Source organism: Halopseudomonas nanhaiensis, assembly GCF_020025155.1.
Lineage (GTDB): Bacteria > Pseudomonadota > Gammaproteobacteria > Pseudomonadales > Pseudomonadaceae > Halopseudomonas > Halopseudomonas nanhaiensis.
The window spans coordinates 2,983,217-3,096,579 of record NZ_CP073751.1 but is presented as its reverse complement, the minus strand read 5'-3'; the positions used below and the strand labels follow the sequence as shown (position 1 = coordinate 3,096,579).

110 protein-coding genes (2 of these 110 running past the window's edge) are annotated in these 113,363 nt (G+C 62.0%); 60 read left to right on the top strand and 50 right to left on the bottom strand.

Going from position 1 to position 113,363, the window contains the following annotated elements; translation table 11 throughout:
• Nucleotides 1-718, bottom strand: partial view of an NAD(P)/FAD-dependent oxidoreductase gene (locus KEM63_RS14140; RefSeq protein WP_223652744.1) — the 5' portion only. 260 nt of this gene lie to the left of the window's left edge; the window shows 718 of its 978 coding nt (coding positions 1-718); the start codon lies at nt 716-718; its stop codon lies off the left edge, out of view.
• Nucleotides 719-878: 160 nt separating this feature from the next.
• Here KEM63_RS14140 and KEM63_RS14135 point away from each other — a divergent pair, with 160 nt between their 5' ends.
• Together KEM63_RS14135 and hemH are read left to right on the top strand one after the other, a co-directional pair.
• Nucleotides 879-1,781, top strand: coding sequence for a TIGR01777 family oxidoreductase (locus KEM63_RS14135; protein ID WP_223652742.1), 903 nt, complete (start codon nt 879-881; stop codon nt 1,779-1,781).
• Between the two features lie 20 nt (nt 1,782-1,801).
• On the top strand, nt 1,802-2,824 hold the full coding sequence (gene hemH, locus KEM63_RS14130; protein ID WP_223652741.1) for a ferrochelatase: 1,023 nt from the start codon (nt 1,802-1,804) through the stop codon (nt 2,822-2,824).
• A gap of 6 nt (nt 2,825-2,830) precedes the next feature.
• On the opposite strand, the gene KEM63_RS14125 is transcribed toward hemH, so the two are convergent.
• Entirely contained in the window at nt 2,831-3,475 is a 645-nt protein-coding gene (locus tag KEM63_RS14125) for a LysE family transporter (protein WP_223652738.1), read from the bottom strand.
• 64 nt (nt 3,476-3,539) lie between these two features.
• On the opposite strand from KEM63_RS14125, the gene KEM63_RS14120 reads away from it, so the two are divergent.
• From KEM63_RS14120 to KEM63_RS14095, 6 genes are all read left to right on the top strand, one after another.
• On the top strand, nt 3,540-4,502 hold the full coding sequence (locus KEM63_RS14120) for a 2-hydroxyacid dehydrogenase (protein ID WP_223652736.1): 963 nt from the start codon (nt 3,540-3,542) through the stop codon (nt 4,500-4,502).
• 139 nt (nt 4,503-4,641) lie between these two features.
• On the top strand, nt 4,642-5,103 hold the full coding sequence (gene pilV, locus KEM63_RS14115; protein WP_223652727.1) for a type IV pilus modification protein PilV: 462 nt from the start codon (nt 4,642-4,644) through the stop codon (nt 5,101-5,103).
• Nucleotides 5,100-5,882, top strand: a complete 783-nt coding sequence (locus tag KEM63_RS14110; protein ID WP_223652725.1) for a PilW family protein — start codon at nt 5,100-5,102, stop codon at nt 5,880-5,882. Before pilV ends, KEM63_RS14110 begins: the two co-directional genes overlap by 4 nt.
• A gap of 19 nt (nt 5,883-5,901) precedes the next feature.
• Nucleotides 5,902-6,399: a pilus assembly PilX family protein gene (locus tag KEM63_RS14105; RefSeq protein WP_223652724.1), complete on the top strand. Its 498-nt coding sequence runs from the start codon at nt 5,902-5,904 to the stop codon at nt 6,397-6,399.
• Between the two features lie 37 nt (nt 6,400-6,436).
• The gene (locus KEM63_RS14100) at nt 6,437-9,346 is read left to right on the top strand and encodes a PilC/PilY family type IV pilus protein (protein WP_223652722.1); all 2,910 of its coding nucleotides are present in this window, start codon (nt 6,437-6,439) and stop codon (nt 9,344-9,346) included.
• Between the two features lie 10 nt (nt 9,347-9,356).
• Nucleotides 9,357-9,767 carry a type IV pilin protein gene (locus tag KEM63_RS14095; protein ID WP_223652720.1) on the top strand — a complete coding sequence of 137 codons (411 nt, stop codon included), beginning with the start codon at nt 9,357-9,359 and terminating at the stop codon, nt 9,765-9,767.
• Nucleotides 9,768-9,783: 16 nt separating this feature from the next.
• Here KEM63_RS14095 and KEM63_RS14090 read toward each other — a convergent pair whose 3' ends face one another.
• Nucleotides 9,784-11,028, bottom strand: a complete 1,245-nt coding sequence (locus tag KEM63_RS14090) for a uracil-xanthine permease family protein (protein WP_223652718.1) — start codon at nt 11,026-11,028, stop codon at nt 9,784-9,786.
• Nucleotides 11,028-11,669 carry a uracil phosphoribosyltransferase gene (gene upp, locus KEM63_RS14085; RefSeq protein WP_223652716.1) on the bottom strand — a complete coding sequence of 214 codons (642 nt, stop codon included), beginning with the start codon at nt 11,667-11,669 and terminating at the stop codon, nt 11,028-11,030. Before upp ends, KEM63_RS14090 begins: the two co-directional genes overlap by 1 nt.
• Before the next feature lie 184 nt (nt 11,670-11,853).
• On the opposite strand from upp, the gene KEM63_RS14080 reads away from it, so the two are divergent.
• The 4 genes from KEM63_RS14080 to KEM63_RS14065 all read left to right on the top strand — a co-directional run bounded on the left by KEM63_RS14080 (nt 11,854) and on the right by KEM63_RS14065 (nt 14,258).
• Nucleotides 11,854-12,411: a hypoxanthine-guanine phosphoribosyltransferase gene (locus tag KEM63_RS14080; RefSeq protein ID WP_223652714.1), complete on the top strand. Its 558-nt coding sequence runs from the start codon at nt 11,854-11,856 to the stop codon at nt 12,409-12,411.
• Between the two features lie 31 nt (nt 12,412-12,442).
• Nucleotides 12,443-12,940 carry a hypothetical protein gene (locus KEM63_RS14075; RefSeq protein WP_223652712.1) on the top strand — a complete coding sequence of 166 codons (498 nt, stop codon included), beginning with the start codon at nt 12,443-12,445 and terminating at the stop codon, nt 12,938-12,940.
• Between the two features lie 65 nt (nt 12,941-13,005).
• Entirely contained in the window at nt 13,006-13,296 is a 291-nt protein-coding gene (locus tag KEM63_RS14070; RefSeq protein WP_223652711.1) for a PA4642 family protein, read from the top strand.
• Between the two features lie 377 nt (nt 13,297-13,673).
• Nucleotides 13,674-14,258 (top strand): YajG family lipoprotein, encoded by a 585-nt coding sequence (locus KEM63_RS14065; protein ID WP_223652710.1) that lies wholly within the window; start codon nt 13,674-13,676, stop codon nt 14,256-14,258.
• A gap of 50 nt (nt 14,259-14,308) precedes the next feature.
• On the opposite strand, the gene KEM63_RS14060 is transcribed toward KEM63_RS14065, so the two are convergent.
• The 5 genes from KEM63_RS14060 to gatC form a co-directional block, all read right to left on the bottom strand.
• On the bottom strand, nt 14,309-16,396 hold the full coding sequence (locus KEM63_RS14060) for a BCCT family transporter (RefSeq protein WP_223652709.1): 2,088 nt from the start codon (nt 16,394-16,396) through the stop codon (nt 14,309-14,311).
• Between the two features lie 132 nt (nt 16,397-16,528).
• Entirely contained in the window at nt 16,529-16,927 is a 399-nt protein-coding gene (locus KEM63_RS14055) for a septal ring lytic transglycosylase RlpA family protein (protein ID WP_223652708.1), read from the bottom strand.
• A 57-nt stretch (nt 16,928-16,984) separates the two neighbouring features.
• Nucleotides 16,985-18,433: an Asp-tRNA(Asn)/Glu-tRNA(Gln) amidotransferase subunit GatB gene (gene gatB / locus KEM63_RS14050; protein ID WP_223652707.1), complete on the bottom strand. Its 1,449-nt coding sequence runs from the start codon at nt 18,431-18,433 to the stop codon at nt 16,985-16,987.
• A gap of 18 nt (nt 18,434-18,451) precedes the next feature.
• On the bottom strand, nt 18,452-19,903 hold the full coding sequence (gene gatA / locus KEM63_RS14045) for an Asp-tRNA(Asn)/Glu-tRNA(Gln) amidotransferase subunit GatA (protein ID WP_223652706.1): 1,452 nt from the start codon (nt 19,901-19,903) through the stop codon (nt 18,452-18,454).
• Between the two features lie 37 nt (nt 19,904-19,940).
• Nucleotides 19,941-20,228 (bottom strand): Asp-tRNA(Asn)/Glu-tRNA(Gln) amidotransferase subunit GatC, encoded by a 288-nt coding sequence (gene gatC, locus KEM63_RS14040; protein WP_223652704.1) that lies wholly within the window; start codon nt 20,226-20,228, stop codon nt 19,941-19,943.
• Nucleotides 20,229-20,533: 305 nt separating this feature from the next.
• Between gatC and mreB the strand changes: the two genes are divergently transcribed.
• From mreB to tldD, 8 genes are all read left to right on the top strand, one after another.
• A complete protein-coding gene (gene mreB / locus KEM63_RS14035) occupies nt 20,534-21,571 on the top strand; it encodes a rod shape-determining protein MreB (protein ID WP_223652702.1) in 1,038 nt (345 codons plus the stop codon).
• Between the two features lie 141 nt (nt 21,572-21,712).
• A complete protein-coding gene (gene mreC / locus KEM63_RS14030; protein ID WP_223655889.1) occupies nt 21,713-22,672 on the top strand; it encodes a rod shape-determining protein MreC in 960 nt (319 codons plus the stop codon).
• Complete coding sequence (mreD, locus tag KEM63_RS14025; RefSeq protein ID WP_223652700.1) at nt 22,662-23,135, top strand: rod shape-determining protein MreD; 474 nt, start codon at nt 22,662-22,664, stop codon at nt 23,133-23,135. Before mreC ends, mreD begins: the two co-directional genes overlap by 11 nt.
• A 3-nt stretch (nt 23,136-23,138) precedes the next feature.
• A complete protein-coding gene (locus KEM63_RS14020; protein WP_223652698.1) occupies nt 23,139-23,732 on the top strand; it encodes a Maf family protein in 594 nt (197 codons plus the stop codon).
• A 21-nt stretch (nt 23,733-23,753) separates the two neighbouring features.
• The gene (gene rng, locus KEM63_RS14015; RefSeq protein ID WP_223652696.1) at nt 23,754-25,211 is read left to right on the top strand and encodes a ribonuclease G; all 1,458 of its coding nucleotides are present in this window, start codon (nt 23,754-23,756) and stop codon (nt 25,209-25,211) included.
• A 15-nt stretch (nt 25,212-25,226) separates the two neighbouring features.
• Nucleotides 25,227-29,123 (top strand): YhdP family protein, encoded by a 3,897-nt coding sequence (locus tag KEM63_RS14010; protein WP_223652694.1) that lies wholly within the window; start codon nt 25,227-25,229, stop codon nt 29,121-29,123.
• On the top strand, nt 29,120-29,965 hold the full coding sequence (locus KEM63_RS14005) for a carbon-nitrogen hydrolase family protein (protein WP_223652688.1): 846 nt from the start codon (nt 29,120-29,122) through the stop codon (nt 29,963-29,965). The genes KEM63_RS14010 and KEM63_RS14005 overlap by 4 nt, the downstream gene beginning before the upstream one ends.
• Nucleotides 29,966-29,972: 7 nt before the next feature.
• Nucleotides 29,973-31,415: a metalloprotease TldD gene (tldD, locus tag KEM63_RS14000; protein WP_223652687.1), complete on the top strand. Its 1,443-nt coding sequence runs from the start codon at nt 29,973-29,975 to the stop codon at nt 31,413-31,415.
• A 228-nt stretch (nt 31,416-31,643) separates the two neighbouring features.
• Here tldD and KEM63_RS13995 read toward each other — a convergent pair whose 3' ends face one another.
• Nucleotides 31,644-32,126 (bottom strand): asparaginase domain-containing protein, encoded by a 483-nt coding sequence (locus tag KEM63_RS13995; RefSeq protein ID WP_223652686.1) that lies wholly within the window; start codon nt 32,124-32,126, stop codon nt 31,644-31,646.
• Nucleotides 32,127-32,159: 33 nt separating this feature from the next.
• On the opposite strand from KEM63_RS13995, the gene KEM63_RS13990 reads away from it, so the two are divergent.
• The 7 genes from KEM63_RS13990 (at nt 32,160) to KEM63_RS13960 (ending at nt 38,211) form a co-directional block, all read left to right on the top strand.
• On the top strand, nt 32,160-32,537 hold the full coding sequence (locus KEM63_RS13990) for a GIY-YIG nuclease family protein (protein ID WP_223652685.1): 378 nt from the start codon (nt 32,160-32,162) through the stop codon (nt 32,535-32,537).
• Nucleotides 32,530-33,465: a glutathione S-transferase family protein gene (locus KEM63_RS13985; RefSeq protein WP_223652684.1), complete on the top strand. Its 936-nt coding sequence runs from the start codon at nt 32,530-32,532 to the stop codon at nt 33,463-33,465. The genes KEM63_RS13990 and KEM63_RS13985 overlap by 8 nt, the downstream gene beginning before the upstream one ends.
• Nucleotides 33,466-33,583: 118 nt before the next feature.
• On the top strand, nt 33,584-34,333 hold the full coding sequence (locus KEM63_RS13980; RefSeq protein ID WP_223652682.1) for a TerC family protein: 750 nt from the start codon (nt 33,584-33,586) through the stop codon (nt 34,331-34,333).
• Nucleotides 34,334-34,387: 54 nt separating this feature from the next.
• Nucleotides 34,388-35,341, top strand: coding sequence for an ABC transporter ATP-binding protein (locus tag KEM63_RS13975; protein ID WP_223652680.1), 954 nt, complete (start codon nt 34,388-34,390; stop codon nt 35,339-35,341).
• Nucleotides 35,338-36,099, top strand: coding sequence for an ABC transporter permease (locus tag KEM63_RS13970; RefSeq protein WP_223652678.1), 762 nt, complete (start codon nt 35,338-35,340; stop codon nt 36,097-36,099). The genes KEM63_RS13975 and KEM63_RS13970 overlap by 4 nt, the downstream gene beginning before the upstream one ends.
• Before the next feature lie 94 nt (nt 36,100-36,193).
• Nucleotides 36,194-36,844: a phosphoribosyltransferase gene (locus tag KEM63_RS13965; protein WP_223652676.1), complete on the top strand. Its 651-nt coding sequence runs from the start codon at nt 36,194-36,196 to the stop codon at nt 36,842-36,844.
• On the top strand, nt 36,841-38,211 hold the full coding sequence (locus tag KEM63_RS13960) for an erythromycin esterase family protein (protein ID WP_223652674.1): 1,371 nt from the start codon (nt 36,841-36,843) through the stop codon (nt 38,209-38,211). The genes KEM63_RS13965 and KEM63_RS13960 overlap by 4 nt, the downstream gene beginning before the upstream one ends.
• 21 nt (nt 38,212-38,232) lie before the next feature.
• On the opposite strand, the gene KEM63_RS13955 is transcribed toward KEM63_RS13960, so the two are convergent.
• From KEM63_RS13955 to KEM63_RS13925, 7 genes are all read right to left on the bottom strand, one after another.
• Nucleotides 38,233-40,032: a glycoside hydrolase family 15 protein gene (locus tag KEM63_RS13955; protein WP_223652672.1), complete on the bottom strand. Its 1,800-nt coding sequence runs from the start codon at nt 40,030-40,032 to the stop codon at nt 38,233-38,235.
• A gap of 25 nt (nt 40,033-40,057) precedes the next feature.
• Entirely contained in the window at nt 40,058-41,047 is a 990-nt protein-coding gene (locus tag KEM63_RS13950; RefSeq protein WP_223652670.1) for an SDR family oxidoreductase, read from the bottom strand.
• Between the two features lie 120 nt (nt 41,048-41,167).
• Nucleotides 41,168-42,175, bottom strand: a complete 1,008-nt coding sequence (gene yejK / locus KEM63_RS13945) for a nucleoid-associated protein YejK (protein ID WP_223652668.1) — start codon at nt 42,173-42,175, stop codon at nt 41,168-41,170.
• A gap of 74 nt (nt 42,176-42,249) precedes the next feature.
• Complete coding sequence (locus KEM63_RS13940; RefSeq protein WP_223652666.1) at nt 42,250-45,099, bottom strand: valine--tRNA ligase; 2,850 nt, start codon at nt 45,097-45,099, stop codon at nt 42,250-42,252.
• 122 nt (nt 45,100-45,221) lie between these two features.
• Nucleotides 45,222-45,704, bottom strand: a complete 483-nt coding sequence (locus KEM63_RS13935; RefSeq protein WP_223652658.1) for a hypothetical protein — start codon at nt 45,702-45,704, stop codon at nt 45,222-45,224.
• Nucleotides 45,705-45,707: 3 nt separating this feature from the next.
• On the bottom strand, nt 45,708-46,139 hold the full coding sequence (locus KEM63_RS13930; RefSeq protein ID WP_223652656.1) for a DNA polymerase III subunit chi: 432 nt from the start codon (nt 46,137-46,139) through the stop codon (nt 45,708-45,710).
• 132 nt (nt 46,140-46,271) lie between these two features.
• Nucleotides 46,272-47,762 carry a leucyl aminopeptidase gene (locus KEM63_RS13925; protein ID WP_223652654.1) on the bottom strand — a complete coding sequence of 497 codons (1,491 nt, stop codon included), beginning with the start codon at nt 47,760-47,762 and terminating at the stop codon, nt 46,272-46,274.
• Nucleotides 47,763-47,918: 156 nt separating this feature from the next.
• Here KEM63_RS13925 and lptF point away from each other — a divergent pair, with 156 nt between their 5' ends.
• Together lptF and lptG are read left to right on the top strand one after the other, a co-directional pair.
• Complete coding sequence (lptF, locus tag KEM63_RS13920) at nt 47,919-49,025, top strand: LPS export ABC transporter permease LptF (protein ID WP_223652652.1); 1,107 nt, start codon at nt 47,919-47,921, stop codon at nt 49,023-49,025.
• Nucleotides 49,012-50,073 (top strand): LPS export ABC transporter permease LptG, encoded by a 1,062-nt coding sequence (lptG, locus tag KEM63_RS13915; RefSeq protein WP_223652649.1) that lies wholly within the window; start codon nt 49,012-49,014, stop codon nt 50,071-50,073. Before lptF ends, lptG begins: the two co-directional genes overlap by 14 nt.
• Here the strand turns inward: lptG and KEM63_RS13910 are convergent.
• The 6 genes from KEM63_RS13910 to folM form a co-directional block, all read right to left on the bottom strand.
• A complete protein-coding gene (locus tag KEM63_RS13910) occupies nt 50,070-50,567 on the bottom strand; it encodes an RDD family protein (RefSeq protein WP_223652647.1) in 498 nt (165 codons plus the stop codon). The genes lptG and KEM63_RS13910 overlap by 4 nt on opposite strands.
• A 27-nt stretch (nt 50,568-50,594) precedes the next feature.
• Complete coding sequence (locus KEM63_RS13905) at nt 50,595-50,930, bottom strand: HopJ type III effector protein (RefSeq protein ID WP_223652645.1); 336 nt, start codon at nt 50,928-50,930, stop codon at nt 50,595-50,597.
• Complete coding sequence (locus KEM63_RS13900) at nt 50,927-51,229, bottom strand: DUF1244 domain-containing protein (protein WP_223652643.1); 303 nt, start codon at nt 51,227-51,229, stop codon at nt 50,927-50,929. Before KEM63_RS13900 ends, KEM63_RS13905 begins: the two co-directional genes overlap by 4 nt.
• 101 nt (nt 51,230-51,330) lie before the next feature.
• Nucleotides 51,331-51,705: a dihydroneopterin triphosphate 2'-epimerase gene (gene folX / locus KEM63_RS13895; protein WP_223652641.1), complete on the bottom strand. Its 375-nt coding sequence runs from the start codon at nt 51,703-51,705 to the stop codon at nt 51,331-51,333.
• Nucleotides 51,702-52,259 carry a GTP cyclohydrolase I FolE gene (folE, locus tag KEM63_RS13890; RefSeq protein WP_223652639.1) on the bottom strand — a complete coding sequence of 186 codons (558 nt, stop codon included), beginning with the start codon at nt 52,257-52,259 and terminating at the stop codon, nt 51,702-51,704. The genes folX and folE overlap by 4 nt, the downstream gene beginning before the upstream one ends.
• 16 nt (nt 52,260-52,275) lie before the next feature.
• Nucleotides 52,276-52,977, bottom strand: a complete 702-nt coding sequence (gene folM, locus KEM63_RS13885) for a dihydromonapterin reductase (RefSeq protein WP_223652637.1) — start codon at nt 52,975-52,977, stop codon at nt 52,276-52,278.
• 378 nt (nt 52,978-53,355) lie between these two features.
• Between folM and KEM63_RS13880 the strand changes: the two genes are divergently transcribed.
• Both KEM63_RS13880 and KEM63_RS13875 read left to right on the top strand, forming a co-directional pair.
• Nucleotides 53,356-54,324, top strand: coding sequence for a MerR family transcriptional regulator (locus KEM63_RS13880; RefSeq protein ID WP_223652635.1), 969 nt, complete (start codon nt 53,356-53,358; stop codon nt 54,322-54,324).
• A gap of 327 nt (nt 54,325-54,651) precedes the next feature.
• Nucleotides 54,652-55,923, top strand: coding sequence for an HD-GYP domain-containing protein (locus tag KEM63_RS13875; protein WP_223652633.1), 1,272 nt, complete (start codon nt 54,652-54,654; stop codon nt 55,921-55,923).
• On the opposite strand, the gene KEM63_RS13870 is transcribed toward KEM63_RS13875, so the two are convergent.
• Complete coding sequence (locus tag KEM63_RS13870) at nt 55,920-56,369, bottom strand: PAS domain S-box protein (protein WP_223652630.1); 450 nt, start codon at nt 56,367-56,369, stop codon at nt 55,920-55,922. The two genes, KEM63_RS13875 and KEM63_RS13870, sit on opposite strands and share 4 nt — an antisense overlap.
• Nucleotides 56,370-56,485: 116 nt before the next feature.
• On the opposite strand from KEM63_RS13870, the gene KEM63_RS13865 reads away from it, so the two are divergent.
• On the top strand, nt 56,486-56,938 hold the full coding sequence (locus tag KEM63_RS13865) for a flavodoxin domain-containing protein (protein ID WP_223652628.1): 453 nt from the start codon (nt 56,486-56,488) through the stop codon (nt 56,936-56,938).
• Between the two features lies 1 nt (nt 56,939).
• Here KEM63_RS13865 and KEM63_RS13860 read toward each other — a convergent pair whose 3' ends face one another.
• Entirely contained in the window at nt 56,940-57,701 is a 762-nt protein-coding gene (locus KEM63_RS13860; RefSeq protein WP_223652625.1) for a Crp/Fnr family transcriptional regulator, read from the bottom strand.
• 95 nt (nt 57,702-57,796) lie between these two features.
• On the opposite strand from KEM63_RS13860, the gene KEM63_RS13855 reads away from it, so the two are divergent.
• Nucleotides 57,797-58,570, top strand: a complete 774-nt coding sequence (locus tag KEM63_RS13855; protein ID WP_223652624.1) for a class II aldolase/adducin family protein — start codon at nt 57,797-57,799, stop codon at nt 58,568-58,570.
• A gap of 61 nt (nt 58,571-58,631) precedes the next feature.
• Here the strand turns inward: KEM63_RS13855 and yaaA are convergent, their stop codons facing one another.
• The 10 genes from yaaA to KEM63_RS13805 all read right to left on the bottom strand — a co-directional run bounded on the left by yaaA (nt 58,632) and on the right by KEM63_RS13805 (nt 71,789).
• Entirely contained in the window at nt 58,632-59,408 is a 777-nt protein-coding gene (gene yaaA, locus KEM63_RS13850; protein WP_223652622.1) for a peroxide stress protein YaaA, read from the bottom strand.
• A 170-nt stretch (nt 59,409-59,578) separates the two neighbouring features.
• The gene (locus KEM63_RS13845) at nt 59,579-60,961 is read right to left on the bottom strand and encodes a PhoH family protein (protein WP_223652620.1); all 1,383 of its coding nucleotides are present in this window, start codon (nt 60,959-60,961) and stop codon (nt 59,579-59,581) included.
• A 283-nt stretch (nt 60,962-61,244) separates the two neighbouring features.
• Nucleotides 61,245-61,595 carry an efflux RND transporter periplasmic adaptor subunit gene (locus KEM63_RS13840; protein WP_223652618.1) on the bottom strand — a complete coding sequence of 117 codons (351 nt, stop codon included), beginning with the start codon at nt 61,593-61,595 and terminating at the stop codon, nt 61,245-61,247.
• A 132-nt stretch (nt 61,596-61,727) separates the two neighbouring features.
• Entirely contained in the window at nt 61,728-63,263 is a 1,536-nt protein-coding gene (rhlB, locus tag KEM63_RS13835) for an ATP-dependent RNA helicase RhlB (protein WP_223652616.1), read from the bottom strand.
• A gap of 83 nt (nt 63,264-63,346) precedes the next feature.
• The gene (locus tag KEM63_RS13830; protein ID WP_223652615.1) at nt 63,347-64,012 is read right to left on the bottom strand and encodes an alpha/beta hydrolase; all 666 of its coding nucleotides are present in this window, start codon (nt 64,010-64,012) and stop codon (nt 63,347-63,349) included.
• Between the two features lie 15 nt (nt 64,013-64,027).
• Entirely contained in the window at nt 64,028-64,594 is a 567-nt protein-coding gene (gene efpL / locus KEM63_RS13825; protein WP_223652612.1) for an elongation factor P-like protein EfpL, read from the bottom strand.
• Nucleotides 64,595-64,682: 88 nt separating this feature from the next.
• A complete protein-coding gene (gene mscK / locus KEM63_RS13820) occupies nt 64,683-68,015 on the bottom strand; it encodes a mechanosensitive channel MscK (RefSeq protein WP_223652609.1) in 3,333 nt (1,110 codons plus the stop codon).
• Nucleotides 68,016-68,157: 142 nt separating this feature from the next.
• Nucleotides 68,158-69,960 (bottom strand): acyl-CoA dehydrogenase, encoded by a 1,803-nt coding sequence (locus tag KEM63_RS13815; RefSeq protein WP_223652607.1) that lies wholly within the window; start codon nt 69,958-69,960, stop codon nt 68,158-68,160.
• A gap of 87 nt (nt 69,961-70,047) precedes the next feature.
• Nucleotides 70,048-71,028: a serine/threonine protein kinase gene (locus KEM63_RS13810; RefSeq protein ID WP_223652605.1), complete on the bottom strand. Its 981-nt coding sequence runs from the start codon at nt 71,026-71,028 to the stop codon at nt 70,048-70,050.
• Nucleotides 71,029-71,132: 104 nt separating this feature from the next.
• Nucleotides 71,133-71,789, bottom strand: coding sequence for a ComF family protein (locus tag KEM63_RS13805; RefSeq protein WP_223652603.1), 657 nt, complete (start codon nt 71,787-71,789; stop codon nt 71,133-71,135).
• A 141-nt stretch (nt 71,790-71,930) separates the two neighbouring features.
• Here KEM63_RS13805 and bioB point away from each other — a divergent pair, with 141 nt between their 5' ends.
• From bioB to KEM63_RS13770, 7 genes are all read left to right on the top strand, one after another.
• The gene (gene bioB, locus KEM63_RS13800) at nt 71,931-72,977 is read left to right on the top strand and encodes a biotin synthase BioB (protein ID WP_223652601.1); all 1,047 of its coding nucleotides are present in this window, start codon (nt 71,931-71,933) and stop codon (nt 72,975-72,977) included.
• Nucleotides 72,978-73,071: 94 nt separating this feature from the next.
• Nucleotides 73,072-74,244, top strand: a complete 1,173-nt coding sequence (gene bioF / locus KEM63_RS13795; protein WP_223652599.1) for an 8-amino-7-oxononanoate synthase — start codon at nt 73,072-73,074, stop codon at nt 74,242-74,244.
• On the top strand, nt 74,237-74,950 hold the full coding sequence (locus tag KEM63_RS13790) for an alpha/beta fold hydrolase (protein ID WP_223652597.1): 714 nt from the start codon (nt 74,237-74,239) through the stop codon (nt 74,948-74,950). Before bioF ends, KEM63_RS13790 begins: the two co-directional genes overlap by 8 nt.
• Nucleotides 74,947-75,738 carry a malonyl-ACP O-methyltransferase BioC gene (gene bioC / locus KEM63_RS13785; RefSeq protein WP_223652594.1) on the top strand — a complete coding sequence of 264 codons (792 nt, stop codon included), beginning with the start codon at nt 74,947-74,949 and terminating at the stop codon, nt 75,736-75,738. Before KEM63_RS13790 ends, bioC begins: the two co-directional genes overlap by 4 nt.
• A gap of 16 nt (nt 75,739-75,754) precedes the next feature.
• Nucleotides 75,755-76,435 carry a dethiobiotin synthase gene (bioD, locus tag KEM63_RS13780; RefSeq protein WP_223652593.1) on the top strand — a complete coding sequence of 227 codons (681 nt, stop codon included), beginning with the start codon at nt 75,755-75,757 and terminating at the stop codon, nt 76,433-76,435.
• Between the two features lie 64 nt (nt 76,436-76,499).
• Complete coding sequence (locus KEM63_RS13775) at nt 76,500-76,808, top strand: hypothetical protein (protein WP_223652592.1); 309 nt, start codon at nt 76,500-76,502, stop codon at nt 76,806-76,808.
• Between the two features lie 307 nt (nt 76,809-77,115).
• The gene (locus KEM63_RS13770) at nt 77,116-78,921 is read left to right on the top strand and encodes a phenylacyl-CoA dehydrogenase (protein WP_223652591.1); all 1,806 of its coding nucleotides are present in this window, start codon (nt 77,116-77,118) and stop codon (nt 78,919-78,921) included.
• Between the two features lie 63 nt (nt 78,922-78,984).
• Here the strand turns inward: KEM63_RS13770 and egtB are convergent, their stop codons facing one another.
• From egtB to yjgA, 3 genes are all read right to left on the bottom strand, one after another.
• Nucleotides 78,985-80,196 (bottom strand): ergothioneine biosynthesis protein EgtB, encoded by a 1,212-nt coding sequence (gene egtB, locus KEM63_RS13765; RefSeq protein ID WP_223652590.1) that lies wholly within the window; start codon nt 80,194-80,196, stop codon nt 78,985-78,987.
• Nucleotides 80,193-81,176: an L-histidine N(alpha)-methyltransferase gene (gene egtD, locus KEM63_RS13760; protein ID WP_223652589.1), complete on the bottom strand. Its 984-nt coding sequence runs from the start codon at nt 81,174-81,176 to the stop codon at nt 80,193-80,195. Before egtD ends, egtB begins: the two co-directional genes overlap by 4 nt.
• Nucleotides 81,177-81,294: 118 nt before the next feature.
• On the bottom strand, nt 81,295-81,813 hold the full coding sequence (gene yjgA / locus KEM63_RS13755; protein ID WP_223652588.1) for a ribosome biogenesis factor YjgA: 519 nt from the start codon (nt 81,811-81,813) through the stop codon (nt 81,295-81,297).
• A gap of 97 nt (nt 81,814-81,910) precedes the next feature.
• Between yjgA and pmbA the strand changes: the two genes are divergently transcribed.
• Complete coding sequence (pmbA, locus tag KEM63_RS13750; RefSeq protein WP_223652587.1) at nt 81,911-83,263, top strand: metalloprotease PmbA; 1,353 nt, start codon at nt 81,911-81,913, stop codon at nt 83,261-83,263.
• Nucleotides 83,264-83,476: 213 nt separating this feature from the next.
• On the opposite strand, the gene KEM63_RS13745 is transcribed toward pmbA, so the two are convergent.
• The 10 genes from KEM63_RS13745 to KEM63_RS13700 all read right to left on the bottom strand — a co-directional run bounded on the left by KEM63_RS13745 (nt 83,477) and on the right by KEM63_RS13700 (nt 90,375).
• Nucleotides 83,477-83,749 (bottom strand): HPr family phosphocarrier protein, encoded by a 273-nt coding sequence (locus KEM63_RS13745; protein WP_223652585.1) that lies wholly within the window; start codon nt 83,747-83,749, stop codon nt 83,477-83,479.
• Nucleotides 83,750-83,751: 2 nt separating this feature from the next.
• A complete protein-coding gene (gene rapZ / locus KEM63_RS13740) occupies nt 83,752-84,606 on the bottom strand; it encodes an RNase adapter RapZ (RefSeq protein WP_223652583.1) in 855 nt (284 codons plus the stop codon).
• A 2-nt stretch (nt 84,607-84,608) separates the two neighbouring features.
• Nucleotides 84,609-85,064, bottom strand: a complete 456-nt coding sequence (gene ptsN / locus KEM63_RS13735) for a PTS IIA-like nitrogen regulatory protein PtsN (protein WP_223652582.1) — start codon at nt 85,062-85,064, stop codon at nt 84,609-84,611.
• A gap of 21 nt (nt 85,065-85,085) precedes the next feature.
• Nucleotides 85,086-85,394, bottom strand: coding sequence for a ribosome hibernation promoting factor (hpf, locus tag KEM63_RS13730; protein ID WP_223652580.1), 309 nt, complete (start codon nt 85,392-85,394; stop codon nt 85,086-85,088).
• Between the two features lie 79 nt (nt 85,395-85,473).
• Nucleotides 85,474-86,973, bottom strand: a complete 1,500-nt coding sequence (locus KEM63_RS13725; RefSeq protein WP_223652579.1) for an RNA polymerase factor sigma-54 — start codon at nt 86,971-86,973, stop codon at nt 85,474-85,476.
• Nucleotides 86,974-87,060: 87 nt separating this feature from the next.
• Nucleotides 87,061-87,786, bottom strand: coding sequence for an LPS export ABC transporter ATP-binding protein (gene lptB, locus KEM63_RS13720; protein WP_223652578.1), 726 nt, complete (start codon nt 87,784-87,786; stop codon nt 87,061-87,063).
• The gene (gene lptA / locus KEM63_RS13715; protein WP_223652577.1) at nt 87,779-88,309 is read right to left on the bottom strand and encodes a lipopolysaccharide transport periplasmic protein LptA; all 531 of its coding nucleotides are present in this window, start codon (nt 88,307-88,309) and stop codon (nt 87,779-87,781) included. Before lptA ends, lptB begins: the two co-directional genes overlap by 8 nt.
• Nucleotides 88,296-88,877 (bottom strand): LPS export ABC transporter periplasmic protein LptC, encoded by a 582-nt coding sequence (lptC, locus tag KEM63_RS13710; protein WP_223652576.1) that lies wholly within the window; start codon nt 88,875-88,877, stop codon nt 88,296-88,298. The genes lptA and lptC overlap by 14 nt, the downstream gene beginning before the upstream one ends.
• Nucleotides 88,874-89,395: a KdsC family phosphatase gene (locus KEM63_RS13705; RefSeq protein WP_423747866.1), complete on the bottom strand. Its 522-nt coding sequence runs from the start codon at nt 89,393-89,395 to the stop codon at nt 88,874-88,876. The genes lptC and KEM63_RS13705 overlap by 4 nt, the downstream gene beginning before the upstream one ends.
• An 8-nt stretch (nt 89,396-89,403) precedes the next feature.
• Complete coding sequence (locus KEM63_RS13700) at nt 89,404-90,375, bottom strand: KpsF/GutQ family sugar-phosphate isomerase (RefSeq protein ID WP_423747810.1); 972 nt, start codon at nt 90,373-90,375, stop codon at nt 89,404-89,406.
• Nucleotides 90,376-90,575: 200 nt separating this feature from the next.
• Here KEM63_RS13700 and KEM63_RS13695 point away from each other — a divergent pair, with 200 nt between their 5' ends.
• The 10 genes from KEM63_RS13695 (at nt 90,576) to hisC (ending at nt 98,343) form a co-directional block, all read left to right on the top strand.
• Nucleotides 90,576-91,394 (top strand): ATP-binding cassette domain-containing protein, encoded by an 819-nt coding sequence (locus KEM63_RS13695; protein ID WP_223652572.1) that lies wholly within the window; start codon nt 90,576-90,578, stop codon nt 91,392-91,394.
• Complete coding sequence (gene mlaE / locus KEM63_RS13690) at nt 91,391-92,170, top strand: lipid asymmetry maintenance ABC transporter permease subunit MlaE (RefSeq protein WP_223652570.1); 780 nt, start codon at nt 91,391-91,393, stop codon at nt 92,168-92,170. Before KEM63_RS13695 ends, mlaE begins: the two co-directional genes overlap by 4 nt.
• 19 nt (nt 92,171-92,189) lie before the next feature.
• On the top strand, nt 92,190-92,654 hold the full coding sequence (gene mlaD / locus KEM63_RS13685) for an outer membrane lipid asymmetry maintenance protein MlaD (RefSeq protein WP_223652561.1): 465 nt from the start codon (nt 92,190-92,192) through the stop codon (nt 92,652-92,654).
• A gap of 15 nt (nt 92,655-92,669) precedes the next feature.
• Complete coding sequence (locus tag KEM63_RS13680) at nt 92,670-93,314, top strand: MlaC/ttg2D family ABC transporter substrate-binding protein (RefSeq protein WP_223652559.1); 645 nt, start codon at nt 92,670-92,672, stop codon at nt 93,312-93,314.
• The gene (locus KEM63_RS13675; protein ID WP_223652557.1) at nt 93,311-93,631 is read left to right on the top strand and encodes an STAS domain-containing protein; all 321 of its coding nucleotides are present in this window, start codon (nt 93,311-93,313) and stop codon (nt 93,629-93,631) included. Before KEM63_RS13680 ends, KEM63_RS13675 begins: the two co-directional genes overlap by 4 nt.
• Nucleotides 93,632-93,664: 33 nt before the next feature.
• Nucleotides 93,665-93,904: a BolA family protein gene (locus tag KEM63_RS13670; RefSeq protein ID WP_223652555.1), complete on the top strand. Its 240-nt coding sequence runs from the start codon at nt 93,665-93,667 to the stop codon at nt 93,902-93,904.
• A 24-nt stretch (nt 93,905-93,928) separates the two neighbouring features.
• Nucleotides 93,929-95,194: a UDP-N-acetylglucosamine 1-carboxyvinyltransferase gene (gene murA, locus KEM63_RS13665; protein ID WP_223652553.1), complete on the top strand. Its 1,266-nt coding sequence runs from the start codon at nt 93,929-93,931 to the stop codon at nt 95,192-95,194.
• Nucleotides 95,195-95,201: 7 nt separating this feature from the next.
• Nucleotides 95,202-95,843, top strand: a complete 642-nt coding sequence (gene hisG / locus KEM63_RS13660) for an ATP phosphoribosyltransferase (protein WP_223652551.1) — start codon at nt 95,202-95,204, stop codon at nt 95,841-95,843.
• 27 nt (nt 95,844-95,870) lie between these two features.
• The gene (hisD, locus tag KEM63_RS13655) at nt 95,871-97,181 is read left to right on the top strand and encodes a histidinol dehydrogenase (protein ID WP_223652549.1); all 1,311 of its coding nucleotides are present in this window, start codon (nt 95,871-95,873) and stop codon (nt 97,179-97,181) included.
• A 106-nt stretch (nt 97,182-97,287) separates the two neighbouring features.
• The gene (gene hisC / locus KEM63_RS13650) at nt 97,288-98,343 is read left to right on the top strand and encodes a histidinol-phosphate transaminase (protein ID WP_223652548.1); all 1,056 of its coding nucleotides are present in this window, start codon (nt 97,288-97,290) and stop codon (nt 98,341-98,343) included.
• 15 nt (nt 98,344-98,358) lie between these two features.
• On the opposite strand, the gene KEM63_RS13645 is transcribed toward hisC, so the two are convergent.
• Nucleotides 98,359-99,501 (bottom strand): S1C family serine protease, encoded by a 1,143-nt coding sequence (locus KEM63_RS13645; protein WP_223652546.1) that lies wholly within the window; start codon nt 99,499-99,501, stop codon nt 98,359-98,361.
• A gap of 141 nt (nt 99,502-99,642) precedes the next feature.
• Between KEM63_RS13645 and KEM63_RS13640 the strand changes: the two genes are divergently transcribed.
• The 5 genes from KEM63_RS13640 to tadA all read left to right on the top strand — a co-directional run bounded on the left by KEM63_RS13640 (nt 99,643) and on the right by tadA (nt 104,409).
• A complete protein-coding gene (locus KEM63_RS13640; protein WP_223652545.1) occupies nt 99,643-100,401 on the top strand; it encodes a Nif3-like dinuclear metal center hexameric protein in 759 nt (252 codons plus the stop codon).
• 267 nt (nt 100,402-100,668) lie between these two features.
• Nucleotides 100,669-101,574, top strand: coding sequence for a sulfate adenylyltransferase subunit CysD (gene cysD / locus KEM63_RS13635; RefSeq protein WP_223652541.1), 906 nt, complete (start codon nt 100,669-100,671; stop codon nt 101,572-101,574).
• 36 nt (nt 101,575-101,610) lie between these two features.
• Nucleotides 101,611-101,958 carry a four helix bundle protein gene (locus tag KEM63_RS13630; protein WP_223652539.1) on the top strand — a complete coding sequence of 116 codons (348 nt, stop codon included), beginning with the start codon at nt 101,611-101,613 and terminating at the stop codon, nt 101,956-101,958.
• A gap of 66 nt (nt 101,959-102,024) precedes the next feature.
• Nucleotides 102,025-103,932: a sulfate adenylyltransferase subunit CysN gene (gene cysN / locus KEM63_RS13625; RefSeq protein ID WP_223652537.1), complete on the top strand. Its 1,908-nt coding sequence runs from the start codon at nt 102,025-102,027 to the stop codon at nt 103,930-103,932.
• Between the two features lie 12 nt (nt 103,933-103,944).
• Nucleotides 103,945-104,409 carry a tRNA adenosine(34) deaminase TadA gene (gene tadA, locus KEM63_RS13620; protein ID WP_223652536.1) on the top strand — a complete coding sequence of 155 codons (465 nt, stop codon included), beginning with the start codon at nt 103,945-103,947 and terminating at the stop codon, nt 104,407-104,409.
• Between the two features lie 183 nt (nt 104,410-104,592).
• Here the strand turns inward: tadA and mltF are convergent, their stop codons facing one another.
• On the bottom strand, nt 104,593-106,038 hold the full coding sequence (mltF, locus tag KEM63_RS13615) for a membrane-bound lytic murein transglycosylase MltF (RefSeq protein ID WP_223652534.1): 1,446 nt from the start codon (nt 106,036-106,038) through the stop codon (nt 104,593-104,595).
• Between the two features lie 183 nt (nt 106,039-106,221).
• Here mltF and purL point away from each other — a divergent pair, with 183 nt between their 5' ends.
• The 4 genes from purL to KEM63_RS13600 all read left to right on the top strand — a co-directional run.
• Nucleotides 106,222-110,118, top strand: a complete 3,897-nt coding sequence (purL, locus tag KEM63_RS13610; protein ID WP_223652532.1) for a phosphoribosylformylglycinamidine synthase — start codon at nt 106,222-106,224, stop codon at nt 110,116-110,118.
• 790 nt (nt 110,119-110,908) lie between these two features.
• The gene (locus tag KEM63_RS17040; protein WP_423747809.1) at nt 110,909-111,277 is read left to right on the top strand and encodes a SecDF P1 head subdomain-containing protein; all 369 of its coding nucleotides are present in this window, start codon (nt 110,909-110,911) and stop codon (nt 111,275-111,277) included.
• 1,243 nt (nt 111,278-112,520) lie between these two features.
• Nucleotides 112,521-112,814, top strand: coding sequence for a hypothetical protein (locus KEM63_RS13605; protein ID WP_223652530.1), 294 nt, complete (start codon nt 112,521-112,523; stop codon nt 112,812-112,814).
• A 152-nt stretch (nt 112,815-112,966) separates the two neighbouring features.
• On the top strand, nt 112,967-113,363 hold the 5' portion of the coding sequence (locus tag KEM63_RS13600; RefSeq protein WP_223652528.1) for a GNAT family N-acetyltransferase. 44 nt of this gene lie beyond the right edge of the window; the window shows 397 of its 441 coding nt (coding positions 1-397); its start codon is at nt 112,967-112,969; the stop codon falls past the right edge of the window.

Genomic DNA, 113,363 nt, shown 5'->3' with positions numbered 1-113,363 from the left:
CGGCCCACGCTGCGTTCGACTGGATGATCCAGCTGTCTGCGCCGAAGCGCTGGGGTTTGCTGAGATGGCGAGAAATCCAGTCGAGGGGGCCCGTGCGGACGAAGCAGGCGTCCATGTCGATTGCCAATGGTTCGGCAAACGACAGGGCCAGCGTCCAGCAGGGGGCTACCCGCACCTGAGCGGCGGCCTGGGCTAGTGACGGCGCATCGTGCAGTAACGTGACGGCTTGTGGAGCGGGGACGGCGAGCAGTATGCGGTCGAACGGTCCATATCTGCGGTCATGTTCGTCCTGCAGGTGCCAGAGTGCTTCGTCGTCGCGTTGCAGGTCAGTGATCCGCACCCCACTGTTGAAGGTCAGCCCCTCGAGCAGCTGACGCGACAACCCGGTCATCCGCGGCACGCCGACGTAGCGCCGTTGCTCGTCTGGCGACGCGGTTAATCCTTGTTCGTCGTATCTATACAGGCTGGGTGTCCACTCGGCAGCCCATCCGGCGTCGAGCCAGCGCTGCAGTTCGCGGCGAAAGCGCGGGTCGCGCGCGGTGAAGTACTGCGCGCCCATGTCCAGTTCACCCGCTTCGGTGCGCTTGCTGCTCATGCGTCCGCCGCTGCCGCGACTCTTGTCGAACAGCGTCACGGTATGGGCTCTGGACGCGAGTGCCCGTGCTGCGCTGATCCCGGCGAGACCAGCACCAATGATGCCGATGCGTAGCGATTTCATAGGAATTCCGATCAATCGATTGGATTTATACGCGAGTTGTACATATAAATAATTGTGTATAGCATTGCCGATCTGCGACATGACTTCAAGTTTCGCAGCGGCCGGGCTGTTAGGTTATCGGCGAGAGCGCGTTCGTTCCGTCGCAAGCAAGGAGTCCAGCATGCACGTTTTGTTGACCGGAGGTACCGGCCTGATCGGCCGTTCGCTGTGTGGCAGTCTGCTCGCCGATGACTGCCGTGTCAGTGTTCTGTCCCGACGCCCTGATCGAGTCGCTGCGCTGTGCGGCGCAGAGGTCCGCGGAGTCGGGGCCCTGTCGGAGCTGGATGGCGATACACCGGACGCGGTGGTCAATCTTGCCGGTGCGCCCATAGCTGACGGGCGATGGACAGCCGAGCGCAAGGCGGCGTTATGGGCCAGTCGGGTGACCCTCACCGAACAGCTCGTGGCGTGGTTGGGAGAGCTGCCGCGCAAGCCCTCTGTGCTGATAAGCGGCTCAGCGGTGGGTTGGTATGGCGACACCGGCGACGCGACAGTCGATGAAACCCATCCGGCCCGATCGAGCTACACGCATACACTGTGCGACGCCTGGGAAACCGCGGCGCAGCGTGCCGCCGCCCATGGCATCCGCGTATGCCAGGTGCGCACCGGGCTGGTCTTGGCGCCAGGCGGTGGCTTTCTGCAAAAGATGCTGCCGCCTTTTCGCCTTGGCCTCGGCGGTCCGATAGGTCCGGGCCGGCAGTACATGCCATGGATTCACCTGCGGGACGAAGTCGGGGTGATTCGCCACCTGTTGGCAAACCAGCAGTGTCGCGGGCCCTTCAATGCCACGGCACCGCAGCCGGTCACCAATCGAGAGTTTGCGAAGACGCTGGGCGCGGCGCTGAATCGCCCGGCACTGCTGCCGTTGCCGTCACTGGCGCTCAAGCTCGGCCTCGGGGAGATGGCCCAGCTGCTGCTTGGCGGACAGAACGCGATACCCCGCAAGGCATTGGAAAGCGGATACACTTTCCGATTCACCGAGCTCGAAACGGCGCTGCGCGACGTACTCGACTCGACACATTGATTGCATGAGAGAGGTTGTACATGTCCGCACGTGGGGTTCTACTGGTCAACCTTGGCTCCCCTGCCAGCACCAGCGTGGCAGATGTACGCCGATATCTGAACCAGTTCCTGATGGACCCGTACGTGATCGACTTGCCGTGGCCGGCTCGTCGGCTACTGGTAAGCCTGATCCTCGCGACGCGGCCAAAGCAATCAGCAGAAGCCTACGCCTCGATCTGGTGGGACGAAGGCTCGCCACTGGTAGTGCTGAGTCGGCGGGTGCAGCAGGCGCTGCAGGCGAAACTCGATATGCCGGTAGAGCTTGCCATGCGCTATGGCCAGCCATCGATCGAGCGCGGGATCCTCGCGCTGGCGGCGACGCCAGGAGTGGAGGAGATCCTGTTCATTCCACAGTATCCGCAGCACGCCGACAGCACCATTACGACCTCGATACGCGAGGCCGAGCGCGTCATCGCGCAGCATCGTCTCAAGGTCACGCTGACCGTCATCCCGGCATTCTACGACCGCGAAAGCTACATGGACGCGCTCGTCACCAGCGCCAGGCCCCACTTCGAGCAGCCCTTCGACCACCTGTTGATGAGCTATCACGGCCTGCCTGAGCGGCACTTGCGCAAGGCCGACCCGACCGGCAGTCACTGTTTGAATTATCCCGACTGCTGTGAGAGGCCATCGGTTGCCCATGCCACCTGCTATCGCGCTCAATGCACGGCAGTATCCAGAGCCTTTGCGTCGCGCATGGGGCTGGAGGCGGGACGCTGGTCGCAGGCGTTCCAATCCCGGCTGGGACGGGCGAAGTGGATAGAGCCCTACACCGAGGCGAGGATCGACGAGCTGGCAGCGCAGGGGGTCAAGCGCCTGCTGGTGATGTGCCCGGCGTTCGTGACCGACTGCATCGAGACGCTGGAGGAAATCGGGGACCGGGCTCGTGAACAGTTCATCGAGGCCGGCGGCGAAGAGTTGGTGCTGATCCCCTGTCTGAACGACCATCCGCAGTGGATCCAGACGCTGGCGCAATGGTGCCGGAGCGAGCCGGTCGCCCTCTAGGTATTGTCAGATAGCCGGATCGCTGCGCCCTGTCCACTGCGACAGGGCCAGATGCAGACCCAACCCTATCAGCACTGTCCCCATGGCTCGGTCGAACCAGTGCCCCATCCGCCCGAAGGCATCCCGGACCCGCTGATGACTGAAAAGCATCGCGACCAGACAGAACCAGATACCGGTGGCCACGGCCAGATAGAGACCATAGCCGGCCTGCACCGACAGCGGTGTGTCATGGGAAATCACCACGGTGAACAGTGACAGGAAAAACAGCGTCGCTTTCGGGTTCAGCCCATTGGTGATGAAACCCTGCACGAAAGCCCGGCCGGAGCTCAGTTGCGGCGCGCCTTGGCTATGGGCTTCCGGTTCCTGCGGTCGCGAACGGAGTGCCCGTACACCGATATACAGCAGGTAGGCTGCAGCCAGCCATTTCATCAGATTGAACAGCCATATCGACTGCGAAACGATGAGACCGATGCCCAGCAGCGAATAACCGACATGGATCAGGATCCCGCAGCCAACGCCCACCGCCGTCATCAGGCCGGTGTGCCGCCCCAGACTCACGCTGTTGCGGATCACCACGGCAAAGTCCGGCCCGGGGCTCATCACGGCCAGAAGATGAACCAGCGCAACCAGAAGAAATTCCTGCAGATACATGGACGGCTCCGGGCAAAGCAACCATTCTAATCGGCCTGACATTGGCGAGACAGGTACAGTCACCATGACAAACAGGCTTTCAGCGGTATTCCTTGATCTATCAACGCTTGATCGCGACGATCTCGATCTGTCCCCGCTCGGCGCCGCGTCGTCGCGCTTCGAACGGTTCGCCACGACCGCTGCGGAGCAGCTCCTGGAACATCTGGGCGAGCATCAGGTGGCGATCACCAACAAGGTGGTGATCGATGACGCTGCGATGCAGGCCTGCCCGCAGCTCAAGCTGATCCTGATCGCCGCGACCGGCACCAACAATGTGGATCTGGATGCCGCTCGACGGCGCGGCATCACAGTGTGCAATTGCCAGGCGTACGGCACCTCGGCGGTGGCGCAGCATACGCTGATGCTCATGCTGGTATTGGTCACCCGCTTCGAATCGTATCGTCAGGCGGTACGCGACGGTGCCTGGCAACGCAGCAGCCAGTTCTGTCTGCTCGACTATCCGATCGGCGAGCTGGCCGGCCGGACCCTGGGCATTCTGGGCTATGGAGAGCTAGGTCAGGCGGTTGCGCGGCGGGCCGAAGCCTTCGACATGCGAGTGATTGTTGGCGCGCTGCCGGGCCGTGAACGAGCCGGACGGCCATCGCTTGACGCGTTGCTGCCGCAGATCGATTTCCTCAGTCTGCATTGCCCGCTCACCGAGACAACGCGGGGCCTGATCGGAGCCCGGCAGATGGCGCTGATGAAGCCGGGCAGCTTTCTGATCAATGCCGCACGCGGTGGTCTCGTGGATGAAGCGGCGCTGTTGGAAAGTTTGCGTCGCGGCCATCTGGCCGGGGCTGCCAGCGACGTGCTGAGCGAGGAGCCGCCGCGCAACGGCAACCCACTGCTCGACGCTGATGTTCCCAACCTCATCGTAACCCCTCACAGTGCCTGGGGCAGTCGCGAAGCGCGACAGGCCATCGTCGCTCAGCTCGCGGAGAATCTGGAGGGCTTCGCTCGGGCGGCGCCCTGCCGCGTGGTCAGTTGAGGGCCTGGTTCACAGTTCGGCGCACATCACCCGTTCGGGTGATGTGCTCACCGGAGTCGGTCCTTATGCTTCGACCCCCAAGGAAAACGTAGCTGTTGCGTAGTCGGCTGCTTCAATCGCTGACTCACGGAAGAGCCACATGCTTCGAGTCACATCGTCGCCTGCCGCCCATGACCAGCTTGGCGTCAGCCTGCTGGAAGTCCTCATCGCGGTTCTGGTACTCGCTATCGGCGTCCTCGGCGCAGCGCAGCTGCAGCTCTCGGCGTTGCGTTACAACGCCAGCGCCGCACACACCACCCAGGCAAGCTTCATCGCCTACGACATGCTGGATCGGATGCGTGCAAACGCCGATGATCTCGCCGCCTATGCCGGGTTTAGCGTGGTGGGCTGCAGTGCTGCGCAGCCCGGTGCCGATATTCTTGCTCAGGATCGTCATGACTTCGCCACGGCAGTCGGCTGCCAGTTGCCTGGCGGACGTGGGAGCATTGCTGTCGACGGTAACCGCGCCACCGTCACGGTAAGTTGGTCGGAGTCGCGCATCCAGGCAGGGCAGTCCGATACCGCGTTCGTTGTGTCCTCGCAGGTGAGGGCCGAACCGTGAGCACCGCACTGCGAGCCAGCCAGCGTGGATTCGGGCTGGTCGAGCTGATAATCGCCCTGGCGCTCGGGCTCATCCTCATCCTGGGCGTGACGCAGATCTTCGTCGGCGCCAAGCAGGGCTTCGTGGTGCAGCAGAGCGCTGCGGCTATGCAGGAAAACGCGCGATTTCTGCTTGGTCGCATGGCTCGCGAGCTGCGCATGGTCAATCTGTTCGGCTGCCTTGACCTGAACCGGCTGCCCGCTCCAGTTGCAGCCACGGTGCCAGACGCCTTTTCACGACCCATCGCCTACGAAGACGCCACGCTCACGCTGCTCACCGCCGTGCCGCATGCCCAGACGATCTCCAGCCCGACGACGCGCAACGCCAGCGACTTCGGGGCGCGCTGGCTGATCGTGACCGACTGCCGCACCGCAGACAACCTTCGGATAGGTACAGCCGATGTGCCGGTTGGCCCGGGGGACATCCTCATTCCGATAAGGCAACTGGAGTATTCGCTGCACAACCATGCCATCCGTGCCCGGATCAACGGCGCGGGGAACCGCGAAACGCTGATCGACGGGGTGGTCGGCCTGGACGTGTCCTTCGCGATGGCCGGTTCAAGCGAGGAGCCGCACGTCAGTGGTGGCTACGTTTCGTCGGTGGATCCGGCGAACTTCGACCGCATCCGCAGCGTGCGACTTGCCCTGCAGCTCAGTGACAACCCCTCGGATCCCGATGCAGGCAGCGTGCAGGCCGCGACCTACTCGCTGGTCACCACACTGCGTAACCGTACCCCCTAAGCCAGGCAAGGAACGCTCGATGAAACGACATGCTCCACCCGCCCACCAGCACGGCGCAGCACTGATCATCAGCCTGATGCTGCTCCTGTTGCTGACCCTCAGTAGCGTCGCCGGCATCAAGGCCTCGTCCAGCCAGGAGCGCATGGCCGGTAATGCGAAGTTTCGGAACGACAGTTTTCAGGCTGCCGAGGCCGGACTGCGGATTGCCGAACAGGCCTTGATCGGCGCACCTCAGAACGTGGGGCCGCCGTGCCGGGCAGAGCAGTGTGCTATCGAGGCCGGCGCGTTGGACATCGATCATCTGGCCTCGCCGGGCAGCGGATGGATTGCGGTGGCGCCTGGCCGGGACACCAACCAGATGAACGTCTGGTATCGGATTACCGCGCTCGGTCAGGCTCTGGCTCCGGCGAACACACGCAGCCAGGCTCCCGGTCAGTTGTATCGCATCGTCGCGGTCAGCTTTCGTGGCACCAACCGCACTGTTCTGGAGGCTGTGCATGTTCTTACCATCATCTGAACGGCGCAGGGCCCGGCTTCGGAGCTGGACGGGCCGGTTGGCAGGAGCTGCCCTGACACTTGCCTGCAGCAGTGCGACGCAGGCGTTCGCTCCGCTGAGCGGTCCGGTCCTGTCGAGCCCGGCGGTGGCCCCGAACGTTGTCATGCTGTTCGACAACTCATCCAGCATGGTGCTCAATCGGGTGCAGGGCTCGGATCGAACCCGGCTGGACGTCGCCAGGCAGGCTGCACAGGATGCGATTTCCAGCAACCGCAACGTGCGCTTCGGATTATTCCTGTTTCGCGACACGCTGGGCTCGGGCAGCCGTCGCGATGCGCCGGGGGGAGAGCTGGCGGTAGAGGTCGGCTCGATCGCACCGGGAGAGGCCGGCAGCGAGGAGCGTTTCGCTCGCATCCAGGCGGCGCTTGACGCGGTTGCGCCGAGCGACTCCGGCAACTTCACCTACACCCCGCTTGCCGAGTCGTACTACGAGATCACCCGATACATGCGCGGGCTGCGCGCCTTCTATCCGCAGTCGATAGCCGAGGCGAACCGCGAGCAGTATCGCAGCCCCATAGACTATCGTTGCCAACGAAACTTCGGCTTGGTCCTGACGGACGGGCTGCCCACCTATGACAGCCAGTTTCCCGGCGCAATCGCCCTCGATCCGGATGGCGACAACCCCGCAGTCGCCGGCGCGTTCAACCTGCCGGACTGGGATGGCAACCTCGAGGGCGACGCCAACGGCGATGATGTTTCGGAGGAGGGCAGTACCTTCTATCTGGACGATATGGCCGCCTTCGCCCTCGGCACCGACCTGCGCAGCGCGGCTGGCCATGCGGACACAGTAGACCGTGCAGGCGTCAGCTTCGATGACCCGCGGTTTCCGATTCAGAACATGCGCACCTTTACCGTCGGTTTCGCGCTGGATGATCCAAGGTTGCGCAGCGTAGCTCAGGCCGGCAACGGCAGTTACTACACCGCGAGCAATCGCCAGGAGCTGAACGCAGCGCTGTCGGGGGCTCTGGAGGAGATCAATGCATCTGCCGGCTCCGGTGGTGGGGGCGTGAGCAGCGCGGCAGAACTCAGCGACGGTGCCGTCTTCTATCGCACTCTTTACGATCCCGAGGGATGGAGCGGAGCCGTTGAGGCTTACCATCTGAACGAAAGCGGGCAAGTCAGTCAGCGACTCTGGAGTACCGATCAGACGATAACGGAGCGACACCGCGCCGGCCTGTACCAAACCTGGCGCCGTGCCGACGGTCCACGTCGCGCAGGGGCCGTGTCGTTGAATGCCGACACCTACGGCCAGCTGCCGGAGCAGCAGCAAGCCGTGCTCGATCAGGAAGCCACACTTGCCGGCCTGCAAGGAGCGGACGCCGCGCAGCGGCTGCTCGACTGGACGCGCGGCGTCGCTGTATCGGATTTGCGCCCTCGGGATGTACTACTTGGTGACATCATTGCCGCGCCGCTGGTGCTGGCTGGGACTGAAGACGCCTTGGCCAGCCGGAATGCACCCGGCTACGCCGCGTACCTGTCGGTGAAGCGTCGTGAAATGACTGCGTCGCTGGTCACCGGAGCGAACGACGGCATGGTCCACGTCATCGGTGCGGCAGACGGCAGGCATCGCTACGCCTTTCTCCCCGCAGCAATGCATCGGCATCTGGGTGAGCGGGCGCGCCCGGATTTTGGTGCGTCACACGAATCGGGTATGGACGGCCCTATTCGCCTGGCCGATGTACCGGTCGGCGAGGGCTGGGCGAGTCTGGCGGTTGGCGGCATGGGTGCAGGCGGCAAGGGGCTGTTCGGTCTTCGCCTGTTCGATCAGATCCGCGGCGATCAGGCGATCGGAGCGCTATGGGAGGTCAACGCTGCCGACGAAGGATGGGAAGACCTGGGGTTCACCTACGCCCAACCTGTCGTTGCACTGGTTGACGGCCGTGCCGTCGTGATCACCGGCAACGGGTACGGCAGTGCCCGCGGACAAGCGGTGCTCCATGTACTCGATGCGCTTACCGGCGCGCAGCTCAGGCGCATTGAAGTCGGCGAAGCCGGAGACAATGGCTTGTCGACACCGCACGTGATCACCGATGCCGGCGGCAACCTGCTTGCCGCCTACGCAGGGGACCTCAAGGGCCAGCTCTGGCGCTTCGAGCTGTCCGGCAGTCTCGATGACTGGCACGTTGGCCTGGCCGGGGAGCCACTATTCTCTGCCGCGCCGGGCCAGCCTATCACCGTCCAACCTCAGACAGTCGCGCACCCGCAGGGCGGCCAGCTGGTCCTGTTCGGCACCGGCAAGTTCATGGAAGGTACGGATCTCTCGGATCGATCGGTACAGGCGTTTTACGCCGTATGGGATCGGCCTGCCGGTGCCGGAGGCCTGTCTCCCGAGGATCTGCTGGAGCAGCGCATCGCCAGCGAGGAGCGCCACGCTGGGCAAAGCTTTCGTTCGGTCAGTCAAGGGCGCGTCGACTGGGCTACCCAGAGCGGCTGGATGCTACCGTTGATCCATGCGGCAAACGCCACCGGCGAGCGGGTAACCCAGGACGTCATCACCCAGGGCAGTCGAGTGATATTCACTACCGGTCTTATCCGCGATACCGGTGGGGATCCGTGCCTGACCAGCGGCGACGGCTGGTTGATGGTGCTGGACATCTATTCCGGCGGCATGCTGCCGAGCGCAACCCTCGATACGAACAACGATCGGCTAGTCGATGGCAACGATGAGCCCACTGCTGGCATGGACCTTGATATTGGTCTGCCCGGCAGGCTCAACCTGGTGCGACGGCCGCCCGATCCGCCGGAATGCACCGAAGGTGAGCCGTGCGATTGTGAGGGCGATGATTGCCCGTTGCCGCCACCTTGTGGTGACGAGTATTACCTGCTGCCCGGCTCGGATGGGATAACGTCGGTTGTCGGCAGCACCCGGTGCGAGTTCAGCCGCATCATGTGGCGCCAGTTGATGTGAGGGACGGGCGATGAACAGATTCAGCCGGTCGGCCGGGGGGTTCACTCTGATCGAGGTCATGGTCATGGTGGCGATTGTCGGAATCCTCGCTGCAATCGCCTACCCCGGTTATCTGGAACATGTCCGGCAGACGCGGCGCGCGGAGGTCACCGCGTTGATGCTGGAGAATGCGCAACTGCTCGAGCGGCACTACACCCGCCACGGCGCTTATGATTCAGGTACGCTCGGCGGGCTGGCAACGCAGGCTCCGGCCAGCGGCACGGCTGTGTATACACTGGCTCTGGTGGCGGGGGCAGACAGCTACACCATTACCGCAACGGCACAGCCGGGAGGCATCATGGCAGGAGATGTCTGTGCAAACTATTCGCTGAATCAGGTAGGTCGCCGTGGGCCCAGCGACGCCAGGTGCTGGCGCCGCTGAGCCGGACGGGCAGATGTCAGACGGGCTGGCCCGGCTCGCGCTCGGCTGGGAGAATCAGATTCAGCACGATCGCCACGACGCCGCACAGACTGATGCCCTGCAGACTGATCGATTCGTTGCCAATGACCAGTCCGCCGATGCCGAACACCAGTGTCACCGACACGATGCACAGATTGCGCGCCTGGGACAGGTCGACCTGGTTGCGGATCAACGTGTTCATGCCGACCACGGCAATGGAACCGAACAGCAGGCAGAGAATGCCGCCCATAACCGGTACCGGCATGCTCAGCAGCACCGCACCGAACTTGCTGACGAAGGCCAGGCCGACCGCGAATACCGCCGCCCAGATCATCACGTTGGGGTTGAAGTTGCGCGTCAGCATCACCGCACCAGTCACTTCCGAATAGGTGGTGTTGGGCGGGCCGCCGAACATCGCTGCGGCCGAGGTGGCGATGCCATCGCCCAACAGCGTGCGCTGCAGGCCGGGCTTGCGCATGTAATCCTTGCCGGTCACTGAACCGATGGCGAGCACGTCACCGATATGTTCGATCGCCGGGGCGATGGCGACGGGCAGCATGAACAGAATCGCCGCAAGATGAAATTCCGGCGTGACGAAGCCGGGAACAGAGACCCAGTCGGCGTCGGCTACGCCACTGAAATCGACGATACCGAATATCCATGACAGCGAATACCCCACAAGGATGCCCGCAAGGATCGGCACCAGCCGGAAAATCCCGCGTGCATAGACGGCGACGATGATGGTGGTCACCAGCGATGACAGCGCGATGATTATCGCCGTGTTATAGGGCACCAGTTCGGCGCTGCCGTCGCCGGCCTTGCCCATGGCCATGTTCACTGCAACCGACGCCAGGCCCAGCCCGATGACCATGATCACAGGTCCGACCACCACCGGTGGCAACAGCTTCTGAATGAAGCCGGGACCCCGCCACCAGACCAGCAGGCTCAGCAGGATGTAGACCAGGCCTGCCGCCAGCAGGCCACCGAGGGTAGCCGGCAGCCCCCAGGTCTGATTGCTGTAGAGAATCGGAGCGATGAAAGCGAAGCTCGACGCGAGGAACACCGGAACCTGGCGTTGGGTCACGAAATGGAACATCAAGGTCCCGATGCCGGCGGTAAACAGCGCAACGCTGGGGTTCATTCCGGTAATCAGCGGCATCAGTACCAGCGCGCCGAAGGCAACAAACAGCATCTGCGAACCAGCCAGCGCCGTGCGCCAGCCGTTGGTTTCGATTCCCTGCATCAATGCACGTCCTTCTGTTTGGTTCCGAAGATCTTGTCGCCGGCATCGCCGAGACCGGGAATGATGTAGCCGTGTTCGTTAAGGCGTTCGTCGATCGACGCGGTGTAGATCTGCACGTCGGGGTGTGCGGTGTTGACCCGGGCGATGCCCTCGGGGGCGGCGACCAGGACCAGCGCGCGTATCTCGCGTGCGCCAGCGCGTTTGAGCATGTCGATCGTGGCGACCATGGAGCCGCCGGTGGCGAGCATCGGGTCAATGATCAACGCCATGCGCTGATTCATGTTTCCGACCAGCTTTTCCAGGTAGGTGTCGGCCTCGAGGGTCTGTTCATTACGCACCAGGCCGATCACGCTGACCTTGGCACTCGGGATCAGGCTGAGCACGCCGTCGAGCATGCCGAGCCCTGCGCGCAGGATCGGCACCACGGTAACCTTCTTGCCGGACAGCTTCTCGACCGTGACGTCGCCACACCAGCCCTGGATGCTAAGCTCCTCGACGGGCATGTCCTGGGTTGCTTCGTAGGTCAGCAGCGAAGCGACTTCCTGGGCCAGTTCGCGGAAGTTTTTCGTGCTGATGTCGGCCCGGCGCATCAGGCCCAGCTTGTGACGAATTAGTGGATGGCGTATTTCTTTGACGTTCATCAGAGGGCGGTCTCGTGCGGGGGCATAGAATCGGCGTATAGCTTAGGGTTTCGCCGCGCATTTTGCCATGAACGGCGGAACGCGTTGCGCGCCAGACACCGACGATCGGTTCCGCGCGCCCTTGCGTTTGCCCCCCAACGCCAGTATTTTTCGCCCCTTTTTCGCGGTACCACTGGAGAATCTCATGTCGGTTGATCTGGAACACATCAAACAGGTGATGGACGAAGCCGATTGCCTGTTCACGGCGCAGCAGGTAGAGGCCGCCATGGATTCGATGGCCGAGTCCATCAACGGGCAGCTGGCCGACAGCAATCCGATCGTCTACAGCGTGATGAACGGTGGTCTGATTATCGCCGGCCAGCTGGTGACCCGGCTGAATTTCCCGATGGAAGTCGGTTACCTGCATGCCACGCGCTACCGCAACAAGCTGACCGGAGGCGAGCTGTTCTGGAAGGCGCGTGCCGAGCATTCGCTGGTCGATCGCACGGTACTGATCATTGACGACATACTCGACGAAGGCCATACCCTGGCGGCTATCGTGGAATACTGCCGCGATGCTGGCGCGAAAGAAGTGCTCACCGCAGTGCTGCTGGACAAGATGCATGACCGCAAGGCCTACGCAGGCATGCGCGCAGATTTCACCGGCCTTGACGTCGAGGATCGCTATATCTTCGGTTTCGGGCTGGACTACAAGGGCTACTGGCGTAACGCCAACGGTATCTTCGCCCTCAAGGGGCACTGATCCGTCGTGCAACGGTGGATGGGGGGGCGGCATGGGAATTAGAGCGGGCGCACTACTCGGGGCGTTGCTGGTTGCGCTGGCCAGCCCGGCGATGGCCGAGCAGGTGCGTCTGCCGCATGACGAATTTCTTCCCCCGGATGTCTACGGCAGTCGGCAGGATCGCCCGGACCATGTCCTCTTCCAGGTCACCGCCTATCGTCTGACGCTGGGCAGCGAAACCATTCCTCAGGCCATTCCCGGTGTCCAGGGCAGTTCCGCCTGGCTGTTTCTCGACGGTCACTCGCTGGTGGATGGCAACCCGATCGACCGCGCCCAGGTCAATCTGATCGAGGCGGGTGGTCGGATGTTGCCGGCACGGCTCGACCGCTCGAGCAATACCCTCATGCTGTTCATGCCGGCTGCCCAACTCGATACGTTGCTGACACTGTTCGCCAGTCCGGGGCCGCATTACGTGCAGGCCCGATTCTATGCGAACGGCACCGTGTGGTCAGACATTCATAGCGGACCGGTAAAGTTGGGCATTGAGTAACACTGGTGGGGTAGTGGCCGGCTGGTTACAATCCCCGCTTTTCGACTGCATCGAACGAGGTGGACGTGCGTAAAGACAAACAGAAGGTGATCGGCGAGCCGATGAGCGATGAGCAGGTTGCTGCGTTTCTCGCTGCGCGCCCCTATGCCGACGAGTCCGTTGAGCAGCACATTCTCACCCGGGCCTATCGGGGGCTGAGAATTGAAGATTTCGAACGGTTTCTGACGATGTTCAAGGCCGAGGGGTATGACATCAACGCTACCGACGCCGAAGGCAGAACGTTTCTGGATACCGTACGCCAGCACGCCCGTGCTGAGGAATACGTTGCCGCGCTGGAGGCGGCAGGCGCTCGGTAGACCGTTTGTTCAGCGTCACATTGGGCCAGACGCCGGCGAGCCGGCTTGCTGCTGGAGCAGGTAACGGCCTATCCATCGCGGGTGGGCGTCGCTCACCTCGATCCAGGTACCTGTTGCGGGCGGTTGCCGGAGCATCCAGAACGCCTGACAGCGTCCGCTCGCGTCGAGTTGGGCGAAACACCGCGTCTGACTGCGCTTCCAAAGCATGGCCCTGTTCTCCGATGTGACCGTTTCCGGATTCGATTATCGTTACCTTGCATGGCAGTGCGATGACACGCTCACCGCTGGGCTGCGTGATCGAATCGGGCTATGCTGTGCAGCCTGACTGCGCCGTCGGCGCATGATCTGTCCAATCGTTTTTCAGGAGTACCTTGACCATGTTGAACCGTGTGGGTGTGCTGATCCTTGGTGTGCTGGCTGTATCGCTGGTGGGCTGTGCACACAGTCCCCAGCAGCTCAATGTGCAGCCGCAGGTCCAGGTACCGCTCAATCCCGTTGCACGTAACCAGCCGGTGGTCGTGGTGGTCCAGGACACCCGGTCCTCGAAGGTCATGGGCACTCGCGGTGGGATCTATCCCGATTCGAGCAGCCTGACGTTGACCGATCAGAGCATCTCCGCCATCCGACAGCAGGTCGAGCAGGCGGTTCGGCAACTCGGGTTCGTCGTGGTGGCCGATGGCACGCCCAACGCCAATCGCCTGATCGTCAACCTGGCCGAGCTCAACTACCGCTCGCCGAGCGACGGTGCCTATGTAACCCAGGCTGATATCAGCGCCACCTTTGCGGCAGAGGCTCGTTCGCTCAACGAAAACTATCGTGGCCGCTACAGCGCATCCGCACAGCACCGTTTCGGTTACGCACCGAATCAGGCGACCAACACCCGGTTGGTTACCGAAGTGATGAGCGACGCCTTGTCCCGGGTGTTCCGCGATCCGGCGATCGTGCAGATCCTGCAGCGTTGACCTGCGACTGGGGTGTATAAAAAAGCCAGGCATTGCCTGGCTTTTTCATTTCACGCTTTAGGCGGGTCTTCCCCTACCGTTGAGCCGGCACTATCCGGTGGCAAGGGCTGGTGAAGCATCTCGTCGTGCTCGGCCATGTTCCAGGGTAACGACCCCGGCGAGATATGCAGGAAGTGCAGATAGCGCTCGAAATGGTCGAGCACGTCGCTGATGATTTCCTGCTGGTCGTAACCGTAGATGTCATAGGTCTGGCCGCCGCGGCGCAGGAATACCTCCGCCCGGTAGTAGCTCGCTTCCTGGTCATCGGTCGGGTCGATCTGCGGGAAGGCAAACGATGGTCGCGCATATTCGCGCATGCGAATCTCGTAGATGAAGTCGATTTCATCCGGCTTGATCACCTCGATGTACGAGCGCACAAGCTCCGGATCATAGGTCACTTCTGCGGGCCAGCCCTGAGCCTGCAGATTGCGCGCAAGCCGGTGCAGACTCTCCTGTACCGTGGTTTCGATGAAGCGCTGCACCACGGCGTGCTCCGGGAAGTTGACGATGCCAGCCAGGCGCTTCTTCCACATGTTGCCGCCGGTGGTACGTGATGCCTGCATGTGATGCCGCAGGCTGGCATCCTGATGACGCTCGATGATCAGCGCCCGCCACATGCCGACCGCAGCGATCAACATAATGATGGCGAACGGCAGTGCGCTGGCGATGGTCATCGTCTGCAGCGCATTCAGCCCGCCAGCCAGCAACAGCACCGAGGCCACCGCTCCTTCCAGAATCGCCCAGAAGGCACGCTGCCAGGCCGGTGTCACCATCACGCCGCCGGATGCCAGCGAATCGATGACCAGTGACCCGGAGTCCGAAGAAGTGACGAAAAAGGTGATGATCAGGATCACCGTGATGAAGGATACGATGTTGGTAAAGGGCAGACGCTCGTAGAGCTTGAACAGGGCGATGGCCGTGTCGTTCTGCACTTCGCCGATGAGCGCCGTGTAGCCCTCGTTCATGATCAGATGCAGCGCGGTATCGCCGAAGATGGCGAACCACAGGAAAGTGAAGATCGTCGGCACGAACAGTACGCCGAAAACGAACTGGCGGATGGTTCGGCCACGGCTGATCTTGGCGATGAACAGCCCGACGAATGGCGCCCAGGCGATGGTCCAGCCGAAGATGAACAACGTCCAGTTGCCTATCCAGTCCCCACGCGAGTAAGCCTGCAGATTGAAGGTGCGCTCGATGATGTTGTTCAGATAGCTGCCGGTGTTCTGCAGAAACGCCTCGAGGATGAAGATGCTCGGGCCGACGATGAACACGAACAGCATCAGTGCGACCGCCAGCACCATGTTCAGGATCGACAGGTTCTTCACGCCCTTGTCCAGACCCGCGACCACCGAGATCAGAGCCAGAGCGGTAATGGCCGCGATGGCGACGATCTGCACCCAGGTAGCTACCGGGACCTCAGGCCAGAGATAGTTGATTCCGGCGTTGATCTGCGCGACCGACAAACCGAGCGTCGTGGCGATGCCGAACAGTGTTCCAAGGATCGCAAACACATCCACGGTGTGCCCGATCGGGCCGTGGATGCGTTCGCCGATCAGCGGATACAGAGCCGAGCGCATCGACAGGGGCAGCCCATGACGGAACGAGAAATAGGCGAGTACCAGGCCTACCAGGCCGTAGATGGCCCAGATGTGAAAGCCCCAGTGAAAGTAGGCAATCTGCATTGCCTGCTTGGCTGCATCCAGTGTTTCTGGCGCGCCGGCCGGGGGCGATGCGTAGTGCAGCACGGGTTCGGCGACCCCGAAGAACAGCAGGGCAATGCCGTAGCCGGCGGAAAACAGCATGGCGAACCAGGCAGGAAAGCTGTATTGCGGCTCGGCATGATCAGGACCCAGCTTGATACTGCCCCATCGACTCGACGCTACCAGCACGACGAACACCAGAAAAACCGCCACCGCGAGCATGTAGAACCAGCCGAAGGTGGTGGTGATGTAGGCCAGCGTGGCGGCGAAGGCCTGACCGGCGAGCTCGGGGTTGGCAATGGTGCCGATGACGAGCAGGAGCGTGACGATAACTGCCGGCGCGAAAACCGGGAGGAGGATGGTCGATTTCGACTTCCATGCTGAGGTGTTGGTCGTCATTGAAATGTCCTTCTGGTCGGAACGGAACAGGTCGTCGCAGGACGTCCTGACCAGTGGACTACGTCATTGCCGGATGTTTCCTCTGTTGAGGCAGAAAGCTGCAGGCTGACGCCACCCATGCCCTGCGCTCGTTCAGGATTCCTCGGCCATCTGCGGGCAGGACTCGACTCTGACGCGGGCACTTCCCGCATTTATCATCCCCAGCTCGCGGGCGGCGCGGCGGGAGAGGTCGATGATGCGGCCGCCGGTGTAGGGGCCTCGGTCGTTGATTCGTACCGAGACGCTTTGACCATTTCGGGTGTTGGTGACGCAGACGATGGTGTCGAAGGGCAGGTCGGGGTGCGCCGCGGTGAGTGCGGTCTGATCATAGAGCTCACCGCTGGCAGTCTTGCGACCATGCAGGCGCGAGGAATAGTACGAGGCGTTGCCCATCTTGCTGTATGCCTGCTCGAGCTCATCCGGGGGCGACCCGGACCCGGCAATGGCCGTCAGCGGCAACCCGATCAGCAGTGCGGTTAGGAATCGGCGCATTTTCGCTCTCCCTGCGTCAGATAATGGCCAGGCCACTCAAGGTGGCCCGGCGCACGCTCAGCTGTCGAGCTTCTTCTTCAGCAGTTCATTGACCTGCTGAGGATTGGCCTTGCCCCTGGATGCCTTCATGGCCTGCCCGACGAAGAAGCCGAACATCTTGCCGCGCTTGGCTTCGTCGCTGGCGCGATACTGTTCGACCTGCTCGGCATTGGCTGCGAGCACGTCATCGAGCATCGCTTCGATCGCGCCGCTGTCGGTGACCTGCTTGAGACCCTTGGCTTCGATAACCGCATCGGCGCTGTCGCCTTCACCATTGGCCAGCGACTCGAAGACCATCTTGCCGATCTTCCCGGAAATGGTGTTGTCCTGAATGCGCTGGATCAGCCCGCCGAGTTGCGCGGCGCTGACCGGTGACTGGCTGATGTCCAGATCTGCCTTGTTCAGCAGGCTCGACAGCTCGCCCATGACCCAGTTCGCGGCCAGCTTGGCATCCCCGCAGGTGCGCTGTACCTCTTCGAAGTAGTCGGCCAGCTCGCGCTGAGCGGACAATACACTGGCGTCGTAGGTCGACAGTTCGAACTCGCGCTGGAAGCGCTCGCGCTTGTCCTGCGGCAATTCCGGCAGTTCGTTGCGTACCGCGTCGATGAACGCTGGCTCGATGACCACCGGCAGCAGATCAGGATCGGGGAAGTACCGATAGTCGTTGGCCTCTTCCTTGCTGCGCATCGAACGGGTTTCGTCCTTGTTCGGATCGTACAGACGCGTTTCCTGGATGACCTTGCCACCGTCCTCGATCAGCTCGATCTGACGCTGTACTTCGGTATTGATGGCCTTCTCGATAAAGCGGAACGAGTTGACGTTCTTGATCTCGCAGCGAGTGCCGAACTCGGCCTGGCCCTTCGGGCGAATCGAGACGTTGCAGTCGCAGCGCAGCGATCCTTCGGCCATGTTGCCGTCGCAGATGCCCAGATAGCGCACCAGCGAATGGATGGTCTTGGCGTAGGCAACCGCTTCCTTGGCACTGCGCATATCGGGCTCTGAAACGATCTCCAGCAGCGGCGTGCCGGCGCGGTTCAGGTCGATGCCGCTCATCCCGTGAAAGTCTTCATGCAGACTCTTGCCGGCATCTTCTTCCAGATGCGCCCGCGTGATGCCGACGCGCTTGACGGTGCCGTCGTCCAGCGTGATGTCGAGGAAGCCTTTGCCGACCACCGGATGGTCCATCTGGCTGATCTGATAGCCCTTGGGCAGATCGGGGTAGAAGTAGTTCTTGCGCGCGAACACGTTGGTCATGCCGATTTCGGCGTTGACCGCGAGGCCGAACTTGACCGCGTTCTTCACCGCCTGGGCATTGAGCACCGGCAGGGTGCCGGGCATACCGAGATCAACCAGGCTGGCCTGGGTGTTGGGCTCGGCGCCGAAGGTGGTGGCGCTGCCGGAGAAGATCTTCGAGGCGGTGGTCAGCTGGGCGTGGATTTCCAGGCCGATGACGATTTCCCATTGCATAGTCTGTCCTCAGTCCTGTCAGTAGCCGGCCGGCGCCTGGCGGTGCCAATCGGTTACCTGCTGGTACTGGTGCGCGATGTTCAAAAGCCGGGCCTCGCTGAAATACGGCCCCAGCAATTGCATACCCAGCGGCAGCCCGTTGGCGAAGCCGGCGGGCAGGGCAATGCCGGGCACCCCGGCAAGATTCGCGGTGATCGTGTAGATATCGGTCAGGTACAAACTGACAGGGTCGTCGATCTTCTCGCCGATGCGGAAGGCTGGCGTCGGTGAAGTCGGGCAGAGGATGACGTCGACCTGGTCGTACGCTGCCATGAAGTCGTTCTTGATCAGCCGGCGGATTTTCTGCGCTTTCAGATAATAGGCATCGTAATAGCCGGCAGACAGGGCATAGGCACCGACCATGATGCGCCGCTTGACCTCGGCGCCGAAGCCCTCGGCGCGTGAGCGCTTGTACAGGTCGGTCAGATCTGCCGGATTCTCGCACCGATAACCAAAGCGCACCCCATCGAACCGGGACAGATTGGACGACGCCTCGGCCGGTGCAATCACGTAGTACGCGGGAATTGCCAGCTCGGCGTTCGGCAGACTGATGTCCTTCACCTCGGCGCCCAGTGCCTGGAACTGTTTCACGGCCTCGTCGATGGCGCTGGCGGTGGCGGTGTCCAGTCCGCTGGCAAAGTATTCCTTCGGCAAACCGATACGCAGTCCCTTGAGCGAGTCGTTCAGTCCGGCCGAATAATCGACCACCGGCTCGTCGACGCTGGTCGAATCCCGTTCATCGAAGCCGGCCATCGCCTGCAGCATGAGTGCGCAGTCCTCGGCCGTGCGGGCCATCGGGCCACCCTGATCGAGGCTCGAAGCGTAAGCGATCATGCCCCAGCGCGATACGCGGCCGTAGGTCGGCTTGAGGCCGGTCAGTGCGGTAAAGCCGGCGGGCTGACGAATCGAGCCGCCGGTATCCGTGCCCGTGGCACCGGCGCACAGCCGCGCAGCCACGGCTGAGGCCGAGCCGCCGGATGACCCGCCGGGAACGTGATCGGTATTCCAGGGGTTGCGGGTAGGGCCGTAGAAACTTGATTCAGTGGATGAGCCCATGGCGAACTCGTCCATGTTGGTCTTGCCCAGCATGACGCTGCCGGCTGCCTGGAATCTGGCCGTGACAGTTGATTCGTAGGGCGCGAGGAAGTTGTCGAGCATCTTCGAGCCGCAGCTGGTACGTACACCCTCCGTGCAGAAAACATCCTTGTGCGCCAGCGGGATGCCAGTCAGCGGACCGGCCTGGCCGGCAGCGATCCGGGCATCGGCGGCCTTCGCCTGCTGCAGCGCCAGCTCCGGCGTTACGGTGATGAAGCTGTTGAGAGCCGGATCGAGCTGTTCGATGCGCTTGAGATAGTGCTCGGTCAGCTCGACGCTGGAAATGGTCTTGTTCTGCAGAGCCTGTGATAGCTCGGCCAGGGTTTTGTCATGCATGGGGTGTCTAATCCTGTCTGCGTCGCTCGCGGCGGGCTTATTCGATCACCTTGGGAACCAGGTACAGACCTGCTTCGGTGGCCGGGGCGATGACCTGAAAGGCCTCGCGCTGGTTGATTTCACTGACCTGGTCGACGCGCAGACGCTGGGTTGTCTCCAGCGGATGGGCGAGCGGAGCAATGCCGTCGGTGTCGACCGCCTGCATGCTGTCGATCAGCCCGAGGATGCCTGACAGCTTGGCCGTGGTCGCCGGAACGTCGTCGTCGCTCAGGGCGATTCGAGCCAGATGGGCAATCTTTTCCACATCCGAACGGTCTAGGGCCATGTTGATTTCTCCATGAAGCCGGGAAGGGTCCGGCGAGGCACGACTGCCTGCACCGAGCGTTGCGTGAAAGCGCGGCAGAACCGGACAAAGGGGCGAATTTACCACAGACGCGCCTTGCCCAAAAACCCCGCCATTGTTAGAGTTGCGACACTTCAGGAAGTACCGATCAGCTACTCTGGTAGTCACCGCGCCCGGCCGGTTGCGCACCCTCATTCGTTCATTCAGGGTTGCATCGCTGCAGCGTCGGGTAGCTTATCAGTGATTCTCGACATTTAACCCACGCGCCCTCGGGGTATATTCATCGCATGTTCAAGAAAATCCGTGGCATGTTTTCCAGCGATCTTTCCATCGATCTGGGCACGGCCAACACCCTTATTTATGTACGCGATCGCGGCATCGTCCTGGACGAGCCGTCGGTCGTCGCAATCCGCACGCACGGCAACCAGAAAAGTGTCGTCGCTGTCGGCATGGAAGCCAAGCGCATGCTTGGACGCACACCCGGAAACATTCAGGCCATCCGCCCGATGAAGGACGGCGTGATAGCCGATTTCAGCGTGTGCGAGAAGATGCTGCAGTACTTCATCAACAAGGTGCACGAAAACAGCTTCATCCAGCCGAGCCCGCGGGTGCTGATCTGCGTGCCGTGCAAGTCGACCCAGGTCGAGCGCCGCGCTATTCGCGAGTCGGCACTCGGGGCCGGCGCGCGTGAAGTGTTCCTGATTGAAGAACCAATGGCAGCGGCCATCGGTGCCGGCCTTCCGGTAGAAGAAGCGCGCGGCTCCATGGTCGTCGACATCGGCGGTGGCACCACTGAAATCGCGTTGATCTCGCTCAACGGCGTGGTCTATGCCGAGTCGGTCCGGGTAGGCGGTGACCGCTTCGACGAAGCCATCGTGACCTACGTACGCCGCAACTATGGCAGTCTGATCGGTGAGTCCACGGCCGAGCGCATCAAGCAGGAAATCGGCGTGGCCTTCCCTGGCGGCGAGATTCTCGAAGTCGACGTGCGTGGTCGCAATCTGGCCGAAGGCGTGCCGCGCAGCTTCACACTCAACTCCAACGAGGTGCTCGAAGCACTGCAGGAGTCTCTGGCGACTATCGTCCAGGCGGTGAAAAGTGCCCTCGAACAATCACCTCCGGAGCTGGCCTCCGACATCGCCGAGCGCGGGCTGATCCTCACTGGTGGTGGCGCATTGCTCCGCGATCTGGACAAGCTGCTGGCGCAGGAAACCGGCCTGCCGGTCATCGTTGCCGAGGAGCCGCTGACCTGCGTTGCTCGCGGTGGTGGCAAGGCGCTGGAAATGATGGACCGCCACAGCATGGATCTGCTGTCCACCGAGTAACCACCGGGATTCGGTTCCAAGCGCCCGCGCCGCGAGGTCGGGCGCCGGGCCGGCAGCAGGCACGCCGTCCCGGTGACGCGGCGCCTGCCGTTGGCATGGCAGCCAAGGGTTTGTGAGGAGCACGTCATCAAACCGCTATTCATCAAAGGCCCCTCGCTGGGTGTCCGCCTGCTGGTGCTCACGGTGTTGTCCGTCGCGCTGATGGTGGTCGACGCCCGTCTGACGGTATTGCAGCCCCTGCGCTCGCAGTTGGGGCTGGTGCTCATGCCTTTCTACTATGTGGCTGAACTGCCGGTGCGCAGCTTCGATGCGATCGAGCAGCAGCTGTCAAGTCGCGCCAATCTGATTGCGGAAAACGAGCGCCTGCGCGCCGAAGCGCTCGTGACCCAGCGCAAGCTGCAGAAGCTCGCCGCCCTGACCGAGCAGAACGTACGCCTGCGCGAGCTGCTCAACTCCTCTTCGCTGCTCGATGAGCGTGTACTGGTCGCCGAACTGATCGGTATGGATCCCAACCCGTTCACCCAGCGCATCGTCATCAACAAGGGCGAACAGGATGGCGTCTTCCTCGGCCAGCCGGTGCTCGATGCCACCGGCCTGATGGGGCAGGTGGTCGAAGTGCTGCCGCATACCGCCCGGGTGCTGCTGATCACCGACGTTTCGCATAGCCTGCCGGTGCAGGTCAATCGTAACGGACTGCGGGCGATTGCCACCGGAATGGGCAGCAACGAGTCACTCGAGCTGAGACATGTCGGCGATACCGCCGACATTCGTGTGGATGACATTCTGGTCAGCTCCGGTCTCGGCCAGCGATTCCCGGCAGGCTATCCGGTCGGGCGCGTTGTCTCGGTGGAGCGTGATCCGTCGCAGCCCTTCGCAGACGTTCGCGTCGCGCCGACAGCGCAGCTCAATCGCAGTCGTTACCTGCTGTTGGTATTCAGCCCCGAGAGCGGCTATGGCGATGTTCTCCCGGGGTTGAGACTGGAAGCCGATGGCGCCGCGCCGGACGTCGAAGCCGCCGCGCCCGCATCAGCGCCCGCCGCCGACTCGGCCGCCGCACCCGCCCCGGCAGCGTCCGAGCAGGAGACGCCTGATGCGCAGTAGTCTGGTGATCTTTCTCAGCTTCGTCGTCGCGCTGCTGCTCAGCGTCATGCCCATGCCGGAGCCGGTCGACATTGGCCGGCCGATGTGGCTGGCCATGGTCGTCGCCTACTGGGTCATGGTACTGCCGCATCGGGTCGGTCTGGTCGCCGCCTGGCTGGCCGGTCTGGCAACCGATGTGCTGTATGGCGAACTGTTCGGTCAGCACGCGCTGGTGATGGTGCTCGTGGCCTGGCTGATGCTGTTGCTCTATCAGCGCATCCGCCGTTTCCCGTTGTGGCAGCAGAGCCTGGTGATGATCCCGGTGCTCGGGCTGGCGCAGCTGCTGTTGCTGTGGCTGGACAGCCTCGCTGGCAGCCGTCCACCGACGCTTCTGTTTCTGCTCCCGGCGCCGATCAGCGCGGTGCTCTGGCCCTGGGTGTCCTCGGTGCTGAGCGCGCTGCGTCGCCGTTTCAATGTGGTCTGATCGATGATTTGCCTGGCCTCGGCTTCACCACGACGCAAGGCGTTGCTCGAACAGATCGGCGTATCGGCCACGGTCATGCCCTGCGATATCGACGAGACCGTTCATGCTGGAGAGCCGGCTGAGGTATATGTCGAACGCATGGCTCGGGAAAAGGCCGCCGCTGCCTGCAGCCGGGCCGTCGGCCAGGTGATACTTGCAGCGGACACCGTGGTGGTCTGCGCGGGACACATCCTTGGCAAACCGGCGGACCGCGCCGAGGCGCTGGCGACGCTGCGCGTGCTGTCAGGCAACGAGCATCAGGTGATGACCGCCGTAGCGGTCCGCCTGCAGCAGCGCGAGCGGGTCATTCGCGTCGACACCCGGGTTAGATTCCGCCAGTTGACCGACGCAGAAATGTCCGCCTACTGGAACACTGGCGAACCGGCCGACAAGGCTGGCAGTTACGCGATTCAGGGCCTTGGCGCGGTGTTCGTCGAGCGTATCGAAGGCAGCTACAGCGCAGTGGTCGGGCTGCCGTTGTTGGAAACCGCCGCCGTGCTCGCCGAATTCGGCGTATCGTGTTGGCAGCGCAGTCGCGCAGAACCGGGCGAGCGGTAATCACAGGAACGGGACACGCCGATGAGCGAAGAAATTCTGGTCAACGTCACGCCGATGGAAACCCGGGTTGCCCTGGTGGAGAACGGCGTGCTGCAGGAAGTGCACATCGAACGCACGCTGCGTCGTGGCATCGTCGGCAATATATACAAGGGCAAGGTCGTCCGGGTGCTGCCGGGGATGCAGGCGGCGTTCGTCGACATCGGCCTTGAACGCGCGGCGTTCATCCACGCGTCGGAAATCTCCGACCGCGAGGGGTCGGCGGTCGAACCGATCAGCGCCCTGGTCCACGAAGGTCAGGCACTGGTGGTGCAGGTGACCAAGGACCCCATCGGCACCAAGGGCGCAAGGCTGACGACGCATCTGTCGGTACCGTCGCGCTTTCTGGTGTACATGCCCAAAACGCCGCATGTGGGTATTTCGCTGAAGATCGAGGAAGAGGCCGAGCGCGAGCGACTCAAGCAGATCGTTGCGCGCTGCGTGGAGCAGGAAGCCATTGCCGAACCCGGCGGTTTCATCCTGCGCACGGCGGCCGAGGCCGCGCGCGAGGAGGATATCCTCGTCGACATCCGCTATGTACGGCGGCTGTGGCAGCAGATTTCGCAACAGCTCAACTCTGCGCCGTCGCCCTCGGTGATCTATGAGGATCTGCCGCTGGCGCTGCGCACGCTGCGCGACCTGACCAGCGCCCGCATCGAGAAGGTACGCGTGGACTCGCGTGAAACCTTCCAGAAGGTCGAGCAGTTCGTGCAGGAGCTGATGCCAGGCTGCGAGGACCGGCTTGAGCACTATCCGGGCGAACGGCCGATCTTTGACCTGTATGGCGTCGAAGACGAAATCCAGAAGGCCATGGAGCGCAAGGTCATCCTCAAGTCCGGCGGGCATCTGGTGATCGATCAGACCGAGGCGATGACCACCATCGATGTCAACACCGGTGCCTTCGTCGGTCATCGCAACCTTGAGGAAACCATCTTCAAGACCAACCTTGAGGCGGCAACCGCCATAGCCCGACAGCTGCGTCTGCGCAATCTCGGCGGGATCATCATCATCGATTTCATCGACATGGAAGATGCGGAGCATCAGCGCCAGGTATTGCGCACGCTGGAGAAGCAGCTCGAGCGCGACCACGCCAAGACCAACATCATCGGTATCACCGAACTGGGCCTGGTACAGATGACGCGCAAGCGCACCCGTGAGAGCCTCGAGCAGATTCTCTGCGAGCCGTGTCCGTGCTGTTCCGGCCGGGGCATCCAGAAAACCGCGGAAAGCGTCTGCTACGAAATCTTTCGCGAGATACTCCGCGAGGCCCGCGCCTATCAGGCCGAGGCTTACATGGTGCTGGCTTCGCAGGCGGTGGTCGATCGACTGCTGGACGAAGAATCCGGCAACGTGGCTGATCTGGAAGTCTTCATCGAGCGTCCCATCCGGTTCCAGGTGGAAACCATGTACACCCAGGAACAGTATGATGTGGTGCCCATGTGATGAACTGCTGAACCGATGATGTGGCAAGGTGCGCTGCGGCGGACGCTGAACGTCATCATCCTCGGATTGGTGGCCTGGCTGCTGCTGACTGCGCTCTACGTCAGCTTCGGGCGTCTTGTCGTACCTATCGTGGCCGACTACCGCCTCGACGTGGTAGAGCGAGTCGAGCGCATCACCGGGCGCGCGATCACGCTCGACGATCTGACGGGCGAGATGCAGGGTGCGCAGCCGGTCTTCACGCTGCGAGGGCTGACCGTCCACGAGTCCGACGATCCGCACAGCCCGGTGCTGCTGGCGCTGGATCATGTCGTGGCTCGAATCGATCTCTTTGCCAGTCTCTGGCGAGGTCAGCCGGTGATGGATGCGCTGCAACTGGAAGGCCTGGCGCTGGAGATCATGCAGGACGCCGAAGGCAGCTGGGCCCTGCAGGGTCTGGGCAGGCGTGAAGCCAGGCCCGTTGCGGTTCAGGATATTGCCGATGCACTGTTTCGCCAGCGACGCATCACCCTGCTGGATGCTCACATCCGTATTCAACCTTACGGCCTGCCTGAATGGTCCTTCAGCGAAGGCGAGCTCACCCTGCTCAACGGGCGCGATTGGCATCGGCTGGATGGCCGCCTGAGCCTGCCTGACGGCGAGCGTGTGCTGTGGCAGGTCAACGGCGCCAGTCGCGGCCGTGGTCATGCTCTGGATCAGTTGAGCCTGGGCTTCTTCCTGCAGTTGCCAACGGGTGACTGGAGCCAGTGGTTGCCTGAATCCTGGCTGGCGCAGGCACGTATCAGCCGGTTCACTGCCGGTGGCCGCTTCTGGGGAAGCTGGGGCGATGCCCGCCTGCAGCGGCTGCAGGGCGATCTGACCGCGCCGTTGATAGAGATCAGCTCGGCGGCAGGCGGGGTTGCGCTGGTCGAGTCCCTCTCTACGCGGTTTGCGGTGCAGTTGTCCGACGACAGCCAGCGTGTCGATATCGAGCGTCTGCGTTTTCAAATGGGTGAGGAGCGCTGGCCAGCCATGCGCGCCCAGGCGACCCGCTCGACCGAGTCCGGGCAGTGGGAGTTGCGTGTGGATCGCCTGTCGGTAGCCCGGACCAGCGACCTGGTCCGGCCCCACCTGGCCGAACGTTTTCGTGACATTCTCGACACGCTCGAGCCCACCGGCGATGTGGTGCATCTGCGCGCTCAAGGCGGTCCGGGCTGGCTGAGTGGCGAGCAGCTGCAGGTCGAAGCCCGATTGCGCGACATATCGGTGCAGCCCTGGCTCGGCGCACCTGGTTTTTCGGGTCTCAGCGGTCATCTTTCCGGCAGCCCGGCTTCCGGGCAGCTGAGTCTGGATTCGGCCGACTGGTCGATCGCGCTACCCCGACTCTTCGAGATGCCCTGGCGATACCAGTCGCTCACCGGCGCATTGCAGTGGCGCTGGGGGCCTGAGGCCGGGCTCGCACTTCAGGCGCCCGGTCTCAGTGCAGTCGGCGATGCCGGTCACGCGGCGGTCCGTCTGGCGCTGAGCCTGCCACCCCAGCGGGATCAGGCCAGCATGCGTCTGGATGTTGCGCTGCGTGATAGCCGCGCGTCGCGTTACATCGACTACCTGCCAACACGGGCACCGGCCTTCAACCCGCGCCTGGGGCAATGGCTGGAGGGCACCCGGATCGATGGCGACGTGCCGCTGGCTCTGTTCAGTTATGACGGCTCGTTGCGTGCAGGCGCCCCCGCTTCCGAACGCAACATACGGCTGTATGCCGAGCTACGCGACGGACACCTGATTGCCCAGCCGGACTGGCCTGCCTTCGAGGCGGTGAATGCGACGCTGCGCCTGCACAATCAGGACGTGGTAGTGGAGCAGGGCAGCGCGACGCTGTGGAACAGCCGGCTTGACAATGTGTCGGCATCGGTCGGCCGGGCGCAGCCAGACCTGCCGCTGCGGCTGGAAATCAGTGGCGACGTCACCGGTCAGGTCGAGGATGCACTGCGCTTTTTACAGCAGGCGCCGCTCGCCGGTCAGACGGCCGAGTTGCTTGACGGCTGGACCGGGGCAGGGGATGCGCAGGGCAGACTCGCGCTCGCCTTGGATCTGCAACAGGGTGCACGGCCGGCTCTGAACGTGGAGTTTTCTACCGCCAGCGCGCAGCTCAGCGTACCGGTGCTACAGACGGCGCTGACCGATATCGCCGGGCAGTTCAGCTACCAGCATGGACAGGGGCTGAGCGCGCCAGCGGTTGCGCTGCGCCTGCTTGGGGAGCCGGTCAAGGCTGCCGTCACCAGCGAATCGATGGTGCATGAAATAAGCGCATCGGGCCGTCACGCCGTGCAAAGGCTACGCGGCTGGACCCTGCTCAAGGCATGGCCCGACGCGGTCGCCACGGGAGACCTTGAATGGCAGGCCGCATTGAGGCTGGCACAGGGCGAACAACACCTGACCCTTCGCTCCGATCTGGTCGGACTGACGCTGGATGTGCCGGAGCCGTTCGCCAAGCCCGCGGATGTGGCATTGCCCAGCCGACTGACGCTTACCCGGTCGGATGACGCGGTGCGCTGGACGGCGGACATGGGTGACGACACGGCGCTGTTGATCGAGCCCCGAAGCGGTGAACTGGCCGGTGAAGTGGTCCATGGACTGGGTCTGGGCCAGCCGCAGACCGTCGCCGGTCCGGGGCTCGGCGTCAGTGCCAGGCTCGACCACCTTGACCTGAGCGCCTGGCGGCAGTTTGTAGCCCGCCTCGGCAAGGCGGATGCGGTCGACAGCGACGCTGCTTCGGCGAGTTCGCAGCCGACAGCTGCCCAGAGTTTGGCGGTGAATCGGCTCAACCTCGCGGCGACTCGGTTCGCAGGATTCGGCATGGAGCTCGATCAGCTGCGGCTGCAGGGTGAGCGATCGGCGCAGGGGGACTGGCAGGTGGCGGTTCAGCAGGCTGACGTGGAGGGCAATATCCTCTTGCCAGGGTCGGCGACGCAGCCCGTTGTCGTCGCGCTGGACCGGCTGCGTCTGCCGCGTGCCGAATCCGTGGCCGACGATGGCAGCGTGCTGGTCGAGCCTCTGGCGCCGCGAGATGTACTGGAAGATATCCGCCCCAGCCAGCTGCGCCCGTTCGACTTCGGCGTCAACCGCCTGTCATGGGGCGAGGACGAGGTCGGGTCGCTGGCCTTTGTCCTCCGGCCCTCGGCCGATGGTGCCCATCTCAACGACGTCGCCCTGGCGCTGCGCGGTGGCCTGCAACTGGAGGGCAACCTGTTCTGGGGCGAAACAGTCGGGCGATCCCGCTTTACCGGGCAAATCAAGGCTGGGGACATAGGTGAGGTCCTGCGTACCTGGGAATATGCCCCTACACTGACCAGCAGGACGTTCGGCGCCGAGGTCGATCTTGACTGGCCCGGCTCGCCGGCTTATTTCGCATTCAAGCGCAGCACCGGACTGCTGGCACTGCGTGCCAGCGACGGCATGTTGAAAAGCGGCGAGGGCAGTGCCGATGCCTTGCGCGTGTTCGGGCTGCTCAACTTCAACGCGCTGACGCGGCGTTTGCGGCTGGATTTTTCCGACCTGTTCGGTCGCGGAACAGCCTATGACACGCTCGTGGGTGATCTGGCCTTGACCAACGGGGTAATGCAAACCCGCGCACCGCTGGTCATGGAAGGCCCCAGCGCCAAGGTTCAGCTCGACGGCCAAATCGACCTCCCGCAGAATCATATCGACATGGGCATGCTGGTTACGTTGCCGCTGACCAACAATCTGCCACTGGCCGCCATCATCGCGGGTGCTCCGCATATTGGCGGGGTACTGTTTCTGGCCGACAAGATTCTTGGCGACCGGGTGGCGCGCTTTGCGTCGGTTAAATACCGGATCAGTGGCGATTGGCAGCAACCAACGGTCGACTTCGATCGCGCCTTTGACGACAAACCGGCCCTGGAGGAGTCACCATGAGACACGTGGCAGCGATTCAAATGACCAGCGGCCCGGATGTCGAGGCCAACCTCGATCGGGCTGGAGAGCTGATCGCTGACGCCGCAAAGGCCGGAGCCAGCCTGGTGCTGTTGCCGGAATGCTTTGCCGCCTTCGGCTCGCGTTCACTGTCGTCGGTGGCAACCGAGGAGTATGAGGGGCGCGGGCCGATCCGCCGATTCCTTGCCGAGCAGGCGGCGCTGCACGGCCTATGGCTGATCGGCGGCAGCATTCCGCTCCCTCGTGAGCCCCAGGGCAAGGCCCGCGCCAGCTGCCTGGTCATGGATTCGAATGGCGAGCAGGTGGCCCGCTATGACAAGCTCCACCTGTTCGACGTGGAGGTAGCCGATAGCCACCGCAGCTACCGCGAATCGAAGGACTACGACTACGGCGATCAGCCGGTCTGTGTCGATACACCTGTCGGACGGGTGGGCCTGAGTATCTGTTACGATGTCCGCTTTCCGGAGTTGTATCAGACGTTGCGCCACCAGGGCGCAGGCCTCATCGTGGTTCCATCGGCCTTTACCCGCGTCACCGGGGCTGCACATTGGGAGGTATTGCTGCGCGCCCGGGCAGTGGAGACCCAGTGCTACGTGCTGGCCGCCAACCAGACCGGTGAGCACCCGGGAGGCCGCGAAACCTTCGGCCACAGTTGCCTGATCGATCCCTGGGGCGAGGTCGTCGACTGTCTTGAGCAGGGTGAGGGCATCGTATGCGGGCCGATCGATCCGCAGCACATCGAGAACATTCGCGAGCGAATGCCCATTGCCGGGCATCGCCGTTTCGCAGTCGCCGATCACGTCGTACCGGCTGCCAAGGAGTGATGAACACATGAACAACCTGCTAGCGCAAGTCGAAACACGCCTGTTGATGCCAGCCGAACTGAGCCAGGACACCGTAGCCAGCGTGCTCGGTCAGCTGGTGTCGGCCCCCGGCGTAGACGCCGCGGACCTGTATTTCCAGCATCAGATCAGCGAGTCGTGGGTGCTCGAGGACGGCATCGTCAAGGACGGCAGCTTCAATGTCGATCAGGGAGTTGGAGTGCGCGCTCACTCGGGTGAGAAAACCGGCTTCGCCTACAGCAATGAGATTCGCCTGCCGGCGCTGAGCCAGGCAGTGGATGCCGCCCGCTCCATCGCCCGGGCCGGGCAGACCGGCAGCCTGCAGGCCTGGCGCCGGCCGCAGAGCGAGGCACTCTACGCCGCCGACAATCCGCTCGCGGTGATGACGCAGTCCGACAAGGTCGCCTTTCTGCAACGGCTTGACGCCTATACCCGTGGCCTGGATCCGCGGATCAGTCAGGTCACCATCAGTCTTGGCGGCATTCATGACAGCATGCTCGTCGCGGCCAGCGATGGCACCTGGGCAGGCGACATCCGTCCGCTGGTGCGGCTCAACATCAGCGTGCTGATCGAGCACAACGGCCGGCGCGAGCGCGGTAGCGCAGGTGGCGGCGGACGTACCGACTACCGCTTTTTCGAGGCCGAAGACCGGGCCATGGGATATGCCCGCGAGGCGGTCCGCCAGGCCACGGTCAATCTTGACGCGATTGCTGCGCCGGCCGGCAGCATGCCCGTCGTGATGGGTCCGGGTTGGTCGGGTGTGCTGCTGCACGAAGCCGTGGGCCACGGTCTGGAGGGCGATTTCAACCGCAAGGGCAGTTCGGCCTACAGCGGCCGGGTTGGTGAGAAAGTCGCATCCAGCCTGTGCACCATTGTTGATGACGGCACGCTTGCGCAACGGCGCGGCTCGCTGACCGTGGATGATGAAGGTACTCCGACGAACTGCACCACCCTGATCGAGAACGGCATCCTCAAAGGCTATATCCAGGACAAGCTCAACGCGCGTCTGATGGGCGTTGCCGCGACCGGCAACGGTCGTCGCGAATCCTATGCGCATCTGCCCATGCCACGCATGACCAACACCTACATGTTGGCCGGCGAAAGCGACCCGCAGGAAATCATCGCCTCGGTAAAGAAGGGCATCTACTGCGCCAATCTTGGTGGCGGTCAGGTGGACATCACCAGCGGCAAGTTCGTGTTCTCCACCAGCGAGGCGTATCTGATCGAGGACGGCAAGATTACCGCTCCGGTCAAGGGCGCGACGCTTATTGGAAACGGCCCAGAAGCGATGAACCGCGTGTCGATGGTGGGTAATGACCTGGCACTGGACAGCGGCGTCGGCACCTGCGGCAAGGACGGCCAGTCCGTGCCGGTGGGCGTAGGCCAGCCGACGCTGAAAATCGATCAGCTGACGGTGGGCGGAACGGGCTGACGGCCGGCGGCCCCTGGCGGGGCCTTCGCTGGAGGCTAAAGGCTAAAGGCTAAAAGTCGGATATCGGTGCATTGGGAAGATAGTGTTTGACACGCGAAATACAGAACCCAGCATTGTCCAGCCTCCAGCCTCCAGCCTCCAGCCTCCAGCCTCCAGCCTCCAGCCTCCAGCCTCCAGCCTCCAGCCTCCAGCCTCCAGCCTCCAGCCTCCAGCCTCCAGCTTCTGCGCTTAGCCCGCCTCGAACCGCCCGGCGACGCGATTCTTGCGCACGCCATCGGCGGCGAATACCTGCCCACTCATGGCGATCCATACCCCCGGCTGGCAGCAGTTCAGAGCGCCTACCGCCAGACCCAGATTGAAGGGGGCATCGCTGTCGCGGAACCGCGCCGGTTGCATGGCGCCGGTCAGCACTATGATCTTGTCCGGAATGTCTGCCAGCGCGGCTGCGGTGACGGTCATCGTGTCAGTGCCATGGGTAATCAGAATGCGCTCTGCCGGACATTCAGCCACCCGCCGGTGGATCAGCTGGCGATCCTCGTCGGTCAGCTCCAGGCTGTCCTTCTTCAGCAGCGATTCGACGGCGTACTCGAAGCCCACGCGGCCCTGTTCGAGCAGCTCGGCGGCCATCGGCTCGCCGATCTGGTATTCGCTCAAGGCATCGAAATAGACCTTGTCCAGGGTGCCGCCGACACCAAAAATCTGTATAAACATTGCTACCTCCGCCAGGCAGGGAATTGCCCGATTATGCCCGCACCGTCCACGCCGCGCAGCACTGAATCGTCGGATCGCATCTGGTGGGTCTATATGGTGCGCGCGGAAAACGGCTTCCTCTACACCGGGATCAGCACAAATCCCCACCGCCGTTTCGAACAGCACCGGCGGGGGCGCGGCGCGCGTTTCTTCAATCGCAGCCCCGCTGCCGCGCTGGTCTGGCATGCTCGCTGCGACGACCATTCCGAAGCGCTGCGCCGCGAACGGCAGATCAAGGCGTTGACCCGCAAAGCCAAGGAAAGGCTGATCACCGGTTTCGATGGCCAGACATCATCCGCCGCGAACGTGTTTGATCCCTCTTCAGCAGCAGCTAAGCTGCTTGCACCGTCCAAGGAGAACAACAATGGCTGACATCATCCTGCACCACTATCCGCAATCGCCCTTTGCCGAAAAAGCGCGCCTCATGCTGGGTTTCAAGGCGTTGAACTGGCACTCGGTCATGATCCCTCCGGTGATGCCCAAGCCCGACCTCACGGCCCTGACGGGCGGCTACCGTCGCACGCCGGTGATGCAGATCGGCGCGGACATCTACTGTGACACTGCACTGATGGCACGCCGACTGGAAAAGGCGAAGGTGACCCCCGCGCTGTTTCCCGAGGGGCGTGAGGCGGTTGCGGCGGAACTGGCGCAGTTCGCTGATCAGGTGCTGTTTCAGCATGGCGTTGCGATCAACTTTCAGCCCAAGGGGCTGGCAGCGCGTTTCGCCGGCATGCCCGAAGAGGTCATCAAGGGCTTCGTTGCCGACCGGCAGAAACTGTTCACCGGCGGCACGGCCAATCGGCTGGACACCACGGTCGCGCTGTCCCAGTGGCCCGCTCTGCTGAGCCGGCTGGAAACCCAGTTGCAGCGCAACGGCGAATTTTTGCTCGGCGATGTGCCCAGCGTTGCCGATTTCGCCCACTACCATCCGCTCTGGTTCGTGGCCAACAATCAGGCGGTCAGCTCGGCCCTCGACGGCTATCAGGCGGTGGGAGCCTGGATGAAGCGCATTGCCGACATCGGCCACGGGGTGTCGACCAAGATGGATCCAGCCGAAGCGATCGACATCGCACGCGCGGCATCGCCCGAGGCATTGCCGCAGAGCGGCTTCGCCAGCCCGGGCGGCTTTTCCAGCGGGCAGACCGTGACGGTCAGCGCGGTCGACTACGGCACCGATCCGGTCAAGGGCGAATGGCTCTACGAGGACGAGGAAGAAATAATCATCGCCCGTGAAGACGACCGCGCCGGCCGCGTGCATGTACATTTCCCCCGGTACGGTTTCCGCATCGAAGCGGCCTGAGCCCCTGCCACCCGAACATTTGCTCGGGGTGGCTGTCGCAGGACGCGCCGCAGGAGTAATGTACTGCGGCGCCCGGCGATGATTTGCCGGCCTACCCCCATTTTTCGAGTGACACGACATGTTCGAGTGGATATTTCTGCCCGAGGCCTGGGTCGCACTGGCGACGCTGCTTGCCCTGGAAATCGTTCTGGGCATCGACAACATCATTTTCATTTCCATCCTCGTCGGACGGCTGCCCGAAGCACAACGAGACCTGGCGCGGCGGCTCGGGATTGGCTTTGCACTGGTGTCGCGCCTGGCACTGCTGTTCAGCCTCGCCTGGATCATCGGGCTGGTCGAGCCGTGGTTCACGGTGTTCGGCGAAGAGATATCCGGCCGCGATGTGGTATTGATCGTTGGCGGGCTGTTCCTGCTGGCCAAGTCGACACACGAGATTCACAGCAGTCTTGAAGCGGCGCCCAGCGAAGGCGGTTCCATCGCCAGCTACGGCTTCTACTCGACGGTCATACAGATCGGCCTGCTCGATATCGTGTTCTCGCTTGACTCGGTCATCACCGCCGTGGGTCTGGTAGAGCACATCTCGGTGATGGTCATTGCCATCGTCGGCGCGGTGGTGGTGATGCTGTTCGCGGCCAAACCGATCGGAGAGTTCGTCGACCGGCATCCGACGATCAAGATGCTGGCGCTCTCGTTTCTCATCCTGATTGGTTTCACGCTGGTGGCGGAAGGCTTCGACGTACATGTGCCCAAGGGCTACGTCTACTTTGCGATGGCGTTCTCGATGGCGGTGGAGCTGCTCAATATTCGTGTTCGCCGCGGGCGCAAGGCCGAGCCGATCCGGCTCAACCGCGATCTGGGCGAACAGTAATCGCAACAGCGCGCTGCGTTGCAGTCAGGCGAAGCGCGCCACAGAGGAGGATCCGTGGACCCGATCATCCGTATCAGCGGGCTGACCAAGACGTACCAGTCTGGTTTTTCCGCGCTCAAGGGCGTGAGCCTGAGCATCAATCGCGGAGAGATATTCGCTTTGCTGGGGCCCAACGGTGCCGGCAAGACGACGCTGATCAGCATCGTCTGCGGCATCGTCAATCCGTCCGGTGGGGAGGTGCTGGTCGATGGACATGACATCCAGCGTCAGTATCGCCGCTCGCGTTCGCTGATCGGCCTGGTTCCCCAGGAACTCACCAACAACATGTTCGATACGGTCTGGGCCACGGTGAACCTCAGCCGCGGCTTGTTCGGCAAGCCGCCGGACAAGCCGCTGGTCGAGCGGATCCTGCGGGACCTGTCACTGTGGGACAAGCGCCACGAGCGGATCATGAACCTCTCCGGTGGCATGAAGCGGCGGGTGCTGATCGCCAAGGCACTGTCGCACGAGCCTGCCATCCTGTTTCTCGACGAGCCGACTGCCGGCGTCGATGTGGCCTTGCGCCGCGACATGTGGGAGATGGTCCGTCGTCTGCGCGACAACGGCGTGACCATCATTCTCACCACGCATTACATCGAGGAAGCCGAGGAAATGGCCGACCGGATCGGGGTGATTACCGGGGGGGAGCTGGTTCTGGTGGAAGAGAAGGCGACGCTGATGCGCAAGCTCGGCACCCGCCAGCTGACGGTCCACCTGCAGCAGCCCATGGCAGCCGCGCCCGCTTGGCTGGAAGGACTGCCGGTGCAGCTCAGCGAGAACGGCTACGCGCTGGTTTACTCCTTCGATGCTCTGCACGAGCAGACCGGTGTGGCAGAGCTGTTGCGCAGGCTCGATCAGCACGGTGTCGAGTTCCGGGATCTGCACTCCAGCCAGAGCTCGCTGGAGGATATCTTCGTCAGCCTGGTGCATGGCGGCCGTCAGGCTGATGCTATGGAGGCGCCGCTATGAACCTGTACGGGGTCAGGGCCATCTATCTCTCCGAACTGTCGCGCATGTGGCGTACGCTGTTCCAGAGCGTTGCCTCACCGGTCATTTCCACTTCGCTGTATTTCATCGTGTTCGGCGCGGCCATCGGGGGGCGCATGGAGGAAATCGGCGGTGTCAGTTACGGGGCGTTCATCATTCCCGGGCTGATCATGCTGATGCTGCTCAATGAAAGCATTTCCAATGCATCCTTCGGTATCTACATGCCCAAGTTCACCGGGACCATCTACGAGGTGCTCTCGGCGCCGGTGTCGCCGCTGGAGATCGTTGTCGGCTACGTCGGCGCTGCGGCAACCAAGTCGGTGATTCTCGGACTGCTGATACTGCTGACCGCACGCCTGTTCGTCGACTACCACATCGAGCATCCGCTATGGATGTTTTCCTTTCTGGTACTCACCGCCGTCACCTTCAGTCTGTTCGGCTTCATCATCGGCGTGTGGGCGGATGGGTTCGAGAAGCTGCAGATCATTCCGCTGATGATCGTCACGCCGCTGGCGTTTCTCGGTGGCAGTTTCTATTCGATCACCATGCTGCCGCCGTTCTGGCAGACGGTCACGCTGTTCAACCCGGTGGTATACCTGATCAACGGCTTTCGCTGGAGCTTCTACGGCACCGCCGACGTGCATGTAGCGGTCAGCGTCGGGATGACCGCGATTTTCCTCGCGGTCTGCCTCGCCGGGGTGTGGTGGATATTCCGTACCGGATACAAGCTCAAGCCGTGAAAGGCACGAACCCGGCGACATTTTTGTCGCCAGGTTTGAACAGCCGCCGCTGGCGCCTGTCTGTGGTGTAGATAACCACTTATGGGGTGCCACCATGCTTTTCAAAAACCGAACCCATGCCGGGAATGTGCTCGCAATGGCGTTGAGCGACTATGCCGGTCAGGACAACACACTGGTCCTGGCGCTGCCGCGCGGTGGCGTTCCTGTCGCAGCACGGGTTGCTGAAGCGCTGGACCTGCCGCTGGATCTGTTGATGGTCCGCAAGCTTGGCGTCCCGGGTCAGGAAGAATATGCGATGGGTGCGCTGGCGCAGGGCGGACATTGCTTTTTCAACCACGATGTGATCGACGAGCTGCGCCTGACCGCCGAAGAGATCGACATGGTCATCGAGCGCGAGACCGCCGAGCTGGCACGTCGCGAACAGCTGTATCGCGGCGACGTGGGCGAGCCGGCAGTCAGTGGCAAGACGGTCATTCTGGTTGACGATGGTCTGGCTACCGGGGCCACCATGCGTGTCGCGGTCTGCGCCCTGGAGCAGAAAGGCGCAGCGCGCATTATCGTTGCGGTACCGGTCGGCGCGGCAGAAAGCTGCGAGCGTTTCGACAACCGTATCGATCGGGTGGTCTGTCCGCATCGCCTGTCTCCGCTGCGCGGTGTCGGCATGTGGTATGACGATTTCAGCCAGACGTCCGACGCCCAGGTCATCGAACTGCTCGCCACCCACGACCAGGGAGTGACTGCATGATTGAAGCCGACACCGATGATCGCCTGATCGCTGCGATCGAGCAGCATGCGACGACGCTCGAGGGTCAGCCTGCGGATTTCGACGCCATCATTGAAGCCGCGCGTGACAAGCAGGTGGTGTTGATCGGGGAGGCCTCCCATGGCACAGAAGAGTTCTACCGGCACCGGGCGCTGATCACCCGCCGTCTGATCGAAGAACTGGGATTTGCAGGAGTCGCGGTCGAAGCGGACTGGCCTGATAGCTACGCTGTAAACCGCTACGTCTGGGGCCGCGAGCCAGACATGGCGGCGAGCCAGGCGCTCAGCGCGTTCAAGCGGTTTCCTCGGTGGATGTGGGGCAATATCGAGGTGCGCGATTTCGTTGCCTGGCTGGCCGAGTTCAACGCTTCGGTTGAGCAGAAAGACAAGGAAGAGCGCCCGGTAGGTTTCTACGGGCTGGACCTGTACAGCATGGGCAGCTCAGCCCATTCGGTCATCCGTTATCTGGAAAAGGCTGACCCGCCGGCAGCCAGACGGGCTCGCGAACGCTATGCCTGCCTGCACGAATTCTTTGGTGAGCCGCATTTCTACGGCCAGTCGGTCGCCTTCGGCTTGAGTCCCTCCTGCGAGCAGGCGATTACCGAACAGGTCATGGAGCTGCAGAATCAGGCCCAGCGACGCCTGCTCGGCCTGGGGCTGGTGGCCGGAGAAGAGCAATTCGCCGCCGAGCAGAACGCCAGACTGGTGCGCAACGCAGAGGGCTATTACCGCGCGGCATTCGGCGGCCACGAGAGCAGCTGGAATCTGCGTGATAGTCATATGTTCGAGACGCTGCAGGCGCTACGTGCGCACCTGTCGCACCAACTGGGTCGTGATGCGCCGATGGTCGTCTGGGCGCACAATTCGCATATCGGCGATGCGTCGGCCACCGAGATGGGCCGCCGCGGCGAACACAATATCGGCCAGCTTGCCCGCGAGCATTACGGCGACAAGGCGCTGCTGATCGGCTTCTCGACAGCCGAAGGCGAGGTGACCGCCGCATCGGACTGGGACTCGCCAGCCCAGGTCAAGCGCGTGCGCGCACCCCTTGCGGACAGTTACGAACGGGTCTTTCAGCAGGTGTCAGCGGACAGCTTCATGATCGACCTGCGCCAGCACAACGAGATGAACGAGCTGTTGTCCGAGCCCCGGCTGCATCGCGCCATCGGCGTCATCTACCGACCCGAAAGCGAACGTCAGAGCCATTACTTTCGCAGCACCCTGACGCGGCAGTACGACTTCCTCGTCCACATCGACTGGACCGCAGCGCTGCGCTCGCTGAGCGATCCCTCGGGAGAAACGGGCGGTGTCGGCCAGGAGCCAGCGGAGACCTACCCCAGCGGGCTGTGAACGGGCCCGGGCTCGGGGCGGCTAGAGCATCGGCTTGTAGCTGAAGCGCTCCGGCTGGCCCCCGCGATGCGCCTGCTCGCACGCGTCGATGAAGTACGCCGTCTTGACCAGCGCCAGATGAGACAGCGCTTGGGGAAAATTGCCCAGCAAGCCGTGCTGTGGGTCCCACTGTTCAGACAACAGTCCGACATCGTTGCGCAGCGCAAGCATCCGCTCGAACAGCGCTTCAGCTTCGGCATCACGCTGTTCCAGCAGCAGCGTATCGATCAGCCAGAACGAGCACGTCAGAAACGCGCCTTCGTCGCCAGAAAATGCCTGTTGCGGCCTGAAACGGTGTACCAGTCCGCCGCTGCACAGATCCTCTCTGATCCATTTCAGCGTTGCCTGCACCCGCGGATCATGCACGGGCAGAAAGCCGAGCAACGGGATCATCAGCAAGCTGGCATCCGGGAAAGCGTCTTCGTAGCTCTGCTTGAAGGCGCCGCGCTCGCTGTCCAGACCCTTGGCGCACACGTCGCGGTGGATGGCGTCCCGCGTTTCCCGCCAGAGCTCAAGCGGGGCTGACAGCCCGAAGGCTTCGGCATCGCGGATCGAACGGTCCAGAGCAACCCAGGCGTAGACGCGCGAGTGGGTATAGTGGCGCCCTTCGCCGCGGAGCTCCCAGATGCCTTCATCCGGATCACGCCACCGCTCGACCACGTGGTTGACCAGCTCGCACTGGCGCGACCAGGTCTCCGCGTGCGTGTGCAGACCGCCTCGGCGTGCACTGTGCAACAGGTCCATCAGCTGACCGAAGACATCGAGTTGATGCTGCGTATCGGCGGCGTTACCCGTGCGCACGGGCGCTGAAGCGGCGTAGCCGGGCAGCCAGTCAAGCTCCGTTTCGGCAGGTGGGGCCTCGCCCTGAACGTCGTACAGAACGTGAATCTGTCCCTGTGTCCGGTCCATCAATGCGAGCAACCAATCGCGCCATGCCTGTGCTTCATGCTTCAGGTCCGAGTCGATGAACACATCCAGCGCGAGCACGGCGTCGCGGATCCAGCAGAACCGGTAATCCCAGTTCGCGGAGCCGCCGATCGCCTCTGGCAGGGACGTGGTGACCGCGGACACGATGCCGCCGCTCGGTGCGTGGGTCAGCGCCTTGAGCGTTATCAGCGAGCGCACCACCGCGTCCCGCCAGCGCCCCTGGTAACTGCACCGTCCGACCCATTCGCGCCACCAGTGCACGCAGGCCCTGACAGCGTCATCGGGGTCAGGCAGCGGCCCGGTTTGGCGGTGCTCCTGCAGATAGGTCAGGGCCAGATACTTGCGCTGCCCCGGTCCGATGGTGAAATGAGCGGTCATGGCCAGGTCGTCTGTCTTCAGCACGCAGTCGCTCCGCAGCAGCAGGCTGGCGTTGTCATCGCTGACCATCAGTCCATCGGCACTGTACCCGGGCCTGACCCGGCGGGCGCCGTAGCCGAATGCGGGCTGACAGGTACTGCGCATCGCCACGTCGCCCTGCAGCCCTTCGACCACCCGTATGATGGTGATATCGCCTTCCAGGGGCATGAAGTCGGTAATGCGCACGCTCCCGCTGGCCGTGCACATCTCGGTGCACAGCACCAGCGTGTCTGTCCTGTAATAGCGCTTTACCGCGACCACCGTGTCGCTGGGCGCGAGTTGCCAGCACCCATGCTCCGGCTCGCCCAACAACGCGGCGAAGCAGGCCGGCGAGTCGAAACGGGGCGGGCAGAACCAGTCGATGCAGCCATTGCGCGCCACCAGCGCCGCGCAGCGCTGATCGCCGATCATCGCGTAGTCACTGATGGCCTGCGGCACAGCGTATCTCCCGGGATCGATTGTCTTAGCGGCGCTTCAGCGCCCAGAGCAGCAGGAGCGGTAACACGGTTGCTGCCGCCAGCGTCTTGCGATGCATGGTTGCCCATAGCTGATTACTGTGCCCGCGGGCGCGACGATCGAAGCGTCCGTGACTTCCCATATCGCGGTTGACGGGCTGAAACAGATTGTCCTCGCGATCTGCGACGGGCGTCTCGGATTGCTGCCCCTCATAACCGTCGGTTTCCAGCACCTCATCGGCCAGCCAGGGCACTAGCTTGTTGCCCCAGATGGTTTTGACGGCCGGGAACCCTATGCAGACCTCGCGGCGGCGCTGGTGTGCTGCCCAGACGATGCCCTTCGCAGCGACTTCTGGCTGAAATATTGGCGGAACCGGCTGCGCCCGGTTGGGCAGGCGGTTTCGCGCCCAGTCGAACTGAGGCGTGTTGAAGGCGGAGAGGTGCACAGTGGTCACGTGCACGGCGCTGTTGTCGTGCATGAGTTCCACACGCAGCGAGTCGGTGAAGCCGCGACAGGCGAACTTGGCTGCGCAATAGGCCGACTGTAATGGAATGGCGCGGTAAGCCAGGGCCGAGCCGACCTGCACGATGGTGCCGCGGTTGCGCGCACGCATGTGTTTCAGTGCAGCCAGCGTGCCGTGCACCTGGCCCAGATAGGTCACTTCGGTAACGCGTCGATATTCCTCGGCGGTCATCTCGGCGACTGGAGACAGCACGGTGACCATGGCATTGTTGACCCAGATATCGATCGGACCGAGTTCGGCTTCGATGCTGTCGGCGGCTGCCTCTACTGCCTCCGCGTCGGCAATATCCAGTGTCCGCACCCAGGCCCGGCCGCCCGCAGCCTCGATCTCAAGACGCGCGCCCGCGAGGCCTTTCTCGCCGCGGGCGAGTATGGCAACGGTCGCTCCGCGGCGGGCGAATTCGACCGCAGTCGCGCGGCCGATGCCCGCCGACGCGCCGGTGACCACGACGATCCGGGGGTGGCTCGAGGTCATGGCGCACCTCTGCCGGAGGCCGCGCCTGTGCTGAATAGGGAAGGGGACACGCGCATGAGGCCTCCGGAAGCGAATCGATTGACGGCTTCCCAGACGACCCTCGTGTCAGACCGATGGTTCCTAGCGGCGCTTCTTTTGCAGTTGCTGGATGAGCCCCTTGGGCGGGTGGCGGATGACAAGCGAATCCTCGCCTTCATCGTATTCGACGCGCTCACCGAGCAGATGTGCCTCGAAACTGATCGACAGGCCGTCGGCCTTGCCGTAAAAGCGCATGAAGTTGTTCAGGGTACGCTTGTCCGGTGGGATCTCCGGCGACAGCCCGTAGTCCTTGTTGCGAATGTACTCGTAGAAAGCCCGCGGCTGTTCCTCGTCGATCACGCCCGACAGCTCTTCCAGCGCAACCTGTTCGCCCTGACGGGCCTGACTGCTGACATAGCCGCTCATGGCCTTGGTCTTGTCCTTGATGCTGGCCGGCTCCATGTCCGCCTCGCCCACATAGTCCTGAAACGCCTGAAGCAGGGTAGTCGTTTCTTCCTCCGGATTGGCGCCTTCGACGCAACCGATGAAATCCCGGAAGTAGTCCGAAACGCGTTTGCCGCTGCGCCCGCGAATGAAGGATATGTACTGCTTCGACGTCGCGTTCTGCTTCCATTCGGCCAGATTGATACGCGCCGCCATGTTCAGGCTGGACAGATCCAGATGGCGCGCCGCCGCTACATTCAGGTCGTCGGTGACGGTGACGCCTTCGGTATGGTGCAGCAGGGCGATGACCAGAAAGGGCGTCATGCCCTGGCGGTAGCGGATGAACAGCACGTGACCGCCGAGCGCCAGGTTCGAGCCTTCCATCAAGGTTTTCAGATGCTCGGTGGCCTGGGTCGAAAAGCGTACGAAGTCGATGTCGTCATCGACGAGTTGCTGCAGCCAGCCGCTGAACGGATAGGCGCCGCTTTCTCCGTGAAAATAGCCCCAGGCCTTGTTCGGCTTGCTGTTATACGCCTCGATCAACCCGGCGAGCAGTTGCTCCAGCGCCTCGGAGCTGGCCAGTTCAGCCTCGCGCAGCGTCAGGCTGGCCGGTTGACCGTCAGGCTTCTTGTGAATCTGATGGACGATGCTGTTATCGATGGGCATGAGTGGTATCCGCGAACCGTGGGTGGGGCGTGTTTCGCTCGCCAAGGGGAGGGCATGCCTCCCCCCCGAGAGCATCAGAGACTGGCGATATGCGCGCGTTGCTCGCTGAATTGCGCCAGAGCCTGTTGGGCTTCGGCCAGCTTTGCCTTTTCCTTGTCAATGACCGCGGGCGGAGCCTTGTCGACGAAGCCTGCATTACCCAACTTGCCGCCGATGCGTTTCACTTCACCGTCCAGGCGCTGGATTTCCTTGTCCAGGCGCGCGAGTTCGGCATCCTTGTCGATCAGACCGGCCATGGGCACCAGCACTTCCATCTCGCCGACCAGCGCGGTAGATGACAGCGGAGCTTCTTCACCAGCCCTGAGCACCTTGACCGAATCCAGCTTGGCCAGCTTGGCCAGCAGCGGTTCGAAATCGGCCAGGCGGCGCTGATCCTCTGCGCTGGCGTTGTCCACGATGATGTCGATGCGCTTGGCCATGGAGATTTTCATCTCGCCGCGGATCTGCCGCACGCCGAGCATCAGTGCCTTGACCCATTCGATATCTGCCTCGGCATCCGCATCGATGCGGTTCTCGTCGGCCACCGGCCAGGGCTGCAGCATGATGGTGTCGCCTTGCTTGCCGGCCTGACCCTTGATGCGCTGCCAGATCTCTTCAGTGATGAAGGGCATGAACGGGTGTGCCAGGCGCAGAATGGTTTCCAGTACTCGTACCAGCGTGCGGCGGGTACCGCGCTGGCGTTCCACTTGCGCGGTCTCGTCCCAGAGCACGGGTTTGACCAGTTCGAGATACCAGGCGCAGTACTCGTCCCAGACAAACTCATACAGTGCCTGAGTGGCGAGGTCGAAGCGAAAGGCGTCCAGCTGGCGCGTCACTTCCTGTTCGGTTCGTTGCAGAGCGGAGATGATCCAGCGGTCTGCTGCGGCGAGCTCGACCGGTTCACCGTTGACGCCGGTGTCGAAACCATCGGTATTTTCGGTCACGAAGTTCGCCGCATTCCACAGCTTGTTGCAGAAGTTGCGATAGCCCTCGACGCGGCCCATGTCGAACTTGATATCGCGGCCGGTCGAGGCCAGCGAACAGTTGGTGAAGCGCAGCGCGTCGGTACCGTAGGCGGCGATGCCATCGGGGAATTCCGCGCGGGTCTGTTTTTCGATCTTCGCCGCCAGCTTGGGCTGCATCATGCCGCTGGTGCGCTTGGTCACCAGTGATTCCAGGTCGATGCCGTCGATGATGTCCAGCGGGTCAAGCACGTTGCCCTTGGACTTGGACATTTTCTGACCCTGCCCGTCGCGCACCAGACCGTGCACGTAGACCGTCTTGAACGGCACCTGCGCGGTGCCGTCATCGTGCTTCATCAGGTGCATGGTCAGCATGATCATGCGTGCGACCCAAAAGAAGATGATGTCGAAGCCGGTGACCAGTACATCAGTGGGGTGAAAGGTCTTCAGCGCAGCGGTCTGTTCCGGCCAGCCGAGCGTGGAGAAGGTCCACAGCCCCGAGCTGAACCAGGTGTCGAGCACGTCCTCGTCCTGACGCAGCGTAATGTCGCCCAGGTTGTGCTTGTTGCGCACTTCGGCTTCGTCGCGACCAACGTATACGTTGCCCGCTTCGTCATACCAGGCCGGTATGCGATGGCCCCACCACAGCTGGCGCGAGATACACCAGTCCTGGATGTCGCGCATCCAGGAGAAATACATGTTTTCGTACTGCTTGGGGACGAATTGAATACGGCCGTCTTCTACCGCAGCGATCGCCGGCTCGGCCAGCGGCTTGGTCGATACGTACCATTGGTCCGTCAGCCAGGGTTCGATCACCACGCCGGAACGATCACCCTTGGGCACCTTCAGTGCGTGAGGCTCGATCTTTTCCAGCAGGCCGGCGGACTCGAAATCCTCGACGATTTTCTTGCGTGCCTCGAAGCGATCGAGGCCGGCATAGGCTGCCGGCAGGCTGGCATCGACGTCGTTGTTCACGCTGCCGTCGATGTTGAACACCTGAGCGCGGGCCAGGACCACGGCGTTCTGATCGAGCACGTTGATCAGCGGCAGGTTGTGCCGCTTGCCGACTTCATAGTCATTGAAGTCGTGCGCCGGGGTCATCTTCACGCAGCCGGTGCCGAACTCTGGGTCGCAGTAGTCGTCAGCGATGATTGGAATGCGGCGGCCCACCAGCGGCAGCTCGACGAACTTGCCGATCAGTGCCTGATAACGCTCGTCGTTCGGGTTCACTGCGACGGCGGTATCACCCAGCATGGTTTCCGGCCGCGTGGTGGCAACCACCAGGTACGTCTGACCTTCAGCCGTTGTGGCGCCATCGGCCAGCGGATAACGCAGATTCCACAGCGAGCCGGTCTCGTCATGGTTCTCCACTTCCAGATCGGATATCGCCGTGTGCAGTTTCGGATCCCAGTTGACCAGCCGCTTGCCACGATAGATCAGGCCATCCTCGTGCAGTCGCACGAAGGCTTCACGCACGGCGTTGGACAGTCCCTCGTCCATGGTGAAGCGCTCGCGGCTCCAGTCCACGGAGCTGCCCAAACGGCGGATCTGCCGGGTGATGTTGCCACCTGACTCTTCCTTCCATTCCCAGACCTTGTCCAGAAACTTGTCGCGGCCCAGATCGTGGCGGGACTGGCCCTGCGCGGCGAGCTGGCGCTCGACGACCATCTGCGTGGCGATACCCGCGTGGTCGGTGCCCGGCTGCCACAGGGTGTTGCGCCCCTGCATGCGGCGGAAGCGGATCAGCGCGTCCATGATCGAGTTGTTGAAACCATGGCCCATATGCAGGCTGCCGGTGACGTTCGGCGGCGGTAGGGCAATCGTGTAGGACTCACCCGAACCCTGCGGAGCGAAATAGTGATTCTGCTCCCAGGTCTGATACCAGGAGGATTCGATGGCGTGCGGCTGGTAAGTCTTGTCCATGCGGTTCTGGGTGTCCGGAATGTGGCGGTGGCAATGCACGCGGCGCACGCGGAGCGCGCGGCGGTGTCACGGAAAACGGCCATTATAGCGAGGGGAGCGGCGAGCGTCCCAGCCCGATCGGCTTATTTGAGCTGCTCGCGAACGATCTGCTCGAGCCTGGCCTTGAGACGGTTGCGCAGTTCGGCTTCGATCGTCGGAATCATGTCGTCGATCACGTCCTGCAGGATCAATTGCGCTTCGGCCTGAAGACGCGCCTCAAGGCGAAGTTCCCTGGCAGTGGGATGGGTGCTGTCGCGCTCGTCGGTGACCGGCGTACCGAGCAGACGGTCGAGTTGGACACGTTCCCGGGCCAGCCGCGCCAGCGAGTCGTAGGGCAGAAAGGGGTTGGCCGAGCGGGTGGCAGCAGGCGACGCCTCGGGTTGCGTCGGTCGCGACTCGGTAAGCGGCGTATCGATCGGGTCGGTGATGACATCCTGCAACAGCGGTATTTCCATCTGCTCTTCTTCGGCAAGCAGATTGTCCGGATCGTGCTCGTCAAGCAGGGTGCGGATCGACTCCAGGTCTTCCAGTAACCGTGAGGGCTCCGAGGGATCGCGATGCGTCATGGCTCATCCTGCCGTGCGAATCTGGTGGGACTTCAAAGGATAGCCCCGATCGCGATAAAAGCGGAAGCGCTCGCGCGCCGGTATACGGACGTCATCGTGCTCCACGACGATCTCCGCCAGCCGAGTGAAGCGGCTGAAGAACCCCGGCGTGTTCTGCGCCAGATTGATCAGCAGATCATGATGCGGATCGGGGTCCTCGCCGGCGCCGCATACAATCGCCTGGTCCGGCTGATCACTATGTAGTGCATGCGGCAGGAAGGCATCCGGCTTGAATGACCACAGCAGCTCATCGAGCGCTTCCGCCTGCGCCACGTCGGCGCAATGCAGATAGACCCTGTGACCCTTGGTCCAGGCCTTGTGAGCCAGACGACAGGCGTAATCCAGCCGCGCTTGCGGCTGGTCGCTGGTCAGCAGGTAGAAATCGATTCGCGTCATCAATAAAACTCGCTTGAGGCTGTAGGCTGAACGCTCGGAGCCGGAATGCGTTGAGCGCATCGGGCTATGCATCGATACAGCTTATCTTCGCGGTCAGGCCTTTCAGCCTAAAGCCTTCAGCCGCCCTCGCTGTTACTGCGCCTGGTTGATCAGATACTGCGCAAGCAGCGGCACCGGTCGGCCTGTCGCGCCCTTGTCCTTGCCGCCGCTGGTCCAGGCGGTGCCGGCGATATCCAGGTGCGCCCACGGGTAGGCCTTGGTGAAGCGCGAAAGGAAACAGGCTGCGGTGATGGTGCCGGCCTTCGGGCCGCCAATGTTCGCAATGTCCGCGAACGGGCTGTCGATCTGCTCCTGGTATTCATCGAACAGAGGTAGTTGCCAGGCGCGATCGTCAGCCTGCTGGCCGGCGGTCAGCAATTGCTGCATGAGTTCGTCATTGTTGCCCATCAGGCCGCTGGTGTGCGCACCCAGGGCCACTACGCAGGCGCCGGTAAGGGTCGCGATATCAACCACACTGGCCGGATTGAAACGCTCGGCGTAGGTCAGCGCATCGCAAAGCACCAGGCGGCCTTCGGCGTCGGTGTTGAGGATTTCGATGGTCTGACCGGACATGCTGGTGACGATGTCGCCAGGCTTCGTCGCGGTGCCGCTGGGCATGTTCTCGGCGGCGGCAATCAGGCAGACCAGATTGATCGGCAGCTGCATGCCGACCACGGCCTTGAGCACCCCGAACACGGTCGCCGCTCCGCACATGTCGTACTTCATCTCGTCCATGCCTGCGCCGGGCTTGATGCTGATGCCACCGGTGTCGAAGGTAATGCCCTTGCCCACCAGCATGTGTGGCTTGTCCTTGGACTTGCCGCCGTTGTAGGTGAAGCGGATCAGCTTCGCCGGCTCGGCACTGCCAGCACTTACCGACAGCAACGAACCCATGCCAAGCGCCTTCATGTCCTTTTCGTCGAGCACTTCGACGTCGAGTTCCTTGTGCTGCTTGGCCATCGCCTTGGCTTCCTTGGCCAGATACGTCGGGGTGCAGACGTTGCCTGGCAGGTTGCCCAGGGTGCGGGTCAGATCGGTGCCGTCGCTGATGGCCTGGCCGTGCAGCACGCCGCGCTCGACCACAGTCGCCTCGGCCTTGTCGCCGGTCCACAGCAGGACCTTCTTCAGGCGTGGCGCGGTGGCCTTCTTGCTCTTGAACTGGTCGAACTGGTACAGCGCCTCACGCGCGGTTTCGACCAGCAGACGGGTACGTGCGTATACGTCACGACCCTTTACCTGCAGGGCGGGGAGGGTGATCAGCGCATCGGTCGCGCCGCCGTCCTTGAGCGTGCTGATGACCTTCTGTACCAGCTTGCGATAGGCGCGGTCGCCGCGCTCCTCGTCCTTGCCGGCGCCGATCAGCAGCAGGCGCTGCGCCGTGATGCCGGGCAGACCGAAGAGCATCAGCGTATGACCGGCCTTCGCGCTGATGTCGCCATGCTTCAGTGCAGCTGCGAGCTGGCCGCCACAGGCCCGGTCCAGCTCGGCCGCCGGGCCGCTGAGGGTTTTGCCTTCGTTGACTGCTACAACCAGACAGCCGGTTTTGATGGTTTCCAAGGTGCCGTGCTTGACGCTGAACTCCATGGTACTCCCCAAGACAAATCAGGTGGATTGACTGATAATGCAGCCCATTGAACGACGTGCGCCCAATCCGGCAGCGTTTGCAACCAGGTGTGCTTTGTCTGCATTCTGGCCTATTCCCGGGTGCCCTTAAAGCCCCGGAGCCAAAGGAAACGTTTAGTGATTGTCTTTCGTTATCTCAGTCGCGAGGTATTGATGGCGCTCACCGCGGTGAGCGGCGTCCTCCTGCTGATCATCATGAGCGGGCGATTCATCAAATACCTCGCCCAGGCTGCCGCCGGACAACTGGATCCCGGCGTCCTGTTCATCATCATGGGCTACCGCCTGCCGGGCTTCATGGTCCTTATCGTGCCGCTGGGCCTGTTTCTCGGCATCCTGCTGGCTTACGGGCGCATGCACCTGGACAGCGAAATGACCGTGCTGGCGGCCACGGGTGTCAGCGATCGACGGATTCTCGGCTATACCCAGGGACCGGCAATGCTGGTGGCGCTGTTCGTCGGGCTGTTGAGTCTGTGGATTGCACCGGCAGGGGTGGTGAAAACCCAGCAGCTGTTCAATGAGCAGGATGCCATGACCGAGTTCGATACCCTGAGCGCCGGACGATTCCAGTCGATCGGCCGCGAGGCGCAGCGGGTGACGTATGCCGGGGCGCTGTCAGCGGACCGCACCGAGTTGCAGGAGGTCTTCATTGCCGAACGCAGTGATCCGGGCGATCCGGCCAGCCTCGGCGTGCTGATCGCTGAAAGCGGCCGGCAGCAGATGAACCCCGACGGAAGCCGCTATCTGGTGCTGGAAAACGGCTACCGCTATGACGGCAATCCCGGCACTGCCGAGTTCCGCACCATCGAATACGACGTCTACGGTGTGCTGCTGCCCAAGCCGGAGGTGGTGACCGAGATTACCGACCGTGAAGCGATGCCGACCAGTCAATTGCTGGGTCAGGACAACGCGCGCCTCCAGGCGGAGCTGCATTGGCGCATCGCCTTGCCCCTGCTGGTTCCCATCGTCGCTTTCTTCGCCGTGCCGCTGGCGCGGGTGAACCCGCGTCAGGGCCGGTTCCTCAAATTGCTGCCTGCCGTGCTGCTCTATATGGCCTATCTGGCAATGCTGATCAGTGCGCGCGGCTGGATGGAGGCAGGACGCACGCCTGCCTGGCTCGGGTTGTGGTGGGTGCACCTGCTGTTTCTTGCCATCGGAGTAGGCCTCAACCTTCGCACGCTGACCGCGCCCTCGGCGCCCAGGGGAGGTGTCCATGCGGCTGCTTGACCGCTATGTCGGCAAGTCCGTGCTCTCGAGTGTGCTGATCGTCTCGATGATCGTGCTCGGCCTGGACATGCTGTTCGCCTACATTGGAGAGCTCGAGGATCTGGCCGGCGGTTACGATGCGATACAGGCGCTGGTGTATGTCGTTCTGACTGCGCCCCGTCGGCTTTACGACCTGCTGCCCGTGGCAGTGCTGGTGGGGTGCCTGGTTGGCCTGGGAACCCTGGCGAGCAACTCGGAGCTGACCATCATGCGTGCCGCTGGCGTCTCCGTCGCGCGGATCATCGGTGCCGTGATGAAGCCGCTGGTGGTGCTGATGCTGGCCGGAGTGCTGCTGGGTGAATATGCGGCGCCGTATGCGGAGAATCTGGCAGAAAGCCGGCGAGCGATGGCCGTCGGCAGCAGCGAGGCGATGAAGTCGCGCGGATTATGGCATCGGGAGGGCAACGAGTTCATCCATATCAATGCGGTGCAGCCTGACGGCGTGCTGCGCGGGGTCACACGCTATCGGTTCGATGACGAGCGTCGCCTGACTGAAGCGAGCTTCGCCGAGCGCGCTACGGTGCAGCAGGATGACTGGCTACTCGAGGACATTCGGCTTACGCGGTTTGTCGAGAATGGGCACGCCGAAGTTGCCGTGGTCCCCAGTTCGCGATGGAACGTCGCGCTGTCGCCGCAGCTGTTGCGGATTCTGCTGCTGGATCCGGATGTCCTGCCGCTGACCGGATTGTGGCGCTATCAGAACTATCTGGCCGAACAGGAGCTGGACAACAGCGCCTACTGGCTATCGTTCTGGAAAAAATTGCTGCAGCCGCTGACCACGGCCACGCTGGTCTTTGTCGCCATTTCCTTCATCTTCGGACCACTTCGATCGGTTACGCTGGGCCAGCGCATCTTCACCGGGGTGCTGGTGGGCTTCAGCTTCCGGATCGTGCAGGATTTGCTCGGACCGTCCAGCCTGGTGTTCGGCTTCCCGCCGTTGATCGCGGTGCTGGCGCCGATCGTGGTGCTGCTGCTGATGGGGATCGTACTAATGCGCAGGGCCGGCTAGCCCTTGCGGTAGGCATCCTTCGGCAGGGTGACCATTTTCGTGCCCGAGGCGATGTCCTGCCAGCTGCGTGACTGACTGTCCCACAACTGCCAGAGAAAGCCGAGTCCGGCACACAGCCAGGCGGCCTGGGCCACCAGAAAGCGTATGGTCGCCTGGCGTGTCGTCACCGAGCGCCCATCCGGTTGCTGCAGACGCACGCGCCAGACCTGCATGCCCAACGTCTGGCCCTTTTTAGTCCAGAACAACACATAGAAACCCCAGGTCGCTACCAGCAGTACCAACGACAGCCAGATGTCGCCGATGAAGGCCCCTGCCTCGGCCCGCTCCTGCGTCTGCGCTTCACCTCCCGCTGCGATGTGCAGGCCGAGGTAGGCAAAGGTTGTGATCATCCACAGGGCGATCAGCAGGAAAAGATCATACGCCAGTGCAGCGAGGCGGCGAAGGAGGCCGGTGGCGGGAAACTCGCCAGCCGGAAGGAGTTGCTTGATGGCCATGTCAGGTCCGCAGGGCTGCGCCGCTGCCTAGCGGCGGGCGAGAGGGAAGGTCTGGAAGCGAACGCCGGCGAGCCCGCTACGCATGAGCGCGCGAATGTTGCCGTGGGCGGTGCCGTCGGGGTCCGCCAGCACTGCCTGGTAGTGCTCGGCAAAACACTGGAGCGCCTGCTCATCGTTCAGGCCGGTGTCGATGGCCATCGCCAGTACCCGGCACGAGCCCTGATTTTCAGACTCATCGTTATGCAGCGTGCCGTTGTCAAAGGCGCTCGGAGTGAACCGGTATTCGGCGTCGATAAAGGCAAGTGTGTCGGCAAAGCAGTGCGCAGGAGTTCCCAGGCGCTGCACGAAGTCCGTTCGGGTCATGCCTTGCCCTGCTTCTGGCTCTTGTCGAAGGCTGCCTGCTGTTCGGGACTGGCGTCGGTCTGGTACTTGGCCTTCCAGTCCGCGTAGGGCATGCCGTAGACCGCCTCGCGCGCTTCTTCGAGACTCAGGGCGATGTCCATGTCATCGGCGGATGCCTTGTACCATTTGGCCAGACAGTTGCGGCAGAAGCCGGCAAGTGTCATCAGGTCGATGTTCTGCACGTCCTTGCGGCTGCGCAGATGACTCACCAGGCTGCGAAAGGCAGCCGCTTCCAGCTCTATGCGCTCTTGCTTGGTCATGATCGACTCCAGAAAGGACAGGACGTAGTGGCTCGGATGATACTGGCCGAATATGTACGCGGCAATCGTTGCTGGCGCACCCCGCCACCCTGCCGCACGGGTCAGTCGCGTGACTGGCTGAGCGTGATCGAGACAGAGTCTGCGAAGCGCAGCGCATGGGGTTTGTCCACCTCCACTTCCGCATAGCGAACCTGGGGCTGCTGCATCACGATGTCGAGCAGCTCCTGGGTCAGACGCTCGAGCAAGGCGAAGCGATTGGTTTCGATATGCTGCAACAGGGCCTTGGTGATGGTGCGATAGTTCAGCGCATGATCGATGTCGTTGACCTGCACGGCGTCGCCAGCCGGGTACACAATGGTCACATTGACCACCACGTCCTGGCGGTTGCGGATCTCGTCTTCCTTGATGCCGATGTAGGTACGCGCCCGCAGATCCTTGATGCGGATGCGTGCCATGCCGGAAGCGAGACGGTTCATCGCGTGATCAGCTGCAGAAACTCCTGACGCGTGGTCCCGGAGTTGCGGAAGGCGCCAAGCATCACCGAGGTATGCATCGACGAGTTCTGTTTTTCCACCCCACGCATCATCATGCACATGTGCTTCGCTTCGATGACCACCGCCACGCCCTTGGCATGCGTAACCGACTGCAGCGCCTCGGCGATCTGGCGGGTCAGGTTTTCCTGGATCTGCAGCCGGCGGGCATACATGTCAACGATGCGCGCGACCTTGGACAGGCCGATGACTCGGCCAGTCGGGATGTAGGCTACGTGCGCCTTGCCGATGAACGGCAGCATGTGATGCTCGCACATGGAATACAGCTCGATGTCCTTGACGATCACCATCTCGTCATTCTCGGACTCGAACAGCGCGCCATTGACGATGTCGTCCAGCGATTCGTTGTAGCCCCGACAGAGAAACTGCATGGCCTTGGCCGCGCGCAGCGGTGTGCCCTGGAGGCCCTCGCGATCGGGATTTTCGCCAAGATCGGCAAGAATCTCGTGGTAGTGGCGGGTGAGGTTTTCGAGGCTCATCGTCAGTTCCGTCTCTTCATTTGAGGTTCCTGCCGCCGTTCAGGTCGAGGCAGGTACCGGTTACGTAAGGATTGTCCATCAGATAGCGGATGGATTGATAGACCACGTCCGGCCCCGGCTCTATACCCAGCGCGGATTTTTCCAGCGTGCGTTCACGATACTCGGCGCTGTCGTCAGCATTGAACATGATCAGCGCCGGCGCGATGGTGTTTACCTTGATTTCCGGCGCAAGCCGCGCTGCGAAGGACAGCGACAGTGCTTCGAGTCCTGCCTTGCTGGCGCAATAGGCGGCATGCCGGCGGCTGCCACGGCGGGCCACATGGTCGGTCAGGTGGATGATGTCGCCGGGCGAGCCGGGTGTGAACAATTCCGCGCTCGCCAGATTGAGCAGGTAAGGCGCCTGCATGTGCACCATGAACATCCGCTGGAAACCGTCGGCCCCGGCACCGTCGCCCAGCCACAGCGAGGCGTTGTGAATCAGGGCCCGGAGCTGGACCGAGCGCTGCCTGAGGGCGTCGATAAGCGCTTCGATCCCGGCGACGGTGGAGAAGTCGGCCTGGATGACCTCGATGCCTTCGAGAGGACGCGTGCGCCATTCGTCACGGTACTCGCGGCAGGTGATGATGACCCGATACCCGTCCTCGACGAATCGCCGCGCACAATGCAGGCCGATGCGTTGTGCTGCGCCTGTGATGAGAATGGTGCCGTGTGATGTCATGGTTCGAATCCGTGGGGCCCGGACGTGTCGGCCGGGGTGCTCCGTGCCGGGGCTCCTGATGTTCGAAAGTTATATCTTTCGGGTTTGCTGTACAAGAAATATTTAACAAAACCGCTTTCGTGTACAACATTATCCTGCCATGTACAGTAATTTTCGCTGTGCAGCCGGTCGACGTGCAGGAGTCCGTGAGCCTCTGGCACTGCGCGCGACATCCTAACATGTCCTCTGCGTGCTGCGCTGCGGGTCAGATGGCCAGATCGCTCCCAGGCCGGGAAGCGATGATCGATAAGCTATACAGCAGCCGTACAAATTATCGGGTGAACAGAGTAAGCTGAGCGCCTTGCGGCGCAGCTGGCGCCATCTCGACCGAGCGACGTTATGACTGATGAGACCCAGAGCAGTGTATCGGCAGTCCGAATGGACCTGGATTCCGAGGAGCTTTACCCGATCCGTGAAGTTTCTCGGCTGACAGGGGTCAATCCGGTCACGTTGCGCGCCTGGGAACGCCGATATGGGTTGCTTGTTCCGCACCGCACGGAAAGTGGACACCGTTTGTATTCGATGGCCGACATAGAGCGGGTCCGCGCCGTAACCGCGTGGATCGAGCGCGGCGTGGCGGTCAGCAAGGTTGGGTCGATCATCGACCGACAGACGCCGCCCCCGGAAACGCGGCGTCCCACCCGGCCGATGCAGCTTGTGGATGCGCCTCTTTCCGACGACATGCAGCCCTGGCAGGATCGGTTGTGGGAAGCGGTGGGGCAGTTCAACCTGTCGGCTCTGGACCGGGTGTATGGTCAGGTGTTTTCCGCCTATCCGCTACCGGTCGTCATCAACAGCGTGCTCCTGCCGGTGTGGCGGCGTCTGCATGGCCAGGCGGCACCGGGTACGTCGCCCCAGTGGTCGTTCTTCGATGGCTTCCTGCGGATGCGTCTCTCCCAGCGCGTCGGTTACGTGCTGGAAGGCGCGCCTACGGTATTGCTGACGTGCCTGCCCGGTCCCCTGCGGGAGCTGGACATCATGCTGGCGGCCGCCTGTATCAGCGAGGCAGGCTGCAATGTCAGTGTGCTGCCGATGGTCCCGTCATTTCCCGACATACACCTCGCGTCTCAACGCTCTGGTTCGGCCGCAGTGGTATTGCTTGGTAGCCGCTCGCTGGATGTGGACGTTCTCAGGAAACGGCTGCCGCGGCTGGAGAGAGCGCTCGACTGTCCGTTGGCGATGGCTGGCCCGGTGTGCCAGTTGCATCAGCAGGACCTGGAAGATATGGGTATCGCCTGTCTGGGCGATCCGGGCCAGGCCCTGATTGGCAAGACCCGATCCCTTCTGGCAGGACGTCTGGACGTATAACTGTAAAAGAAATGCAGGGCGGACTTGTACAGATGCTATACGTCGTATAGTATCTGTACACATAAACCGCTGCGCACTCCGATAGCCGCTTTCCCCACTTCAGGCTATCGGAGCTTTTTAACCCTTTCTCCGACCTTTTGTCGTTTTTGCCCTTCCCACCACGCTTCATCTTCGCGTTAAATGCCATCATAACAACATCAGTGAGCCCGCTTTTCGAGCTCCCGATCAGCTACGAATCCCGTCCGTCTGCGTACTGGAACTTTTCAGATAGTCGCAGTCTTTGTTCTCTGGTACCGCAGAGTTCACGGATGGCCGATGGTGTTCAAGATGTCCCAATCGATTCAGCAGCTGCAAACATTGAAGGTGCCGACTTCTCAGCTCCAGCTCGGGATGTACGTCTCCGAACTGGACCGCGACTGGCTGGAAACCCCCTTTCTATTTCAGGGCTTCATGCTGGAGGATCCCGATGACCTCTTCGCACTGAAGAACCTCTGCGATTTCGTGCTTATCGATGTCGTCAAGACGCGCATCATGACCCGCGATCTGTTGCTGACGCCCTCTGTCTCGCAACCGCGCAAACCACAAGCCAGCTACAGAATCTCGTCGTCGATCGAGACCGAGATCGCCAATGCCAATCGCAGCTACCGCCAGTCGTTCCGCGAAGTCCGAGCGATGCTCGACCACGTCTGCAGTGGCGAGACGCTCGATGCCCGGCGCATGCTTGCGGCTGTCCGACCATGCCTGGACTCGATCGTGCGCAATCCCTCTGCGTTGTTGTGGCTTACCCGGATCAAGCATGTCGATCAGTACACCGCCGAGCATTGTCTGAATGTGGGTATTCAGGCGATGGCGCTCGGTCGACACATGGGCCTGGGAATCAAGCATCTGGAACTGCTTGGTCTGTGCGGCATGATGCATGACGTGGGCAAGATGGATCTGGATCAGGATATTCTGAACAAGCCCGGGCGCCTCACGCCCGAGGAATTCGCTCATATCAAGTTGCATCCGGTGTTCGGTCGTGACGAACTCGCCAAGGACCCGAACATGCCGCCCGAGGTCATCCGGGTCGCCTACAGCCACCATGAGCGCCTCGATGGCACAGGGTACCCCTGCCGCCTCCCTGCCAGTTCGCTGGATTTCTACATTCGGGCGATCACCGTGGTGGATGCCTACGACGCCATCACCAGTAGCCGTTGTTACAGTGGCAGCCACAGCTCGGCCGAAGCATTGAAGATCCTGTACAACAACCGCGGAACCCAGTTCGACGAGAAGCTGGTGGTCAATTTCATCGAGTGCATTGGCATCTATCCGCCCGGCTCGCTGGTGGAAATGAATACCGGTGAAGTGGGGGTAGTGCTGTCGGTGGACCCGATGCACCGGCTGTTGCCCAAGATCGCGCTGGTGCGTGACGAGAACAAGCGGCCTATCGAGCAGGTCGTGGTGGATCTGGCTGCCTCATCGGGCGCCGGCGCAGGGCCTCGCTACTGGATTAGCAAGGTTCTGGTAGACGGATCCCACGGTATCGACCTCGAATCGTTCACGGCAGGCAACGTGCGATTGACTGACGCCGAAGCCGACCAGATGGCCTGGAGCGGCTAACGGGCGGCTGCGGCGGCCAGCTGCTTTTTCAGTTCGATGACTTCGGCTTCCAGCGCCTCGGCACGCTGGGTGGCCTTGACCTGTTCGGTCACGTCCTTCTGGATACCGATGAAGTAGGTGAGCTGATCGGCTTCGTTGAACACCGGCGTGATGGACAGCTCGTTCCAGAACAAGGAGCCATCCTTGCGATAGTTGCGCACGACCTGACGGGTGGGGCGGCGTTCGCTGATGGCCTGCTTGATCAGATTCAACCCTTCCTGCTCGCGATCGCCCATCTGCAGGAAGCGGCAGTCCTGATAGAGGATCTCTTCGGCGCTATAGCCGGTCAACCGCTCGAAGGCCTGGTTGACGTAAATGAGAATGTTGTCCTCGCCTTCCTGCTCCGCTACGACCACGCCGTCATTCGATGCGTTGACGACCAGCTGCAAAAGTTTGGCGTTGATCATGCAAGGGCTCCTCTTGTTAGCGGGTCATTCTATCGCAACGCCAACGACTGTCTACCGGGAGCGTCCGGCGCCGCGGTTGGGGCATAATGTGCGCCGGAACATTACAGGAGAACGCGATGAAGCTCGTGATCATTAGCGGATCGGTCTACGGTACTGCCGATCTGGTCGCCGACGAGGCGGCCAACCAGGCTCGGGCGGCAGGGCTTGAAGTGGTACGCATGAAGGGTGCGAGCGTCGATGGATTGCTGGCCGAAAACGCCGATGCGCTGCTGGTATGCTGCGCTACCACCGGCATGGGTGAATTGCCGGACACACTGGTGGCCTTTCACGCGGAACTGCATGACCGGTTTCCACTACTCACCGGTTTGCCGTTCGGGGTCATCGCGCTCGGTGATAGTGCCTACGGCGATACCTTCTGTCTGGCAGGGGAGCAGCTGCGCGAAACCCTGCTGGAGTTGCAGGCGCGCGAGGCGGTGCCAATGCTGCGTCTGGACGCCAGTGAGACGGTGACGCCGGAAGCGGACGCCGAGCCGTGGCTTTCGGATTTCTACGCGGCCTTACAGGGCTGAACTAGTCAGGCGAATCGGCAAGCAGGTCGCCTGTGGCCAGGCGGGTCAGTGCGTCTTCATTGAGGATGACGATCTGGCCATAGTTGATCTTCAGCCAGCCTGCCTGCTCCAGGCGCTTGAGCAGCTTGTTGATGCTCTGCCTGGAGCTGTTGAGCATCAGCCCGAGCGCTTCCTGAGACAGCTGTATCGACGGCTGTCCGCCAACTTCGTCGGTCTGTCCATAATTGTGTGAATGCATCAGCAGCCGCTTGGCCAGCCGCGAGGACAGCGGCAGCAGGGCGCTGTCCTCGAGCATCGCAAAGGACAGGCGAATTCGGCGGCATAGCAGCCGCATGAAGTGCGGGTAGAGCTCGGGACGGCGCTCCAGCAGTTGCTGGAATCCCTGCCGCGGAATCATCAGTAGTTCGGTTGCGCCAACCCCGTGCGCGTCATGCGTACGCGGGAGACCATCGAACAGGGATATCTCGCCGAACCAGTTCCCAGGGCTGAGCACGGTGAGCAGCGCTTCACGGCCGTCCGCGCCGCTGCTGCTGATCTTCACTGCGCCGCTGATCACGCCGTACAACCCATCCGGCGGATCATCCTTGGCGTGCAGGCGCTCGCCATCATCAAGAAGGCGCAGGCGGGCCAGGGCGACCATTTCGTCGATGCAGTCCTGCGGTAGATCGCGAAACCAGCGATTGCGCTGTAGCAGCCCGACCAGTTGACTGCTCTCGGCCTTGCCGGACACTGTAAAGTGCTTGACAGTCCTTCTCGCTGTCACCCTCTAGACTCCCTGCTAATCTGAACATTCACAGTATGCCGCAAGTCGGCCGGGATGTATCAGGCCGTCGATTACGCCATCAAGAGGATCTACCCATGAACGCAGTTCAGCCTATCGAGCAGTTGGACGTCAAATCCCAGGTCAGTGCAGAAGAATGGCAGACACGCGTGGATCTGGCGGCCTGCTACCGTCTGATCGCCATGTACGGGTGGGACGACGTGGTGTTTACCCACGTTTCGGCCAAGATTCCCGGCACTGAACATTTCCTGATCAACCCGTACGGCATGATGTTCGAGGAAATCACCGCCTCCAGCCTGGTCAAGATCGACCTGCAGGGCAACAAGCTGATGGATTCGCCCTACGACATCAACCCGGCCGGCTTCACCATTCACAGCGCGGTGCATGAAGTGCGCCACGATGCCGGATGCGTCATGCACACGCACACCAACGCTGGCGTGGGTGTATCTGCACAGAAGAACGGCATCCTGCCGATTTCCCAGCAGTCGATCTTCGTGCTGAGCAGCCTGTCGTATCACGATTACGAAGGGGTCGCGCTCAATGACGAGGAGAAAGCCCGTCTGCAGGCCGACCTGGGTAACACCAACAACATGATGCTGCGCAACCACGGTCTGATGACGTGCGGAAAGTCGGTATCCGATGCCTTCCTGACCATGTACACCTTCCAGCGCTGCTGCGAGATCCAGATCGCCGCGCAGGCCGGTGGCAGTGAGCTGATACCCATCCCGCAGGCCATTCTCGACGGTGCCAAGGAAAGTATGCGCAAGGTGACTCGCGGTGCCGGTAGCGGTGTGGCGTGGCCAGCTCTGATCCGCAAACTGCAGCGGGTCAGCCCGGGCTTCGATCAGTAAACGCTGCAGCTCACAAGCGAGCCCGGCATGCGCCGGTGCTCGCTCGCGGTGTGGCTGACGATCAGCTGTGATGGTCGCGCAGAAAAACCAGCTTGTCGGGCGATGAGCTGGCCTTGTCAAAGGCATAACCGTCCAGATCGAAAGCTTTCAAACCTTCCGCATCGGTGACGCGCTCCTTGATTACAAAGCGCGCCATCAGGCCGCGAGCCTTCTTCGCATAGAAGCTGACGATCTTGTAGTCGCCATTCTTGCGATCCTTGAACACCGCCTCAATCACTCGCGCCTTGAGCGCCCTCGGCTTCACCGCCCCGAAATATTCCTGCGAAGCGAGGTTCAGCAATATGTAGTCCCCCTGTTTGGCCAGATCCTTGTTCAGTGATTCGCTGATCCGCTCTCCCCAGAAGCTGTACAGATCCCTGCCGCGTGAATTGGCCAGTTTGGTGCCCATCTCCAGACGGTAGGGTTGCATGAGGTCCAGCGGCCGCAGCACGCCGTACAGGCCCGACAGCATCCGCAGATGTTGCTGGGCGAACTCCAGGTCCTGCTCGGTGAAATCCTCGACGGCAAGCCCGGTGTACACATCGCCCTTGAACGCGAGTAACGCCTGACGGGCATTGCTCCTGGTCGCTTTCTTTTTCCAGCTCCCGTAGCGTGCGACGTTGAGGCTGGCGAGCTTGTCAGACAGCGACATCAGCTCGGCAATATCCTGCGGCGACTTCTCCTTGAGGACGTCGATCAGCTCCTGGCTGTCATCCAGATAGCGTGGCTGAGTGAACTTGTCGGTGATCGGGGTGCTGTCGTAGTCCAGCGTTTTCGCGGGCGAGATGACCATCAACATCGATAACGGCTCCTGTGGAAAGCGAACGTCATTATGCCGCAAGCGTACGCATGGGACGTAAAATTGGGTCGATAGAATCCGCCGATGATCCCGCGCAACCGCTGCGGCGCGCGTCGTACGAGTGAATACCAGAGAGGAAACGACGAGGCGCCCCGCAGGGCGCCGAGTAGTCAGAGATGGGTCTCGGCGTATTCGGCCAGCGCCGAGCGTGGAACGCCCTGCAGATGGATATGAACGCCATGGGGGAAGTCTTTGAAGCACTCGGTCAGATAGGTGAGACCTGAACTGGTGGCATTCAGGTACGGCGTGTCGATCTGCGCCAGGTTGCCCAGGCAAACCACTTTGGAACCGGCCCCGGCGCGGGTGATGATGGTCTTGATCTGATGGGGCGTAAGGTTTTGGCTTTCGTCAATCAGGATGAAGCTCTGCTGGAAGCTGCGGCCGCGAATGTAGTTGAGCGACTTGAACTGCAGCGGGACTCTGTCGAGGATGTAGTCGACACTGCCGTGCGTACACTCATCGTCCATATGCAGGGCTTCGAGGTTGTCGGTGATCGCGCCCAGCCAGGGCTCCATTTTTTCGGCTTCGGTGCCTGGCAGGAAGCCGATGTCCTCATCCAGCCCCTGGGTACTGCGGGTGGCAATGATGCGACGGTACGTCTTGCTGACCATGGTCTGCTCGATCGCTGCGGCCAGGGCCAGGATGGTTTTGCCCGAGCCCGCGGCGCCGGTCAGGTTGACCAGATGGATGTCCGGGTCGAGCAACGCATACATCGCCAGCGACTGGAAGATGTCGCGCGGCCGCAACCCCCAGGCTTCCTGATGCAGTAGCGGCTCCTGGTGCAGGTCGCGCACGGTCAGATTGAGCCCGTCGATGTGCTTGACCCAGCCGACAAAACCCTGCTGGTCGATGATGAAATCGTTGATATGCAACCCGGGAAGATTCTCGCCCAGTTGTACCTCATGCACCGTCTGCCCCAACCGCTGGTGGGTCTCCACCTTGCCGACACGCTCCCAGAACGAACCCTCCACTTCGTGATACCCCCGCGCGAGCAGGGCAATGTCGTCGATGAGCTGGTCGGTATGGTAATCCTCTGCGTCGATGCCGCACGCTCGAGCCTTCAGTCGCATGTTGATGTCTTTGGAGACAAGAACGATTCGGTCGTCGGGGTGGCGGTGCTGGAGTTGGCAGAGCTGGTTGATGATCTTGTTGTCGTTGAGGTCGTTGGGGAGGCAGTGCGAGGGGATGGGGGCCTTGTCCATGAGGATCGCCAGGGTGCCGTGGGGGCCTAGCTTGCCTCGCGATATGGGTACGCCCTGTTCGACCTGGTCTGGCGGTGCATCGGCGAGTGTCTGATCTATGAGTCGGATGGCCTGGCGGCAATCGGCGGCAATACTGGTCTTTCCGGATTTGAGCTTGTCGAGTTCTTCAAGGACGGTCATCGGGATGATGACATGATGCTCTTCAAAGTTGAGCAGGGCATTGGGGTCGTGGATCAGAACATTGGTATCAAGGACGTAGAAGGAATGACGGGTCGGTCCGCACGCTTCCATATGCTATTACCTCGCAAGGGCCGGTAATACCAGACTGTATCAAGCGCAATGCTGCGCCTGGCAGTCCGCTTGGCCGACTCGCCTGGCGCGTGGTATCAAAGGATCACCGCTACGCTTCGGTCGGTTATTCGATGTATAGCGCATCGCTGACGACACTCACAAGCGCCGAGCCGTTATTTTTCACTGTGTTGGTCAAACAGACGAGCGGCGATTTTCGGCGAGCTGCAAGAGGGGCTATATTGGTGGGCCCGGCTGTGCTCGCGCGGGCCCGTCCTGCCGGTTTTCAGAGGCGGCTTTGGGGAAATTCGTCGGCAAAGCGTTTTTCCGCCCGCTGCTTCAGTCGCTCGCCTTTTGCTATGTCGCGCCTGGCCTGTTTCAGGTTCTTCTGCGCCTGACGCAGTTGTTTCTCAGCCTGTTTTTCGCGCTTCTCAGCCACCTTGAGCTGCTTGTTGCCCGATACGATGAGTTCGTTGCCGCGATCCCACTGTTTTGCCAGGTCCTTCTGCATTGCTGCACGTGAGCTGTCCTGGGCAGCGTGCTGACGCATCAGGTCGGCTGTGGAGTCCTGCTTGTTGGCGCACCCGGCGAGGGCGATCGCCACGATACCGGCAAGAGCGAAAGAGGGCTTGGTCATGATGGTACTCCTTGCAAATCGAGGGGCGCATGAGCTCGTCGCGAGACGAACAGATGGCGGGGTAGAGCAGGTGGTTCCTGCCTGGACAATCCCGGCAGCCAGCTGCCGGGTCATGGAGCGGTAGCGATTTGTCTAGCGACGTCGAGGGCGGTTGGTCGAGGAGGAGCGACGGCGGTTGGCATCGGCTGCGGCGCGCTGTTCAGCTTCGTTGGCGTCGCTGGCGGCCTTTTCCTCAACCGTCTGCTGGCGCCGCGGTATCGGCTTGAGGTAAATCTCCTCCGGCGGGATGCAGTCGAGTTTCTCGCCGAGCAATGTTTCGATCGGCGGGATCTGGAATGCATCGTCTTCGCTGGCCAGGCTGATCGACGTCCCCTTGGCGCCGGCTCGCCCGGTGCGGCCGATGCGGTGCACGTAATCCTCCGGATCTTCAGGCAGCGTGTAGTTGACGACGTGACTGATGCCGTCGATGTGGATGCCGCGTCCGGCCACATCGGTGGCCACCAGTACCCGCAGCTTGCCTTCGCGGAAGTTGTCCAGCGTGCGCACGCGTTTTTGCTGAGGTACATCACCAGAAAGCTGCGCTGCGTTGATGCCGTCCCGAACCAGACGCTCCTGAACCCGGCGCACCTCGTCCTTGCGGTTGGCGAACACCATCACGCGCTCGAGATCGAGCTGGGTGATCAGGTTATACAGCAGCTTGTATTTGTCCGCGCCGCTGACGGCGTAAACCTTCTGCGTAATGTTCTCCGAGGCGGGGCGTTCGGGCTCGATTTCCACGATCGCCGGGTTCACCGTCCACTGCTGGGCAAGATTCATCACGTCATCGCTGAAGGTGGCGGAGAACAGCAGGGTCTGCCGGTCGCCCTTGCGCGGTGTCTGGCGAATGATCTGCCGCACCTGGGGGATGAAGCCCATGTCGAGCATGCGGTCGGCTTCGTCCAGCACCATCATCTCGACCAGATCCAGATGCAGTTCGCCGCGATTGCAGAAGTCCAGCAGTCGCCCAGGGGTCGCGACCAGAATATCGACGTAGCGCTTCTCCAGCTGCTTGAGCTGCTTGTCGGTGTCCATCCCGCCGACGAACGCCATGACATTGAGCCCGCAATGCCGGGTCAATCCTTCGGCATCGTTGGCAATCTGCATTACCAGTTCGCGGGTCGGGGCGATGATCAGCGCACGCGGCTCGCCCATGTAGCGCTCATCCGGCGGCGGTGTTTCCAGCAGTTGGGTAATGGTCGAGATAAGAAACGCAGCGGTCTTGCCGGTACCGGTCTGAGCGCGGCCGATGGCGTCCTGACCCTGGAGCGTCGACCCGAGGACCTTGGCCTGGATCGGCGTGCAGTAGCTGAAGCCCTGATCCTGAATGGCACGCATCAGGCTGGGGGGCAGCGGGAAGTCGTGGAAGCGCGTCTTGCCCTCTGACGGCTCGACAATAAAGTCCTCGATCGACCAGGTCGGCGCGGGGGCCGGCTTGCGCTCACGTGGCTTGGGCGGCTGTCGCGGTTTCCTTGGGCGGCTGGGGCGCTCGTTGGATTCGGCGCTGGGAGGCTGTTCGGTGGGCTGCTGCCGTTCGCTAGGCGCCGCAGGCGCAGTCTCGGCAACAGCCGAGTGCTGCGACGATTCCGGCGCATCGCCGGCTTTGAACAGGTTCTTCAGTGCTTTGAGCACGGGTCTCTCTCGATCAGGCCAGTGGAATTAACTAGCCAGTGTAAAGCAAGCTCGGCGGTTAGCGAAGCCCGAGAGGCTGGTTGCTACTGCGCGAGCCGTTGTGTCAACCATTCGCGGATGTCTGCCACCTCCGACGGACAGACCTCGTGGCCCATCGGATACTCATGCCACTCGGTGCGGTGCCCGGCGGCTTGCAACTGGTCGTGAGCCTCGCGCCCCATGCTGATGGGCAGCACGTCGTCATGGCGGCCATGGGCAAAAAACAGGTCGAGCTTCGGTGCATCAGCCCCCTGCCGTCCGACCAGCTCCGGAACAGTCGGACCATAAGTGGAGAGCGCGGCCAGGCCACCGATGCGCAGTTCGCCCTCGAGCATCGCGTGCAGCACAACGGCCCCGCCCTGCGAAAACCCGGCGAGGATGATGCGCCGTTCGGCAATGCCTTGCGCGATCTGGGCCTCGACCAGCTGCCGAACCAGCGCAGCCGACTCGCTCATGTGCGCGTCATTGATGACGCGCGCCGGCGACATGCCGAGGATGTCGTACCAGCAGGGCATGGGGAAGCCGTTGTTGATCGTGACGCGCCGTGTCGGGGCCTGAGGAAAGACAAACCGTATGCCGTGTCCCGCGGGCAGGTTCAATGCCTCGACGACCGGCACGAAGTCGAACCGGTCGGCACCCAGTCCGTGCAGGAGGATGACGCAGGCATCGGCAGTGCCGGGTGGATCGATGATCAGCGGGGCTTGGCTCATGGGTAAACTCCTGGTTCAGGCCCGGGACATGAATTTTCCGGACTCGGTGTTGATGCGTACGACCTCGCCGGTCTCGAGATATTCCGGAATCTGTATTTCCAGTCCGGTCGCGAAACGCGCGGTCTTGGTGCGGGCACTGGCCGAAGAGCCCTTGATGGCCGGCGGTGTTTCCTCGATGGGCATTTCCACTACGGCCGGCAATTCGACACCGACCAGCGTGCCTTCGACCAGCAGGCCGTAAAGCCCCTGCACACCGTCGTGCATATAGGGCAGTTCATCTTCGAGCTGATCGGCGTTGAGCGTGAACTGGGCGTAGTCTTCGCTATCCATGAAGGTGTAGCCGTCGGCATCCGCGAAGAGAAACTGGATGGCGCGCTTCTGGAAATCGATTGGCGGGAGGAAGTCGTCACCGGTCAGGCTCTGGTCCAGCTTCTGCTTGGTCTGCGCGTGATTGAAGCGCACCTTGTACAACGTGGTTCCGCTACGCGATGACGGGCTCTTCACGTCGATCTGCGAGACGATGTACGGCTGGTTGTTGATCTGAACGATCTGGCCTTTCTTCAGTTCCGCTGCTCTGGGCATGCTCGATACTCGGGAGGTTGGGCAAAGCGGCTATTTTGCCGAGGGCTGCCCCGGCGCTGCAAGCGAGCGCCGGGGCAGATGTGACGTATCAGGACGGTTCCTGACCGCCAGAGCGCGTGCTGGACACCAGACGCTCGAGCCCCTCGCTGGTCCGCAGGTTGATATCCATCTGCCGGTAGGCGATTTCGATACGGTGTTCGCGGAACTGGCGATCGATCTCGCGGTTGATCTCGTCGATGGACTGGTTGCGGTCCATCAACTCTTTCACGTGGATGCGCAGCTCATGGTTCAGCGTGCTGTCACCAAAGCTCAGGAACAGCACCATGGGCTCGGGATCCCTCAGCACCCGGGGGTTGTTGCGTGCTATGTCCATCAGCAGCTCGCGCACCTTGGGCAGATCCGAGCCGTAGGCCACGCCGACCATGACCGTAACACGGGTGATGGTGTCGTTGAGCGACCAGTTGATCAGCTGATTGGTAACGAACGTCTTGTTCGGAACGATGATTTCCTTGCGGTCAAAATCGGTGATGGTCGTCGCGCGGATGCGGATCTTGTTCACCGTGCCTGACAGATTGCCGATGGTCACCACATCACCGATGCGTACCGGACGTTCGAAGAGGATGATCAGACCCGACACGAAGTTGGCAAAAATTTCCTGCAGACCAAAACCGAGGCCGACGCCGAGCGCGGCGACCAGCCACTGCAGCTTGCTCCAGCTCACGCCCAGTGTGGACAGCGCCGAGAACAGACCGAAGCCGACGATCACATAGCTGAGCAGCGTGGTGATGGCATAGCTGCTGCCCTGACGCAGATTCATCCGCGACAGCACCATGATCTCCAGCAGGCCGGGGAGGTTTCTCGCCAGTGACAGCATCAGAACGATGATGACCAGCGCGCCGAGCAGATCGCCGGCGCTGATCGGCGCCATCATCGGTGCCTCTGCTGTGCCCGCGTTGTACTCCCAGAGCGTGACCGATTGAAGGTAGGACGCAGCGCTGATCAGATCCGACCAGGTGAAGTACACCAGCACGCCGAACAGGATGATCAGGCCCATGCGCGCCAGCCGCAGCGACTGCTGGTTGATCTGCTGGATATCCATCTCGGGAATTTCCACTGCCAGCTCGCCGTCCAGACTCTCGCGTACCTGCGGGGCCTGACGCTTGCTGATCGAGCGCTGGTAGGCCAGCCGGCGGCCGGCGACGTTGAGATTGCGCATCACCGTCCCCTCGACCAGCATCCAGAGGATGATCAGATACAGCGTGCCGATGAAGCGATCGGTCAGCTTGATGGCCGTATAGTTGTACCCCCATGCCAGCAGCCCGGCCACCGCAAGCGGCGCCAGTACCAGCACCAGCGAGGCGCTGACATGGAGCACCCGGGAGTTATACAGAGGCTGGCTGCGGTACATCATGCGGCCGAGCATCACGGCCAGCAGAACCAGTCCGATCAGCAGCGTGAGCCGACCCAGAACATCATCGATCAGCTGCTCGGGACGAATCTCGCCCAGGGCTACGACGACGACCATCGGCAGCAGTATCCAGGCGGAGCTGCGAACCAGGCGGTGAAGCCTGTCGACCAGATCCTGATCCCAGCGAAAGTGCAGAGTGGCGATGCCGCTGGGGTCGAAGACCCGGTACACCAGGTGCAGCATGAACCACGCCAGAGCCAGTTGCACCAGCGACTGGGCAAGTCCGGGCATTGCGGGCTCTTCCCCGAGCATGAAGATCAGCCCGAGCCCGCCAAGCACCAGCGGCACCGGAACGATCATCACCGCCGTGAGCAACAGGGCCTTGGGCGTATGCCGGACACTGTCACGGCGGAAATGTCCGACGTCGGCATGCAATGCCCGCAGCTGCTGCCTGAGATGCGGCAGGCGCCAGGCATACAGGGCCATCAGAAGCGCGAGCAGCGCAACCCATAGGGCGTTGTCGCGAAGGGTGCTGGCGACCACCCGCAGCTGCTCCGTCATCTCCATGGCCTTGAGCTGAGCCAGCGCCTGGGACGGGAAGTTCATGGCCCAGCCACGGTCCAGCGGACGATTGCTCGCCACCCAGAAAAGCTGATCGTCGATGGTGCGATGCAGCTCGCTGCTGGTCTGCTCGAGCTGGCGCTGGTTCATCTGCAGGGTAATGGCCTGCGTGAGCAGTGTGTTGATATTGGCGCTGAGCTGTTCGACCAGCGAAATGCGGCTGTTCACCACGCGCTCGAACTCACTGCGCAACGACTCGCGCTGCTCCTCCGGCAGCTTGTTTACCAGGCGCTCCAGGTAGGCGGAAGGGTTGGTCATCTGCTCACGCAGCTGGTTGAGTTCGAACTGTCGTAGCCGCAGGTCGGCGATCTGGTCGGTAAGGGTCAGGTCCGGTCGCGTATCGGGCAGCGCCTTTTTTTGCTGATGGAGGATGCGTGACAGCAGTACGCTGCCCTCCAGTACGCCGATCTGCTGGTCCAGCGCGCTTTCGATCTGCGTCACGCTGTCGATCTGCTGCTTGGTCAGAATGTTCTTGCGGGTCAGCTCGCCGAGTTGATTGGTTGCGCGCAGCAGCTCTTCACTGAGCCCGCGATTGAGCGTGCCCTGCTCGCGGAGGTGCTGCTGGTTGCCCGCCTGAAGCACCTCTTCGGTGGTCTCGCTGACCGTGCGTTCGGACTGGCTTCGACGTTTGGCGTCTATCAGATTCTGCAGGACCTGCGCCTCGGCTTCGATATCCGCGATCTGCCGGGAGAGCAGGTCGCGCTGCTGAACGGCCAGATCCTGCAGCACGTTGTTGGCACTCAGGCGCTGGCGCAGCAGCTCGTTATGCCGCTGCAGTGCGCGCTGTTCGGCCCGCATCATGGCCAGCCGAGCCGTGTTGAGCGGGGTGTCGGCCTGGCGCTGGAGGCTGCGGATCTGCTCGCTGAGCTGCTGCTCACGGGTCTGATTCGCCGACACGCTGGCCTGGGTGCGCTCGGGTCGCGTCTGAGCGGCGATCAGCTCGCTATTGACCGCAGTCAGCTCGTTCTGCCAGCTGAACATGCGCGTCACTCTCTCACCCAGCAATGATTCCAGATCGTCGAGTTCCCGATCCGCGTGCCGCGCGTTCAGCTCGTCCGGCTCTTGCGCCTGCATCCGTTCGAGCTGTTGCCGAGCCAGACGAATACGCTCGGGTGCCTGTTCGATCTGTTTGCGAAGGTCGGCCAGGTCGGTGTCGATGGCCTGGGTCCGCTGAAGGAAGTTCAGGGTGTTCTGGTAGAGCTCCTGCAGGTCCCGCTTTTCGGTCTCGGTCAGCGAACTGTCAGCCAGTTCCTGCATGGCCGTGCGCGTCTGCTCGACCGCCTGCTTGAGCTCGGCTTCTGGCGAGGCGTCCTGGGCGGATGCGGCGGGGCTCAGCATCAGCGGCAGAAGGAATGCGAACATCAGGAAAAAGCGGGTGAATACGCGAGGCATCGGGAGAGATCCGCTGGGTAAATCGCAGTAGGGTAGTCGCCGCCGTGTGGATTGGGAAGCGAGGGAAAGAGGTCAAAATGTGTCAGGCCACCCGGAGGTGGCCTGATTGGAAGAACGAACCGAAGCGCTGGTCACATATCGATCAGAACCAGCTGTCCTGCATGTCCAGACAGGTTGAATCCCGGTTCTCCAGAACGCTCAGCGCGTGGTGGCAGCTCGGCACTTCCCAGGTGAGGAAATAGCGCGCTGCCTGCAGCTTCCCGCGGTAGAAGTCAGTGTCCGCAGCGTTGCCGCGAGCCAGGCCCTGTTCGGCGCGGATCGCCTGCTCCAGCCAGCGCCAGCCGATCACCATGTGACCGAAGGCATTGAGGTACAAGGCAGAGTTCGCCAGCGCCTGGTTGACCTTGCCCTGGCCCATGTCGCCGAGTAGCGCCAGGGTGACCTTGCCGATATGGGCGTGCAGCGATTCCAGCGGCTCGCGCAGCGCATTCAGCGAGTCGAACTCGCTGGCGCGAGCGCAGGTATCCTGGATCAGACCAGACAGCTGCTTGAGCGCCGCGCCGTTGTTCATGGCTACCTTGCGGCCCAGCAGGTCGAGCGACTGGATACCGTTGGTACCTTCGTGAATCGGGTTCAGACGGTTGTCACGATAATACTGCTCGACCGGGTATTCGCGGGTGTAACCGTGACCACCGAGAATCTGAAGTGCCAGTTCGTTGGCCTTGAGGCAATAGTCCGACGGCCATGCCTTGACGATCGGTGTGAGCAGGTCGAGCAGTTGCAGAGCGGTCTTGCGCTGCTCTTCGGTCTCCAATGTCTCGGTATCGTCAAACAGCCGTGCTGCGTACAACCCGAGATCGTAGCCGCCCTCGACATAGGCCTTCTGGGTCAGCAGCATGCGCTTGACGTCGGTGTGCTCGACAATCGATACCTGCGCGCTGCTCGGATCCTTGCCATCGGGCAGGCGACCCTGCGGGCGGTTGCGTGCGTAGTCCAGCGAGTACTGGTAGCCAGCATTGCCCAGCATCACCGCGCCCATGCCGACGCCGATGCGTGCCTCGTTCATCATCTGGAACATGTAATTCAGTCCCTGGTGCGGCTTGCCCACCAGGTACGCGACGCAGTTATCGTTGTCGCCGAAATTCAGTGCGGTGGAGGTGGTGCCGCGCCAGCCCATCTTGTGGAACAGACCGGCCAGGGTCACGTCGTTGCGCTCGCCCAGCGAGCCATCGTCGTTGACCAGAAACTTCGGCACGATGAACAGCGAAATGCCCTTCACACCAGGCGGTGCATCGGGCAGCTTGCCCAGCACCATGTGCACGATGTTGTCCGACAGCGGGTGGTCACCGGCGGAAATGAATATCTTGTTGCCCTTCAGACGATAGCTGCCGTCAGCGGCCGGTTCGGCCCGGGTGCGAATGTCGGACAGCGAGGACCCCGCATGCGGCTCGGTCAGTGCCATGGTGCCGAAGAAACGACCCTCGATCATCGGCTGCAGAAAACGCTGCTTCTGCTCTTCGTTGCCGAAATTCTCGATCAGGTTGGCCGCGCCCATGGTCAGCATGCAGTAGGAGGAGGTGGCAATATTGGCCGCCTGGAACTGCGTGAAGCAGGCCTGCGACAGCAATGTGGGCAACTGCATCCCGCCCTGCTCGAACGTGCGCGTGGCGTTGAGAAATCCTGCCTCGAGGAAGGCGTCCACCGCCGGCTTGATGTCCGGAATCAGCTGCGCAGCGCCGTCGACGTACTGGGGTTCATGCTCGTCGCTCTTGCGGTTGTGCGGCAGGAAGAACTTCTCCGCGATGGTCCGGGCGGTGTTGATCGCCGCGTCGAAGGTCTCGCGGTTGTGCTCGGCAAAGCGCTCTCGGCGGGTCAGGGCCTCGGCGTCGAGCACTTCATACAGCTCGAAGGCCAGGTTGCGGGCGTCGGGCAGAATATCGGTCATGGCATGAACCTCTGAATTGAACGCCGGGCAGTGTATGTGTTCACCCCGTGACTGAGAACGGCCATTGATCTCTTTTATGTATCCGGATCAGAACAGCCGAAGCGGCGGCTCGTCCAGCGCCGCGCGTTGCTCGCGCAAGGTCAGCACCTGGTCGGCCCAGTATCGCTCACTGGCGAACCAGGGAAAGTGCATTGGAAACGCGGGGTCGTCCCAGCGGCTGGCGAGCCAGGCACTGTAGTGGACCAGCCGCAAGCTGCGCAGCGGCTCGATAAGTGGCAGCTGGCGCGGGTCAAAGTCGTGAAACTCGTTGTAGCCGTCGACCAGCTCGGACAGCTGCGCCTGGCGTTGGTCGCGCTCGCCCGACAGCATCATCCACAGATCCTGCATCGCCGGGCCCGAGCGGCAGTCGTCCAGATCGACCATGTAGAGCAGGTCATCCCGCAGCAGCAGGTTGCCCAGATGCAGATCACCATGCAGGCGGATCGGATCGAAGGGCACATCGCTGACGATGGCCTCGACGCGGTCGAGCAGGTCGCGTGCGACCGAGAAGTAGGCTGGTTTGAGATTGTCTGGCACACAGTCGACGCGCTCGAGCAGGGCAATGCTGTCGCGTCCGAAGGTCTGCGGCGTCAGTGCCGGGCGATGCTGGAACGGGCTCATCGCGCCGACCGCATGCAGCCGGCCAAGCAACCGTCCCAGCATCAGAAATTGATCCGGATCGTCGAACTCGGGGGCGCGGCCACCGAAGCGACGGAACAGGCTGAAGCGAAACCCGGCGTGCTCGAACAGGGAACGTCCGTCGATCTGCATGGGCGGGATCACCGGTATCTCGCGTTCAGCCAACTCCAGACTGAAACGATGCTCTTCCAGAATCGCTTCGTCGGTCCAGCGGCCCGGCCGGTAGAACTTCGCGATCAGCGGCTGGGCAGACTCGATGCCAACCTGAAACACACGATTTTCATAACTGTTGAGCGTCAGGATGCGGGCATCGCTGAGATAGCCAAGAGACTCTACCGCGTCGAGGACGGCGTCAGGGGTAAGCAGGGCAAAAGGATGTTGCGTGTCCATGTTCAGCTCCGCTCAGGCCAGTTTGATTATGTATATGTTGGCATACATCGGCGCAGTATGTCGGAGCAGTGGATGGGGGGTGCTTTAAGCCGGACCGGCGCAGATCAGGGAGTACGGGCAATGCACCAGACGCTGACCTGTCCTGCGCCGGCATCCAGAAGCGTGCGCGTGGCAGAGCGAATCGACGCGCCGGTGGTGACAACGTCGTCGACCAGTGCGACGTGACGGCCCTCGATGGGCGCGGCGCGCACGCAGCGAAAGGCGCCCTGCAGATTGCGATGGCGCTCGGCTGCAGGCAGCCCCTGTTGACTGGCAGTGGCCTTGACCCGTCGCAGTACACCGGTCGATAGCGGCAGTTCGAGCGCCCGGGCGATGGGCCGCGCAAGTTCAGTGGCCTGATTGAAGCCGCGACGCGCCTGGCGGCGACCATGCAAGGGAAGCGGTACCAGGCATTCGGGGCGCGGCGAGTCGCGGTAGGCATCGTGCAACGCTTCGACGAGCAATTCGGCCATCAGGCGGCCGAACGCGTATTGCCGGTGATACTTGAATGCGGGAATCAGACTGTCGAGGGGGAAGGCGTAGCGAAACGGGGCGACCACTCTGACAAAACCAGGCGGGCTGGTCTGGCACTGGCCGCAGAGCTGACCGTCGTTCGGCAGGGGGAGGGCGCACATCCGGCACTGGGAGCCCAGCCAGGGCAGCTCGAGATGGCAGGCGTGGCACAGTTCACGGCCGGTATCCGCGGCGCCGAGGCACAGCATGCAGCGCTTCGTTTGAGTATTTATTAACCAGTTGTAAACCGTGCTGGCTTTCATCGGTTGACAGCCTCCGTGCCGTCGCTATCATCTCTGGCCATAGCTTGAACCGAAACCGGTTCCCACGCAAACCGCAAGGACTCATCGATGACCGCTTCCGTGACCCGCCACGACTGGACTCCGGCCGAAGTGCTGGCTCTGTTTCGCCAACCTTTCAATGACCTGATGTTCCAGGCGCAGACGGTGCACCGCCAGCACTTCGATGCCAATCGGGTGCAGGTATCGACGCTGCTGTCGATCAAGACCGGCGCCTGCCCGGAAGACTGCAAATACTGCCCGCAATCAGGTCACTACAACACCGGCCTGGACAAGGAAAAACTGCTTGAAGTGCAGAAGGTGCTCGACGAGGCCGCCGCTGCCAAGGCCATCGGCGCTACCCGCTTCTGCATGGGTGCGGCCTGGAAGCATCCCTCCGAAAAGGACATGCCCTATGTGCTGGAAATGGTCCGTGGAGTACGCAAACTGGGCCTGGAAACCTGCATGACCCTTGGCAAGCTGACCAAGGAGCAGACCGCTGCGCTGGCCGACGCAGGGCTCGACTATTACAACCACAATCTGGACACATCGCCTGAATTCTACGGCAACATCATCACCACCCGTACCTATGGGGATCGGCTGGAAACGCTGTCCTACGTGCGCGACGCCGGCATGAAGATCTGCTCTGGCGGTATTCTCGGTATGGGCGAAAGTCTCGAAGATCGTGCCGGGCTGCTGATCCAGCTGGCCAATCTCCCCGAACATCCGGAAAGCGTGCCGATCAACATGCTGGTGAAGGTAAAGGGCACACCGCTGGAGAACGAGGAAGACGTCGATCCCTTCGATTTCATCCGCACGCTGGCCGTTGCGCGGATCATGATGCCGAAGTCGCATGTGCGCCTGTCCGCCGGCCGCGAGCAGATGAACGAACAGACTCAGGCCCTGGCCTTCTTCGCCGGCGCCAACTCGATCTTCTACGGTGACCGGTTGCTGACCACCAGCAACCCTCAGGCCGAGAAGGACATGCGCCTGTTCCAGCGTCTCGGCATCAAGCCGGAAGAGCGCGAAGAGCACGACGACGAGGTACACCAGGCGGCTATCGAGCAGGCATTGGTGGAGCAGCGCGATAGCAAGCTGTTTGTAAACGCGGCGGTGTAGCCCTTTCGCTGAAGCCTTGAGGCTAAGGGCTTGACGACAAATGTCCCGTACTCGGGATATGCCTTCAGCCTTTAGCCGCTTTTATCGAGCCTCTATGTTTCTGAACCTGTCTGCCCGCCTGGCCGAACGCCGCGACGCCGATCTCTATCGCCGACGGCCCCTTCTGGAAACGCCGCAGGGTGTGAACGTGCTCGTTGATGGGCAGTCCCTGCTGGCCTTCTGTAACAATGACTACCTTGGCCTGGCCAATCATCCGCAGGTGATCGAAGCATTTGTCCAGGGAGCTCGCCAATGGGGTGTGGGCGGAGGTGCGTCGCATCTGGTGGTGGGGCACAGTACGCCGCATCACCAGTTGGAAGAAGCCCTGGCGGCGTTCACCGGCCGGCCACGCGCACTGCTGATGTCCAGCGGCTACATGGCCAATCTGGGCGCCGTCACGGCGCTGGTCGGGCAGGGTGATACGGTTCTGGAGGATCGTCTGAATCATGCCTCGCTACTCGACGCCGGGCTGCTCAGCGGCGCAAGGTTCTCGCGTTACCTGCATAACGACGCAGCCAGCCTGCAAAGCCGCCTGGGCAAGGCCGTGGGCGACACGCTGGTGGTCACCGATGGCGTGTTCAGCATGGATGGCGATCTGGCAGAGCTGCCCGCGATCTGCGCAGCGGCGCGACAACACGGCGCCTGGGTGATGGTGGACGACGCCCACGGGTTCGGTTGTCTGGGCGAGCACGGGGGCGGCATCGTCGAACACTTCGGGCTGAACACGGAAGATGTACCGGTATTGATCGGTACGCTGGGCAAGGCCTTCGGCACGGCTGGCGCCTTTGTCGCCGGCAGCGAGGAGCTGATCGAGTCGCTGATTCAGTTCGCCCGCCCTTACATCTACACCACCAGCCAGCCGCCGGCTGTGGCGTGCGCGACACTCCGCAGTCTGGAGTTGCTGCGCGAGGAGGTCTGGCGGCGTGTACACCTTGCCAGGCTCATCGTCCGCTTCCGCGAGGGTGTGTCGGCGATCGGACTCGAGCTGATGAACAGCCCCACGCCGATCCAGCCGATTGTGGTCGGCAGCAGCGCCCGAGCGCTGGCGCTGTCAGCGGCGTTGCGCGAGCGAGGCATTCTGGTGACGGCGATCCGGCCGCCGACTGTGCCGCGTGGGACGGCGCGGCTTCGCGTGACGCTGTGCGCTGCGCACACGGAAGCGGATGTGGACCGACTGCTCGAAACATTGCAACTGGCTGTCGCCAGCCTCCCGGAGTCCCATGACTGAAATCACGCTGTTGCCGGGATGGTCGCTCGCGGCCGCCTCTCTCGAACCACTGCGATCAGCTCTGCTCGAGTGCCTGCCCGAGGCGGGCGTGCAGACGCACGAGCTGCCAGTGGTCAGTCTGGCAACGCTGGAACAGGACCTGGCTGCGCTGGCCGATGCTCTCGCTCCCGGGGTGCTGGTTGGCTGGTCGCTTGGCGGCATGCTGGCGCTGCAGCTGATGCGGCGGTTTCCCGATCGCTTCGAAGCAGTCGTGACTGTGTGCAGCAATGCCTGTTTCGTTACTCGGGACGACTGGCCGGAGGCCATGGCACGGGACACGTTCAAGAGCTTCTACAACGACTATCGCTACGATTCCGACAAGACTCACAAACGCTTCGGCCTGCTGGTTACCCAGGGCAGCGATCAGCGACGCGAACTGTCCCGGTCATTGATCTGGGATGGCCGCGATCCCGAGCAGCGGCTGCATATGCTTGCGGTGCTCGGGATTCTGGACAATCGCGTGCTGCTGCGGGACACCCAACGGCCCGTGCTGCACTGCCTGGGTGCCCGTGATGCACTGGTTCCTGCCGCCGCGGGCCAGTTGCTTGAGCAGAGCAATGCGCAGGCCAGGGTCGTGGTGCATCCGCAGGCCAGCCACGCACTGCCCGCTGAACAGCCGCTGTGGCTGGCGCAGCAGATTGCCGGGTTCCTCAAGGCTCGATCATGACCGAGACACTCCTCGACAAGCGACGCATCGCCAGCTCGTTCGGGCGGGCTGCAGCGACCTACGATCAGGCGGCAGCTTTTCAGCGCACCGTGGGCACCAGCCTCCTGCAGCGGCTGCCCGACCGCTTCGAGCCGGCTGACATAGTCGATCTGGGCTGCGGCACCGGCTATTTCAGCAGGCTTCTTGAAGAGCGCTTCGAGAAAGCGGTTTATGGTCTCGATCTGGCTGAAGGGATGCTCCGCTATGCCGGTCAGCAGAGCAGCCACGGACGTTGGATAGCTGCCGACGCCGAGCACCTGCCCCTGCGCGAGGCATCGCAGGGTCTGATCTTCTCAAGCCTGGCATTGCAGTGGTGCTCCAACCTGCAGCAGGCGCTCACTCAAGCCTGGGGCGCATTGCGTCCTGGCGGATACCTGGCGTTCAACACCTTGCTGAACGCTTCGCTACATGAGCTGCGAGATGCGTGGACGACCGTCGACGGCTTTGTACATGTCAACCGGTTCATGCCGCTCGATACCCTCCAGGCCCACCTTTGCCAGGCCGGGTTCGCCTTCTGGCACTGCGAGGTGGAGCGTCACGTCCTGCGCTACGAGCAGCTTTCCGACCTGATGCGTGAGCTCAAGGCCATCGGCGCACACAACGTCAATCCCGGCCGGCCGGGAGGGTTGACCGGTCGCGCCCGATTGCGGGCCTTGACCGAAGCGTACGAGACATTCAGAACCGCGCAGGGGCTGCCGGCAACATACGATGTTGCGCAGGTCATCATGCGCAAGGGACCCAAACCGTAAGCGAGGCGATACGATCATGAGCAAGGTTTACTTCGTCACCGGGACCGATACCGAGATTGGGAAAACCACAATGTCCGCCGGGCTGTTGCACAAGGCGCGGATGAGTGGGCTGTCGACCGCAGCAGCCAAGCCGGTGGCGGCAGGGTGCGAGCGAAGCCGGGATGGCTTGCGTAACGAGGATGCGCTGGCGCTGCAAGCACAGTGCGAACCGGCCATTGACTACGCGTTGATCAACCCGATCGCGCTGGAAGCGGCGATCGCTCCACACATTGCCGCGCAGGAAGAAGGCGTGCCGCTGAGCTGCGAGAGCCTCGCCGAAGGCTGCCGGCGTGTGTTCGCGCTTGACCGCGATCTGACCCTGGTCGAAGGGGCGGGCGGCTGGCGAGTGCCGCTCAACGACACTCAGACGCTGGCGGACCTGGCTGGCACACTGCGCCTGCCGGTCATCATGGTGGTGGGCATGCGTCTGGGCTGTATCAATCATGCGTTGCTGACCGCCGAGGCGATTGCCGCCGACGGTCTGCAGCTGGCTGGCTGGATAGCAAACCGCGTCGACCCTGACATGAGCAGGCCGGATGAAAACTTCGCCACGTTGCGGCAGTTGATCAAGGCGCCGTGTCTTGGGCTGGTGCCGTGGATGGAATCGCCCTCGCCCGATCAGGTCGCCGCCTGTCTCGATTTGACGCCGTTAATCTGACGGGTGATGGCGCTTAGCCATTTTGTGTGCTTAGATTGGATCGATCACTACCGAGGCAAGCACCATGGCTACTCTTGATCTGATGTCTTCAGGGCTGAACAGCGTTCGCCAGGGGCAGTATCGCGCCAACACCGCTGCTGCTGAAATCGCCCGTGCCGGGGTGCCGACAGATCCGGCTGCCAAATCATCGGTACCGGTTCAGCCGGCGACCGGGCAGGCCGCGTCGTCGACCCAGGTCGACAGCAACCGCCCGGTCAATCTCGTCGACAGTCTGGTGGCGCTGCAGCAGAGCCGCCAGGAAGTCGAGGCAGGCGCCGCGGTGATCGATACCGCTGATGAAGTGCTGGGCACGCTGCTCGACGTCAACGCCTGATCAACCGCCCCGCTCCGGTGGGGCAACTTCCTCTTTCTCTCAACTGTTTCCAACCGTTTCCTCGCCGGCGTCACGCCGCGCAAGCGTGACCTCTCAGCCGTCCCTTGTTGCCAGCCTCTTCACTGCTCCCGTGCCCAGACCGGGTGGGATTACCTGCGTTTGCATTATGACGAGTCATTCATCGGGGGCTTGACATTCCGGCGTCGCAAACGTAAGTTTCAAACGTCTGTTTGAATCCGCTGCGCCGCAGCAAACCGTGTAGCCGCCGGCTGCATTGAGAACCCCTGATTAGTTGAGGTCGAGCACCATGCCAGACTACAAGGCCCCTTTGCGTGACATCCGTTTCGTACGTGACGAAGTTCTTGGCTACGAAGAGCACTACAAGAGCCTGCCAGGCTGCGAAGACGCCACTCCAGACATGGTCAACGCCATCCTGGAAGAGGGTGCCAAGTTCTGCGAGCAGGTCATCGCTCCGCTTAACCGCGTAGGCGACATCGAGGGCTGTACCTGGTCACCCGAGGGCGTCAAGACGCCTACCGGTTTCAAGGAAGCCTACAAACAGTTCGTCGAAGGCGGCTGGCCGAGCATGACTCACAGCCCCGATCACGGCGGTCAGGGTCTGCCCGAGTCGCTGGGTCTGGCCGTAAGCGAGATGGTTGGCCAGGCCAACTGGTCGTTCGGGATGTACCCCGGCCTGTCGCACGGTTGCATGAACACCATCGAAGCGCACGGGACCGACGAGCAGAAGCACGCCTTCCTGCCCAAGCTGGTCTCCGGCGAGTGGACCGGCACCATGTGTCTGACCGAGCCGCATTGCGGTACCGATCTGGGCATGCTGCGCACCAAGGCCGAGCCTCAGGCTGACGGCAGTTACAAGGTCTCCGGCACCAAGATCTTCATCTCTTCCGGCGAACACGACATGTCGGAGAACATCGTCCACATCGTTCTGGCACGCCTGCCCGACGCCCCGGCCGGTACCAAGGGTATTTCCCTGTTCATCGTTCCCAAGTTCCTGGTGGATGCCGATGGCAACAAGGGTGAACGCAATACCGTCAACTGTGGTTCGCTCGAGCACAAGATGGGCATTCACGGTAACGCTACCTGCGTGATGAACTTCGACGGTGCCACCGGCTTCCTGATCGGACCGCCGAACAAGGGCCTGAACTGCATGTTCACGTTCATGAACACTGCCCGTCTGGGTACCGCGTTGCAGGGCCTGGCGCATGCTGAAGTCGGCTTCCAGGGCGGCATCAAGTATGCTCGCGAGCGTCTGCAGATGCGCGCGCTGACCGGCCCCAAGGCTCCGGACAAGCCGGCCGATCCGATCATCGTTCACCCTGACGTCCGTCGCATGCTGCTGACCATGAAGGCCTTCGCCGAAGGTAGCCGCGCTATGGTGTACTTCACCGCCAAGCAGGTCGACATCGTCAGCCGCAGCGAGAACGAAGAAGAGCGCAAGCAGGCTGACGCGCTGCTGGCCTTCCTGACACCGATCGCCAAGGCATTCATGACCGAAGTCGGTTTCGAATCTGCCAACCACGGTGTTCAGATTTACGGTGGCCACGGCTTTATCGCCGAGTGGGGCATGGAGCAGAACGTGCGCGATGCGCGTATTTCCATGCTGTACGAAGGGACCACCGGTATCCAGGCACTCGACCTGCTGGGCCGCAAGGTTCTGATGAGCCAGGGCGAAGCACTCAAAGGCTTCACCAGGATCGTCCACAAGTTCTGCCAGGCCAACGAAGGCAACGAGGCTGTCAAGGAGCTCGTTGGACCGCTGGCGCAGCTGAACAAGGAGTGGGGCGAGCTGACCATGAAGATCGGTATGGCAGCGATGAAGGATCGCGAGATGGTCGGCGCGGCTGCTGTCGATTACTGCATGTACTCAGGTTATGCCTGCCTGGCGTACTTCTGGGCGGACATGGCTCGCGTGGCTGGCGAGAAGCTGGCTGCCGGCACGGAAGACAAGGCGTTCTACGAGGCCAAGCTGCAGACCGCGCGTTTCTACTTCCAGCGCATCCTGCCGCGTACCCGTATGCACGTCGACGCCATCCTTTCGGGTGCTGACAACCTGATGTCGATGGACGAGGAGCACTTCGCGCTGGGCTATTGATCCTTCGCAGGTGTGACTGAAAAAGCCGCCCCGGGCAACCGTGGCGGCTTTTTTCATGCCCGGTCACAGCCCCCTTGCCAGGCGCAGCCCATTGAATTGCCAGCGAGCATCAGCCGGGAAGAAATTACGATACGTCACCCTGGCATGGCCCGCCGGCGTCGCCAGCGAGCTACCCCTGAGTACCATCTGATTGATCATGAACTTGCCGTTGTACTCGCCTACGGCGCCGGCCGCAGGCTGGTAGCCCGGGTAGGGCAGGTAGGCGCTATTGGTCCACTGCCAGACCTCGTCGAACAGCCCGCTCAGAGGCAACTGGCTGGTCGCAGCGCACTCCCATTCTGCTTCGGTCGGCAGCCGCGCTCCGGCCCAGCGCGCATAGGCCTCTGCTTCGTAGTAACTCAGGTGAGTCACGGGGGCGTCGTGATTGATCGCCTGTTCACCGTGCAGGGTGAAGCTGTACCACCCCCCATCACGGTAACGCCAGTAAAGCGGAGCCTGCCAGCCCAGGCTGCAGACCTTGTCCCAGCCTTCCGACAGCCAGAGCTCGGGGCGGTTGTAGCCACCTTCTGCCATGAATGCGAGGTAGTCGCCGTTGCTCACGTTGCGCGTTTGAATGTCGAACGGGTCGATCCAGACGCGATGCCGCGGTAACTCGTTATCGAAGCAGAAGGCATCTGCGCTGTGGCCGATCTCCACCAGCCCGCCGTCGCAGCGGACAAACTGGCTGCCCTGCTCGCAGCCGGCCTGAGTGGTCTGGTCGGCGGACGTCCGTCGCCAGGCCGGCCACAACGGATTGCAGGAAAAATGATGTTTCTGGTCGGTGAGAATCAGCTCCTGATGCTGCTGCTCGTGATTGAGGCCCAGTTCCACCAGTGCCAGTAGCGATTCGCTCATGGTCCGCCCGGCAAGGGCGGTGTGCATCCGTTGATCAACGTAGTCACGATAGCTCAGCACCTCGCTCAGCGAGGGCCTGGAGATCAGGCCGCGCTCAGCCCGTTGATGACGCTCCCCTACGCCAACGTAGTAGGAGTTGAACAGGACCTTGAAGGCAGGATCGAATGGCTCTGGTGGCTGTTCCAGCGCAGAGAGAATGAAGGTTTCGAAGAACCAGGTAGTGTGCGCCAGGTGCCATTTGGTCGGACTGGCATCGATCATCGACTGCAGCTGGCAGTCTTCCTCGCTGAGCCCCTCCACCAGTGATCGGGTATAGGTGCGAACCTCGTCATATCGCGCGGCAAGCACATCGGATTGAAGCTGCGGATCATGTACGCTCATCGGCCGGGCTCCGCCAGGAATACGCCGAACCACTGTCGCGGATCTGTCCAGACCTGATAACGCTCGAATCCGGCCTCCTTGAGCATGGCGCCGAAGCCGTCGATGGTGTACTTGTGGGAGTACTCGGTCAGCACGTGCTCGCCCTCGGTGAAGCGTCGAGTCGCTTCGTCTGCGAACCGCACCGACTGCTCCCGATCAACCACCAGCTGCATCTCGATACGTTGCTGCTCGGCATCGAACACCGCGCGGTGGCGGAAGCGCTCCGGGTCGAAATCGGCATTCAGTTCGCGGTTGACCACTTCCAGCACATGCAGGTTGAAGGCGGCGGTAACGCCCTGAGCGTCATCGTAGGCCGCTTCCAGGATGTCGCGGTTCTTGACCAGATCGACGCCGATCAGCAGCCGGCCGTCCTGCCCGCAATGATGACGGATGCTGCGCAGGAAGCGTAGTGCGTGGGGGCGGTCGAAGTTGCCGATCGAGGAGCCGGGATAAAAGAACACGGGTGGCGCATCGGGGCGCTCGCTGATCAGCGTGTGAATATCCATCGCCTGCGTGAAATCGCTGACCACCCCAACGCAATCGATGCCCGGATAGCGCGATGCCACGCCAGTCAGTGAACTTTGCAGGAAGTCCCCGGCGATATCGACGCCGACCAGTCTCGTTGGCGCCACATGCTCGAGCCAGCGGGCCGACTTGGCGCAATCGCCGCAGCCCAGATCGATCCATTGAGCCGCATCAGGCAGCGCAGCGGCGATCTCGGCACGGCAGTTGTCGAAAATCGACGCTTCGGTACGGGTGGGGTAGTACTCATCGAGCTCACAGATCCGGGTAAACAACTCACACCCCAGATCATCGTAGAAATACTTCGGGTCAATGCGCGCCTGGGGCGAGAGCAGGCCGGAAAGAAGCTGGGCCTTCTCCATCGAGAGATTGGTTTCGATGGTATTTTCAATGCGTGGCACTGGCATGGCTATGTTCACGGCAACCTCGGTATCAAGCTTTTTGATTGAAGCTAGCACCGGGTCGCCGCTTTAGCCAATTGACGAAGCGATTGAATTGGATAGCGAAATGAGATCAGGCGAGGCCTGCCTCCGGGCCTTACAGAGATTCTTCGACCACCTCGCGGATCAGCTTGAACAGCTTGCGTGAGGCCGCTGGCGGCTTGTTCTCCGTCGCTTCCTTCTTCGCCTGACGCACGAGTTGGCGGATGGTCTGTCGGTCAGCAGCAGGATAGGCCGCGACGAAGGCGTCCTGCTCGGCCGGGTCCCCGGTCAGCAGACGATCGCGCCAGCGTTCGAGCTGATGGAAATGTTGCGCGTGCGCCTGGCTGCTGCTGTCGAGCCGGTCGAGATAGGCCTGGATCGCCTCGATATCCTGGTCACGCATCAGCTTGCCAACGAAGCTCAGATGACGCTTGAGCGCACCCCGCGCGGTGTGACGATGGGCTTCTGCCAGAGCGCTGCGCAGCTTGTCCGTGAGATCCAGCTTCGCCAGCTGGTCGGGCTTGAGCTCGGTGAGACGCCGACCCAGCTCCTGCAGCGCGTGCATTTCCCGCTTGATCTGCGATTTGCTGGGCAGCTCCTCTTCGGAGGTCTGCTCATCGTGAAAATCTGTCATGCCGGTGCACCGCCTCTCGCTGATTCTTCAGGCAGGCATGATACCCGTTCACACCACGGCTGTCCGGAGTACAATGTCCGACAGCAAAGGAGACCCCATGACCGATAAGCCCACCCGTCTGAACGATCCGCAAGCGATGCAACGCGACCTGGAACAACGTGTTGCCTTCATTCTCGAGTCCGCAGGCAGGCAGGGTGCGACGGCCTGTGAAGTCGTCGTCAGTCAGAATACCGGGCTGTCCGTCGGCGTCCGTCAGGGCGAGGTGGAAACAGTTGAGTTCAACCGCGATCAGGGCTTTGGCATCACGCTCTACCTTGGTCAGCGCAAGGGCACGGTGTCTACATCGGATACGTCCGATGCTGCAATCAGCTCATCCATCGAGGCGGCATTGGCGATTGCCCGGCACGCCTCGGAGGATCCGTATGCGGGACTGGCAGATGCCGAGCTGATGGCAAGCAGCTTTCCCGCGCTCGACCTGTACCATCCCTGGGGCCAGCCGGCCGATGCACTGATCGAGCGCGCACTGGAGTGCGAAGCGGCCGCGCTTGCGGTTGATCAGCGGCTGGTCAGTGACGGTGCGAATGTCAGCACGCAGGAAGGCTGTCGCGTGTACGGCAACAGCCATGGCTTCATCGGCAGCTCCATCGGAACCCGCCATAGTGCGTCGGCGGTGATGATCGTGTCGTCCGAACAGGGCATGCAACGCGATTACTGGTACGGCGTCGACCGCGTACCCGCTTCGCTCCAGGACCCTGACGCACTCGGCCGCAAGGCAGCAGAGCGCACCCTGGCCCGGCTTGGCGCAGGTCCTATCAAGACGGCGAAGGTTCCCGTGTTGTTTGCGGCCGATCAGGCAGCAGGCCTGCTCGGTTCCCTGATCGGGGCAATCTCCGGCGGCGCGGTCTACCGCAAATCGACCTTTCTGCTTGATGCGCTCGGCCAGCCGGTGTTCCCGGACTGGGTGAATATCGATGAGCGTCCGCACCTGCCACGTGCGCTGGGCAGTTCCGCGTTCGACGGCGACGGGCTTGCCACCAGGCCCCAGCATTTCGTTGAAGGCGGCGTACTGCAGAGCTGGGTTCTGAGCACCTATTCCGGTCGCAAGCTTGATCTGCCCAGTACAGGCAATGCCGGGGGCGTGAACAACCTGCATATGTCCAGCAACACCGGTGGGCTCGCCGAGCTGCTGGAAGAAATGGGCACCGGGCTGCTGGTGACCGAGATGATGGGGCAGGGCGTAAACGGCGTGACGGGCGACTACTCTCGCGGTGCCGGCGGCTTCTGGGTTGAGGGCGGCCAGATACGGCACCCGGTCAAGGAGGTCACCATCGCTGGCAATCTGCGCGACATGTTCCGGCAGCTACGCTGCGTCGGCTCCGACGTCGAGCGTCGAGGCAACTACCTGACCGGGAGCTGGCTGGTCGATGGGATGACTGTAGGCGGCGCTTAGCGCCCCCTACAGTCAGCGGCAAGCGGCAAGCGGCAAGCGGCAAGCGGCAAGCTACAAGCTACAAGCTACAAGCTACAAGCTGGGCGCGGTTGACTGCCTGATAAGCAAGCAGGGTTGTGGCCGTCGTTTGAGCCGGATCTGGCACAGAAGAGCTTTCCTCCGGCACTTTTCGCTTGAAGCTTGCGGCTTGCGGCTTGCGGCTTGCCGCTGGGGTCACTCCCCCTCCTCGAAATAATCATCGATCAGCGCACAGAGCTCGGCCATCGCCTCATCGGCCTGCGGGCCTTCGCAACGAAGGCATACGTCACTGCCCTTGGCGGCGGCGAGCATCATCACCTGCATGATGCTTTTGCCGTTGACCAGGCTGTGCTCGGTGGTGCCGATTTCCACCGTGCAGTCGTAGCGGTTGGCGACACCGACGAATTTTGCTGCGGCGCGGGCGTGCAGTCCCAGCTTGTTGATGATCTGGATACGTCTGGTTGGCATGGTCAGGGCAGGTCGCGGTGGCGGATCAGGAGGTTGGCGGTATTAGCGCTCAGTTCCTTGAGCAATCGCTCGGCCAGGTACACCGAACGGTGGTGCCCCCCGGTACAGCCTATGGAAATAGTGGTGTAACTGCGCTCGCTCGCGGCGTAGCGGGGCAGCCATTTTTCCAGAAACTGGCGGATGTCCTGGTACATCTCCTCAACTTCGGGTTCGGCGCCGAGGTAATCACGGATCTCCTTGTCCTTCCCGCAGAACGGTCGCAGATCCTTCTTCCAGTACGGGTTGGGCAGACAGCGCACATCGAATACCAGATCGGAGTCCACCGGGACGCCGCGCTTGAAGCCGAACGACTGAATCAACACGGACGGCTTGTGCGCCTCGGCGCCCAGCAGACGTTGCTTGAGGACGTCGCGCAACTGATAGAGCGTGAGGTGGCTGGTGTCGACCTTCAGGTTGGCCAGATCGATGATCGGCTCGAGCAGGCGCATTTCCTCGGCAATCGCTTCGGCCAGCGAATGATGCTCGTCGGTCAGGGGATGCTTGCGTCGAGTTTCGGAAAAGCGCTTGATGAGTACATCGTCGGTGGCGGCGAGAAACAGTACGTCACACTGCGTGCCGGTTTCGCGGACCTTGCGCAGTAGTGCCGGAAAGCGCGCCAGGTCACTGGGCAGGTTGCGCGCATCGATGCTGATCGCCACCTTCGGCAGACGCAGGTCGGTCTGGTTCGCCTGCCTGGCCAGCTCGGGCAGCAGCCCGGCCGGCAGGTTGTCGATGCAGTAGAAGCCATTGTCTTCCAGCATGTGTAGCGCGGTGCTCTTGCCCGACCCCGAGCGACCGCTCACCACCACCAGGCGCATGCTCAGTTATCGCCCGCGCCGATCATCGCCTGATAAAGCGACTGGGAATCCGGGGCGGCACGAAGCGACTCGCGCACGCTCTGCTGATCGAGCTTCTCGGCCAGCATCTTGAGAATCTGCAAATGCTGCTCGGTTGCCTGTTGCGGCACCAGCAGGACGAAGATGAGATCCACCGGCTCGCCGTCGAGGGCGTCGAAATCGATCTTGCTCTCAAGCTGCAGCAGCGCGCCGAGGGCGCGATCGCAGCCCTCCAGCCGACTATGCGGAATGGCGATACCATTGCCGAAGCCGGTCGAGCCGAGCCGCTCGCGGGCGATCAGGTTTTCGTAAATGGCGTCGGGATCGAGATTGGTGTGCTGGGCGATCAGTTTGCCGATCTGCTCCAGCACACGTTTTTTGGAGCCCCCCTGCACACCGGCAAAGGTGCGCTCGGGGGTAAGGATATGGTCTATTTGCATGGGTCTTCGGCGTATGCAGCCTTAACGATCGTTGGCGCCTTGAAGGCGGTTGATGTTCTTTTCCTTGTGCTTGATCAGCTGACGGTCCAGTTTGTCGGTGAGCAAATCGATAGCTGCGTACATGTCGGTAGCCTCTGCGTTGGCGACCACTTCGCCGCCTGCCACATGGAGAATCGCCTCTGCCTTCTGCCGTACCTTTTCGACTTCCAGAATGACCTGCACGTTGGTGATCTTGTCGAAGTGTCGCTCGAGCCGTGACATCTTTTCCGTAACGTAATCGCGCAGTGCGTCGGTGATGTCTAGTTGATGACCGCTGATGTTCAATTGCATACGGCTTCTCCTGATTGGCTTGATAGAGCAGGGTGACGCTGACTGTCACCCGATGGTGCCACCTGTGAATCCCGGCTGGTCACACCAACCGCTTGCGCTCGCTCGAGGGCGCGATATTGAGCGACTCGCGATACTTGGCAATCGTTCTGCGGGCTACCGATATCCCTTGTTCTTCCAGTAAACCAGCGATCTTGCTGTCGCTCAATGGTTTCTTCGGGTTTTCTGCGGCGACCAGTTTCTTGATCAGCGCACGGATGGCGGTGGAGGAGAATTCCCCGCCTTCGGTGGTGCCAACGTGGCTCGAGAAAAAGTACTTGAGTTCGAATATGCCGCGCGGGGTGTGCATGTATTTCTGCGTCGTCACCCGCGAAATGGTCGACTCATGCATGCCCACCGCTTCGGCGATGTCATGCAGCACCAGCGGCTTCATTGCTTCCTCGCCATGCTCGAGAAAGCCGCGCTGATGTTCGACGATCTGCGTCGCCACCTTCATCAGCGTTTCGTTCCGGCTCTGCAGGCTCTTGATGAACCAGCGCGCTTCCTGCAGATGGTTGCGCAGGTAGGTGTTGTCTTCGCTACTGTCGGCACGGCGCACCATCGAGGCGTAGTGGGTGTTCACCCGCACCTTGGGCACCGACTCCTGGTTCAGCTCGACGATCCAGCGATTGGTATCACGCCGGACGATGACATCGGGAATCACGTACTCGGCATCGCCTGAGGCGATTTCCGATCCGGGACGGGGGTTCAGCGTCTGGATCAACGCTACCGCGTCGCGCAGTTGATCTTCCTTGAGCTTGCTGCGGCGCATCAGCTGCGCGAAATCGCGATTGCCGAGCAGCTCCAGGTGATCTTTCACCACGCGGGTGGCCTGCTCCAGCATGGGCGTGCCGGCGGGCATTTGTCGGAGCTGCAACAGCAGGCATTCACGCAGATCACGCGCGCCCACGCCGACCGGTTCGAACTGCTGGATGCGATGCAGCACCATCTCGACCTCGTCGAGCTCGACCTCGAGCTCAGGATCGAGCGAGTCGAGAATGTCCTGCAGCGACTCGTGCAGATAGCCGTCGGGGTTGATGCCGTCAATGAGCGCCAGGGCGATCTGGTAGTCGGTTTCGGAGAGCGGGATGAGATTCAGCTGCCATTCCAGGTGACTCTGCAGCGTCTCGCCGGTACCGGTGCGAGCAGTGAAATCCCAATCCTCGTCGTCGTTGCTGGGCAAGGAACTGGCGGAGGTCTGGTAGACGTCCTCCCACTGGGTGTCGACTGGCAACTCGCTGGGAATCTGCTCGTTCCAGTTGCCTTCTTCACCCTGACCGTGCTGCTCGATGGAGTCGAGCTCGACGGGTTCGGGGATGGTCACCGCGGGGGCGTCGTCGCTGTCAGGCGAAGTGTCCGGTGCGCTGGGACCGTAGTCGTCGTCGCCGTCGTCTGCCATTTCCAGCATGGGATTGGCTTCCAGTGCCTCCTGAACTTCCTGCTGGAGGTCGAGGCTGGAGAGCTGTAGCAGTCGGATGGCTTGCTGCAGCTGCGGCGTCATCGTCAGCTGCTGCCCCATCTTGAGGACGAGCGATGGTTTCATTATGCGGTGAAGTACCCTGTGCGCTGGTTGTTACCCTGCTCGGGCATATGGCCCAATGCCTCTAGCATGCCTGAATCGCTCGGGCAGTTACAGGCGGAAGGCATGACCGAGATAGACATCACGGACTGTCTGGTTCGAGAGTACGGTCTCTGCATTGCCTTCCGCAATGATGTGACCGTCGTTGACGATGTAGGCCTTGTCGCAGATATCCAGGGTTTCGCGCACGTTGTGGTCGGTAATCAGCACGCCGATGCCCTTGTCGCGCAGGTGCTGAATGATCTGTTTGATATCGTTCACCGAAATCGGGTCGACACCGGCGAAGGGTTCGTCGAGCAGAATGAACTGCGGCTCGGTGGCCAGCGCCCGTGCGATTTCCGCGCGACGGCGCTCGCCTCCGGACAGACTCATGCCGAGGCTGTCCTTCAGATGATGAATGTGGAATTCGCGCAGCAGCGACTCGAGCTTGCCTTCGCGCCCCTTGGCGTTCAGGTCCTTGCGCGTCTCGAGGATCGCCATGATGTTCTGGCCAACGGTGAGCTTGCGAAAGATCGAGGCTTCCTGCGGCAGATAGCCGATGCCCTGCCTCGCGCGGCCATGCATGGGCAGCTTGGTCACATCCGTATCGTTGATCAGGATGTTGCCCTCGTCGGCCTTCACCAGGCCGACGATCATGTAGAAGCACGTAGTCTTGCCGGCGCCGTTGGGCCCGAGCAGGCCGACGACTTCGCCGCTGTGGATCGCCACAGAGACATCGCGCACCACCTTGCGTGCCTTGTAGGCCTTGGCCAGATGACGGGCTTCAAGCTTACTCATTGGCTGCGGGCTCGTTGCGGCGACGCGGCTGGATGACCATCTCGATACGCTGCTTGCTGCCGCCCTGGGCCGAGCCCGTGCGGCCGGCGTCGACGACCTGACGGGCTATGTCATAGCTGACGTAGTCGCCCTGAAAGGTGTTGCCGTCCTGGTCCAGATGCGCATTGTCGATCATCACTACCTTTTCGTCGGCGGCATGATATTCGATGGTCTGGCCGCGACCGTTGACCGGCGTCTGGCCCGGCTGGGGCGTCTGCACGAACGTGGCCGGGCTGCCCTTGCTGACGACCGTACGAACGGCGCCGTCGGCGTCGGTGGTCAGTGTCACCTCCCGTCCGGTGAGGCGCATGCTGCCCTGGGTGATGATCACATCGCCGGTGTACACCGCCACGTTGCGGCGCTCATCCAGCCTGGCTGTGTCGGCCTGTATGCGAATCGGCTGTTCGCTGTCTTCGGGCAGCGCCGCCACCGGCAGGCTGGCTCCGATAATCGCGGCAGCGAGTATGGCTTTAACGCACCTCATGTTCGCCTCTTACGTTGGACAGCAGCGTCATGGTGCCGTCATTGAACTGTACCTGCATGCCGACTCCGGTCGTCACGCCATTGGCCGCTTCGATTCTAACCGCTTGGTCGGTCTCGGCATAATCGCGCTGCGGAAAGACGTCCAGCAGCGATGTGGTGAGCCGTGTCAGGGCCCGGTCCGGCAGTTTCTGTTGCAGCTCGACCTCGTCGGTCAGGCGCACCCGATCACCGCCCTGGTCGGCCTGCCCGTAGCGGCTGCGCAATTCCCAGGGCTGGGTTTCGCCTTCGCGGAAGAACACCAGGAAGGGCTCATCGAGGAGCGTACTTTCGTCGCTGGACAGATGCGTGGCGCGCTCGGTCGTCAGTTGATACGACACGCTGCCCTGTGCATTCAACTGGCGTATGCGCGCATTCTCCATGAAGAAATCCGGCTGCCGAGGGTCGATTACCAGCGGGTCGGGCTGGAAGCTGGCCGGCCGGATGTTCCAGTAACCCATCGCCAGCGCGGCCAGCACGCCGGTGCCGACGACGATCGCCAGTACCACGTAGCGCGGCAGCTTGAACGTCACAGGTACGCCGCCCGGGCCGCGTCGAGGGTGCCCTGCGCGCGCATGATCAGCTCACAGAACTCCCGCGCGGCGCCCTGGCCGCCGGCCGCCAGCGTAATGCCGTGGGCATGCTCCCGGACGAAGCTGTCGGCGGTTGCCACGGCCACGCCCAGCCCGACTCGGCGCATGACCGGCAGGTCGGGAAGGTCGTCGCCCAGAAACGCGATCTCGTCCATGCCGACCGGGACCAGCTTGCGCAGCTCCTCGAGCGCGTTGAGCTTGTCTTCGCGACCCTGGATCAGGTGGGGAATGCCCAGATTGGCCGCACGATTCTCCACCAGTGGTGACTTGCGACCGCTGATGATCGCCACTTCCACTCCCGAGGCGCGGAGCATCTTGATGCCATGCCCGTCCAGCGTACTGAACGACTTGAATTCGGTTCCGTCGGGCATGAAGTAGAGCCGACCGTCGGTCAGCACACCATCAACGTCGAATATGGCCAGGCGGATGCGCCGGGCGCGCTCGATGAGCGTATCCATGTCGTGGCTCATACCACCCCCGCGCGCAGCAGGTCGTGCATGTTCAGGGCGCCCACCGGCCGGCCCTGGTCGTCCACGACGAACAGGCCGTTGATCTTCAGATCTTCCATGACCTTCAGCGCTTCGGCCGCCAGAATGCCCTGGGCCACGGTCTTGCAGCGCGCCGTCATCACCGAGGCGATGGAGGCGGTGCGCATGTCGACTTCGTGATCAAGCGTGCGACGCAGGTCGCCGTCGGTGAATATGCCACTGAGCCGGCCGTCGGTATCGACCACGCCGGTGAGCCCCAGGCCCTTGCGCGTCATCTCCAGCAGGGCATCGCGCAGCGGCGTGTCCGGGGCGACCAGCGGCATGCGTTCGCCGGCGTGCATGATGTCGTCGACCAGCAGCAGCAAGCGTCGACCCAGCGTGCCGCCCGGGTGCGAGAAGGCGAAGTCCTCGGCACTGAAGCCGCGTGCTTCGAGCAGCGCGATAGCCAGGGCATCGCCCATTACCAGTGCAGTGGTGGTGCTGGACGTGGGCGCCAGGTTCAGCGGGCAGGCCTCGACCTCCACGCCGGTATCGAGGTTGGCTACGGCGGCTCGGGCCAGCGTCGAGTCGGGGTTGCCGGTCAGGCTGATCATCGGAATGCCGAGGCGCTTGATCAGCGGCAGCAGGGTCACCACCTCGGCGGTATTACCCGAGTTGGAGAGGGCGATGAGCACGTCGTCGCGGGTCATCATTCCCATGTCGCCATGGCTGGCTTCGCCCGGATGCACGAAGAACGCCGGCGTGCCGGTGCTCGCCAGCGTCGCGGCAATCTTGCGTCCGATGTGGCCGGATTTGCCCATGCCGGTTACCACTACGCGGCCACGGCTTTGCAGCAGCGTTTCACAGGCGCGCTCGAAATGGCCATCGAGTCGTGACAGCAGCGTGTTGACTGCATCGCGCTCGAGATTGATGGTGCGCTGGGCCGAAGCTATAAAATCGAAATCGGGCATGGGTCGGCTACTGGTCATGGATCAGCCGGCAAGTATAACGACTTGTCGGGGTCAACTCACCTGTAGCAATGGAAATGCGGCTTTGCCAACTCTGTTCGGTTAGTAGATGTTGCACTGCTTGGGTGCGGCAGGGCGAACTGGTATATTGGCGCGTCATTTTTTCCGGCCGCTGCCGGTAGCAAGGGATGGATCACGCAGACATGGCCGCTTCCTCGGATTACATCGTCGATTTGCAGAAGGTGTGCTTCAGCCGCTCGGGCCGAACCATCTTCGACAGCGTCGACATTCGCATTCCGCGCGGGAAGGTCACCGGCATCATGGGGCCATCGGGCTGCGGCAAGACCACCCTGTTGCGCCTGATCGGCGCTCAGCTGCGGCCGGACAGCGGCTCCATCCTGGTCAATGGTCAGGACATCCCCCGGCTTGGCCGCGAGGAGCTGTTCGAGGCGCGTCAGCACATGGGCATGCTGTTTCAGTCCGGCGCGCTGTTCACCGATCTCGATGTGTTCGAGAACGTCGCCTTTCCGCTGCGCGTACATACCTCTCTGCCCGAAGACATGATTCGCGACATCGTACTGCTCAAGCTGCAGGCGGTGGGGCTGCGTGGCGCCCTGAAACTCATGCCGGACGAACTGTCCGGCGGCATGAAGCGCCGCGTGGCGCTGGCTCGGGCCATTGCGCTGGATCCGGAATTGATGATGTATGACGAGCCGTTCGTCGGCCAGGACCCTATCTCCATGGGCGTGCTGGTACGCCTGATCCGGCTGCTCAACGATGCGCTGGGGCTGACCAGTATCGTTGTGTCGCACGATCTGGCCGAAACCGCCAGCATCGCGGACTACCTGTATGTGGTCGGCGACGGTCAGGTGCTGGGGCAGGGCGAGCCGGACGAGCTGATGAATTCGGATAATCCGCGTATCCGCCAGTTCATGCAGGGCGAGCCCGATGGACCGGTGCCGTTCCACTATCCTGCGCATGATTACGTGCAGGATCTGCTCGGCAGGGAGGGCAAGCGATGAGCGCCGTTGATCGCCTCGCCCGCCTTGGCCGCGTCGGGCTTGACGTACTGGCCGCCCTGGGTCGCTCCGGCATCTTTTTGTTTCTGGCGCTGTTCGGTCGAGCGCGCTTCGGTAACGGGTGGCAGCTGCTGTTGCGTCAGCTGTTCTCGGTCGGTGTCCTGTCGCTGCCGATCATCATCGTGTCCGGCCTGTTCATCGGCATGGTGCTGGCGCTGCAGGGCTACAACATTCTGGTGAGTTACGGCTCGGAGCAGGCGGTCGGCCAGATGGTCGCGCTGACGCTGTTGCGTGAACTGGGTCCGGTCGTCACCGGCTTGCTGTTCGCCGGCCGGGCTGGCTCGGCGCTTACCGCTGAAATCGGTCTGATGAAAACCACCGAGCAGCTGTCGAGCCTGGAAATGATCGGGGTCGATCCCCTGAAGTATGTCGTAGCCCCACGACTATGGGCCGGTTTCATCTCCATGCCGTTGCTGTCGCTGATCTTCTGCGTCGTCGGGATCTGGGGCGGCGCAATGGTCGCGGTGGACTGGTTGGGGGTATACTCCGGCTCCTATTGGGTCAACATGCAGAACGCAGTGCAGTTCAGCGATGACGTGCTCAACGGGCTCATCAAGGCGGTGGTCTTCGCCTTCGTCATTACCTGGATCGCCGTGTTCCAGGGTCATGACTGCGAGCCGACATCCGAGGGCATCAGCCGTGCGACGACCCGGACTGTCGTCTATGCATCCCTGGCCGTGCTGGGCCTGGATTTCATTCTTACCGCTCTGATGTTCTGAACCTCAAGGACTTTGCACCATGCGTACGCGTTCTCTGGAACTGACCGTTGGTCTGTTCATTCTGGCCGGGGTGCTTGCCCTGGTGGTACTGGCTCTGCGCGTCAGCGGCCTGACTTCGGTCACGTCCGGCGATACCTACAAGGTCTATGCGCATTTCGACAACGTAGCCGGACTCACGCCTCGGGCGAAAGTCACCATGGCCGGTGTGACCATTGGCCAGGTAACCGACATCACATTCGACAAGAACCGCTACACGGGCTTTGTCGAAATGGCGATTGACGCAAACGTAAATACCTTGCCGGCTGACAGCGCCGCCTCGATCGTTACCGCAGGCCTGCTTGGTGAAAAATACGTGGGGATTTCCGTCGGCGGCGAGGACGAACTGCTTGCCGACGGCGACGAGATTCTCGACACCCAGTCAGCGCTGGTGCTGGAAGAGCTGATCGGACGTTTCCTGCTCAACACTGTCAGTACCGAAGACTGATTACCGGAGATTCGCATGCACACGCTTACCAGGTTTGCTGCTGTTCTGATGCTGTCCCTGTCGTGGATGGCCCATGCTGCCGAGACACCGCAGCAGGTCGTTGAGCGCACCTCCAAGCAGGTGATGGAGGTGCTGGACGAAAACCGTGAAACCTACCGCAAGGATAGCGAGGCCTTCCTCAAGGGACTCAACGAGGTTCTTGATCCGGTCGTGGACTTCGACGGCATCGCCCGCAGCGTCATGACCGTCCGTTACAGCCGCAGCGCCAGCGAAGAACAGATGCAGCGGTTCATTGAAACTTTCAAGCGCAGCATGGTCCAGTTCTATGGCAATGCACTGCTCGAATTCGATAGCGGCGACATCAAGGTCCTGCCGGCCAGCAGTCGTGACCAGCAAGGCTCGGATCGCGCCAGCGTGAACATGGAAATCCGCGCCGATAACGGCAACGTCTATCCGGTGACCTATACCATGGTCAACCTGGACGGGCAGTGGAAGGTGCGCAACGTGATCGTCGAAGGCATCAACATCGGTCTGCTGTTCCGCGATCAATTCGCACAGGCGATGCAGGCCAACCGCAACGATCTGGATGCGGTAATCGCCAACTGGGGCGGTGTGGTCGCCCAGTCGCGCGAAAAGGTCAAGCAAGAGGTCGCCGAGTGAGTATTCGCCTGCTCGCCGACCAGCCTGACCGATTGCGGCTTGAAGGCGAGCTTGATTTCGCCTCTGCCGTGACGCTGCGCCCCGAGCTGGAGCGGCAGGTCAGTGCCGCCGGCCCATCGGTGCTTCTGGATATGAGCGGCGTGACGCGGGTCAATAGCGTCGGCCTTTCGCTGATACTGGTTGCCGCTCGTATCGTCGAGGCGCAGGGTGGCTCGCTATCGGTCAGCGGGGTCCCCGAGGGACTGCAGAGCATGGCAGTCGTATGCGGCCTTGACCAATGGCTCGACTCGATTGCCGTGTCGACCAGCGCGGGTTAACGTACCGCCCTTCACCGAAACCGGAGAATTACCATGCAGGCCAACGAGGTCAAGCAACTGATCGAATCGCAGTTACCCGGCACCGACGTTGCGGTCGAGGGCGAGGGCTGTAATTTTCAGCTGCTGGTGATCAGCGACGAACTGGCCGCGCTGTCGCCCGTCAAGCGTCAGCAGCAGATCTACGCGTTGCTCAATGAGCGCATCGCAGACGGCAGCATTCACGCCGTAACCATGAAATTCTTTACTCGCGAAGCCTGGGCGGCCCGTCCCTGACGGCTCGCCAACAAGAGATTCCGTATGGACAAGTTGATCATCACCGGCGGCAATCGTCTCGACGGTGAAATTCGTATTTCCGGTGCCAAGAACTCGGCATTGCCGATCCTCGCGGCCACCCTCCTGGCTGACGACGCCGTCACCATCTGCAACCTTCCGCACCTGCACGATATCACCACCATGATCGAGCTGTTCGGTCGCATGGGTGTGCAGCCGATTCTCGACGAGCGCATGAACGTGGAGGTCGATCCGCGCAGCATCACGACGCTGGTCGCGCCGTATGAGCTGGTCAAGACCATGCGCGCCTCGATTCTGGTGCTCGGCCCCATGGTTGCGCACTTCGGTCAGGCGGAGGTGGCATTGCCGGGTGGCTGCGCCATCGGTTCGCGCCCGGTCGATCTGCACATTCGCGGTCTGCAGGCGATGGGCGCGGAAATCACCGTTGAAGGTGGCTACATCAAGGCCAAGGCGCCTGAAGGTGGGCTGCGTGGCGCGCACTTCTTCTTCGACACCGTCAGTGTGACCGGCACCGAAAACATTCTCATGGCAGCGACCCTGGCGAAGGGTCGTACCGTACTGGAAAATGCCGCCCGCGAACCGGAAGTCGTCGATCTGGCCGAATGTCTGATCGCCATGGGCGCCGACATCAAGGGCCATGGCACCGACACCATCACGATCAATGGCGTCGAGCGGCTGCATGGCGCGCGCTATTCGGTCATGCCTGACCGCATCGAAACCGGAACCTATCTGGTCGCGGCAGCCGCGACACGTGGCCGCGTTAAGCTCAAGGAAACCGATCCCACCATTCTCGAATCCGTGCTGCTGAAGCTGGAAGAGGCCGGCGCGCAGATCGAGACCGGCAAGAACTGGATCAGTCTGGACATGAAGGGCAATCGTCCGCGTGCGGTCAGCCTGCGCACCGCACCGTACCCGGCGTTCCCCACCGACATGCAGGCGCAGTTCATTGCCATGAACGCGGTCGCCGAGGGCGTCGGCACGGTGGTCGAGACGATCTTCGAAAATCGCTTCATGCACGTTCAGGAAATGAACCGCATGGGTTCGAAGATCACCATCGAGGGCAACACTGCAATCGTCACCGGTGTCGAGACGCTCAAGGGTGCACCGGTCATGGCTACCGACCTGCGTGCGTCGGCGAGTCTGATCATCGCGGGGCTGGTAGCGGAAGGCGACACGCTGGTCGACCGCATCTACCATGTCGATCGCGGTTACGAGTGCATCGAAGAAAAACTTCAGGCGCTTGGCGCCAGTATTCGCCGGGTACCCTCCTGAGGAGCTTATGAGCCAGACCCTGACCATCGCGCTTTCCAAGGGACGGATCCTCGACGATACCCTGCCGCTGTTGAAGCAGGCAGGTATCGAACCGGTGGAAGATCTGGAAAAGAGTCGCAAGCTGATCTTCACCACGACCGATCCGGACGTGCGTCTGTTGATCGTCCGCGCGACCGATGTGCCGACCTATGTCGAACACGGCGCCGCCGATCTCGGCGTTGCCGGCAAGGACGTGCTGATGGAGTATGCCAGTCAGGGCCTGTACGAGCCGCTCGACCTGAAGATCGCCAACTGCAAGCTGATGACTGCCGGGCCGGTGAATACGCCTGAGCCGACCGGGCGCCTGCGCGTGGCCACCAAGTTCGTCAACGTGGCTCGCCGGTACTATGCCGAGCAGGGCCGGCAGGTCGAAGTCATCAAGCTGTACGGCTCGATGGAGCTGGCGCCGCTGGTAGGCCTGGCCGACAAGATCATCGATGTGGTCGACACCGGCAATACGCTCAAGGCCAATGGTCTCGAGCCGCAGGAGCTGATCGCTCACATCAGCTCGCGGTTGATCGTCAACAAGGCTTCGATGAAGATGAAGCATGCCCGTATCAAGGCTCTGATCGAAGTACTGCGCGAAGCGGTAGACACCCGCGCCAGCTGATCCGTAATCAATCCCAAGGTGAACGCCATGAGCAAGCCGTTGAATATCGTCCGTCTCGATGCCAATCAGGCTGATTTCGGTCGCCATCTCGACGCGCTGCTGGCCTGGGAAGGGGTGTCCGACAAGGCGGTGAATGACCGCGTCGAGGAAATCATCGCGGCGGTCCGCGAGCGTGGCGATGCGGCCGTAGTGGAATACACCGCGCGCTTCGACTCCCTCGACGTGGCTCGCATGGACGACCTGATTCTCGACCGGGCCCGTCTGGAGCTGGCGCTGGAACGCATTACTCCTGCTCAGCGGGAGGCCCTGGAAGTTGCCGCCGAGCGTGTGCGCAGCTATCACGAGAAGCAGTGTCAGGAATCCTGGCGCTACACCGAACCCAGTGGAACCGTGCTGGGTCAGCAGATCACTCCGCTCGATCGCGCCGGGCTTTATGTGCCGGGCGGCAAGGCTTCCTACCCGTCATCGGTACTGATGAACGCCATTCCGGCAAAGGTCGCAGGTGTGCCGGAAGTCGTGATGATGGTCCCCACGCCGCGTGGAGAGATCAACGAGCTGGTATTGGCCGCCGCCTGTCTGGCCGGTGTCGACCGGGTGTTTACCGTCGGTGGCGCCCAGGCCGTGGCTGCCCTGGCCTACGGCACGGAGAGCGTGCCGCGGGTGGACAAGATCGTCGGTCCGGGCAACATTTATGTGGCGACCGCCAAGCGCGCCGTATTCGGGCAGGTCGGCATCGACATGATCGCCGGACCCTCGGAAATTCTGGTCGTCTGTGACGGTCAGACCGATCCGGACTGGATAGCCATGGATCTGTTCTCGCAGGCCGAGCACGACGAGGACGCGCAGTCGATCCTGCTGTCGCCAGACGCCGCTTTCCTGGACGCGGTCGAAGCGAGCCTCAACCGCCTGATCGGTGAGCTGGAGCGCGCGGACATGGTACGTGTCTCGTTGGAGAACCGCGGTGCGCTGATCAAGGTTGACAGTCTCGAGCAGGCCTGCGAGGTCTCCAACCGAATTGCCCCGGAACATCTGGAACTGTCGGTGGCGGATCCGGAAGCGCTTCTGCCGTCGATTCGTCATGCGGGTGCGATCTTCATGGGTCGCTTCACTCCCGAAGCGCTGGGTGATTACTGTGCCGGTCCGAACCACGTTCTGCCGACCTCGGGCACGGCGCGTTTCTCTTCGCCGCTGGGCGTGTACGACTTCCAGAAGCGTTCATCCATCATCTTTTGTTCCCCGCAGGGCGCCTCGGACCTGGCGCGCACCGCCTCGGTACTGGCCCGCGGCGAAAGCCTGACCGCCCACGCGCGCAGCGCTGAATACCGAATCAAGAATTGAAGCGACAAGCAGCAAGCGGCAAGCGGCAAGCGACAGGTCGGCCAATCTCATGCGATCAACTTGCAGCTTGCAGCTTAAAGCTTGCAGCTCTCCAAAGGAGATCGATGTGAGCCGTTTCTGGAGTCCTTTCGTTCGCAGTCTGGTGCCTTACGTGCCGGGCGAGCAGCCGAAGCTGGCCAATCTGGTCAAGCTCAACACCAACGAAAACCCCTATGGGCCGTCGCCGCGGGTGATCGAGGCGATTCGTGCCGAGCTGGGCGATACCCTGCGCCTGTATCCCGCGCCAAATGCCGACGCCCTCAAGCAGAGCATCGCCAACTACTACGGTGTATCCACCGACCAGGTCTTCGTCGGCAACGGCTCGGACGAAGTGCTGGCGCACGTCTTTCACGGGCTGTTTCAGCATGGCAGGCCGCTGCTCTTTCCGGATATCACCTACAGCTTCTATCCGGTCTACTGCGGCCTTTACGGTATCGAGCCGCAGCCGGTGGCGCTGCGCGACGATTTCTCGATCGATGTGGAAGACTACCGCAGGCCCAACGGCGGAATCATCTTCCCCAACCCGAACGCGCCGACCGGTGTGCCGCTGGGGCTGGACCGGATCGAACAGCTGCTCGAGGCCAACAGGGCGTCGGTCGTGGTTGTTGACGAAGCCTACGTCGATTTCGGCGGCGAAACCGCCATCGGTCTGGTTGATCGGTACCCGAACCTGCTTGTGACCCAGACGCTGTCCAAGTCGCGCTCGCTGGCTGGTCTGCGGGTGGGTCTTGCGGTCGGGCACAGGGATCTGATCGAGGCGCTTGAGCGGATCAAGAACAGTTTCAATTCCTACCCGCTGGACCGACTGGCAATTGTTGGCGCGGTTGCGGCTTTCGAAGACCGGCAGTGGTTCGATGACAGCCGCAACAAGGTGATCGCCAGCCGTGAGACGTTGGCCCGGCAGCTGGAACAGCTTGGATTCGCCGTGCTGCCGTCGGCTGCCAACTTCGTGTTCGCACGCCACAGTACGCGTGACGCAGCCGAGCTGGCCCAGGGCTTGCGCGAGCAGGGCGTGATCGTCCGGCACTTCCGTCAGCCGCGCATTGACCAGTTCCTGCGGATAACGATTGGCACGCCGGAGCAGAATCAGGCCCTGCTGGCGGCGCTGCGGACCCTGATCTGACCCGACGCGCTGGCGTCAGGGCTTGAAGCTTGGGCGTACGCCCACTTCCGCCCGGAAGCTTTTGATCGCGCCCTTGCGGGACACGCGCATCGAGACGGACTCGCCCGGCTTGGCGCGCGCCACCTGATTCATTGCGCTGCGCCCATTGATGGCCGGCTGGCCGTCGATGCTCAGGATGACGTCGCCGGGCTTCAGACCCGCCTGCCAGGCGGGCCCCTCGCGGTACAGACCAGAGATAACGATCCCCTGGCCGAACTCCAGGCCTGCCTCGGCCGCCTGTTCCGGCGTCAGCGGTTGTACTTCTACCCCCAGCCAGCCGCGTATGACACGGCCGTTGGCGATGATTGCCTGCATGACCTCGGTAGCCAGCCGGGCAGGAATCGCGAATCCGATGCCCTGGGAGCCGCCCGACTGGGAGAAGATAGCGGTGTTAATGCCGATCAGGTTGCCGTGTGCATCGATCAGTGCACCGCCTGAGTTGCCCTGGTTGATCGCCGCATCGGTCTGGATGAAATCCTCGTAGGTGTTGAGTCCCAGTTGGTTGCGCCCGGTTGCGCTGATGATGCCCATGGTGACGGTCTGGCCGAGACCGAACGGGTTGCCGATGGCCATCACCACGTCGCCGGTGCGCTGGTCTTCTGCCGGGCTGATGGTCACGGCGGGCAGATTCGGCAGATCGATCTTTAGCACCGCAAGATCCGTCTCTGGATCGGTCCCGATGAGTCGGGCGATGGTTTCACGGCCATCCTGCAACGCGACGAGGATCTCGTCGGCATCGGCTATCACGTGATTGTTGGTCAGCAGATAGCCGTCGCTGCTGAGAATTACCGCCGATCCCAGGCTTGACTGTCGCCGGGCGGCGCCTGGAAGGTTGTCGGTATAGTCGCGCAGTGTGGGATTCTGTTGATCAGGCTGCGGTGGGGTAACTTCCTTGCTGGTAAAGATGCTGGCTACCGCGGGCGCAGCACGGCGTACCGCCGAGCTGTACGAGACAGGTCCCGAGGTGTTCGCAACGCGCTCAGGCTCGGGGAGCATCTGAATTTCCACGTTGCCGCCCGGCGCAATCCCCAGCCACTGGGGGAAGGCTTCGATGACCAGCAGCGACAACAGCAGCCCCCAGGTGATGGGCCAGCCGAGGCTTCGCAAGTGTTCCTTCATCAGTGTGTTCCTTCGGTTACCGGGTGCAGAGCGAGCCAATCGCGCATTATAGGTCGCGGCATCCGGCGTGTAGAGGGCTGGCCTTGAAATGCAGCGGCGGGATGCCGAAAATGACGGCTTTGTCGCGTCCCGGAGATTGCCATGATAGAGCGTACAGCGCTGGTGCAGTACTGCGATGAGCTGTTGGAAAAGCAGGCATTCCAGGACTACTGCCCCAATGGGCTGCAGGTGGAGGGTACGCCGCGCATCCAGCGCATCGTCACCGGTGTCACTGCCAGCCAGGCTCTGCTGGACGCAGCAGCCGAACGCCAGGCGCAACTGGTCCTGGTGCATCACGGTTATTTCTGGAAGGGAGAACCTTTACCGATTACAGGCATGCGCTACCGCCGGATCAAGACTCTCCTCGACAACGAGATGAGCTTGCTGGCGTATCACCTGCCGCTGGATGTACATGCCGAGCTGGGCAATAACGTTCAGCTCGCCCGTTTGCTGGGCTGGGAAATCGACGGTGGCCTCGAGCTCGGCAACCCGCGCTCCGTCGGGCTCGCCGGGCGGGTTCGTCAGGCGTGCTCCGGTGAGGCCTTCGCCCGATCACTGGAACAGGGGCTGGGCCGAGCACCGCTGCACATTGCAGGCAGCGACCGGCCCATCCGGCGCATCGCCTGGTGCACCGGCGGCGCGCAAGGCTACATTGAAAAAGCTGTCGCCCTCGGCGTCGATGCCTATATTACCGGAGAAGTCTCCGAGCCCACCGTGCACGCTGCGCGTGAACACGGCATCCACTTCTTCGCGGCAGGGCACCACGCTACCGAACGCTACGGTGTCAAAGCCCTGGGCGAGCACCTGGCAGAGCGCTTCGGCATCGAACATGAGTTTGTCGACATCGATAACCCGGCGTGAGCCGCGCAGCGGCTCCAGCGGGGAGCTGTAAGCTACAAGCTTCAAGCAAAACCTGTCGGCCAACCGAGCAACGCATGTCATCGCTCAAGTAGCTTATGGCTTGCCGCTTTCAGCTCGCCGCTGTATTCGGAAGCGCATTGCGCTTTCGAATATCGTTATAGCTCAAGGTTCTTGTCGGTGCGCTTATTATAAGCAACCTGCTTTGTTACAATGCCGCCAATTCGAATTAGGGATGCCCGGCGTCCCCCTTATCGTTGCGAGATAGCCATGCTGGAAAAACTGACTCACCTGAAGCAGCTTGAAGCGGAGAGCATCCACATCATTCGTGAAGTGGCAGCCGAGTTTCAGAACCCGGTCATGCTCTATTCGATCGGCAAGGATTCGGCAGTCATGCTGCATCTGGCCCGCAAGGCGTTCTATCCAGGCAAGTTGCCGTTCCCTGTTCTGCATGTGGATACCGGCTGGAAATTTCGCGAGATGTACAAGTTCCGCGAGAAGATGGTCAACGAGATGGATCTTGACCTGCTGGTTCATCAGAACCCCGAAGGTCTCGCCCAGGGCGTGAATCCGTTCACCCACGGCAGCGCAGTCCATACCGACGTGATGAAAACCCAGGGCCTGAAGCAGGCGCTGGACAAGTACGGCTTCGACGCCGCTTTCGGTGGTGCTCGCCGTGACGAGGAGAAGTCGCGCGCCAAGGAGCGCGTGTATTCGTTCCGTGACAAGCATCACCGCTGGGATCCGAAGAACCAGCGTCCGGAGCTGTGGAACATCTACAACGGCAAGGTGCACAAGGGCGAAAGCATTCGCGTGTTCCCGCTGTCGAACTGGACCGAGCTGGATATCTGGCAATACATCTATCTGGAAAGCATTCCGATCGTACCGCTGTACTTTGCCGCCGAGCGGCCCGTGGTCGAGCGCAACGGTTCGCTGATCATGGTCGACGACGAGCGCATGCCGCTGAACGAAGGCGAAGTGCCCGAAATGAAAATGGTCCGCTTCCGCACGCTGGGCTGCTATCCGCTGACCGGTGCCGTCGAGTCCAGTGCTGCGACGCTGCCGGATATCATCCAGGAAATGCTGCTGACACGTACGTCCGAGCGTCAGGGTCGCGTGATCGATCACGATCAAGCCGGCTCGATGGAAGAGAAGAAGCGTCAGGGGTACTTCTAAGGATGGCTGGAGGCGCGAAGCTGGAGGCTGGAAGAAATGGATTTCGAGAAGCTGGAAGTTTGGAAGCTTTCAGCCCGGCTTTCGGTAGACGTATACAAGCATTTTGCTGATAGCAGGGATTACGGTTTCAAAGATCAGATTACACGCGCCTCACTGTCGATCCCCAGCAATATTGCGGAAGGAATGACGCGCGAAGGTGATCGGGAAAAGCACCATTACCTGAGCGTGGCGAAGAGTTCATGCTCGGAGTTGAGAACACAAATTTACATTGGCTCGGAGGTAGGGTTTATACCTCGCGAGATCAGCGCAGACTGGGTAGGGCGTTGCAAGCGCATCGCATCAATGCTTTCCGGCCTGCAGCGCCTGTTGAGGCAGGCGCAGTGATCTCGTTGGGCACGGAGCAGTTACGTCCAGCCTTCAGCCTTCAGCCTATAGCATCGAGATAAGATCATGTCCCATCAGTCTGAACTAATCAGCGAAGACATCCTGGCCTACCTGGCACAGCACGAGCGTAAGGAGCTGTTGCGGTTCCTCACCTGCGGAAACGTCGATGACGGCAAGAGCACGCTGATCGGGCGTTTGCTGCATGATTCCAAGATGATCTACGAAGATCACATGGAAGCCATCACGCGTGATTCCAAGAAGGTCGGAACCACGGGCGAGGACATCGACCTGGCGCTGCTGGTTGATGGTCTGCAGGCCGAGCGTGAGCAGGGCATCACCATCGATGTCGCCTACCGCTATTTTTCCACCGCCAAGCGCAAGTTCATCATCGCCGACACCCCTGGCCATGAGCAGTACACCCGCAACATGGCCACTGGCGCGTCGACCTGTGACCTGGCGATCATCCTGATCGATGCGCGTTATGGCGTGCAGACCCAGACCAAGCGCCACAGCTTCATTGCCTCGCTGTTGGGTATCAAGCACATCGTCGTTGCGGTCAACAAGATGGATCTGAAGGACTTCGACGAGGGCGTATTCAACCAGATCTGTGACGATTACCGCGAGTTTGCCAAGGGCCTGGAAATGCTCGACGGCAACAGCGTGCACTTCGTGCCGATGTCGGCATTGAAGGGCGATAACGTCGTCAATCGCAGCGAGCGCAGCCCGTGGTACACCGGCCAGACGCTGATGGAAATTCTGGAAAACGTCGAAGTGGCGGCCGATCGCAACCTCACGGACCTGCGCTTCCCGGTGCAGCTGGTGACCCGGCCCAACCTGAACTTCCGCGGCTTTGCCGGCACCATCGCCGCCGGCGTGGTGCACAAGGGTGATGAGCTGGTCGTATTGCCGTCAGGCAAGACCAGCCGTGTGAAGTCCATCGTCACCTACGATGGCGAGCTGGAAACAGCCGGCCCGGGCCAGGCGGTGACGCTGACGCTGGAAGACGAGATCGACATCTCCCGTGGTGACATGCTCGCGCATGTGGACAATCGTCCGCTGATCGGCGATCACTTCGAAGCCAATATCGTCTGGATGGCCGAGCAGCCCATGCAGCCCGGCCGCAAGTACGACATCAAGCGCGCGACCAGCTACAGTCCAGGCTCGTTCACGCGCATCGTGCATCGCATCGATGTGAACACGCTGGAGCAGCAGGAAGCGCCGCAGCTCGGACTGAACGAAATCGGCCGGGTCGAGCTGTCGCTCGAGCGCCCGATCGCCTATGACGATTACCGCCACAACCGCACCTCCGGCGCGTTCATCGTCATCGACCGCATGACCAACGGCACCGTGGGTGCGGGCATGATCGTCGCCAAGGGGTTGATGGGCCAGAACAGCAGCGACAGCCATCATGGCCGCTTGGCCCATGTGACTGCGTCCGAGCGCGCCGCACGCTTCGGCCAGGATCCGGTCACCGTGCTGTTCACCGGTCTGTCCGGTTCCGGCAAGAGCACCATTGCCTACGCCGTCGAACGCAAGCTGTTCGACCAGGGACGTGCCTGCTACGTGCTCGATGGCAAGGCGATGCGTCAGGACCTGTCGAAAGGGTTGGCGCAGGACGCCGCAGGCCGTGCCGAGAACCTGCACAAGGGCGTGCGGATCGCCCGTCAGCTCAACGAAGCGGGTCTGATAGCGCTGGGCGCCTTCGTTGCACCGACCAAGGCGAGCCGCGACACCGCCCGGCATATTCTCGGCGAACGCTGCCTGATGGTGTATCTCGATGCACCGCTGGACGTATGCCAGACGCGCGATCCCTCCGGTCTGTATGCCGCCAATGTGGACGGCACTATCCCCGGCGTGTCCTATCCGTACGAAGCGCCGGAGAATGCCGATCTGGTCCTCAACACCGCCGATTCGGATCTGGACAGCTGTGTCGACAAGGTGATCGGTCTGCTGCGCCAACGCGGTCTGATCTGATCGGAGCCGGCCATGAAGCCAGCTGATATCGACTTCATGCGGCTGGCGCTGGCCGAAGCCGAGCAGGGTGCCCTGCTCGGCGAGGTACCGGTCGGCGCCGTGCTGGTGCTGGACGGTGCAGTGATCGGCAAGGGCTTCAACCAGCCGATCAGCAGTCACGATCCCAGCGCCCACGCGGAAATGGTCGCCATCCGCCAGGCGGCCGAAGCCCTCGGCAACTATCGTCTGCCCGGCGCTACCCTCTACGTCACGCTTGAACCCTGCACCATGTGCGCCGGCCTGCTGGTGCACAGCCGTATCGGCCGCCTGGTCTATGGAGCCAGTGAACCGCGCGCCGGCGCTATCCTCAGCCGCAGCCAGACCCTCGACCAGCCCTGGTACAACCATCGCGTACAGGTGGAAGGCGGAGTGCTGGCAGAAGAGTGTGGAGCGATGCTCAAGGCGTTTTTTCGGCAGCGGCGGGGGCGCGACAGCTAGCTGTCGCGCAGCGGCAAGCGGCAAGCGGCAAGCTTCAAGCTTCAAGCTTAAAACCAAACCATGCCCGTGCTTAGCAAGACTTGCGACTGCAACAAACCGCGGATACACCCCCCTTTTCCCGCTCCACTCGGACAGCTTGTCGCTTGAAGCTAACAGCTTACCGCTGCGCCGCCGAAGGCGGCGCTAGATCCCCTGCGGTAACTGCTCGAGAATCCCGGGCGTGTGGTACTCGCCTTCGGGAATCCGCGCCGTCTCGGCCTGGGGCTGGGTGACCCACTGCAGGATCTCGTAGTAGCGGCGGATGTTCTGCACGTAATGCACCGGTTCGGAGCCGCGGGCATAGCCGTAGCGCGTCTGGGTATACCACTGCTTCTTCTGCAGTAACGGCAAATGATCCTTCACATCGATCCAGCGGTTCGGGTCGCGGCCGTTGTTACGTGTCAGGGTGCGGGCATCATCGAGATGCCCCAGGCCGACGTTGTAAGCGGCCAGGGCGAACCAGGTGCGGTCGGGCTCGGGGATGTCGGTGGGCAACTGATCGCGCACCCAGATCAGATAACGCGCCCCGCCAAAGATGCTCTGCTTCGGATCGATACGGTTGGTCACGCCAACGAACTTGGCGGTGGGCAGCGTCAGCATCATCAACCCGCGCACGCCGGTGGGCGAACGGGCGTCCGGATCCCAGAGGGACTCCTGATACCCCATGGCCGCCAACAGGCGCCAGTCCAGTGCGTACTGATCGCCAGCCTGGCGGAACTGGGTCTCGAACCGTGGGAGGCGTTGGGTCATATGCCGCGCAAACGCGCGTGCACCCACATAGTCGAGCACGTCGGAATGACCGTAGAAGCGCTCGATGAGCTGGTCCAGCGTGCCGTCCTCCTTGATGCCGGCGAAGAATTCGCGCACCGCATCGAGCAGGGTGTCGTCAGGCTCGCGCGGCAAGGCCCAGGCCATCGCCCGTGGCTCGCCCAGATCGAACCCCACACGCACCGCCGGATAGAACGCCTGGTTGACCACCAGTTCGTTGGAGTAGACCACCGCATGGTCGATCTCCTCGTCATTGACCAGCCGCAGCAGATCGGCCACTTCGAGGCTGTCGGACTCCTCGAAGACCAGATTGGGATGTTCCTGCTGCAGGTCTCGCAGCATGTCGGCCAGCGTGCTGCCCTTGAGCACCATGATGCGCTTGCCGTAGAGCTCCTCGATGTTGCGCGGCTGGCGCTTGCCGCGGCGGTAGACCACCTGGGGGGTGGTCTCGAGATAGGGCTCCGCGAAGCGCACCTGATCGGCCCGCTGCGGATTGACCGTGACGCCGGCGGCGGCCAGGTCTGGGCCATCTTCGCTGGAAAGCTGGTGATACAGGTCGTCCAGCGTAGCTGTGGTGGTAATTTCAAGGGTCACGCCCAGACTCTGTGCGAAGCGCTTGCTCAGCTCGTATTCCAGCCCGGTATCGCCGTGGCGATCCTGGTAATAGGTCGTGGGCGTATTGCGGGTCACGACGCGCAGGGTTCCTTCGTCGCGGATCTGCTCGAGACGGCTGGGCTGTTCGCCGCAGCCTGCCAGCAGCGTCGCGAGGACCAGCGGGAGCAGGGCGGGCAGGGAGAAGGGCAGGGGCCGGCGGGGTGACATGCGAGCCAGTATAAGGAAAAGCGGTCCGCGGCAATAGTTACTGCATGTAGCCGGGTTTTTCAGCACCGACACGCCGTGATGCGCCGCTCGGCGCGGGTTAGCCAGCATGGCCGTCACGCCGTCCTTGGGTTATCCTATGCGCCTTCATTTTTCCATCCCTGTTTCTCCGAGGCCGTTACCGACATGCATATCCTGCGTGGAGCCCCAGCCCTTTCCGATTTCCGTCGCAACAAGCTGCTGTCGCGTATCCAGTCCGAAGTGCCGGCCGTTTCCGGACTGTATGCCGATTTCATGCATTTTGCCGAGCTTTCCGCCGAACTGGATGATCGGGGGCACGACGTGCTCGCACGCCTGCTGCGCTATGGCCCGTCCGTCGCGGTGGAGGAGCCGGAAGGCACGCTGTTCCTGGTCGTCCCGCGCTTCGGCACCATCTCGCCCTGGTCGAGCAAGGCGACCGACATTGCCCACAACTGCGGTTTGCAGTCGGTGGCCCGTATCGAGCGCGGCCTCGCTTACTATGTGAAGGGTGATCTGGACGCCAACGCACGTCAACGGGTAGCCGCTCTGCTGCACGACCGTATGACCGAAATGGTGCTGGAGCAGTTCGATGCGGCCGAAGGATTGTTCGCGCACACTCAGCCGAAGCCGTTCAATCGGGTGGATATTCTCGCCGGCGGCCGCGCTGCGCTGGAGCAGGCCAACGAGTCACTGGGCCTGGCACTGGCCGAGGACGAGATCGACTATCTGGTGCAGAGCTTCACTGACCTGGGGCGCAACCCCAGCGACGTCGAGCTGATGATGTTCGCCCAGGCCAACTCCGAGCACTGCCGGCACAAGATCTTCAACGCCAGTTGGGACATCGACGGTCAGGCGCAGGACAAGAGCCTGTTCGGCATGATCAAGAATACCTTCGAGCTGCACCGTGAAGGCGTGCTGTCCGCCTACAAGGACAACGCCGCGGTGATCGAAGGTTTTGTTGCCGGTCGCTTCTTTCCTCAGCCGGGCAGTCACGAGTACCGCTTCCACGAGGAGCCGGTACATATTCTGATGAAGGTCGAGACCCACAACCACCCGACCGCGATCGCCCCGTTCCCGGGTGCCGCGACTGGCTCGGGCGGCGAGATTCGTGACGAGGGCGCCACCGGCCGCGGCGGCAAGCCGAAGGCCGGCTTGAGCGGCTTCACCGTGTCCAACCTGCGCATTCCGGGCTTCGAACAGCCCTGGGAAGAGAACAATGGCAAGCCGGATCGCATCGTCACGCCGCTGCAGATCATGATCGAAGGCCCGCTCGGCGGCGCCGCGTTCAACAACGAATTCGGCCGTCCCAACCTGACAGGCTACTTCCGAACCTTCGAACAGACCGTGCAGTCCCCGCGTGGCGCCGAGATCCGCGGCTATCACAAGCCGATCATGATCGCCGGCGGCCTGGGCAATATTCGCGCCGGTCACGTTGAAAAGGCCGAGATTCCGGTTGGGGCCAAGCTCGTCGTGCTGGGCGGCCCGGCCATGCTGATCGGCCTCGGCGGCGGCGCTGCCTCGTCGATGGCCACCGGTGCCAGCGCAGAAGATCTGGATTTTGCCTCCGTGCAGCGCGAGAACCCGGAAATGGAGCGCCGCTGCCAGGAGGTCATCGATCGTTGCTGGGCGCAGGGTGACAAGAACCCGATCCGCTTCATCCATGACGTAGGTGCCGGTGGTCTGTCTAACGCCTTCCCCGAGCTGGTCAACGACGGCGGGCGCGGCGGGCGCTTCGAGTTGCGCAACGTCCCCAACGACGAGCCCGGCATGAGCCCGCTGGAAATCTGGTCCAACGAGTCGCAGGAACGCTATGTGATGGCCGTGGACAACGCCGACTTCGAGCGCTTCGCTGCACTCTGCGAGCGCGAGCGTTGCCCCTATGCCGTAGTGGGTGAGGCGACCGAAGAGCAGCTGCTGGTACTCAACGATCAGCACTTTGACAACCAGCCGGTCGACATGCCGCTCTCCGTGCTGCTCGGCAAGCCGCCGCGCATGCACCGCAGCGCCGAGCGTGAAGCCTCGCCGAGCGATGACTTCGACGCCACTCAGCTCGATCTGGACGAAGCCGTTGGCCGCGTGCTGCGCCTGCCGTCGGTGGCCAGCAAGGGCTTTCTGATCACCATTGGCGACCGCACCATCACCGGTCTGGTCGCGCGCGATCAGATGGTCGGCCCGTGGCAGGTACCAGTAGCTGACTGCGCGGTTACCGCGGCCAGCTACGACGTCTACACCGGCGAAGCGATGGCCATGGGCGAGCGTACGCCGCTGGCGCTGCTCGATGCCCCGGCTTCGGGCCGGATGGCCGTTGCGGAAACCGTGACCAACCTGGCCGCGGCACGTATCGACAAGCTGTCGGACATCAAGCTCTCGGCCAACTGGATGGCCGCTGCCGGCCACCCCGGCGAAGATGTGCGTCTGTACGAAACGGTCAAGGCAGTCGGCATGGAGCTGTGCCCCGAGCTCGGCATCACCGTGCCGGTCGGCAAGGACTCGATGTCGATGAAGACCCGCTGGAGCCAAGAGGGTCAGGACAAGAGCGTCACCTCGCCGCTGTCGCTGATCGTCACTGGCTTCGCCCCTGTGCAGGACATTCGTTTTACTCTGACGCCCGAGCTGCGCAGCAACCAGGGCGAGACCGATCTGATCCTCATCGACCTGGGCCGCGGGCAGAATCGCCTGGGTGGCTCGGCGCTGGCGCAGGTGTACAACCGCATCGGCGCGCAGGGTCCGGATCTGGATGATGCCGAAGACCTCAAGGCATTCTTTGCAGTCATCCAGGGCCTGAACGCCGACGGTCAGCTCCTTGCGTACCATGACCGTTCGGACGGCGGCCTGCTGACCACTCTGGCCGAAATGGCCTTCGCCGGTCGGTGCGGCTTGAATGTTCGCCTGGACGTGCTGGCCGACGAGCGCAGCGAATTGGCTGGCGTACTGTTCAACGAAGAGCTCGGCGCCGTGATCCAGGTCCGCCAGGGCGATACCGAAGCCGTGCTCAGCCAGCTGGCCGCGGCCGGCCTGGGTGACTGCAGCGCCGTGATCGGCCAGCCGACTACCGAGCAGACGCTCACCTTCAGCTTCAATGATCAGACCGTGCTCAGCGGCACCCGCGCTGCCTGGCAGCAAGCCTGGGCCGAGACCAGCTGGCAGATTCAGCGCCTGCGCGACAACCCGGAAGGCGCTGACCAGGAATTCGAGTCCATCGCCGATGATGCCAACCCCGGCATGCATGCGCAGCTCAGCTTCGAGCCGAATGAAGACGTCGCCGCACCGTATATCAATACCGGCATCCGCCCGCGTATCGCCATCCTGCGCGAGCAGGGCGTCAACGGTCAGCTGGAAATGGCTGCGGGCTTCACCCGCGCCGGCTTCTGCGCCGTCGATGTGCACATGAGCGACATACTCGAAGGCCGTGTCGATCTGGCTGACTTCCGCGGACTGGTCGCCTGCGGCGGCTTCTCCTACGGTGACGTGCTCGGTGCTGGCGAAGGCTGGGCCAAGTCGATCCTGTTCAATGAACAGGCCCGAGAAGCCTTCAGCGCCTTCTTCCAGCGCCCGGAAACCTTTGCACTGGGTGTGTGCAATGGCTGCCAGATGCTATCGAACCTGCGCGAATTGATCCCCGGCAGCGATCACTGGCCGCGCTTCGTGCGCAACCGCTCAGAGCAGTTCGAAGGCCGTGTGGCCATGGTTGAAATTCAGCCATCGCCGTCGATCTTCTTCGCCGGCATGGTCGGCTCGCGCATGCCCATCGCCATCGCTCATGGCGAAGGTCATGCGGAGTTTGCCGATACCTCGGCCGTCGACGCCTGCGAAGCCAGCAACAGCGTTGCCGTACGTTTTATCGACAACCGGGGCCGCATGACCGAACGCTACCCGGCCAACCCCAACGGCTCGCCGCGCGGCATCACTGGCCTGACCACCCGCGACGGCCGCGTGACCATTCTCATGCCGCACCCGGAACGCAACTTCCGCGCCGTACAGAACTCCTGGATTCCCGAAGAGTGGAGCGAAGACGGCGGCTGGATGCGCATGTTCCGCAATGCGCGAGTGTGGGTCGGCTGATACGCGACCAGCGCAAACAGAAACCCCGACCACGTGTCGGGGTTTCTGTTTTGTGCGCCCCGTCCCGATTGGAATAGGCCATCCGGCTGTAATATGCTCGGACTCGGCAAAGGATGCCTGAACCAACCCGCCTGGCGGCACGGACAGCTGTCTCTTTCCCCTTAATCGCTCCATACCGCCATGCCTGTGCGCGAAAGGTAGGGCGGTAGCGTGCCCGCGAAAGCGCTCACGCTGATCGCGCCGCGGCAGCGCCCTAGTATAAAAAAATCACGAAATGTGGAAGTCACGCGATTACGGGTGGGAGGTCGGGATCTTCGCAAGTGACTGATTTGTAATAAGTATTGCCAGCAGGTCAGACGGTCGGGAGCGGAGTTATATGGAAGCAACCAATATGCAATATGATGGAATTCCACCTAATCACTGTTATGGGGTGCCAAAGGGAGACCTAATTGTCTGACGAAACGCTGATCTTCGTAGTCTACCGTTTGCTAGAGGTAGCCTTACTCGTCTACGCGGCTTCGCTGTTGGTTGGCTTGTTCAAACGAAAGATATTTGCTGTGGGAAGATGGCATTCGAGAGATTTGGAGCCTAGCAGCTACTGGCAATGCGTAATCGGGATGACGCTTCTTATCCTCGTCGTAGCATGGGCAAGGTTTATCTTAATGCCTGAGCGGATAGCAGCTTTATGACAATCACTGTCATCATTTCCCACTTTCTAAATGCGCATAACAATCGCGTCAAAGGCGACGCTCGTACCTCGCGCGCTTTACGCGGGCGTTAGGCAATCGTGATGATGAAATGGGTCGCGACCCTTTTGCTGGTTACCCCCGGTGCCGTACTAGCAGAGACTGAGCTAGACTTTCACCTGTGTTCGGCTTACGTGCAGCAATCTACAGTAGGTACCCAGATCGAAAATGAATGGCCGATTAACCTAAAGTTGACAGAGGTTGGCACCACAAGTTTTGAGCGTTTCACTGATGCAAACATTGGCAGGATGACCCGTATTATTGTCGGTGGTCGCGTATTTTTGAGAGCGACGATATCGACGCCAGTTCCTAGCGGAACCTTACGTGGGAAGTTCAGCTCCCTGGAGAGTGCCAAAGCATGGCAGCGAACTCTTGTAGGAGCATTACCCGCAGCTCCGTGCGGTGTGAACTGAAAAATGCCTAACCAATCGCTCAAATAAATTACCGGCCTGGCGACCCTCTACCGGACGTCCCTGACGGGTTGCCGCATAGCTTCGCGTTAGACGCACGGGTCAGCCGATATGCCGGACACAGATGTAGAGAATGGGTGGGAGGCCTACTGTCGCACCTATCAAGATCGCGTTTTATCTCCGCTTCTCCGTCGTGCTCTTAGGAACAGAGCTTCTGCCACGGGGCAATCGTCACGCGGTCGACCTCGGTTGCGGGGCCGGTGTATAGGCGAAGATGCTGCTGAACGCAGCGTGGAATGTTCTAGCCATCGACAGGGAGCCTCGGGCCATCGCGCGTGTCGCAGCATCGGCTACCGATCCGCCCGCTGGACGCGCGGATGCGGTTATATCGTGCTTCGAAGAGCTCGGAGAGCTGGCGCCTTCGACACTCATTCACGCAGCGCTTAGCTTGGCCTTTTGTTGTACGCCGGCCAACTTTCCGCGATTGTGGGCGCTTATCGTTTCTGCGCTCGAGCCCGGCGTACAGTTCGCGGCCCACTTCTTTGGAGACAGACACGATTGGGCCGGAGACTCGGAAACGAGCTTTCGTACAAAGGACGAGGTGGCAGCCTTGCAGCGGCTTGAATGTCGAGCTGCTACGCGAAGCCGAGGGAGATGGCGGACACGTGCCGCCTCACTGGCACCGCTTCGAGCTTATCGTCAGCAAACCGGCGGATCGAAGAGATGCGACCGTACAGCCGAACCACGCGCCCAACAGGCAGTCACTCCGAAGCTTAGCCGCGTAGGGGCTCTGCACCACTGACCCTTTACCTAAGAGTGTTTAATACCGTGTCCAGGCCTTTAGCCGTAAGAGCTGCAATATTTTTATTCGGAATCTTGGCATTTCAATCCTGGCTTGATGTCGCCACTCAAAATATTGAGTCAATCGAAATACTACTGCCGCTTGCACTGGCTATACCTGTCAATATTGCATTCCTTGGACTCTTGGCGGACGCGAGATTAGGGCGTGTGTTGGCCGTAGTTATCTCTGCACTTCTTGCGATATTGGGAGTGCTGTATTGGTTGGTTATGACATTTTCCAACGAATTTCAGTTTTTTCAATTGTCAGCTTTCACCATATCTCTGCTGCTGTATTTATGGTGGCTGGCCGTTTATGCTTTTGGGAAAAACTCTCGGGATTATTACGCACGAATAAGGCTATGCAAACTCGAGCAAGCGGACCATTGTATTTAGCAGGGATAGCGATATGGGAGTAGTCGTACTACTCGCTTTCGGCTGGGCGGTCAGCGTATACGGACGGCCGGTGCGCTTTGCGGCAGCGTTCGCCCTGCTTACTTTTCTGCTGGGTCTGCTATCAGCCGATGCAGCGCAGAGTGCGATCACAGCGTTGGTAAATTTGGGATTCGCCACTGCCTATTTTTATCTGATCGCGCGGTACTCCAGCAACGTACTTGTCTATTTGCTTATCTTGTTTGTCGGCGCGCTGGCCTGGGTCATCCTTCCGATTTGGCTGGCAGCTTCAGGGTTGGGTGCCGCTTGATTGATCCCCTAAAGCCTTCGCTAATCTCAACTAGGGCATGTGCAGAATCAAGAGGTCGGACGGGGTTCCATGCTGAAAGTGTCGAGACCGGGATGCCGGAAGTTCAGGATGTCATCTTGCCTGAAATGCAAACCAACGCGCTCGGTTGCTAAATGAAACTAGTCATACGGCCGGTGCGAAACGACGAAGCAGCGGATTTATTTGAAATACATCGAGCGGTCTTCCGCTCGCATATCGATCAGCTCTGGGGATGGGACGAACAGTGGCAAAAAGCCAATTTTTCCCGGGAGCTCGAGTCTTCAATAACCTCGACCGTTTCGGTTGACGACCGGGTCATTGGCTATCTCCAGTGCTGCGAAGAGGGCGATCGCATTTACATCCGGAACATTGCCCTCTCAGCTCAATATCAATGCAGGGGAATCGGTGCTCTGCTGATTAAAGACGTCCAGAAACGAGCTGCCGCTTCCGGCATCTCGGTTGAGCTCGGCGTATTTCGAACCAATGCTGCGGCTAGGCGGTTCTATGAACGATTAGGCTTCGTTCGAACGC

Bases quoted from the DNA above. Each gene is read 5' to 3' on its own strand.
- KEM63_RS14020 (WP_223652698.1), top strand. From the start codon at position 23,139: ATGATTTGCCTGGCCTCGGCTTCACCACGACGCAAGGCGTTGCTCGAA.
- lptB (WP_223652578.1), bottom strand. From the start codon at position 87,786: ATGAGTAAGCTTGAAGCCCGTCATCTGGCCAAGGCCTACAAGGCACGC.
- gatA (WP_223652706.1), bottom strand. From the start codon at position 19,903: ATGCATGACAAAACCCTGGCCGAGCTATCACAGGCTCTGCAGAACAAG.
- KEM63_RS13815 (WP_223652607.1), bottom strand. From the start codon at position 69,960: ATGACCGATATTCTGCCCGACGCCCGCAACCTGGCCTTCGAGCTGTAT.
- KEM63_RS13700 (WP_423747810.1), bottom strand. From the start codon at position 90,375: ATGCCCGATTTCGATTTTATAGCTTCGGCCCAGCGCACCATCAATCTC.
- KEM63_RS13630 (WP_223652539.1), top strand. From the start codon at position 101,611: ATGGATTTCGAGAAGCTGGAAGTTTGGAAGCTTTCAGCCCGGCTTTCG.
- KEM63_RS13970 (WP_223652678.1), top strand. From the start codon at position 35,338: ATGAACCTGTACGGGGTCAGGGCCATCTATCTCTCCGAACTGTCGCGC.
- KEM63_RS13640 (WP_223652545.1), top strand. From the start codon at position 99,643: ATGATAGAGCGTACAGCGCTGGTGCAGTACTGCGATGAGCTGTTGGAA.
- KEM63_RS13845 (WP_223652620.1), bottom strand. From the start codon at position 60,961: ATGGAAGCGTGCGGACCGACCCGTCATTCCTTCTACGTCCTTGATACC.
- KEM63_RS14105 (WP_223652724.1), top strand. From the start codon at position 5,902: ATGAAACGACATGCTCCACCCGCCCACCAGCACGGCGCAGCACTGATC.
- KEM63_RS13960 (WP_223652674.1), top strand. From the start codon at position 36,841: ATGATTGAAGCCGACACCGATGATCGCCTGATCGCTGCGATCGAGCAG.
- gatC (WP_223652704.1), bottom strand. From the start codon at position 20,228: ATGGCCCTAGACCGTTCGGATGTGGAAAAGATTGCCCATCTGGCTCGA.
- KEM63_RS13865 (WP_223652628.1), top strand. From the start codon at position 56,486: ATGAAGCTCGTGATCATTAGCGGATCGGTCTACGGTACTGCCGATCTG.
- tadA (WP_223652536.1), top strand. From the start codon at position 103,945: ATGAAGCCAGCTGATATCGACTTCATGCGGCTGGCGCTGGCCGAAGCC.
- KEM63_RS13605 (WP_223652530.1), top strand. From the start codon at position 112,521: ATGGGAGTAGTCGTACTACTCGCTTTCGGCTGGGCGGTCAGCGTATAC.
- KEM63_RS13990 (WP_223652685.1), top strand. From the start codon at position 32,160: ATGCCCGCACCGTCCACGCCGCGCAGCACTGAATCGTCGGATCGCATC.
- KEM63_RS14010 (WP_223652694.1), top strand. From the start codon at position 25,227: ATGATGTGGCAAGGTGCGCTGCGGCGGACGCTGAACGTCATCATCCTC.
- yjgA (WP_223652588.1), bottom strand. From the start codon at position 81,813: ATGACAGATTTTCACGATGAGCAGACCTCCGAAGAGGAGCTGCCCAGC.
- pilV (WP_223652727.1), top strand. From the start codon at position 4,642: ATGCTTCGAGTCACATCGTCGCCTGCCGCCCATGACCAGCTTGGCGTC.
- efpL (WP_223652612.1), bottom strand. From the start codon at position 64,594: ATGCCCAGAGCAGCGGAACTGAAGAAAGGCCAGATCGTTCAGATCAAC.
- KEM63_RS13995 (WP_223652686.1), bottom strand. From the start codon at position 32,126: ATGTTTATACAGATTTTTGGTGTCGGCGGCACCCTGGACAAGGTCTAT.
- folX (WP_223652641.1), bottom strand. From the start codon at position 51,705: ATGAACCGTCTCGCTTCCGGCATGGCACGCATCCGCATCAAGGATCTG.
- bioC (WP_223652594.1), top strand. From the start codon at position 74,947: ATGACCGAGACACTCCTCGACAAGCGACGCATCGCCAGCTCGTTCGGG.
- folE (WP_223652639.1), bottom strand. From the start codon at position 52,259: ATGAGCCTCGAAAACCTCACCCGCCACTACCACGAGATTCTTGCCGAT.
- hemH (WP_223652741.1), top strand. From the start codon at position 1,802: ATGTCCGCACGTGGGGTTCTACTGGTCAACCTTGGCTCCCCTGCCAGC.
- hpf (WP_223652580.1), bottom strand. From the start codon at position 85,394: ATGCAATTGAACATCAGCGGTCATCAACTAGACATCACCGACGCACTG.
- yejK (WP_223652668.1), bottom strand. From the start codon at position 42,175: ATGCCCATCGATAACAGCATCGTCCATCAGATTCACAAGAAGCCTGAC.
- mlaE (WP_223652570.1), top strand. From the start codon at position 91,391: ATGAGCGCCGTTGATCGCCTCGCCCGCCTTGGCCGCGTCGGGCTTGAC.
- KEM63_RS13670 (WP_223652555.1), top strand. From the start codon at position 93,665: ATGCAGGCCAACGAGGTCAAGCAACTGATCGAATCGCAGTTACCCGGC.
- KEM63_RS13775 (WP_223652592.1), top strand. From the start codon at position 76,500: ATGGCTACTCTTGATCTGATGTCTTCAGGGCTGAACAGCGTTCGCCAG.
- KEM63_RS13905 (WP_223652645.1), bottom strand. From the start codon at position 50,930: ATGACCCGAACGGACTTCGTGCAGCGCCTGGGAACTCCTGCGCACTGC.
- pmbA (WP_223652587.1), top strand. From the start codon at position 81,911: ATGACCGATAAGCCCACCCGTCTGAACGATCCGCAAGCGATGCAACGC.
- KEM63_RS13840 (WP_223652618.1), bottom strand. From the start codon at position 61,595: ATGACCAAGCCCTCTTTCGCTCTTGCCGGTATCGTGGCGATCGCCCTC.
- bioD (WP_223652593.1), top strand. From the start codon at position 75,755: ATGAGCAAGGTTTACTTCGTCACCGGGACCGATACCGAGATTGGGAAA.
- KEM63_RS14065 (WP_223652710.1), top strand. From the start codon at position 13,674: ATGTTGAACCGTGTGGGTGTGCTGATCCTTGGTGTGCTGGCTGTATCG.
- cysD (WP_223652541.1), top strand. From the start codon at position 100,669: ATGCTGGAAAAACTGACTCACCTGAAGCAGCTTGAAGCGGAGAGCATC.
- KEM63_RS13880 (WP_223652635.1), top strand. From the start codon at position 53,356: ATGACTGATGAGACCCAGAGCAGTGTATCGGCAGTCCGAATGGACCTG.
- tldD (WP_223652687.1), top strand. From the start codon at position 29,973: ATGAACAACCTGCTAGCGCAAGTCGAAACACGCCTGTTGATGCCAGCC.
- KEM63_RS13645 (WP_223652546.1), bottom strand. From the start codon at position 99,501: ATGAAGGAACACTTGCGAAGCCTCGGCTGGCCCATCACCTGGGGGCTG.
- KEM63_RS14095 (WP_223652720.1), top strand. From the start codon at position 9,357: ATGAACAGATTCAGCCGGTCGGCCGGGGGGTTCACTCTGATCGAGGTC.
- KEM63_RS14090 (WP_223652718.1), bottom strand. From the start codon at position 11,028: ATGCAGGGAATCGAAACCAACGGCTGGCGCACGGCGCTGGCTGGTTCG.
- KEM63_RS13965 (WP_223652676.1), top strand. From the start codon at position 36,194: ATGCTTTTCAAAAACCGAACCCATGCCGGGAATGTGCTCGCAATGGCG.
- hisG (WP_223652551.1), top strand. From the start codon at position 95,202: ATGAGCCAGACCCTGACCATCGCGCTTTCCAAGGGACGGATCCTCGAC.
- KEM63_RS13980 (WP_223652682.1), top strand. From the start codon at position 33,584: ATGTTCGAGTGGATATTTCTGCCCGAGGCCTGGGTCGCACTGGCGACG.
- lptG (WP_223652649.1), top strand. From the start codon at position 49,012: ATGCGGCTGCTTGACCGCTATGTCGGCAAGTCCGTGCTCTCGAGTGTG.
- mlaD (WP_223652561.1), top strand. From the start codon at position 92,190: ATGCGTACGCGTTCTCTGGAACTGACCGTTGGTCTGTTCATTCTGGCC.
- bioB (WP_223652601.1), top strand. From the start codon at position 71,931: ATGACCGCTTCCGTGACCCGCCACGACTGGACTCCGGCCGAAGTGCTG.
- KEM63_RS14055 (WP_223652708.1), bottom strand. From the start codon at position 16,927: ATGCGCCGATTCCTAACCGCACTGCTGATCGGGTTGCCGCTGACGGCC.
- rng (WP_223652696.1), top strand. From the start codon at position 23,754: ATGAGCGAAGAAATTCTGGTCAACGTCACGCCGATGGAAACCCGGGTT.
- hisD (WP_223652549.1), top strand. From the start codon at position 95,871: ATGAGCAAGCCGTTGAATATCGTCCGTCTCGATGCCAATCAGGCTGAT.
- KEM63_RS13695 (WP_223652572.1), top strand. From the start codon at position 90,576: ATGGCCGCTTCCTCGGATTACATCGTCGATTTGCAGAAGGTGTGCTTC.
- KEM63_RS13770 (WP_223652591.1), top strand. From the start codon at position 77,116: ATGCCAGACTACAAGGCCCCTTTGCGTGACATCCGTTTCGTACGTGAC.
- KEM63_RS14080 (WP_223652714.1), top strand. From the start codon at position 11,854: ATGTCGGTTGATCTGGAACACATCAAACAGGTGATGGACGAAGCCGAT.
- yaaA (WP_223652622.1), bottom strand. From the start codon at position 59,408: ATGTTGATGGTCATCTCGCCCGCGAAAACGCTGGACTACGACAGCACC.
- KEM63_RS13680 (WP_223652559.1), top strand. From the start codon at position 92,670: ATGCACACGCTTACCAGGTTTGCTGCTGTTCTGATGCTGTCCCTGTCG.
- mscK (WP_223652609.1), bottom strand. From the start codon at position 68,015: ATGCCTCGCGTATTCACCCGCTTTTTCCTGATGTTCGCATTCCTTCTG.
- cysN (WP_223652537.1), top strand. From the start codon at position 102,025: ATGTCCCATCAGTCTGAACTAATCAGCGAAGACATCCTGGCCTACCTG.
- KEM63_RS14060 (WP_223652709.1), bottom strand. From the start codon at position 16,396: ATGACGACCAACACCTCAGCATGGAAGTCGAAATCGACCATCCTCCTC.
- gatB (WP_223652707.1), bottom strand. From the start codon at position 18,433: ATGCAATGGGAAATCGTCATCGGCCTGGAAATCCACGCCCAGCTGACC.
- KEM63_RS13810 (WP_223652605.1), bottom strand. From the start codon at position 71,028: ATGGACACGCAACATCCTTTTGCCCTGCTTACCCCTGACGCCGTCCTC.
- KEM63_RS13830 (WP_223652615.1), bottom strand. From the start codon at position 64,012: ATGAGCCAAGCCCCGCTGATCATCGATCCACCCGGCACTGCCGATGCC.
- KEM63_RS13935 (WP_223652658.1), bottom strand. From the start codon at position 45,704: ATGACGCATCGCGATCCCTCGGAGCCCTCACGGTTACTGGAAGACCTG.
- upp (WP_223652716.1), bottom strand. From the start codon at position 11,669: ATGAACGTCAAAGAAATACGCCATCCACTAATTCGTCACAAGCTGGGC.
- KEM63_RS14135 (WP_223652742.1), top strand. From the start codon at position 879: ATGCACGTTTTGTTGACCGGAGGTACCGGCCTGATCGGCCGTTCGCTG.
- KEM63_RS13870 (WP_223652630.1), bottom strand. From the start codon at position 56,369: ATGATCAACGCCAAACTTTTGCAGCTGGTCGTCAACGCATCGAATGAC.
- KEM63_RS13925 (WP_223652654.1), bottom strand. From the start codon at position 47,762: ATGGAGTTCAGCGTCAAGCACGGCACCTTGGAAACCATCAAAACCGGC.
- mltF (WP_223652534.1), bottom strand. From the start codon at position 106,038: ATGTCACCCCGCCGGCCCCTGCCCTTCTCCCTGCCCGCCCTGCTCCCG.
- KEM63_RS13900 (WP_223652643.1), bottom strand. From the start codon at position 51,229: ATGACCAAGCAAGAGCGCATAGAGCTGGAAGCGGCTGCCTTTCGCAGC.
- KEM63_RS17040 (WP_423747809.1), top strand. From the start codon at position 110,909: ATGATGAAATGGGTCGCGACCCTTTTGCTGGTTACCCCCGGTGCCGTA.
- KEM63_RS13745 (WP_223652585.1), bottom strand. From the start codon at position 83,749: ATGCCAACCAGACGTATCCAGATCATCAACAAGCTGGGACTGCACGCC.
- KEM63_RS13725 (WP_223652579.1), bottom strand. From the start codon at position 86,973: ATGAAACCATCGCTCGTCCTCAAGATGGGGCAGCAGCTGACGATGACG.
- bioF (WP_223652599.1), top strand. From the start codon at position 73,072: ATGTTTCTGAACCTGTCTGCCCGCCTGGCCGAACGCCGCGACGCCGAT.
- rapZ (WP_223652583.1), bottom strand. From the start codon at position 84,606: ATGCGCCTGGTGGTGGTGAGCGGTCGCTCGGGGTCGGGCAAGAGCACC.
- KEM63_RS13985 (WP_223652684.1), top strand. From the start codon at position 32,530: ATGGCTGACATCATCCTGCACCACTATCCGCAATCGCCCTTTGCCGAA.
- KEM63_RS13940 (WP_223652666.1), bottom strand. From the start codon at position 45,099: ATGGACAAGACTTACCAGCCGCACGCCATCGAATCCTCCTGGTATCAG.
- ptsN (WP_223652582.1), bottom strand. From the start codon at position 85,064: ATGCAAATAGACCATATCCTTACCCCCGAGCGCACCTTTGCCGGTGTG.
- mreB (WP_223652702.1), top strand. From the start codon at position 20,534: ATGTTCAAGAAAATCCGTGGCATGTTTTCCAGCGATCTTTCCATCGAT.
- egtB (WP_223652590.1), bottom strand. From the start codon at position 80,196: ATGAGCGTACATGATCCGCAGCTTCAATCCGATGTGCTTGCCGCGCGA.
- folM (WP_223652637.1), bottom strand. From the start codon at position 52,977: ATGACATCACACGGCACCATTCTCATCACAGGCGCAGCACAACGCATC.
- KEM63_RS14075 (WP_223652712.1), top strand. From the start codon at position 12,443: ATGGGAATTAGAGCGGGCGCACTACTCGGGGCGTTGCTGGTTGCGCTG.
- KEM63_RS13855 (WP_223652624.1), top strand. From the start codon at position 57,797: ATGAACGCAGTTCAGCCTATCGAGCAGTTGGACGTCAAATCCCAGGTC.
- KEM63_RS14005 (WP_223652688.1), top strand. From the start codon at position 29,120: ATGAGACACGTGGCAGCGATTCAAATGACCAGCGGCCCGGATGTCGAG.
- KEM63_RS14125 (WP_223652738.1), bottom strand. From the start codon at position 3,475: ATGTATCTGCAGGAATTTCTTCTGGTTGCGCTGGTTCATCTTCTGGCC.
- KEM63_RS13930 (WP_223652656.1), bottom strand. From the start codon at position 46,139: ATGACGCGAATCGATTTCTACCTGCTGACCAGCGACCAGCCGCAAGCG.
- KEM63_RS13805 (WP_223652603.1), bottom strand. From the start codon at position 71,789: ATGCTGTGCCTCGGCGCCGCGGATACCGGCCGTGAACTGTGCCACGCC.
- murA (WP_223652553.1), top strand. From the start codon at position 93,929: ATGGACAAGTTGATCATCACCGGCGGCAATCGTCTCGACGGTGAAATT.
- KEM63_RS14120 (WP_223652736.1), top strand. From the start codon at position 3,540: ATGACAAACAGGCTTTCAGCGGTATTCCTTGATCTATCAACGCTTGAT.
- mreD (WP_223652700.1), top strand. From the start codon at position 22,662: ATGCGCAGTAGTCTGGTGATCTTTCTCAGCTTCGTCGTCGCGCTGCTG.
- KEM63_RS13950 (WP_223652670.1), bottom strand. From the start codon at position 41,047: ATGACCTCGAGCCACCCCCGGATCGTCGTGGTCACCGGCGCGTCGGCG.
- purL (WP_223652532.1), top strand. From the start codon at position 106,222: ATGCATATCCTGCGTGGAGCCCCAGCCCTTTCCGATTTCCGTCGCAAC.
- lptA (WP_223652577.1), bottom strand. From the start codon at position 88,309: ATGAGGTGCGTTAAAGCCATACTCGCTGCCGCGATTATCGGAGCCAGC.
- KEM63_RS13875 (WP_223652633.1), top strand. From the start codon at position 54,652: ATGTCCCAATCGATTCAGCAGCTGCAAACATTGAAGGTGCCGACTTCT.
- KEM63_RS13790 (WP_223652597.1), top strand. From the start codon at position 74,237: ATGACTGAAATCACGCTGTTGCCGGGATGGTCGCTCGCGGCCGCCTCT.
- KEM63_RS13705 (WP_423747866.1), bottom strand. From the start codon at position 89,395: ATGGATACGCTCATCGAGCGCGCCCGGCGCATCCGCCTGGCCATATTC.
- KEM63_RS13910 (WP_223652647.1), bottom strand. From the start codon at position 50,567: ATGGCCATCAAGCAACTCCTTCCGGCTGGCGAGTTTCCCGCCACCGGC.